This window comes from Leptospirales bacterium (genome assembly GCA_019694655.1).
Lineage (GTDB): Bacteria > Spirochaetota > Leptospiria > Leptospirales > Leptonemataceae > SSF53.
Map to the genome: position 1 here is coordinate 1 of JAIBBN010000004.1, position 115,343 is coordinate 115,343.

A 115,343-nucleotide genomic window follows, 5' to 3' on the forward strand; every position below is an offset into this window, starting at 1 on the left:
AACCGCTCAGCGCAACAATTGCGCCCGGCGGCATGACTACATTTACCATGGACAACTTCAACGGCGGCATGACCGCAACCACCTTAACGATTCCCAACAATGACAGCAACGAATCAAGTTATGTAATAAATTTTGCCGGGTGCAATTGCTGATGAGTAGCTTCAGGAAACGTTCCGCTCTTTCTTGTCTCTTGATAGCTTTACTTCTCAATGCCTGTATCGAAGCGCAATTGCAAAGTCCGGCTGCGGACCGACGCGTGGTTCTTGCTTCGCCCGAGGCAGCCTGCGAAACGATTGGCGAATTTTCACGCTGGTATCTGCTTTTTGGAGTTCTGCCGCTGCCCTGGATCAGCGACTCGCCGGAGTTTTCCACTGCCGACAATCGTTCGATGCGCATTCAAGAAAAGATCAGCTGGCTGGATGCAGCCATCACTCTTGGCGGCGGCTGGCTGCTGTCGCTAACGCGACGCACCCTGGAGCTGCAAAGTTGCGAAGAGCATCTGGCGGTCGTAGGCGCCGCCGAGCGACAGGCCGAGCTGCAAAGCCAGCTGGATGCGCTGATGCGCGGCGCAGGCAGGGTTGTGCTGCATTTGCAGGATGAATCGATTCGTAGCGGTCGCGTCGTCGAAATCAGCGCCGATGAGATTGTACTGGAGCGCGACGATATTCCGGCGACGCCTGCGGCTGTCTTTGATCGAGTCACGCTCAAAACCGGCCAGGTCCTGGAGGGCAAAATCACCAACCAGACGGCCAACAGCGTCGTTATCGACCTTGGCGGACGGACGCGTCGCCTGTTGAAACGGGACATTGCACGCATCGATCTATCTGTAGCGGCAGGCGGGACGAATGCCGCGCAGAGCGCCGATCAAATGCTGCATATTCCGCGGGCGCAAATTGTGCGCATTGCGCTGCATCAATAGCCGGCAATGATGCTGCGGGCCTCCTCGCGCAGGCCCGTCATTCGGCTGCGCTCCTCGCTGCGCAGCAGCGGCATCCCCAGGTTGCGCTGCATCCATTGTTCGGTGGGCGTGTGGCGAAAGGATGATTGGGAAGAAGCGCTGAGCGCCTCCAGCATCAGTCGCGAATAGTTGACGGCAAACATAAAGCGCACCCCTGGGCGGCTGTTGTCGGCCCGGCGCCGACCGGTTTTTTCGCCGCGATTTTTTCGAACGCGATCCTCCTCGAGATAGTATTCTTCGATACATTCGCGGAAGGTGAGTTCGCCGCTGCGAAAGTAAGCCAGCGCATCCGGCAGGCAATCGTACACAAATTGACCGAGGGCAAAGAAAAAGGCCGGCGGACCGGGGCTGCGCGCGGCATCATAGATGATTCGCAGCAGACGGGCGTTGTCGCCGCCTACCGGGTAGTACAGGGTGTGATTGAACTTCTGGTACCATCCGCCCACAACGATGCCATCCTCCTCCGGAGGCGAACCCAGTTCGGCCGGGCTTCGGCTCTCGCCCAGCGCGGTCGTTCGAAAATCAGGGAAATCCAGGCGGTGGATCTCGCGCATTGGCGCGCAGCTGCCGGGCAATAGTAGCAGCAGCATATTTTGCAGCGTTTCACTGCCCCGCTTCTCCAGCACAATACGTTCGCGCTGCAGCTGCCTCCGCGGCAAATCGGGGTCCACGAGCGTCGCCAGGCGCAAAAGACAATCCGCCGTTGCTCGCGTATTGAGTTCTTGCAAAATGATCGGCGGGCAGCCGCGTCGCTGTTCCGGGCGGTCTTTCCAGAGGCGCATAATTGGATTGAGCGTCATCGCGCCGTGACGCAGGCCGGGCGTGACAGAATAGCCGCCAACGCTTCGCCGCACCGGTCGCAGACGACGCACCGCAATGTCTCGCGCTTGCTTGAGATAGTGCGACTCAAAGAGCGGATCGCCACGGAACTCCCCGGGAATTTCCTGCAGCATTCCAGCAAATCGAAAGCGCGGCGGGCAGTCAGCAGTTGGCGTCGCTTCGCGGGGGCCCTGCTGGCCGAATTGGTAGAGGGCTTCGATTTGCCGGTCGATTTCCGCGAGTCGTAAGAGGATTTCTTCAATGCGCGCTGCAGCGGAATCTCCTCCGCTCTGTTGCCATCGATGCAGAGTTCTGCGCAAAACCTCGTCGCGGGCCTGCTTCTGGCGCAGCAGGAACTGTCGCCGCGCAGACAGCGTTTCGCCGGCCTGCATGGCCCCCTGGCGTCGCAGACGAATTTCGCGCAGTTGGAGGCGATGCAGCTGTCCGAGGATGGCGGCTACACTGCGCGCCGCCGCCGCCAGCGGTCTTGCGCCGCGCGCCCGTTCATAGAGCGCCAGCGCTCCCCGGCTCTGGCCCAGAAGATCCGGAATGCGGCGAATCAGTTCGCGCTCATTCTCCCCCAGAACCTGAAGTTCGCCGCGCTGCAGTCGATGCAGCAGGTTGCGCGCCGCTGCATCGGGCAGTTGTTTCCAGAGCTGCTGCTCCGCCGCAAGGCGCAAGGCAATAAGGGCCAGACGATCGCCGTCGCGGATCAGCTGGCTGCGCAGCGTCGTACCGTCCTTTTGTAGCTCATCGAGCGATAGATCCAATGCCGGTCCCAGTTGTTCCAGCGCCTCCAACCGTTGCTGCCGTTCCTCGCGCAGACGCCAGAGCTGGCGAAAAGGCGCCAGCTGTACAATCAGATCGTCGGTCAAGCCCTGCAGATACTGGCTCAGGTAGTAGATTGAAAACGAGGATGAAAATGTGAGAGCCTGCTGGTATTGATCGAGGATTGCCTGGTGCAGCGCCGGTCCAACGGAACTCTCGCTCTGCTGCTCCGGGATGCCGAGGTCGCAAAGCGTCCCGCCCTCAAAAAATGGCTCCGTGAAGATGGCGGTATCGCGACCAAAAAGGGCGCGCGCCGCAGCGACATCAATGACTCGATACCAGTATTGTCGAAAACGTTCGGAGGCCAGAGTCGCAAAGCTATGCAGCGCGCGATGCGACGGTTCGCTGCGCCAATCCGGCGGCGCCAGCGGAGTTTTGAATTCCAGCCAGTGGGCCGATCGTAGCGCTGCTGCGTCCAGCCGCAGCGTCTGAAAGCGGACCCGCCGCGGCCGAAAATAGCGTCGCCCGCTGGCATCGACGGTCAAGCCGGCGCGCGCATCGTCGAGCAAACGCCTCGCGAGCTCGCTCACTTACTCGCTGGCGGCGGGGTCGACGGCGCCCCGGCGTCGACCGGCAGTCAATTCAGTGAAGCGACGGTGCATTTCTTCGTCGTAGTGAGCATCGACGGCATAGACAATATGCCGCGAATCGTCGCGCAACAAATCAAATTTTGCAAAGCGCGGATCCGGTCGGAGGTGATCGAGATCGAATCGAACGAAGCACATGCGCGGCGTGCGAGCGATTTCAGGCTGGATGGTTGCAAAGCGCGAAACCTGCGGCTTGCTCTGGTAGCGGCTGGCCGCGTCGATCTGGCAAACCTCAAAGAAGGGCCGGCCATCGGAACCGCGGGAGGCGACGATCACAAAATCGCCCTCGGTGATGATGCGCTCATTGTCGCACAGGCTCATGGCAACATGGTCCAGAAACTCGCGCACAATTCGATCGGTGTAGGTAAAAAAGGAATTGTTCACGATCATCTGCACTGCGCGGCGCGGTGAAAATGCGTCGCGCCACGACGTTTTGGAGGTGAGCGATGCAAATTCCGAGGCCAGCGCCAGAACGTTGGCGTCCTCATCGTAGGCCAGATCCGTCTTCAGCAGTTGCAGTTGTTTGCGCACATCGGCGGCGATGTGGTCCTTGCCGGGTTCCGTCCGATAGCGCTCTTCCAGGGAGTTCAGCTTGCCCAGCAGCAGCTTCATATTCGGGTAGTTGTTGCCCGCGGCGCCCGTACGCATCGGTCGGTGGTGGCAGAGAATATTGCGCTTCACTCTGGGATCAATGCTTGGTTCGTGAGCCAGCATCAGGTAGGACATCATCGGATGGTTGCGAATGTATTCCATCTGTGCGTCGCTCAGCGAAGCATCGGCTGGCATCTGCATGCGACCATAGCCAATGTCACAGAGCAGGGCGCTCATCATCAAGACATTGACCTGATCCGCAATGCGCTGCTGGTCGCGCAGGCTCTGCGCTTTCATGCCGCGTGTTTTCAAGGCCATGGAGACAACGGTGCGCTTGACAGCCATCTCCACTTCCTGCTCGGCCCCCATGCCGGTCATCAGTTCGATGATATTGACGAGGCCGTTCATGGCGTCCGGCTGCTGTTCAAAATCCTGGAAGAGTTTATTCAACCGTTCGCTGGACTGCTTGGCATGGAGCGACGTGATTGTGCCGCGTTTGAGCTGCCCAAAAAGCTCCGCTGTATCGTGCGTCAGGCCGCCGGCATGGTCCTCGGTCAGCAGTTTGACATCGCTGAGTCCGTCGTTGTTGCCCTCGCCCTTTTTCTTCTTGATGCCGAGGACATCCATGTCGTCGGTATTGTAGTAGATGCCCTGCTGGACAAAGCGCAGCAACCGATCGATTTCAGCGTCGCTGGCCTGTTCCTTCTTATAGATAAGAATCTGTCCGTCCTTATTGTAGAAATGGACCGGGATTTCGCGTTGCGTCCGAAATCGATCAATGGTCTCTGGCGAGAACTCAAACAGATGATATTCGCCCATTTCCTTGAACCGACGACCAGACTGAGGCCGCCGTCCCTTGAAGCAACAAACATACAATCGGTCGGGACCCCTGCGGCCCGCGCCCGGTCTGCAGGCGGCTGGCCGGAAGCGCAGAGGGCATGTTTTTGTTGAATGATCGTCCTCTATCCGGCGTCATGACAGCCGCCGGCGGCGACGCCTCGCCGTGCAAAGGGGCCTGCCCTCTCCGGGATAACGTCAGGATTCTGTGAGCATTTTTCTCCGATTGTTGTCCTACACCCTGCGCTACCGCTGGCGCTTTACCGCCGGGGTGCTGATATCCTTTCTCAGCGCGGCGCTTGCTGGACTTTCGTTGACTCTGTTCATACCTTTGTTCGACGCCCTTGGCGCCCGCGATGACCGCTTTGAGATGCAGTTTTCGCGCGAGGAGCGGCGGCTGCTGGCCAATGCCGCCCACCGTCAATTTGTAGATATGCTATTTTCGCCGCGCGGCCTGGATATGATCCGGCAGCCAAATCTGGCGGCAATGTACACAAAAGCGGGCGTGCCGGATTGGACGCTGATCAATACCGAGCAACGCATCGACCAGGCCTTTGCGACGCAGGCGTTGCAGAACTTAACCCGTGATCGAATTACGCGCAGTTTGCCGCGGACCGAAGGAGCGCGGCTGGAAACAATTATCAAAGCTAAACTATGGATCAATGAACAGGGCTTCGCTCCGCGCGAGGTGGTATGGTATGCCTGTCTGGCATTCATTCCGGCCAGTTTGCTCAAACTTGGGCTGCTGCTGGCCTGCGTCCGACTGATTGCCGGCACCGGCTACAAGGCAGTACGCGATCTGCGCGATGAGCTCTACCGCCGCGTCCAGCGCTTGAAGCTTACGCAATTCTATTCGGAACGCAGCGGAGAACTTGGCAGCCGCATTGTGAATGATGTAGAGATTGTGGCCGCCGTCATTTCCAGTAACTTACGCGACGCGATCACTAACCTGTTCATCATTCTGACGCACCTGCCCCTGCTGGCCCTGTTGAATCATAAGTTGCTGCTGGTTTCGCTGGCTGCCATTCCGATCATGATGTCGCCGATTACCCTGTTTGCACGGAAGATCCGGCGTTCCGTGGACCGCAGCCAGTCCCTGCTGGCAGGATTGAACGGCCATCTGCAGGAGACCATCTCCGGCATGCGCGTGATCCGTTCGGCCGGCGCCGAGGGCTATGAGATCAATCGCTTCAGTCAGGTGAATCACCGCTTCTACTGGCGAACCTTCAAGCAGATGCTCTATCTGAAACTGGGCGTCTACCTGGTGGAGTTGAATTCGGTGCTGGTGGCTCTGGCGATCATGGGCGCCGGCGCCTACTATCTGGACCGAACGAACTTTACCCAGGGAGAATTTATGGGCTTTATGCTCTTGATGCTCTCTATGATACGACCGGTCATTCAGTTGAGCGGAATGTTTGGCAAGTTCCAGGCCGGTGCGGCCGCCGGCGCCCGGATATTCAATCTCATGGATCGCGAGCCAGAGAATGTCGATCCGCCCCAGCCGCGGGCGCTACACCGCTTGCACAGATCCATTCGCTTTCACAATGTTCGTTTTACCTATCCCGGAGCGGAGCGCGAGGTGCTGCACGGCATCGATCTGGACATTCCGGTTGGAAGCACGGTGGCGCTGGTAGGCGAAAGTGGCAGCGGCAAGTCGACGCTGATGGATTTGATGGCGCGATTTTTTGATCCGACCCACGGACGCATTCTGGTGGACGGCGCAGATATCCGTGAATTCAGGATCGCCGATCATCGCTCGCGTATTGGCATCGTTACCCAGGAGATCTTTCTTTTTTACGGAACCATATTTCAAAACATTGCCTACGGCTCTCCCAATCACAATCGACGCGAAGTCGTGAAGGCGGCGCGCCTCGCCTATGCCCACGATTTCATCAAGGAATTCTACGAGGGCTATCAGACGTTGGTCGGAAATCGCGGGGTCGCGTTGTCCGGCGGTCAGCGGCAGCGCATCGCCATTGCTCGCGCCTTGTTGCGCGACCCGGAAATACTGATCCTGGACGAGGCCACATCAGCTCTCGACGCTGAAAGCGAGCGCCTGGTACAGCAAGCGCTGGAACGACTTTTTCAGAACCGCACTACCTTTGTCATTGCTCATCGTCTCTCTACAATTGAGAATGCCGATCGCATCATCGTTCTCTCCGAAGGGCGCATCGCCGATATCGGCTCGCACCAGGAGTTGCTGGCGCGGGGCGGCTTGTATGCAAGGCTTTACGAGATCAGCAAACAGGGCGGAGCGATTGGCCCGGCTGTATCGCACTGAGAATTTGCCGCTGGCGGCGACCGGTCGGTCCAGATTGGGCTGCGGAAATCGCTGGCGCGCAAAGCTCGCTGGCGAAAGCATGTTTCCCCGACATGAAGCGCCTCTTGCTGGTTGATGATAACGACAAGTATGCTCGTCTGCTGACCGAGTACTTTGAACCCCTGGGCTATCGCTGCGAGCGGGCCGTTGATGCCGCCAGCGGCTGGCAAATGCTGCAGTCGCAGGGGCCGGAGGCCTACCAGGTGCTGGTCACTGATATCACCATGGAGTCGCAGCTGGCCGGGGTTTACATGCTGCGCAGGTTCCAGAAAGCGGGCTTCCGCGGCACAGTAGTAGTTGCCTCTACAGGTTTTGATGCGCCAGGCGGCATGCCCCTATCCCGGCTGGTCTTGCGCTTTTGCGGCGTCCATTTTCTGATCCCGAAAACTACGGTGCTGGCCAGCGCCCCACTCTTCTATCCCATAGCCTTTTTTTCCAGCCCGCTCCGAAATTTTGTAGAAGCTGCCGCTTCGAACCGCGAGACCCGGGCCTGATCGGAGTTGCGCATTTCTGGCGATCCGCTGCACGCTTCTAAGCGTCCAATCGGTAGGCCGTGGTGTTGAGCAAGGGCGGGAGTCGCGGCAGCGCGTCTTGTCCCGGGAAGACCGACAATTGCGCAGGCCGGCCGGCGGAATATAAATAGAGACAGGTGTCGCCTTTCTATGAAACACTATCTTCCTGTGCGCATCTCCCGCGTGGCAGCAATGGCCCTTCTGGCGCTGGGTTGCGGGCCATCGATCCCCATTCGTTTCCCGCAATTTCCGGATCAGACCGGCAGCCAGTTGCGGACTGTAACCGAGGGTCGCCGTAACGTTGGCATTGTGGCCGCGGAATCCTCCCGCGGCGATAGCGGCTATTCCGGCGGCGACTGGACAGCAACGATGGAGGCGGCCCTGACCAATCAGATTTCCGAACGCGGCTACTTCAACCTCGTCGACATCAGCTCGCGTAAGGAACGATTGCGCGAGCTGGCTTACACCCAGAGCGGCATGACCGCCGAGTCATTGCAGATTGGGCGGGAGCTGCAGATCAATTTGCTGCTCATTGTTCGCCCCACTTCGCGTCCCAAGGTTGAGTGCCGCGTTGAGCAACGCACAGACTATGCTGGTTCGGCGCTGGCGCTTGCTTCCGCTGCGGCCTCGGGCAACAGCAACAATGCCGGTCTTCAGAAGAAACCGACCGGCGTTCTCTCGCTCACTGTCTACGTGCAGGGCATTCTGGTGAACGTCGAAACCGGTCGGACGCTCAGCTACGCTAATAGCGAACCCTTTGTTCTGGCGGCCGATGTTGGCGATTCAAGCTGCCCATCGCAGCTGGAGGCCTTTGACGGCGCCTTGCAACTTGCGGCGCGCAATATCGCCTCGCGGCTTTCGCCAGAGGTGGTCACGGTCAACGTGCCGCTGCTGGCCGACACGGACGAACTCAATGGACCCAATACCGACCGAGTGCAGGGCTGGTTGGAAGCAGGCAATGAGTGGGCTGAATCCGAAAACTTTGAACAGGCTGCAAAAAGCTGGCAGCGTGCGCTGAATGAAAGCGACGGAGAATCGGTTTCAGCGCTCTGGAATCTGGCCGTATACGCCTGGTATTCTGGCGACTATGATCGCGCCGAGCAGTACTTTGAAAAGGCGCTGGATGGCGCCGGACCTTCCTGGTTGGACGGCGCCAAACGTCGTTTGATCTCGCAATTTCGCGAGCAGAAGTCGCTGGAGCGCGGCGGACCGCAGCGGTGAGCAAGGGAAGGGGCCGCTGGCTTGCTGTCTTGCTCAGTGTGCTGAGCCTGGCCGCCATTTTTTCAGGCGTCCGTTGCACCTTGCGCACGTCGCCCAATGCCGAAGAGTGTCGCAAAGGTTTGCGCAATTTCCTGCGACTGCAGACCGGCGGCGCGCTGAGCGAAGCGCAACTGGATCAGCTCTTGAATCAGGGCGAAAGCCCGGCCATGGCGGAGCAAGTCTGCATTAAGAAGAAATCGCGTCTACAGGTTGAGTGCGAGATCGAAGCAAAATCGATTGAGGAGCTGCGCCTCTGCCGTCGGCTGGCGCCGCCCCCGAATTCGGGAAGTGCTAGCGAGGCGCCGCACACTCCTTGATGGGATAGCAGATTTCCTGCATGACGTTGCGTCGCGGGCCCACCGCCGAGTCGGAAAAAACGGCAAAGCGTCCGTCGGCAAGGGCCATGCAATACAGATTCTCGGCCGGATCGTTGTAGTACAGGGCTCCGTAGACGGGCGGCGTTACCCCGTCGTTGAAACTGACCAGAAAAGTGAGCCCGTAGTGCTCGCGTAGTTCGTTTTCGCTCTGAACGGCGATTACGCGACTCTGTTTCAATCCGCGCGTGGTGGAGCATTGCGATGGAATCGACGAATAGATGCGAACAGCGCCGTGTCTTTCACTGAGAATAAAGGCGCAGCCTCCCGCCAGCGCGCTGGCCGCGACAATCAGTAAGCTAGCAATCCAGGTCCTTGCCATGATCCACCTTCGAGGGACCAGCCTCCTTCACCCGGCCAGTCTTGCGACTCTGATTTTGCGGCCGGCTTCGGGAAAGGGACGACAGGAGCCAGGCGCGGGCCTGATCTGTCGCAGCTTGCTGGCATACTCTGGCAATGGAATGGCGTCCTGTGAATCAGCTGGAAGCATCGATGGACGGCCGCTTGCATCCGGCGGCCTGCCTGCACCGCGAAAGCGGCGGCCGCCTGCATGCCGAGCCCGATCATTCCTATCGCAGTTGCTTTCAGCGCGATCGCGATCGTCTGATTCACAGCAAGGCCTTTCGCAGATTGGGTTATAAGACTCAGGTATTTGTTAATTCGGCTGGCGATAACTATCGCACCAGGCTCACCCATTCGCTGGAAGTGGCGCAGATCAGTCGTTCCATTTGCGGCGGTCTGGGCCTGAATGCTGATTTTGCCGAGGCCATTGCCCTGGCGCACGACCTGGGACACGCGCCCTTCGGGCACAGCGGACAGGATATTCTAAACCATCTGATGCAGGGACATGGCGGCTTTGAACACAACAGCCAGAGCTTGCGCCTGGTGACAGCCCTCGAATCCCGCTACCTGCAATTTGAGGGCTTGAATCTTTGCCGCGCCACGCTAATGGGCATGATGAAGCGGCCGCACGTCTATGATTGTGATCCAACGCTCCTGCCGCTGCTGGAGTTGCGAGCGCAACGGCAGCCGGCGCTGGAAGCCTCGCTGGCCGACCATTGTGATCGCATAGCGTATATCCATCATGATCTGGAGGACGGGCTGGATGCAGGGTTGCTGAATCTGGAAATGCTGGAAGATCTCCCGCTCTGGCGCGAGGCGCGCTTTGCCGTGCAAGCAGCTGACACGACGAGCTATCAGCGTGCACGGCCGCCGTTGCGAATCCGGTCCATTTTGCGCTATATGATGGATCGAGCGATCAGTGATTTAATGAGTGAAACGGAGTCGCGGCTGGCGGCGCTGCCGGGGGCCAGTGCGGCGTCAATCCAGCAGCTCCCGGCCGCGGACTATCCGGTGCGTTACAGCGCTGCCATGCGCCAGGGGCTGGCCGAATTGCAACGTTTCCTTTTTGAGCGGCTCTATCGCAGCCCGCGTGTCATGCAGATGTCGCGCCGTGGCGAACGCATCGTCGAGTTCTTATTTCAAGAGTACTGTGCGCGTCCGCGTTTGATGCCTGAACACTACCAGCAGCGCATGGAGGCAGCCGGGCTGGAGCGCAGCGTGAGCGACTATATTTCGGGCATGACCGATCGCTATGCCGAGTTGCAGTTTCAAGGCCTCTCCGGGCGCACACAGCCTTGAAGCGACCGGCGCGACTCCTGCAGGTCGCCTGCGGTTGTTCAACTGAGCGCCTTGTGCGCCAGCCGCCAGCCGCACCACAATAGAAGGACACCGCCCAACACGCTGGCCGCCAGATAGGCAAGGGCCTCGCCCCAGGCGCCGCGTTCCAGCATTTGAAAGGTATCGATGCTGAAGCTGGAAAAGGTAGTAAAGCCGCCAAGGAATCCAGTCAGGATCAACAAACGAAGCGCTGGCCATTCGATCGCCAGATGGCCAAGGAGGGCGGCCAAAAAGCCCATGGCCAGACTGCCCATTAAATTAGCGGCAAGAACCCCCCACGGAAATCCATCTCCCCACCAGCGCGCCGCTCCCAGAACGGTTGCGTAGCGCGCCAGGGCGCCGGCTGCGCCGCCAATGGCTACTGCTGCGATATTAGGGCCCATGGCGGACAGTTCTGTCCCGCCGCCAGAGGCGGTCAGCGAAAATCCCTCCAGATTTCATTGGTAGCGTCGATAGGAAAGCCAGGGCGCTCCAGCCGCACAGGAAGGCGAAGATGTTTCGAGTCACCACGCCGGCGCTATCCGAGCGCCTGAAAGACATAGAGCACGAGGTTACAATCCGCTCTACATTGCCGCGCGTGTTTGATGCGCTAACTTCCTCGCGCGTCATAGATGAATGGGGCGGGGGCCCAGCGCGGGTCCAGGCCCGTCTCAACGGTCGCATTTCGCTGTGGGACGGCGAAATCTGCGGCGTGATTAAGGAAATCGAGTATCCCACGCGACTGGTACACACCTTGCGCGAGATCAGCTGGGATGAAAACTGGTTGGATTCGCTGGTTCACTGGCGCCTGGATGAGACCGAGCGCGGCGTTCGCGTCCGCCTGCTGCATACGGGGCTTCCCAACCGACGTCTTCGTGAAATTCACTTTGAGGGATGGTGCGAGTATTTCCTCGGACCAATGAAATCTTACCTCGAAGGCTGACATCGCTTCGTAGCGACTGTAGCTATCGATTTCGTTCTCATTCTCGTTCTATTTGACCGCCGCATCCGCCTGGACATTCTGGCTGGATGGCTCACCAGGTTGCAGTTCTTGCCGGCGACGGCATTGGTCCGGAGGTGATGCATGTCGCCCTGGAAGCGATCAGCGCCGCAGTGGGCGATGCTTCCTTTGTATTCCACGAGGCGCCAGTAGGCGGCGCTGCAATTGATCTGACCGGCTCGCCGCTGCCCGATGAAACGGTTAAGGTTTGCGAATCCAGCGATGCTGTTCTCTTTGGATCCGTCGGCGGCCCGAAGTGGGAGCATCTGCCGCCGGAGCGCCAGCCGGAGCGCGGCGCCTTGCTGCCCCTGCGCAAGCACTTTCAGCTTTTCGCCAACCTGCGGCCGGTCCAGCTCTATCCTGAATTGATCGCTTCCTGTCCGCTCAATCCAGCGCGCGTGGAGAAGGGCGTCGATATGCTGATCATCCGCGAGTTAACGGGCGATCTCTACTTTGGACAGCCGAAGGGTCGCGAGGGAACCGGGGAGATGGAGAAGGGTTTCGATACGATGGTCTATCATCGTTACGAAATCGAGCGCATCGCGCGCGTCGCCTTTGAGGCCGCGGCCCTGCGCCGTCAGCGGGTAACCAGCATCGACAAAGCAAATGTTCTAACTACCATGGTCTTCTGGCGGGAAGTTGTCAGCGAGTTTGGTCGAAATTATGCCCTCGAAAGCGGCATCGAGTTTCAACTGGATCATATGTACGTCGACAACGCTGCCATGCAGCTGATTCTCAAACCCTCGCAGTTCGATGTGGTGCTTTGCGGCAACATGTTTGGCGATATCCTTTCCGACGAAGCCAGCGTTCTGGGCGGCAGCCTGGGCATGATGTCCAGCGCCTCCTTGAGCGCTGGACGGCAGGATTTCGGACTCTACGAGCCCGCAGGCGGCACTGCCCCGGACATTGCCGGCAAGAATATTGCCAACCCCATAGCGCAGATCCTTTCTGCGGCCTTGATGTTACGTTACAGCTTCAAGATGGAGCCGCAGGCCCGAGCAATGGAAGACGCCGTCCGGGCCTCGATTCGCGATGGCGCCCGTACCGCGGACATTGCCGGTCCAGGAGATCGCGCCATTTCGACCACCGAAATGGGGCAAGAGATCATTCGTCGCCTGTGAAGGCCTGAGCGACGAAATCAGCGTCGACAGAGGGAGCGCGCCAGAAAGCTTGATGCGCCATGCTGGGTACGCGCGTTCGCAAAGTGGTCATCGCCGAGGACCGCAAGCAGGAAGCCTTCAAACTGCGCCAGATCGTGGAATCGGGCGGCTATCGTACTGTCCAGATCTTCGAAAATGGCCGGGATTTCTTGAAGTGGCTGGAGGCGCATCCCGATGAAGCGGACCTCGTCCTTCTCGATATAATTATGCCAACGCTTGATGGCTACGCGGCCTTTGCCGAAATGAAGCAGCGCTGGCCAGATTCTCCGATACGGACGATATTTGTAACGATTGAGAACAGCAAGCCAGTAGCGGAGGCTTTGCTGAAAATGGGCGCCGCTGGCATTGTCAATAAGCCCCTGGACCGCGACGCGGTGCTGACCGCGATCAAGCAGGCCCTGACGTAGGAGCCTGGCTTCAAATCGCGTTGTTGCCTCAAAACGGCAGGGAGGGTGTTTTGAGACCTGCTCTTAAGTTCTACCGCTACGCATCCTCCGGCGCATCTTTGCGCGAGCGGCGAAAATCAACTTCGATGACGCGCGAGTCTTCGCTGCGACGGATCAGACGGTCTTCCGCGGCCGCTGGCGCGCTGCGCGTCGCGGAGTCCTCCTCACTGGCCGCCGGAGCCGCCCATTGCACCATCACCCGACCGCCTTTGTCGAACATTCGCAAGATGCACTCGAAGGGAATTGCCACGCTTTCCCAACGACTGAACTGCAGCTCACACAGAAGAAAGCGATCATTCAAGGCCAGATGACGGACGCTGTGCGGACCGAATACCAGGATGATGCCCTCTTCCTTTTCTTGCTGCACCAGTCCGCGCTGGCCAATTTGCAAATCGGGATGTGGCTGGCAATGGATGTAGAATGTATCGCAATGCTGGAACATCACGTCCAGCGTCGCGCGCTTGAACTGCCGCAAGCGTTGCAGCTGCTCTTGATCGGGAGGCGCGCCGCGTTCCATGATTATTCTGAATTTGACGGGCCGCCTGCTGACGGCAACGCAATTGCTAGCAAATTCCGACCGACGTCGCCGCAACGGTGGGAGAAATACAAGTTATTTTGCTCTGTTGTGCAGGCGTTGAGGCCGCCATGCCAGTGTGGATCCCGGCAAGCCTCCTCCGCCTGACTGCGGGCCTCGGCGGCCAAATCAAGGAAGGAGCGATCCTGGCTTCCGGGCCGCGTGTGTCGAAAACGCTCAGCGACTTCCGGACCAACTTCATAGTGTGTGGCACAAATGTGCGGACCGATTGCGCAGTGCATCTGCCAGGGACTGTCCGATCTGCGTTCGAAGGCGCGGATTGCCGAACGCAGCGCGCCGGCAATGATGCCCTCGGCCATGCCGCGCCAGCCGGCATGGACCACGCCAATCAGCGCCGGCTGATCTGCGCCAGAGCTCAGGCAAAATAGCAGGGGCAGGCAGTCGGCGACGCGAACCAGCAGGGCGACGCCGCGCCGGGCGGTATACAGCGCATCGGCGCGCGCCACATCGCCTTCCGGCAGGTATTCTGGCCGGCCTGGAGCGATTTCCACACATGCAGCGCCATGGACCTGATCCAGGCTGAAGGCCTCGGCAAGATCAAGGGCGGCCGCGCAACGCCTTCGCTCGATGCTTTTGCGATCGGTCGTCGCAAGCTCGGCGATATCCTGTAAAGCATTGCGGCCAAGCAATACGGCGCGCGCCGGGCCCAGCTGAATCTGCAACGCCTGTGCTGCCGCAGCATTCATGGAGCATGGACCCCTGCCTGGCGATAGCGTTGGTCCAGGGCTTCCATCTGTCGCAGCTCCTCGCCCTCAATGGCCGAGAGCGGAGCGATGAAGGTGTGCAGTCCTTTTGCAGAGAGCTCTGCGCCCTGCAGACACTCCAGGACGGCGCCGCTCAGACCGTAATGCAGCAGCTGCGAAGCGCTGATGCGCGAGGCGTCGGCCGGCGTGCACTGATCCAGGCGCAAGGGAAAGAGATAGAAGGCCATGATTCGGGCCGCCGGCCAGTAGCAGTGGCTGAGCAGGCGTTCCTCGCTGGCATTGAGTTCTGGCAGGAATAGTACATCATCCACGCGCTCAAAGAAATCAGGGAGCAGATCGTTCTGAATCAAGGAAAAGAAATGTGCGCCAGAATCAAGATCGTAGCAGCAAGGCGAGCGCCGCGCCACACGCCGACGGGCATGGAGCCGCAGCGGTCGCCTGGCAAAGGCCCCGCTGTGCAGAGTGCGCGATTCATATTTGGCATCGCCCCGGCAAATAAGGCGCAGGCGCGCGGCAATCTGGCGACGCAAGCGCGGCGCTTCCAGGCGATATGAGAGCGCCAGCATCGGGGAAGCAGAGATCTGGCCAACGCTTCCGGCAAACAAAATTTGTGGCCGACGCTCCACAAGCGGCGGAACTGGGCCTGATGATGCCTGCGCTGGTCAAGATCTGCGGCAATGTCTATCCGGAGGATAGCCACGCGATCGCCGCTCTGTCGCCGGACTTCATGGGCTGGATTTTCTCGCCGCGCAGCGTACGCCGGGTGCGCGCGGCAGCCGTAGGCGGGCCGCTGTCCATCCTGCGTCGTAAATTTCCCCGGATTGCACAGGTCGCCGTCTTTGCCGAAAACAGCCTGCCGGAGATGATGCGCATTCTCTATACAATCCCCTATTTTGACGCCGTGCAAATCAGCGCGCCGGCGGCGCAGGTCCTGGCTTTGCGCCGCCTGTGCCGCGCCGCCATGCAGCGCGGCGACTTGCCGCCGCTCTCTATCTGGCCTGTCCTGCGTCCACGGGGGCCGGTCAGCTGGCTGGACCGGGCGCAGCTGATGCCGGCGGCGCTTACGCTGCTCGACTCCTACGCGCCGGGTCAGGCCGGCGGCACCGGCCAGCAATTGAATCCGGAGTGGGCGCGGCCAATGCAGTCGCCGTTCTTGCTTGCCGGCGGCCTCAACGCAGAGAACGTTAGCGAAGCATTGCTACGCTCCGGCGCAATTGGCGCCGATGTTGCGTCGGGCATTGAAAGCAGCCCAGGTCGAAAAGATTTGCTGAAGGCGGCGGCTTTTATCAGCGCGGTGCGCGCTGTAGCCGCGCCCTCGGCAGCTGCGCTGCGCCTGTCTGCAATCCGAGCGCGGCGACTCTAAGTATGTCGCGCGAGAAGAAAGGAGCTGCAGCTGCCGCCGACGATCCGCTGGCGACGCCGGTCATGCGCCAGTACCTCGAACTCAAGCGCGGCCTGGACGATGCTATCTTGCTTTTTCGCATGGGCGACTTCTACGAACTTTTCCTGGAGGATGCCGAACGCGCTGCGCCGATCATGGACGTTGCGCTCACCAGACGCCAGTCAAGCATCCCGATGTGCGGCGTACCCTACCATAGCGTGGAAACCTATGTGCAGCGCTTGATCGCCGCCGGCTGCAAGGTGGCAATCGCCGAGCAGCAGCCTGATCCCGAAAATCCGCGCTTGATGCAGCGTCGCCTGCAACGCGTGATCACGGCCGGCACGCTTGTGGAAGAGGGACTGTTGGCCAGCTCCGCCAACAACTACCTGATGGCCTTTGCCGTTGCCGGCGACAATTTGGGCCTTGCCCTGGCTGATGTTTCCACGGGCGATTTTTTCGCTTCGGCAGTGGCATGCGGCCAGGGGCCAGCATCGGACGACACTGCGCCTCGATCCGGCGAAATGCTACTGGCGACCGCGCTTCGCGACTGGATCAGTCAGTACGCGCCGCGCGAAATTCTATCGCCAAGCGATCGTTTGCAGCTGCGCACTCTGGCCGCCCCCGAGGGTCGAGCCATCTGGCAGCCGATGGAGCCATGGAAGGCCTCGCCCTCCGAAGGTTTGCGACAGCTGGAAACGCGCTATGCGGTTCGCGCTCGCGGCCTTGGCTTCGAGGACCCTGCTTCGCCGGCGCTGGGCGCCTTGAGTCTGATTCTTCACTATGTTCGTACAAACTTTCCCGGGCAGACCCTGTTCTTGCAGGCCCCTGCGTTCCGCGAGGGGCCTGGCGCCTGCTTGCGCCTCGACGAGCAGACTATAAGGCATCTGGAGTTGACCGAGAATCAGCAGGACGGCGGCCCGCAGCGTACGCTTTTTTCTACGCTGGATCGTTGCAAGACCCCCGTTGGCAAACGAGCGCTGCGCGCCGCGATCCTGGCGCCCTTTCGGAACATTGCCGAAATTCAGGCGCGGGCCAATCGAGTCGAGCAACTGCTGGGAAACGATGGCTTGCGTTCGGCGCTGTCCGCCGCGCTGGACGGAGTCCAGGATCTGGAGCGAGCGCTGGCCCGACAGGCCGCCGGTCGCGGCGCACCGCGCGATTTCGTCATAGCTCGCCAGGCAATCGTTGCGGCGCAGTCAATTGCAGCTGCAACGGCTGGGGCCGGCGGCGGCTGGCTGGAAGTCACAGCCTCGATAGCAACCCTTGCTGAGGATTTGCAAAGGATCGTGGTGGATAGTCCGCCGGCCGTCTTTGGCGGCGGAGCGCTGGTGCGCGATGGCGTCGACGCGGAGCTGGATCGCGCCCGCCAGGCGCAGCAGCAGGGCGGCCAGTGGATTCTGGACTTCGAGGAACGCGAACGCAAGCGCAGCGGACTCAACGCCCTGCGCGTGAAGTACAACCGGGTCTACGGCTACTTCATTGAGATCAGCAAGGGCCAGGCAAAAGACGCGCCGCAGGATTACACGCGCAAACAGACGCTGACCGGCTACGAGCGCTTCAGCAATGACGAGCTGGCCGAAATGGAGGCCACGCTACTGGGCGCCGAAGAAAGGATTCAGCTGGCGGAGGAGCGCATCGCCGGCGAACTCAGCCACCGTCTGCTGGCTGAAAGCGGCGCACTCAAGCAATTGATGCAAGCATTGGGTGAGACGGATTTACGTCTGGCGCTGGCCGAGGTCGCGGCCCGCGGCGACTGGCAGCGGCCGCAGTGCGTCGCCTCAGGGGCGGCTTGTCTGGAAATCGACGACGGGCGCCACCCGGTGGTCGAAGAGCATCTGCCGCGCGGCGATCTGTTTACGCCAAACAGTGTACGACTGCTGGCCGCAGAGCGCAGCTTCGCGGTTTTGACCGGACCAAACATGGCCGGCAAATCGACCTACATTCGTCAGATCGCCTTGATCCAGTTGCTGGCGCAGATGGGGTCCTATGTGCCGGCGCAAAACTGTCGGCTCAGTCTATGCGACCGAATCTTCACGCGCATTGGCGCCGGCGATAATCTGACGCGCGGCGAATCGACTTTCTTTGTGGAGATGCTGGAGACGGCGCGCATTCTCAACCAGTGCAGCAGCCAATCGCTGGTCATCATGGACGAAGTGGGTCGCGGCACCAGCACCTACGATGGCATGTCCATCGCCTGGGCCATTGTCGAACGATTGAGCGACCCGGAAGGCCCCTTGCCGCTGACGCTCTTTGCCACGCACTATCATGAACTGACGGCGCTGGGCGAACGTGAAAAGGTGATCAACCTGACGATGGATGTGCAGGAGCGCGACGGTCGCGTTCTGTTTCTGCATCGCGTCCGCGAGGGCGCCGCCGATCGCAGCTATGGCATTCATGTGGCCCGTTTGGCGGGCATGCCCGAAGCGGTCCTGCGGCGAGCGGAGGAGAAATTGATCGAGCTGGAGCGCGAGCTGGACCGCAGTCGCCAGCAGGAAGCCGAACAGCATTCCAGCCGGCGCGGTCGCACACGTCGCGCCGCCGACGGCAATCAGAGCAGCCTCTTTAGCTGAAGCCTCTGTATTGTCGACGGCGTATTTGCGCTGTTACACTGCCGCTATGCGCGGTTCGCGCTTGGGCGATACCGGCGATGCATTCCAGATTTCTCTGGCATACTGCATGATCGTCCGGTCGGACGAAAACTTTCCGGAGCGCGCCGTATTCAAAATCGATCGACGGGTCCAGGCGCGACGATCGCGGAAGTCGCGCGCCGCCTTGTCCTGGGCTTCGGCGTAGGCGCGGAAATCGGCAAGCACCATGTAGTAGTCTCCGCCGTTGAGCAGCACATTGATCAATTCCTGAAACTGGCCGGGCTCATGACGGTTGAAATAGTTGCCCTGCACGGCATCCAGGGCGTGCCGGATCACCGGGTCCTGACGGTAGTATTCCTGGGGATCGTAGCCGCCGCGGCGATGCTCCTCGACTTCTACATCGGTCAATCCGAAGATGTAGCAGTTGTCCTTGCCCACTTCTTCCAGGATTTCGACATTTGCGCCATCAAGCGTGCCCAGCGTCAGTGCGCCGTTCAGCATGAACTTCATGTTGCCCGTGCCCGATGCCTCCATGCCGGCAGTGCTGATCTGCTCGGAGATATCCGAGGCCGGGAAAATGCGTTCCGCCAGACTGACGCGATAGTTTGGCAGGAAGACAACATTCAATCTTCCCTTTACGTCCTTGTCGTTATTGACCACATGTGCTACGGCATTGATCAGTTTGATGATCGCCTTGGCGCGGTGGTAGCCAGGCGCCGCCTTGCCGCCAAAGATTACCGTGCGTGGCGTGTAATCCAGGTGCGGATTGGTCTTCATCATCTGGTAGTCGGCAATGACGCGCAGAATGTTCAGATGCTGACGCTTGTATTCGTGGATGCGCTTGATCTGGACGTCGAAGATCGAGTCCGGGTCTACCGTGACGCCGGTTTCAAAAAGAATCAAATGGGCCATGCGTTCCTTGTTCTTACGACGAACGCGCTCCCAATCAGCTTGCAGATCGCCGTCATCGGCCAGCGGCTCCAGATCGCGCAAACGGCCTAAGTCCTGAATCCAATCGCTGCCGATGCGCTTGGTAATGACCTCGCTCAGCTCGGGATTGGAGGCAACGATCCAGCGGCGGTGTGTGATGCCGTTGGTCTTATTCTGAATGCGACCTGGCCAGAGGCGGTGGAAGTCGCCAAAAATTCGTTCGCGTAGAATTCTGGTGTGCAATTCGGCCACGCCATTGACGGCTTTGGAGCCAACCACTGCCAGATTGGCCATACGCACTTTCTTGCCGCCGCCTTCGTCAATCAGCGACATACGCGCAAGCAGGTCATCCGGCGCTCCCTGCGCCCGCAGTTGGTCCATAAAGCGACGATTGATTTCAAATATGATCTGCAGATGGCGCGGCAACAGACGGCCAAAAAGTTCCATGTCCCAGGTTTCCAGCGCCTCGGGCATGACGGTGTGGTTGGTGTAGGCGCAGCACTGCTGCGTCAGGGCCCAGGCCTCGTCCCATTCCAGTTGCTTCATGTCGACCAGCATGCGCATCAATTCGGCCACGGTCAGCGCCGGGTGCGTATCATTGAGCTGGAAGAAGACGCGGTCCGGCAGGCGATTCCAGTCCGTCTCCTCTTGCTCAAAGGTCGCCAGTGCGTCCTGGACGCTGGAGCTTACCAGCATGTACTCCTGCTTGAGGCGCAGCTCCTTGCCCTGCAGAATATTCTCGTTGGGGTAGAGCACCTTGGAAATCGTTTCCGTGTGGAACTTGTCTTCTACGGCGCGCAAGTAGTCGCCGTGGTTGAAGTAGTCGAAATTGAAATCAGAGCTGGATACGCTATTCCATAAACGCAGGTGGTTTACGGTGCGCGTGTTGTAGCCCGGGCACAGAATGTCGTAGGCCTGAGCCATCACCGTTTCGCCCGGCGTCCAGCGGAAGCGAACATTGCCGGCGTCGTCTACAAAGGACTCGCTGTAGCCGTAATAGTAAACGGGATAGATGATATCGTGGCGCATGATTTCCCACGGGTTTCCGCGCGCCAGCCAGTTGTCCGGAGCTTCCTTCTGGTAGCCGTCGACAATCTGCTGGTGGAAGATGCCAAACTCGTAGCGAATGCTGGCGCCACAACAGGGCAGATCCAGGGTCGCCATGCTTTCCAGGAAGCAGGCGGCCAGTCGGCCAAGACCGCCGTTGCCCAATCCAGCGTCCGGTTCGTACTCGCTGATTTCGTTGAGATCGTAGCCAAATTGCTGAAGGTTGTGAGCGACGCGCTCGCGCATGCCCAGATTGACAAGGTTGGTGGTGAGCAGACGCCCCAGCAAAAATTCCATGGAAAGATAGTAGACTCGCTTGGAGCGCGCCTCGCGAATATTTTGCTGCGTTTCATTCCAGCGGTCGATCAGGAAGTCGCGAATGGTGTAGGCCAGAGCCTGGTAGATATCGGGCCCGTGGATATTTGACTTATACTTACAGACAGTGTATTCCAGGTGGTGGGCGAAGGCCTTTTGCAGCGATTCATCGTCGATATTCTGGATTCGATCCATCAGCTCCCACAGTCGTTTGCGGGCGGCGTCGCGGTCAGAGTGGTTCATCCGGGCTCCTCAGGTGGCGGCTCAGTGCCGAGGTCCGAGGGGGCGACGCCGGGAGTAGCTGGTCTAGAATTTTTCGCGTGCGGGCGAGGGGTTTTTGCGCCGATTAGCTGCGGCCGGCGGTGAAGTCATCGGCGCGATCATAGATCGTCTCCAGCCTCTCGGCGGCCAGGTCCCAGCTGAGGTTTTCCGCTTCTTGCTTGCCCTGTTCCCGCAGCCGGTTGCGTTCAGCGCTGTCGCTCAGTACTGCAATGATGCTGCGGGCCATCTCGTCCACGTCCCAGAAGTCGACCTTGATGCAGTTTTCGATGATTTCACTGACTCCCGACTGCTTGGAAACGATGGTCGGCACGCCCTGCAGCATGGCCTCCAGCGGCGAAATGCCAAAGGGCTCGGAAACTGAGGGCATGACGTAGAGATCGCTCAACGCAAAGACGCGCCGGACCTGCTCGCGATTGAGAAAACCAGTATAGTGGAAGTAACGTCCTATCCCCAGATCGGCAGCCAGCTCAATCATACGATGGTACATGTCGCCGGTCCCGACCATCACAAAGCGCACGCCGCCAATTTGATCGATGACCCGACGGGCCGCACGAACGAAGTACTCTGGACCCTTCTGGAATGTAATGCGGCCCAGAAAGAGCACCGTGGGCTCCTTGATGCCGCGCACCTCTGGCGGCAGAGGATGTTCCTCTTCCGATTCCACGGCATTGTGGACGGCGAAGACACGTTCGGCAGCCGCGCCGTAGCGTCGAATCAGGATGCTGCGCGTGTAATTGCTAACCGCCGCCGACGCCGCCGCGGCATGGGCCGCATGACGCTCGATATCATAGATCAGTGAATTTACATTTTCGCCGCTGCGATCAAACTCCGTGGCATGCACGTGGATCAGCAGCGGACGTCCGGTCGCGGCCGCGGCCGCTTCGCCGGCAGGGAAGGTCATCCAGTCATGGGCATGAATAATATCGTAGGCTTCGCGGGCCGCATAGAGGCGCGCCAGCAATGCGAAGCTGAAGATTTCCTGGAACATGTGGTCGCCATAGCCGCCCTGCAGCAAAGCGCCAACGCTTCGATTTTCAATTGCTGCCCGCACCAATTCTTCGGCGCTCGTCTGCGGGCTGCCTTCCGGCTGAGCATAGGCGCCGCTGAGAGAGCCTTCGCTGATGGTCTGCAGCTGCTCCCGGTAGAGCACCATCTCCTCGACGCTCAATTGCTCCGCTGTTGGGCTGAGCACCCGGACGCCTTCGTCAAAGGCTGGCGTATTATTGTAACGCGGCAGGAAAAAGTCGACGCTGTGCCCGCGACGCACCAGTGCGCGCGCCAGACCACGGCAGGCGATGGCCAGGCCGCCGGTGATTTCCGGCGGGTACTCCCAGCCGAGCATGAAGATACGGCGCTTCCTCATTTTAAGCTATAAACGTGGAATCTTACGGACGAATTCATAGCAGGCTATTCAGCATAGAACAATTCCTGAACAGCGCCGGAAAATGCGTCAATCGTAGCTTGTGGGCGCGAAACTTTGCCTTTCGCCATTCGCAAAACTACGGACGGCAATGAATCCTTTCTTTCCCGGACGAATAAGTACAAAGCTGCGGACCGGCCTCGGTAGCCGTCCAGACTTCGCGACCGTATGCCAGGAAAAGCGGGCAGGCCTCCTCTTCGGCGCGTCCGCTGGCCTGGTAATTTCTGAAGCTTACATTCAATTCTGCACTTTCAGGGAGGCAGCCGCCGCGGAAACTTTCTGTCGCCGGTCGCCAGCGGATCGAACTGCGGCCCAGCTCCATCCAGTTAAGCACACTCTGATTGGGCCAATCGTCACTGTAATTTTCTACCACGCTACGAATTCCGCGCTCCAGCGCGCCGTTCTCGCTCTTGCCCCGCAACAGTCCCGGCGGCGTCAGGATCATGCTGCGCGCCGATAGATCGTGGAGCAGTTTGACTTCGCGTTCGCCTGGATGCCAGTTCTGAAAACGGGCGATGACCACAACCTCAAAGGCAATTGGCGATGCCTGCAGCCATTCCAGGGCCGGACCAGGGCGGTCCAGGGCAAGGACCAGGCTGCGACTGCGGTAGGCGCCGCGCCGCAGTGCAAGCTCCAGCAAATCGGCGAGGTCGCTTGAGAAGTCGGCGGCATCGGCAGCAGCATTGCCAGCCGGGCGATCCAGCGTTAGCAAGGTATAACCGCGCGCTCGCCAGCGCTCGGCCTGCGATTGCAATTCTTCGGCCCCATCTGCGCCGCGCGGCGCGTAGACCAGCAAATGCTGGGCGCCTGGAGCGCGCATCAGGCGAAAGGCGCGACCGTTTGTGCTGCGGCCGGCCGGTCGCCAGGCGGGGATGAAAAACTCGCTCAAGCCAGTCGACGCCTCGCCGGCCTCCGGCTCATCGCACTGACTCAGCAGCGGCAGCAACAGCAGGACAAATGCTACGCCATGCCATCCGCCCGGCGCGGCGCGCCCGGGCGCGATCATGGCTTCCGACGAATCAGCAACAGTGTTCGATCGTCGGGGAAGGCTTGTTCTTCGCGAAAGACATCCAGAGTTGCATCCAATCGGGGAATGACATCCGGAAGCGGAAGGTCTCGCCACTGGCGCAGGAGAGCGTTGATGCGATCTTCTCCATAGAGTTCGCCGCCGCCATTGTGTACATCTGAATAACCGTCGGAATAAGAAGCAAGCAGGTCTCCCGGTCCAAGCTGACAGCGGCCAGTGCTGAATTCGAATGCAGTCAACCCCAACACGGGACCGGTGCGTTCTAGCTCTTCCATGCCGCCATCATGGCGCAGGATGACTGGCGGAGTATGACCGGCCAGCAGGTACTCCACCTCGCCAGATTGCGGTTGAATTCGCGCAACAAAGCAAGTAATGAAGCGGCCTGTCACCAGAGATTCCAGCAGGTGCTTGTTCAGCCGATTGGCTAAACCGGTCAGGGTAGGCTCGACCTCATTTAGCAACTGGTATCCGGTATGGAACTCGGAGACCAGCATTGCCGCCGAGATTCCTTTGCCGGACACGTCAGCAATGATGCAGTCCAGTGCGCCGCTGCGCGCTGGCCGGAAGCCGTAATAGTCGCCGCCCACTTCGCGCGCCGGTTTCGAACCGCCCAGCACCTCGTAGCCGGCAAAACTTGGCATGGCAGCCGGGAATAGCTTGTTCTGAATTTCGGAGCAGAGACTCATCTCGGCATCGATCGACTTCTGACGCAATTTAACCTGGTGCAGATGAGCATTCTGGATTGCCAGCGCCGCCTGATGAGCAAATCCTTCCAGCAGTTCCTCGTCGCCTTCTGTAAAGGCCTGGCCGTCCATTCGATTCATCAACTGGGCCGTGCCAATGATGATGCTCTCCACAATCAAGGGCGTGCAAATGTAGGTCTGCGTCTTGTGTCCAAGCTTGCGATCGATCTGTTCGTAGAAGCGCGGATCATTGTGTACGTCATCGACGCGCACCGTCTTGCCGGTCTTGGCTACGCTGCCAGCAATCCCCTGGCCGATGGGCACCGAGATCTGCTTGAGCTTATCCCACTGGGGGTCGGTGGACTCCAGAAAAATTAGATCAGTACGCTCTTCATTGATCAGCGCAATGGAACCAACCTCTGCGCGCATCAGTTCGCAGGCGCGCCGCAGCGTATTTTTCAGAACGACATCAAGGTCCAGCGAGGCGTTCAGCAGCGCGAAAGAGTCCACCAGCGCCCGCAGGCGAAAGAGTTCCTCCTCCATTTCCAGATCGGAATTTTGATTCTCGACGCTCAACTTACTGTTCCCCCCGGTCCGCGCAACGACGGCGGCGTATAGTAAACGCGCGTCGCAGGCATTTGTATGATTTCTCGCGATTCCAGCACGCAGGCGCTGAGCGCTCTGCCGTAAACGCAGCCCGAATCCAATCCCAGGCTACGCTCACGGATATTCAAGCCCTTGCGCGCCCAGTGCCCGTAGAATACCGGTTTTTCGCCGCTATAGAATTCGTACCATGGCGGATTTGCCGGATTGGAAAGATCGCGCCCGCGGCCATCCCAGGTGCGGATATTTACCAGCACTCGAGGCGGCGTACGCTCAGGCCGCCGGCGCGGCCATAATCCGGCATGAACAGCGAGAAATTCGGCGGACTCCAAAAAGAAAGGTCTTTGTTCCAGCCATTGGTGCAGTTGCGGTCCCAGTTGATCGCGCAGTCGGCCGTAGCGCTCGCTGCTCAAGTAGCGTTGCAGGTATTCAAGGTCGTGGTTGCCCATCAAACACTCAAATCCGCGCCGCGCCACAAATTCTACGCAGCCGGCGCTGTCCGGACCGCGATTGATCAGATCGCCCAGCATGATCACACGATCCTCGGCGCCCAGACGCAGCTTGCGAATCAAGCGCTGCAGCTCGGCCAGGCAGCCGTGGACATCGCCCACAAATATGGTTCGGCGGGTAATCTGCTTCTTGTGCCAGAAGGCCATGCGCACGCTCAATCGGCCGGCGCGGAGTCGGCAGAAGTCGATTCCAGCCAGTCCCTGGGAAAACGCAATACATTCAGCAGTCGCTGCTCTTCAGCGGAATTTGCTTTGCGGTCGTACTGCCAGGCGGCCAGCGGCGGCATGCTCATCAGGATCGACTCAATGCGTCCGCCGGTGCGCAGACCAAATTGCGTACCGCGGTCGTGGAGCAGGTTGAATTCCGCGTACCGCCCCCGACGCCAGAGTTGAAATGTGCGCTGGGCCGGCGTAGAAGCAATCGCCGAACGTCGTTCAACGATGGGGACGTAGGAGGCCAAAAAGCAGCTGGCGCCATCCAGCACAAAGCGCAATGCGGCTTCCAGGTCTCCCTGCAGATAATCAAAAAAAATTCCGCCGACGCCGCGCGCTTCGCGGCGATGCGTTAGCCAGAAATACTCGTCGCATTGTTTTTTGAACTGCGCATAGTTTGCGACTGAATGCCGATCACAGAGTTCCTGCCACAATTCGTGAAAGTGGCGTGCATCTTCCTCATAGAGGATTGAGGGCGTCAGGTCGGCGCCGCCGCCAAACCATAGCTTCTCCGGCGATTGCAGCGATCCGCGCAGGATAATTCGGAAGTTCGCATGCACCGTTGGCACATGCGGATTTCTGGGATGCAGCACCAGCGAGAGGCCGCTGGCCCGAAAGGCGCGCTCCTGTCCCGGCAAAGAATTTTGCAGCTCCTCGTTGAACTGGCCTTCTACGTTCGAGAAGTTCACCCCGGCTCGTTCAAAGATGCGCCCGCCTTCCAGAACACGCGTGCGACCGCCGCCGCCCAGGCTGAGCCCCTCCTCGCCGCTTTGCCAGAGTTCCTCTTGAAAGGAAAGCGCAGGCAGCCCGGCATCGGCGCTGGCCAGATCCTGTTCCAGCGCTTCGAGGCTGGCAGTGATAGCGTCCTGGCTTTCGCGGAATCCGGCGACCGCCTCCTCAAAGATTTGCCGCGCTTCCAGATGGACCTACTGTCGCTTCCGGGCGATCATCAAGTTGGAGCGGCCCTGTTGAAAGACATAGCCAATGCCAAAAGGCAGAGACTTGACTGCACTACGATTGGCGTACATTTGCTTGAGGTCATTCTGGATGCGATTGGCAAAGAGCGGAATCGGCCGATCGTAAGCGCCGTAGAGCTGCACATCCCATTGCTCGCGGCCAAAAAACCGCACCGGCATTCCAGAGTCGTCCTGCATAAAGACTTCGCTTTGCTCCAGAACCAGAGAGCGGATCTTGCTGAAGCTATCGTTGTGCATCAGATAGCTGGCCGCCTTGGCATAGGCATTGAGTCGACCCTGTTGATGCATATAATTGAAGAAAGCCTGGTTGTCGCCGTCGTTGGCAATATTCATGGAGAAATACTGCAAGCGCGAGAGCTTGCCGTTCGGGTTGCGCAGTTCAATTTCGACGCCAGCGATGGCGCCTGGCGAGCTGGCAGCCGTCGCGCCGTTCTGCAACTGGCCGTCGCGATCGAGATGAATGTTGCGGGCATTGACGATGACGAGGCCATTGCGCGCCGCAAAGGCCAGAAGCACCGGCGCTACGCCAATCTGGCTCTGCAGCAATTCGACGTGCATGTCGTTAGTGCGAAAAAAGGAAAAGCGCAGAACGCTGGACAGGCTCTCGCGCGTCAGCTGCATCAAGCGTGCGCGGTTGGCAGCAGGCATATTGGCCAGGTCCGGCGGCAGGCCAGGCGGCTCCAGACCAAAGTGGATATAGAGCGGCGCCTCCGGAAAGAAGGCGTAGATATGGAGGAAATCCGGGCCGCCAAAGGGATAGAAGACTGTTCGGTCGCTGCTGCGCGCATCGGCTAGCTCGGCGGCGGCCCAGCTGCGCATAGGATTGAGTCGCGAGGCCTCGATCGGTTCATAATGCTTCCGGAAGTATTCACGCTGGCGCGCGGCTTCGGGCAGCCTTTCCAGAGCCTGCAGCGCACTGTGTTCCGACACGGGCATGCCTGCCAGATAGCGAGCTACATCGTCCCATTGCCGATTGTCGGTCGCCGGCTGCGCCTCCGTAGATTGCTGCGGATCAGGCGCGCAGGCCAGAAGCAGCACAAGAATCAAGGCAACGCCGCGCCCCGGCGAGGATCGCAAAATGTTGGGCATTAGGACAGCTCTCCAGGCCTTGAGTTCAGATCAATTCGAATCGGGATGCAGTCGAGCGGAGGCGGCGCGGCGCAGTCGGTCATTGATCGCCCGGCCCAGTCCAGCCTCGGGAGCGGGCAGGGCCACAAGCAGGTCGGCTTCGCTGGCCCATTCTTCGAAAGCAGAAAACAAGGCCGCCGCCGCCTCGCGCAGGTTGCCAGAAGGAGCAAGCACGGCCAGGCGATGTGGCGGCATCGATTGCAGCCACTGTGCTTCCGGCGGGAGCGGCGAAAGCAGTACAATCCGTCCGGGCGCGTGGCCCAGCTTTGCAATGGTCAGGCGCCAGAAATCCTCGCGCTGCTTCGCGTTGAGTTTGGTCCAGCCTTCCAGCCAGAGCAGCGGCGCGTCGGGCGCGTAGTGCTGCAGCAGTTGTCCAGGCGAGCGCGGCGCTCCGCTCTCCCGAACTTCCGTAACGACTTCAAATCCTGCGGCCTGCAGCTCCTCGCGTGTGAGCCCGCCTTCGCGCAGCAGCAGCAGCCCCTCTGGCGTCGATTGGAGCACGGTCGATTCCAGCCCGACGCGACAGGGGCCGCCTTCCAGGAAGCCCGCGACGGCAAAAGATAGCTGAGCGCAGGCCATGGCCGCGGTGGTCGGACTGCGTCGCCCGGATAGATTGGCCGACGGGGCGGCCAGCGGGAAGTCGCAGGCGTGCAGCAGGGCAAGCGCCTGCGGATGATCGGGGGCGCGAAAAGCGACCGGGCCGCCTCCGCCGCTGACAATGGGCGGAATGGCGCCGCGTTGTTCCAGCACCAGACTCAGCGGCCCTGGCCAGAACTGATCAGCCAGGGCGGCGCTCAGCGCATCCACCCGGGCATAGCGGTGCAAGGCATCGAGCCCGCTGACATGACAGATGATCGGGTTAAAATGTGGACGGCCCTTGGCTTCGAAAATCGAAGCAACGGCCTGTGCATCCAGGGCGTTGGCCGCCAGGCCGTAGACTGTTTCGGTGGGAATCAAGGCCAGCTGTCCGCGTCGTAAAACGGCGGCAGCTTCGGCAACGCTCAGCTCGAGGCTCACTCCGGCAAGAGGGCGCCGTGGAAGCGCGCGCCAGAAAAGGTCTTCTGCGCCTGTTCTAGAATATCATCCAGGCCGATGGCTTCGATCTCCTGCAGCGCCTTCTCCACAGCGTTGTAGCTCTCGCCGCGCAGCGCAGGCAGACTGATCATTCCGGCCATGCCGGCGCTGGTCTCTGCGCGCGAGGCGATCGAGGTGCGCAACGAAGCGCGCGCCCGTTCCAGTCGATCCAGGCCAACGCGCGATGAACAGATGCGATCAATTTGCGCCAGCACCTCGCGATGCAGAACAGGCATTTCATCGGGGGCGATGCCGCAGCTGATCCCCAGGCAATGAAAGGGCGGGTTGCGCATGGTCCAGGAGTAGACGCCGTAGCAGGAAAGGCCCAGCTCATCGCGAATGCGTTCAAAGAGCAGCGCTGATTCGTTTCCGCCCAGTATGTAGTTCATTACATCCTGCTTGTAGCGATCGGGATGCGAGCTGGGCAGCGCCGGAAAGAGCAGCTCGTAGTAAGCCTCCTGAATGCCAGGCTTGCTCAAGTTCAGTTCGCCGGCCGTGCAGCTGCAATCAGCAACGCGCGGCTGCTCGACGGCGCCCTCATCGGCATAGTGCTCGGCGATCGCCCGGCGCACGCGTTCGCGGTCCACGCCGCCCACGACAACGATCATCGTATTCTCGCGTCCGTAAAAGCGGGAGCGGAAGCCGTGCATCATCTCTACCGTCGCCGCCTGAATGGTCCTGGCTGTGCCAATCACCGGGTGATAGGTGCGGCCAAAAAATCCCTGCAGCGATCGCTCCGCCAGAAAACTGTCCGGATTGTCTTCCTGCTCGCGCAGCTCGCTCAAGATCGGATTGAGTTCGCGACGGAATTCCTCTTCGGGAAAAAGCGGATGCTGGTACATGTCGGCCAGAATGTCGAGGCCCAACTCAAAGGAATCATTGAGAACTGTAATGTAATAGGCCGTATGATCGTAGGTGGTGTAGGCGTTGAGCTTGCCGCCAATGTCGTTGGCAGCGCGCGAGATCGCGCTGCCTCCCGGCCGCTTACGCGAACCCTTGAAGAACATGTGCTCGAGGATATGCGCCAGGCCAAATTCCGACGCTTTTTCGATCGAAGAGCCCACGCCTGTAAGGATCTGCACATTGGTCAGGAAGCTGCTATTCTCCAGGTGCAAAACACGCACGCCGTTTACTTCGAATAGCTCGGGGACGATTCGCTCGGCCAGCATAGGGGCAAGAAGGGCCATTGCCCGGAAAATGCCACCTGTTTCGAGGAATTGTCGGCGCCTGGCGCAGCGAAAAATGCAGTTTTCAAGGCGCTGGCGACCGCCAGGCACAGCGCGATGAGTCCTATTTCAGTCGAGATTCCGCGCCCGGCGCGTCTGATTCTGCTCCTGGCTGCCATCCTTGGCGGCCTCAGCGTCGCTCTTGGGGCCTTCGGCGCACACGGCCTGCGCCAGATGGTCGGTCCGCGGGAGCAGGAGATCTTCGAGACCGCTGTTCGTTATCAATTCTATCATTGCTTTGCTCTGGCGCTGGTCGGCGTGCTTGGTATTCTGGCGCCGCCGCGCGCTCGCTGGTGGCGACTGGCGGCGATCGCTTTTGTTGCGGGCCTTTTTTTATTCTGTGGCGCCCTCTATGCCATCGTCTTCGGGGCGCCGCGCTGGTTTGGCGCCGTGGCGCCGCTGGGCGGATTGTCGTTCATAGTCGGTTGGATGCTGCTTGCTATCGGCCTCGGGTCGAAGTCAGCTTCGACCTTGCAGCGCTGAGACTGGCGTTGAGCTTCAGGCGGCAGGAGCGTGGCGGCGCCGCTCCCAGCGTTCGTTTTCGCCGCGAAGTCCCAGCTGAGCGAGCAGGTCCTGGGCCCGCGTTTGCAGCGCTGCATCCTCAAAGAAGTCGCCGGCTTCGGCAAGCGTAAGAGCAAGCTCATAAGGAAAGGCGCTGCTTTCCAGGCTGGCCAGCGCCTGGCGATAGATTTGTTCGGCTGCCTGCGGCTTGCCAAGCGCCTGTAGCAAAGCGGCGCGGCTGCGCAGCGCTGGCCCGCGCAGATAGGCGTACTTCTTTGCCAGTTTCATTGACAGCTTGCTGGCGCGCCGGGCCAGGCGCAACATTTGATCAGCCTGAGCCGGCAGCGCAAGCATCGCAAAGACGGCAGCATCAACAGCGTCGCATAGTGCAACCTTGACCCACGGCAGTTCCACGCGGTAGAGCTCGTTCGTTTCCAGGATCTGCCGCGCAAGTTGCGCGCAGTCCTCGGCCCACTTTTCGCGGACGGCAACGCCGGCCATATGACCGAGTGTGATTAAGTGATTCATCATGTCGCCTGTGTTGCGATTCAAGGCGGCGGCAATCTCCAGTTCCTGAAAGGCGGACGCGCCATTGCGCCTGCCCAGCAGGTATTCGCAGTACGGAGTTTTGCAATGGCGCCAGGCGCGGTGTACCGGCGAATTTGCGGCATCCGCAAGGTCGCCGGCGCGATTGTAACTTTCGGCCGCTTCAGCAAAACGCGCCAGCAGGAATTGAATCTGCCCAAGGCTGCCAATCGCAGTCAAATGTTCCCATACTCCGCCTGCTCGCTGGTAGAGTTCAATGGAGCGCCGAAAATGTTGTAAGCCCGGCTCTGGATCGCTGTCAAAAAGGCAACGAGCGCCCGCCAGAGAATGCGTTAGCGCGAGCGCGTGCAGGTCGTTGCTTTGTTCGGCCAGTCGGAGCGAGCGCTCGATTCTGTGCAATGCGGCCGAACTCTGGCCAAGGCCATTCAGCAGCAAGCCATAGGCGGCAGTAGCCACGCTCAGTTCGGCTGCATCTCCAACGCGTTCAGCGAGGTTGTAGTGCTGCAGCGTGCTCCAGGCATAGCGTTCCAGATCATAAAGGAAATAGAGCTTTGAAATCGTCTCCAGGGCCTGAATTCGTTGCCGGTAGAGGCGCGATCTGGCGCCCTCTACCGGCCGCTTGAACCAGGGCAGCAATCGGCGGAGCAATCGCTGGGCAAATCCTGCAAGCAGGGCGGCAAGAACGCCGGCGCGAGTTCGCGGCGGACGTCTGCCGAGGAGCGCCAATCCAGATTCCATTTCGCGAATTGCATCTTTGCGACGCTCAATTTCATGTAGGGCAGCCCCAATCAAGAAATGCAATGTCGCACGCTCTGCTCGGTCCGAAGCGGCGGCCAACTGCTGCCGGTAGAGCATGATTGACTCTTCAATTCGGCCCAGGCGCTGCAAAACGATGGCCTTGCCGCGCTGCGCTACTATGAAAACATCGGGAGACGGTGCGGTCGCACCCTTTTCCAGCAATTCCAGACTGCGCTGAAAATGATGCAGGGCCTCCCGATTTGCATAGGAGGATATCGCATGGCTTGCAGCCTCCAGACTGAACTGCAGCGCCTTGTCGGCGACGCCAGCCTGGTCAAAGTGATAGGCGAGAGTTTCTGCATACTCGAGGCTTGCTTCACCCGCCTGCTGTTCCAGCCAGTTTGCCAGCTGCTGGTGCAGGAACTGTCGCGTACTGAGCAGTGTAGTTTCATAGGCGACATCCCGAATCACAATGTGTTTGAAAATATAGGCCCGCGGCGAGGAGCTATGCAGGTGCGCCAGGTCCGTTGCTTCGAGAACCTGCAATGACTGTAAGCGACGTTGTTCGTTGAGGCTGTCGGGCAACAATCGAACTAACGTGTCGTAGGGAAAGCTGCGGCCAATCACACTGGCGGTTTTCAATGTTACTCGCGTATCTTCGTTGAGCGCATCGATTCTGGCCAGTACCGCGTCGCGCAGCGAGTGCGGGATTTTCAGCGTCCGCAGATCTGTCGCCAGTCGGCGTCCGACGCCGCTCTCGACCAGGTCGCCCTGGTCAATCAAGTGATCTACGAGCGTTTCAATGAAGAAAGGATTGCCGCCGGCCGCTTGCAATACCAGATCTTCCAGGCGTGCGTCGGGCGACGCCAGGCGCATTCGTTGGCGCAAGAGCTGGCGCGCCATCTCTCCGTCCAGGGGGCGCAATTCGATCCAACCTGGGCCAACCGTTGAACGCAAGGCCTCGCGCATCGAATCGTCCGGTCGCAAGGTTAGCAGGCTCAGGATCGGCGATTGTCCCAGTCGCGGCAGAAGAAAATGCAAGAGGCCCATGGAGGCTTCATCGATCCAGTGAGCATCTTCAAGAATCAACGCTAGCGGCTGCTTGGCCGAAAGTTGTTGCAAACGTTCAAGAACAATTTGGGCGAGCTGGAGACTGCGCTCCTGCGCGCTCAGTTCGCCCGCGAAAGTTGGTTCTTCGCAAGCATAACCCAGCATGCGCGCTAGAGCGGGCGCCCAATCTGCGCCGGCCTTGCACAACGAAAGTTGACGGCTCAACTCTGCTACGGCCTCTCTGGCCTCCGCTGGCAATTGCAGCGTTCTCCGCAGTAAATCGCGCCAGACAAAATAGGGAGTGTATCGCTCATAGGGCAGGCAGACGGCGCCCTGAATCGTGAATCCAAGCCTGGCAAGTTCATCGGCGGCCGCCGCCAGCAGGCGGGACTTGCCGACCCCAGCTTCTCCTTCCAGAGTCGCAGTGCATCCGCGTCCCTGTGCGGCGCTATTCATGGCATCGCGCAGGGCGGCCATTTCCTGCTCGCGGCCAATAATACTTCGCTCCGCGCTGGCAGCGATTGGCCGATGCGACTCCTGCAGAAGTCGGTAGTATTGTACGGCGCCGGCAATACCTTTTAGCTGACGACCTTCGATAGTAAGTAAATTGAAAGTATTATTAAGGCGTAACTTTACGGATTCACTGATGGCCGCGCCTGCAACCTGAAGATCGGTGGCCAGCCGCGTTGCCAGATTGATTGGCTCGCCCAGCAGGGTATAGGTTTTTCGTGTGAGCGAACCAAATTCCCCGCAAAAAAGCTGGCCGGAGGCGGCGGCACAGCGCAGCTCAAAGTGCTGACCGATGTCCGATTGCGCTAGCTGCAACGCCATGCGACTGGCGCGTTCCTCTTTGCGCTCAAGGGCCTGCGGCGCCCCAAAAGCAGTCAGCAGAATTCCTCCTTTGTCGCTGAGGTCGAGACCTAACAAGGCGCCGCCATGTATTTCCGCCGCTCGCAAACAATGGAGAAATAGTTCGTTGAGTTTAGAGAACTCCTCTTTCCTGCCGCTATCGTAATCGATTCTGGAGAAATGAACTTGCAGACAAACAGCTTCCCGGTATTCGGCGCGAAATCCAATGTGCGCCGAGAGGATACGCTCGAGAACCGCCTGGGGGACAAAGCGCTGCAAAGCCCGCTGCATCCGACCGGCATTGGCAGCTGAGGGCGGCGCGGACCGGCCCGGCCGGGGTGCGGCAGGCAATCGTGCGGCTCGCAAGCGCAAAGCGTCGCGGGCAATCCTTTCGTCCCCCGGAAGAACGTTTAGCAATGCTGCGAGGCTGTGGTGCGCCACAACTTCGCCGCCTGCGCAACCCTTCTCTGCATCGGTGGCAAATCGAACAGCATCGCCGCTAAGCAGGGGGCAGAGCCAGCTACTGGCGTCGCCAAGCAATAGACGCTGGTAAGCGCCATATCCAAGGCCTGCTTTGGCGCGCATCGCAAATTCCTGTCCGGCCACCGTGGAAGCAGGAAGCGATCGCAGCCGCGCCTGGATATCGAGTGCGGCAGCTGCGGCGCGATTGGTGCAAAGCGCGTCGTCTTCGCCTGGCTGCATTGCCAGCTCCGCCAGAATGGAGTCTCCGGCGAACTGGTAGACGACGCCGCCCCATTCCTCGAGGCAATCGATCAGCACCGTATAGTAGCGGCCGAGCAGGGCGTGAAGACCTTCGGCGCCCGCCGAACCCAGTGCGCTGTAGGCGACCGTAAGCGGCGTAAAACCTTCTATGTCTACAAAGAGAATAGCGCCGCGCGTCGCTTGTACCCGACGCATGGCCATTTCATTGGCTGCAATCGCCTGGACAATTCGCTGTGGCGCAAAGGCGATGAGATTGCGCACATCGCTGGATAAGGCCATGGCGAAGGATGCGGCGGAGGCCCTCAGCCTGACAAGTTGGAATATGCAAAAAAGTACATTTACACCGGCCGCGCGCCTCGCGCCGTTGCCTTCCTATGATGCAAGTGCTGCTTCAAATCTATACGGAACCGCGTTTCTTTCAGATCGTCTTTGGCACCGTACTCGTCGCCCTGGCGTCCTTTCTGATCATGGCCACGCCGCTCACGATTCTGGCCATCCTTGATCCGCCCGCTTTGCGCCGCTATCGCATCCAGCCGCGTCGAGGCAACTGGCGCAAGATGCTGCCCGATTCGCTGGAGCAGCTGGCAATCAATGTTGCGCTCACTTTGCTGGGCAGCATTTTACTCTGGCCTCTGTTGCGACTTTCCGGAATTCACTCCGGCCCCTGGCCCGCGTGGTATGTGGTGATTGCCTCCGTTGCCGCCTTTGCCATCCTCGATGACTTCCTTTTCTACTGTCTGCATTTCGCGATGCATCGGTCGCGCTGGCTCTACCGTAAGATTCACAGCGTACACCATCGCTTTCCCACGCCCATTGCGCTGTCTGGCAACTATATGCATCCGCTGGAATACATGCTGATCAGCTTGCTGGTAACCATCGGACCGGCTCTGATTGGAGCGCACGTTGGCGTTTTCTGGATCTGGGTTGTGTTCCGTCAGTGGGAGGCGGCCGAGCAGCACAGCGGCTATGACTTCCCTTTCAATCCCATGCGCTTGCTGCCGCTTTACGATGGCGCGCGCTATCACGACTTTCACCATTCCAAGTTCTTCGGCAACTACTCCGGTCTGCTGAGCTGGACGGACACGGTGTTTGGCACTCGAGCGCCGCGCTACGATGAGTACTTGAGTACGCGGCGCAGCGCTGCCGCGGAAGTGGAGGACCCCTTTGCCGGAGGCAAGGGCGATGTGGCTTGAGGAAAAGCGAGTACTACGATTTCGGCGCGGACCATTGTCGGCGCTGCTGCAACTGCCGCGCTTGCTGGCGCATTGGCGCGACAAAGAATGGTGGTACAGCGGACTGTATCATCCGCCCAGCGGCGTCTACCTGAGCTGGTATTGCGTTCGCGTTAACATTGCAGACAGCTTTACCATAACGCTCTTTGACCCCGCTTTGCCGCGGCCGCTGCAATGGACGAGGATACTCTACACCGAACCGAAAATTCCGCCGGAACAGTTGTCGCTTCATTACCAATCGCGCGGCGCCCAATTCAGCTACGAGGGGTCTCTGGAACGCGGCTGGCGTCTGCGATTCCGGAGCGGCGAATGGCAGGCTGATCTAGAGATCGCGCCAGGAACAAGCCCCTTTACCAAATTTGACAATGAAATTATCGAGCGCTACGCGCTGCTGCACCTATTTCAAAATACGGCCCGTGGAGAATTGTGTATCGGCGATCGCCGCTATATTTTCGATGGGGCCCTTGGCTATTACGACCATTGTTTTGGCCGCGTGCCGGCGCAAACCGGTTGGCACTGGCTGGCGGTGCAGAACAAGGACGCTGCGCTGGCCTCGCTCGTAAATTACGGTCCCTACGCTCAGCGTTACACAGAGGCCTACTTGCAGCCGGCAATTCCCGCCCCGCGCAATGCACAGTGGGTGCGGCTGGAACAGAGCGTCAGTTTTGAGCGAGAAAGACCCGCTGATTGGCGGCAGCCCTGGCGCGTCAGCTCTTCGGACATGAAACTTGATCTGGAAGTTTTGCAATACAGGACAAATGTGCAGCATATACCGCCGCTCACTCGATTCATCGTCGATCTAAAACACACCGAGGCCTACGTTCGAGCCACGGGCAGGCTGCGCATCGACGGCCGCTGGGTTGATCCGGGCCCCATGTATGGAGTGCTCGAGGAGCACTACGGGCGATGGTAGTCGCAGGCCGTCAGGACATGCCGCCGGTCGGAATTTCAGGGTGCTCGCGCATGTACTGCACCAGAGTCGGCGCATAGTCGGCGAAACGGGGACAGCGAATGCCGCTATTGGCGAGGTCGCGCAGGGCGTTGGTGCAGGTGTAATAGGTAGGATGTGTAAAGTAATCGAGCGCCTCCGGCGGAATGCGCATCCACTGCTGCAGGGGTGCGATATTTTCCAGCGCTTTGCGCGCCAGCATCGCCGGCAGGGGCGCGCGGATCAGCTGACGACCCGTGGCCTGCGCCAGGACGCTCAGCATTTCGCGAACTGTAAGCGCTTCTGGATCGGCCAGCGCATAGGTCCTGCCCAGCGAGCGCTCCTGACCGGAGAGCTCGGCCACGGCATCGACAACAAAATCGCGGGGCGCGACATTGACCCGCGTGTAACGGGCGCGCCCCAGGACCGGAGCGATCGCTATTTCTTTCTGGCGAAGCAGCAACTGAATGATGTAGTATGGTCCGTCGTATTTCTGCGTGGCGCCGCTGCGGCTGTCGCCCACTACGATCGACGGCCGATAGATCGTGGCCGGCAATCCAGCGGCCATGCTCTTGCGCACGGCGACTTCCGCCAGATGCTTGGTTTCCTCATAGTAATTGTTAAAGGGCGCCCCCCGGTCCAGGTCTTCCTCTGTAAAGGCGCCTGCGTAGCGGCCGCTGACATAGCAGGTGCTCATGTACTGGAAGCGACGCAGCTGGCGGCAGGCGCCGGCGAAGTGCAGCATGTTTTCCGTGCCCAGAACATTGACGCGCAGCGCAGGCTCGCGGGCCACGGCGAGATCATAGATTGCCGCCAGATGAAAAACTTCCACTACTTGCTCTGAAAGTTCTCCGAGGCCGGAGAGGCCAAGATCGGAGCGCACGATGTCGCCTTCGCGCAGCTCGACTCGATCCTGAAGCGGCGGATAGCGGGTCGTCAGGCTGCGCAAACGCTCTTCGGCGACAGCGCGAAATTCGCGCTGGATCAAACAGAGGGCGCGGACGCTGGCGCCATGCCTGGCCAGCACCCGCGGTAAAAGCTCGCTGCCCAGAAAACCGGGGAAGCCAGTAAAGAAGACAATCTCGCCCATCTGCGACGAGCTGGGCGCCGCTCCTTGCAATGCAAAGTCTTTTTGAGCGCAGCCGCTGCGGTGCACTCCACTCCTGGCCGCCGCGACCGGAAGTTGCCAGCTTTGCTGCTCCGAAAATGCTTGCGGCGCAAGCGCGGCGCGGGTCAAGGGGAAGCGTCAGCTTTACAAGCGACCGGGCAGTCGCTGCCTGTTGAACTATGCATATCCAATGGCGAATACTTGGCAAGGAACGACGGCGCGGCGACGTTCTGCTGCAGGCGCGCTACGGATTTCGCGTCGAGGGCCGGCTCGCTGAGCTGGAGTACAATCGTAGCTCCGCCGGTCCCATTTTTGCCGCGCTCTTTCAGGATAATGATCCCTTGCGTTTTCTCTACGCCGCCGGCGATCCGCCGCAATTGCAGGCCCGTCGTGGCAAGGACGTGGTGGCTGCGCTGGAATGGCGGCTGCAATCGCCGGACTTTCGCATCATGCTGGCCCCGCCGCGCAGCATGGCGCTTTCCTTTTATCGATACGCCATCGGGCAGAGCGAAGTGGCAATCAGTGAATTGGACAGGGCGCTGCCAGTCGGCCTGATGGATCGACAACGGATGATGTTTGAATTCGACGCTCAGCTGGATATGCCGCGCGCTTTGCTGCTGACGGCAGTTATCCTGGTCCTCGAAAACGAATGGGTCTACGCCCATCAACTTGCTTCAGGCGAGGCCTGAGCAAGCGCGGCGGATTGCTTGCGCCGCGCTTGCATTTCGCCCGCGTCAAGATCATTGCTGAAGTCGTAGTCTGCGCTGGATCCAAAAGGGACCGCTTCAATCACTTCAGCCAGGCGTTCAAAGGAAACAATCGGTCGGGACAGCAGCAGTCGCGTGGCGCGCTTCTTGCCCAGTCCGGGAATCTGTTCCAGTGCGCGCTGGCCCAATCGGTTGATCTGGATTGGCCAGCTCATGGTCAGGAGGCTGCGTTCTTCCGCGCCAAGGACAATAGCCGTAATGGGACGCTTTGCCTGGAACGCCGCCGTCGCCTGCGCATCGCTTTCCGGAATCTTGCAGGTCACAGGGTAGCTTCCCAGCGCTCGGCCCAGAAAGAATCCCTGGTTGCGCGCCTCCAGAATTACGTAGTGCAGACAGACGCCTGGCGGAAAATTTTTCAACAGCATCGGATGATCGATCTCTTTTCGAATTCGATCGCGGTAGTAGAGAAAGCGTTGCTCCAATGCCTGTGGCCGCCGGCGCTTGCGTCCGGCGCCGCCTTGCAGCTCCGGGTTTTTCTGCATTTGGTCCAGCTTCGTGCGCTGGAAGGTCACGGTCTGGCGGATGTTGATCCGTCGCAGCAAGAGTCCGCGATCCATTACTTGCTTCAAAAAGTTAAAGTTCTTCTCAAAACTGCCGTCCGACTCGCCCGGCAGTCCGTGGAGCAAATTGATGCCAGGTAGAAGACGCGGAATGCCGCCATCGCGAAGCGCGCCAAACTCATTGACGATCTCGATGGCCCGCATTGCTTGATCGGCGTCGCATTTCAGATCGTTGAGCTGAATCACCGCCGGGTCCGCGCTTTCCAGTCCCATGGCTGCGGTGTCGCCGGGCGTATTGTGCTCGGCGATGATGCGAATGATCTCGCGCGACTCTGCTGGAAAGGTGGCAATGAGTCCGGGATTGATATTGTCCAGATGCAACAGCTGCAAATCCGGCGCGGCCTGGCGAATGCCGGAGTACAGCGACTGCAAACTTTCGGGTCGCGGACGCGGAAAGGAATTCTGAAAATCATCCATGTCCGGCAGATAGGTCATCAGGTCCGCCTGGCGGCCCAATCGAAAGAAGCGATGACCCATGCGATATAACTCTGCAGTTTCGGCCAGGATGCCAGGCAGCGGACGAAATTCAGGTCTTCCGTAAAAGGCCTCCGTACAGAAGGAACAAAAGACATCGCGGGTGCAGCCGCGATAGGTTTCTAATTCCAGAATCAAATAAGGAAAATTGGGGTGCAGATTGCCAAGAAAGGCCCCGCGCTCGGCCCAGCGATCCACCTGCTGGTAGTTGCGTCGCGCGCCCAGAGCGGCGCCGTGCATGCTTTTCAATTCTTGCAGGCGATCGGACATCCGCCGACGGGCGCTGGCCGCTTCAAAGGCGTAGAGTTCAATATCGCCGCGCACCAGAATGCCGCCGCGCTGCTCGATAGCGCTGCGAATTTCAGTGGAAGCGTAGCGCAAGGGACCGCCCAGCAGCGTAATGCCGCCGCGGTTGTTGCGCTGCTGCCAGTCCAGAAATTCCAGCGTCTCGGCAACCGTTCCAATCTTGCCGCCCAGGTACTTGCCAGGCACCGTGGCCCCCGCAATGAGAATAGCCAGCTGCGGGCACTCTGCAAGACTCTTGCCTTGCGCACGCCATTGATCCACGGTCAGATAGCTGATGGCATGGGCGGGTATGCCAGCGTCCGCCAGCGCGCCAGCCACGTAGCGTGCGTAAGGGGACAGATAGGGCGGCACGCCAAAGCAGGCCGGTTCGTCCACGTAAAAGTCCAGGATCAGCATGCCGAATCAGGATCGTAGTTTGGCTTTACGCAAGCGGGCGATCCCGGAATCAAGTCCCGTCGCAGGGCGAAGCTGTCCATCAATAAGAGGCGGCAGCCAGCCGGGGCGTTCGGGTCCATTCCATCTGACGCGTCCAAAGCAAGCGGCGCCAGGGAGCAGAGTCTGAATCCGCAGTGCAGCTCAGGACATGTGCGCCGCCAGATTGCACTACTCTTCTTCTTGCTGCTTGGCCTCTGCGTAATCGGCAGCGGCCTTGCGGCGCAGACCCTCGATGACGAAGCGCTGACGCAGCGCCTGGAACGCCTGCGCAGCGACCCGATCCTGCGCGAGCTGCTGCGGCAACGGGGCGATTCGCTTAACCCCACGCAAAAGCGGCTGCTGTCCGAGCGTATTGATCTGCTTGGGCCGGCGGAACTCAACGCCGCTCTCAGCGAACTTGGGCTTTCCACCGAGGGTTCAGAACTGTCCCGACGAACGCGGCTCAAAGTTGCGCTGGCTGTCGAATCGGCCCCGGAGTTGCCGGCCCCCGCGCCGTTGGCGCGCATCGGCATTGAAAACGCGGCAGAAGGCGAATTCATGCAGGGCGAAGACGACGAGCGCGGTCTTCTGCGCCTCAGCGGGCGGATTCGCGTTCGACTGCCGCAGGGCTATTTCCTGGCCGATCGTGTCATCGTCGATACCAGGCGCGAAGAGCTCTATGCCGATGGCGAGCTGGTCTACATCGACGGCGATAGCGAAGTTCGCGCCGATCGTATCATCTACAACTTCAAACAACAGACTGGAATTCTCTACAATGCATCGGGCTTTGCCAGTCCGGTGCACTTTGTGGGCCGCAATGTCACTCAGATAGGCAGCGGCCGCTTCAGTCTTTCGCACGCTTACTTTACCACCTGTGCCGAAGAGAAGCCGCACTACAACTTCACAGCGCGTCGCGTCTGGATCTACGACAACAACAAGATTTTTGCAGTGGGCGCGCTTTACTATGTGGGCGGCGTTCCGCTTCTGCCTTTGCCTTTTCTTTTTGCTTCCGATTGGGGAACCGGCATCATTGCCCAGGTCGGCCTCAGCCAGGTGCAGGGCTGGTATTTACAGACTACGTATCAATTTGGCGTTCCGGAGGCGTCGCTGTCCAGCTGGCAGCCCATGGCCTATCGTTTCACCCTCGACTACTATCAGAATACCGGGCAGGCGGCTGGCGTAGAATTGTACCGCTTTTCGCCCGGGCTCAGCTATATTTTGCAGCTGGGCGCCGCGCACTACCGTCGCTATGGCGCAGCGGGGGACTATCGCGATCAGGACCAGGTGCGCATTACAAATCAAGTGCAGCGCTGCTATGGCACGCCCGGACAGCTGGGCTACTATTGCACGCGCGGCGAGGACGAGCAGCAATGGTACAAGGCCTTTGCCTTGCTCAGCTACCGCGGCGGATCGCCGGCCGATAATGTAACTCGCAATCTCTATTTGCGCTACGAAGACTATGCCAATCAGCTTTATGAATTTGAGTTTGGCGGTCGTTTCACGCCGGATTCTACCATTCCTGCTCTGTACAAAGATGGCGAGGCTGGACGCGGGCTGATCCGTCCGCTGACCAACTGGAGCCTGACCTACAGCGAGCAGCGCGACGACCTTACGATTCGTATCGCTGCTACGCGCAATAACTACTGGCTATCGACCACCGATGCGACCAATGGTCAATATGTTCCAACCAACGACGTTCTGCCTTCAATCGATCTGGAAAAGCGTCTGCGTCTGGGGTTGATTCCCGTCCTTGATATCCCGCTTTACTGGGATCATTTTCTGCACAGCGACTTGAGCAAACAGTACACCGCCGTGCAACAGTCCGGTGGCGAGTATAAGAGCGAGGAATATCGAGCGCTGAACAAGAACTCCTACCGCACTGGATTTCGTTCCTACCTGAGCTTTTACCCCTGGATCAGTTTCGAGCCCGGCATCGGCGTCGGCGCGCAAAAGACAATTGCTTCCGCCAACAACGCCTCCGCCGCCGATGACGCGGCGCTGCAACGCGAGGTCCGCAAGCAGAGCTACGAATACTGGTTCAGCGAAAATTCCCTCACCCTGGGTCCGGATCTACTGTTCTTGCGAGCCACGCACCGTTTAAAGGAGTCCGCCCACGAGGAGCAGAACGATGTTCCGCCGGTCAATATCACCGACTACAATGGCAGCCAGAAGCAAAATGAAACCGACCTCTCGCTGGAGTTCCATCCGCTGCTCAATCTGGGTTTTGCTGTAAACAGCATCTACGACCACCGTGAGTTTCCCTTTGAGGTGCGCAGTCGCGATCGCTGGTCCTACCCGATCTTGCGCAGCGATATTTATCTGGACTTCTTGAATCTCTTTGGGCGCGAGCGCGAAAACTTGCTTTCGCGCAATCGCGTGCACTTCCTGGGTTTGCGCTTGATCGACGACTATGTCTATAATCCGGTGCTGAAACGCGACCATTCCAACGTCTTTGGGGCAACGCTGGAGATGGGCGGATTTGATCTGTGGTTTCTGCGCCGCCTGCGCTACCTGGAGTTGAGCTACTACTGGTACCACGTCTACTACAACCCGGAGCTCGATCATATGCGTTTCGCGCTGAAGCTCGACGTGCAACTGTGGAGCTGGGGATATTTTGAGTCGGAGCTGGAGTCGCGCGCCGTGGATGCCGGTCGCTACGATCGCGACTCGCTGGATCGCAACGGCGCCTCCAACTACCGCGCCTTTTCCAATGATGTCGTGGATTCCAGCGGTCTCGGCGGCCGCCAGGCTCGTGAAAAGGCGGTCTTCAACACCGCTTATTTCCGCAGCGCTCTGGTGCTGGATTTGCATGATTGGGAGTACCGTTTCGGATACGAGCTGGAGCAGCGTACGCTCTTTGGCGGCGTTACGGCGGTGCGCGTGGTCAATTTCTACGACAATCGCTTCACTTTCAGCGCGACGCTGCTGCGTTTTGATCTAGGCGGTATCGCGGCACGACCAAGCCGCTTCCTGATCAATCGCGCCCGGGTGCGTCAAAGCGAAATCGGACGGGCTACGCTCTACCAATAATATGCTTCGCGAAAAAAATCAGACATTCAAACTCATGTTCATCGGTCTGGATCTGATCCTGGCCCTGCTTTCTTTTGCTCTGGCTTTTGCAGTGCATTTCCTGTTGCTCTCGCCGGAAAAGCGCGCCCAGTTCAATCCCGACGTCGACGGCTTGCTGGCGCCTGGCGCTCAATTGGGCCCGCAGCATGCCCTCGGGTTGACCTACCTGTATCTTGGGATCTTTGTGGCCTTCAGTCAGGTAATTGTATTTATCGCGACCGATCTCTATCATCCGCGTCGCGGTCAAAATTGGCTGCGTGAACTGCTGGCCATTGTGCGCGGCGTGGGCCTGAATCTTCTGGTCATTCTGGCGCTGCTCTTCTTCTACCGCGGTACGAGTTTTTCGAGGGCCGTGATTCTGTACAACTTCGGTCTATCGATTGCACTGGTAGCGGCCGGACATTACATCTTTCGCCTTGTGCTGGCGCGCATGCGGGCGCGCGGCTACAACTTGCGCAACGTGCTGGTCCTTGGCAGCGGAGAGGGAGCCCGACGCTTTCTGGAGGCGCTGGGGCGGCGGCCGCTGTATGGCTACAGAGTCGTGGGCTTGCTTGGTCCCCGTCAGAAAGCGATTCGGGAGCTGAAGCCTTTGATCAAGGGCGGTATCGGCGATCTGGAGAAAATCGCCGGCCGGCTCGAGCCGGATCTGGTTGTCTACGCCGCGGAGCATGATCTACCGGCCTTGCGCCGGGTAGTTGAATTTTGCGATCGCGAGGGCCTCGACTGTCGCGTCATTCCGGAGGTTGTGGAAATTGTCGCCGCTCACGCACGAATGGAGGACATCGACGGGATTCCGCTGCTGGCCATACGCGAGATACCGCTGCGCAACGGCTACAATCGCTTTATCAAACGCGCCTTTGATGTCGCCTTTGCCAGTTTTGCCCTCGCGTTGCTCTTGCCGCTGCTGCTGCTGATTGCATTGTTGATCAAGCTGACCATGCCCGGTCCGATCTTCTTTCGGCAGGAACGCGTGGGCCTCGATCGCCGCAATTTCTGGCTCTTGAAATTTCGTACGATGGTCGTCCAGGAGCGAGACAGTTCCGATCAAGTCTGGGGCGGCAAACAGGACCAGCGCGTGACGGCGCTTGGTCGCCTCTTGCGCAAGACCTCGCTGGACGAACTGCCGCAATTCTGGAATGTGCTGGTCGGTAATATGTCCGTCGTCGGGCCGCGACCGGAGCGTCCCTACTTTGTGCAGCAGTTCAAATCGCGTTACAGCCAGTATATGCGCCGCCATGCGGTAAAAAGCGGCATCACCGGCTGGGCCCAGGTGCAGGGCTTGCGCGGCGATACCTCCATCGAAAAACGCGCCGAGGCCGATATCTACTATATTGAGAACTGGTCCTTCTGGCTGGACCTGGCCATCGTAATGCGAACGCTGCCCGCGGTGGTACGCAGCCCCGGCGACGGCTGAGCGCTTGGGCCTACAACAGGAACCATCGCCAGCGGATGGAAAACTCATAGCCGGGCGACGCTTGCGCTTCGCTGGCGGGGGGCCAATCTGTGGCGGCGTTTGACAGTCCTGCTTCGAGTTCAAACTCCGGAAGGGTCCTGGAATGTTCCTCTTCCAGCCAGCGGCCGGTCTGGTAGACGGAGAGGCCGGTCAGCAGCAGATGCAAGCTCAGGGCCAGCGTAGATAAATACGAGCGTCGATCCGCTTCGCGCTGAAAGCCGTCCGAATTTCGAAAACCGCTGCTATAGGGATCGCGGTAGTAGAGGCCAGGGCCATAGTAAAGGTCGGCCAGTCTGGCGGCGCGCGCCGCGCTGCGATATTCTAAGTATTCTATATGTTTAACATATGCATAGTAAGCAGTGGCCAGCCGACCGCCGGCAAAAAAAGCGGCCCAGCCGTAGTCTCCTCTGCGCAGGGCGCCGGCGCCGGGGGCCGCAAGGTCCAGGGCGATCCACGCGGGCTTCGACGGCGCTTCAGCGGCGGACGAAGCGGGTTGCTCCGGCGCCGGCGTTTGCGCTCCAACTTCAGCTTCGGGGCTGGCGCCAGAGCACAGGCAGATTGCAAAAAAACAGGCAGCAAATTTAACGCTCAGGCTCACAGCAAGCTCAATCCGACCGTGTTGCTTGGATAGGATTCCGCGCCGCCGTTCCAGGCGGTTACGACAAAGTACAGCGTACCGGTGAAGGGACTCGCTTCCACGGAGTAGAAATTTACTGCACTGCGATCTAGAAGATCGCCGGCGCGGTAGAAGTCCTGTGGCGGGCCGTCCAGATACAGATAAATGCGGTATTCGTAGACGGGGATGCCAGCGGCCGGATCCAGCGCCAGGTCCCAGCGCAAATTGATTGCTTCGGCGTACGGATCGTAGCTAGCGCTCAAATGTTGCGGCGTAGCAGGCCGACCGCCGCCCTCGATCAGCCAAGGCGCCAGAATGAACTGCCACTCCGGAGTGGTTTGCGGCTGCTGGCAGGAGCAACACAGGACCATCGCCAACGCCAGCAGGCGTCTCAGGCTAATGTTCATGGCTCTTCTACCGTGTATCGCGGCGCAGCTTCTGACCGGACGAACAAAGCAAAGCGGAGATTGGCGGCGATACGTTCATTTTCGGGGCACAAACCGTTTGCCCGGCTGATAGAGTCCAGCGCCTGCTGCTGGTCGCCAATTGCGCGCTCGGCCACGCCGCGATCGTTCCACCAGCGACAATCTTGCTCCAGGGGCGTCGCCAGCAGACTCTGCAAGAGCTGCACAAAGTTGCCGGATAGGATGAGAAGGCGTCGCTCTTCGACCAGATCCTCAGGCAGCAGAAAGTGGACTACGCTGCTGCGCTCGATCGACTGCGAGGCTTCGCCAGCTGCAACGGGCAGCGGAACCCGGCTTCGAAAGCGCACGGCCAGCGATGGGGCGCAGCCGACGCTGCAGCAAAGAAGGAAGACCCCGGCCTTTCGACGCACCTGGCAGGTGAGCGGCGACGCGCCGCCAGGCAAAAGCGAAAAATGGAAAAAAAGACTTTTGTCAGCAGGGGCCCGGGAGCGACTGACTTGAGGTCTTGACGATGGTCCTTTGGCGCAGATGGTCGATGCTTGCCCTGGTTCTGGCAGCGCTCAGCTTCCTGGCGATCGGCTGTCAAAAAGACAGCGCTGCGGACACCGATAGCGGGCGAGAACTCAGCCTCTATTTGCTGGCCTGTCCCACAGGGCCCTTTGCCTGCTACGAATCCTGTACCACGCAGAATGACGCGAATGGCAATGGCACCATTGAAGGCGCCGAGACCTTTAACTTCAACATCTGCGCCCAATCCTGCCAGAGCCGCTGCAGTTTTGCTTTCCTGTTCTACGTGCTGAACAATGAAGAATAGCCTGCTCAGGGTCCGTTGATCGTGCGATTGAGCCGCGACCAGGAGGACCAGAGCCTTGCCCGGTTTGCTTCGTACTCCGCCGGCGGCAGTACCATCCAGGCCTCAAAGTCGCGTTCGCCCTGACGGGTTTGGCGCAAGTATTCCTCTCTGGTATCCGCGTCGAAGGCGCCCACGCCGCCTTCCAGCGCGCGGCGCGATCGAATAAAGAAGATTCGCAGTTGCAAGTAAGTCCGCTTGCGCTCTACATCCGTCAGCGAGACAAATATGGGATCTGTGACGGTGCGTTGCACGGCCTCGGCGGCGTTGGCATGCGCGCGCTGCAGCGCACGTTGACTTTCCTCCGTGCTTTGCGCATTGCGCCATAACCAGCTGCCGCTGAAAAGCAACGCGCAAAACGCAAGCGATGGCAACGGCAGTAGGATGTGACGCGCCTGCTCGTCATTCAGACGGTCGCGCAGCCAGTAGAAGAGCAGCAAATGAAGCGGCGTTTGAAACAAGGTCTTCAGATCCCAGTCAGCGGGATAGCCGATGGCTGGCGTCCAGACCAGGGTCAGAAGGGCGCAACCAGCCAATGCGCTGAGCGCAAATCGGTTGGGGGCCGCCACTGAAAGCGTGCGCCACATCGAAGATCCCTGCAATCTGGCCTGCTTTCTGGCCGCCCCCAGGGCAATGACCAGCCATGGCAGCCAGGCCGGGCTGGCCATTGTTAGCTCATTCCACAGCCAGCCAATACGCTTCATGCTGAAGAGCAATCCCGGACGCATGATCGGCGGATTGCTGGCATGAGATGCGCCGAGCGCGATCGGAGGGTCTTCTAGAAAAACAAAGTATCCAATCACTGCCACAAGCATTGCGGCGCTGATCGCCGCTGGCGTCAGTGTGCGTCGCATCCACCCGCGCCATCCCCTGCCAACGCCAAGCTCCAGCGTCAGGACAACAAGCGCCGGTCCCAGCGTGGCGACATAGAGATGGAAGAGGCAGCCTGTAGCAAAGACGACTGCAGCAAAGAGCAGCAGGCGTCGGTCAGCGGCCTCGCTGCTGGCGGGAGTTTCTAGATAGCGAGCCGCCGGCAAACACACAGCCGTCATCGCCGTCATCGCCGCAGTATAGTTTTCTACGTAGCCCGCGAACAGTTGCAAGGCCGGCGTTCCAACAAACAAGGCAAGGCCCAGCAGTTGCTCGCCCAGCGGACGATTGCACAAGAAGCGCCACAGAACGAGAGCCCAGGGTACAAAGAATAACAGGCTCAGCGCAGCGTAGCTATTTTCGACGCTGCAGGACCAGCGTGCATAGCACCACAGATATAGCTTCGAGCGCAGAAAGTACTCAAGCAATTCATCGAGGCTGTCCAGGTAGCCCAGAGTCCTGGACCACAATTCGAGGTGTTCAACAATCAGCAGGCTATCGCCCAGTCCGCGAGGCGGCGGCAGGAAGAGTCGCATGCGCAGCAGGAAAAGCAATCCGGCCAGAGCTACGAAGAGCAGGGCCGCCGCCAGTCTTTGCCAGCGAAGCGGAAGTATTTGATGAGCAAGTTGAGTAAGCCGCTTGATTCGATCCGCAAATCGCGTCGAGAGCAGCGCTGCCAGTCCGGTCAGCAGGGCCAGAGCGATCAAGCCGGCCGGGGCCACGCTGGCAAAGGCCCAAAGCGAGTCCCAGTTCTGCTGAGCCGCCAGCCTGGCGGACAGCGCGATCCAGAGGGCCGCCCACAGTAAGGCACGGCTGGCGTCCGGGGCCCGCGCCGTTTGCCTCAAGCTTCGCCCTGTCCGAGATCAATCTCCACCAGCGGACTGCTCTGCAACAGCGACTGGCGTCGCTCGTTCCAGGACTTTTCATAGTCCATCATGATTTCGCGGGCTGGCCATTCCTCCAGCAACTGACGCATGACCTTGTTCTGACGCATTAACTCCTTCAGTTGTCCGCGCTTTACGATTCGCCCTGCCATGATCGGGAGACTCGTTCGACCTCCTCTTGCGTCGAGAAATTTCCGAGCGCTCAGCGAAGCTTGCGGAAGCGCAGATAATAGGCGGGGCGCTTCAGGCCGGTCATGCTCTCGAAGCGCGTTGGGCCCAGGTCCTCCGGACGTAGCCGTCGAAAGCCGGGCGGATCAAACTCCGGCTCAAAGGCGGCGCAGCGGCGAAAGAGCGCCAGCATGCGACGGGCGTAGGGCGCATAGTCGGTCGCCAGGTGGACCCGGCCGCCAGATCGCAATAGCCGGCTTGCTTTGTCGGCAAAGTCGCCGCGGACCAAGCGGTGTTTCCAGTGCCTTCGTTTGGGCCAGGGATCGGGAAAGTTAACGATCATCCAATCAAAGCTTTCTGGCGGCAGCAGCTCTTCGAGGAACCAGTTGAGATTGATCGGCAAGATGCGCAGCCAGCGCGCCGGGCCTGGCAGGCGCGCCAGATCGCGCAATGTGCGGCGGATGCGGTCGCCCTTGATCTCGATGGCCAGGTAGTCATCTTCGGGGCGTCGACGCAGCCAATCGCAGAGAAACTCGCCCCAGCCTGCGCCCAGCTCCAGCACTCGCTGCCGCGGCCGATCGTTGCGAAAAAGCTGGGCCGGCTCGATCGCATGCAGGGCTTCGGGGCGCAGGACGCCTGGCAAATCATGGACCGGCCTTGCTCGCGAGGCAATGGCAAACAGTCGGGCCTGCAGCTCTGTCTGCGGAATAGTTGACATGGAGTAAACGCGAACGGACTGTTCTGCGCACGCAGCCTGAGAGCCGCATTGCGCCGCGCCGACATTCGGACCACGCCGCACAAGGGCCTCGCTGTGCGAGCTGATTTCTGATGCGCATCAAATTCTGGGGAGTCCGCGCCTCCGTGCCGCGCCCGCTCAGTGCTGCGGAGTTCCGCCGACGCCTGGAGTCGGCGCTGGAGCTGATGCGCGCTTCCGGCCATTTGCCGGAAGATGTCGAAGTATGGCTGCAATCCGCGCCGCTTGAACTGGCGCAGCTACTGGGCGGGGAAACCAGCTGCATCGAGCTGGAAAGCGACGGCCAACGACTGCTGCTCGATATGGGTACCGGCGCGCGCAGTCTTGGATATGACCTGTTCAATCGCGGGATCAAGGGCGACTTCCATGTTTTGATCAGCAGCAGTCGCTGGGAGCACATCCAGGGATGGCCGTTTTTTGGTCCGGGCTATGTGCCCGGCAACCACATCCACTTCTTCAGCCTGAACTCCTCCGCGCCGGACGCCTTTCGTCGCCAGCAACACTTTGATCACTTCCCGGTCGGATTTGAAGAGACGATGTCGACCAAGAGCTTTCATCCGCTGGTCGAAGGCGAGCTGCAGGCGATCGGCGCCTTTCAAGTGCGCGCGCTTGCTTCGCAAGCTGCAGCGCCGGATTGCGCCTGGCGCATCGAAAGTAACAATGCCGCGGCGCTTTTTGCGTTATCCGGCGCAGCCATGAGTCGCGTCCTTGAAGACCCGGCGCAGTGGATGCAACGCTTGCATTTCGCTGCGGTCGCTTCGGCGCGCCTGAGCGCCGATCAGATCGACCGAGTCGAACTCGATCTACTCTGCCAATTCGCCGCGGCCTTGCGTCAGCATAGCCCGCAGGCTCAGTTGATTCTTTCGCATCATGATGCAATGGCCGAAGATGATTTGCTTCATGGCGAATTGCAGCGCAGTATTGCCGAGCTGGCCCGGCGCGCGGGAATTGAAGCGCAAGCGGCGCGCGAGGGCGCCGAATTCTCCATACTCTGATGGCGATTCAGCGCGTAGCGCGCGACCAGGTGAAATTCAAGTTGAGGAAATAGTTGCTGATCATTGCGATCAGAATCGCTATCGCGTAGTAGGGATGCCTGGCCGTTTCCGCGCTCAACCAGACTTTCAGTGGCGCCAGATTGGTCAGCACTTCATAGATGGCCCATTGCACTGCAGCGCCGATGGAGCTGATGCCGTGAAATACCAGAATGCCTCGCCACAATTGCCTGCCGCGATGACGCCGTTCAAAAAATGTCAAATAGTTGTTAAGTATATAGTTGGATAGTATCGAAAGCTCAATTCCAAGACCCGGCGCCCAGTGCAATTGCTCGTTGAATACCTGCACCGCGCCGAGGCCCATCGCTTCGCCCAGCAGAAAACCAAAGTAGTTGACCAGAACGCCCGTGGCGCCTACCAGCGAATACATGGCGAAGGTCGGCGAGACCACCTTGCCAAATCGCAGATCGTAGAGCGCCAGCAGATAGTTGCGAATTACAGAGCCAGAAAGCTTGGTTTCGCCATGCACGCGCAGACGAAACTGGTAACCGATTTCTATGACCTTCAGGTCCGGGTTGCGGCCAATGAATTCCAGAAGAATCTTGAAGCCGACCGGGTTGATGCGTTCGGCGCATTGCTGGTAAACGGAGCGTCGCACGACAAAAAAGCCGCTCATTGGATCTTTGACTTGAACGGGCAACATCAGGCGGGCCAGGGCGGTGGCCACCCAGCTGACAAAACGGCGGCCGCGCGACCATTTGCCGTAGCTGCCGCCCTGGGCTGCGCGCGAGCCAATCGCCAGGTCATATCCTTGCTCGCGAATTGCCTGGGTCATAGCCGGTAAGATGCTTTCATCGTGCTGCAGGTCGGCGTCCATTACCGCCAGAAGATCGCCGGCAGCAATGCTCATGCCGGCTACAACGGCCGAAGACAGGCCGCGCTCGTTGAGTCTGCGCATTACGCGCAGCGGCGCTCCCTCCGCCGCCAGCGACTCGGCAAGCTGCCAGGTTCGGTCAGGGCTGTTGTCATCGACGACGAGGATTTCGTAGCGCTGACCGCGCAGAGCCTGTGCCAGACGCTGCACCAGCTCCCGCAAGTTGCCGGACTCATTGTAGGTGGGCAGGATGACGCTCAGCAGGGGCGAATCCACAGGCTATCCGCAATCGGACAGCTGCGGCGGGAAGCGCATTTTCTCGCTGCGTGCTGCGCGCTCAGTTTTGAGTTATGCAGAGAACTCTGGCCGACAGCGTTACGCCCGACAGGTTAGCGGTCGAAATGCGCAGCTCCATGTACTGCACTTCATCCTTGTTGGCATTCAAGGTAAAGCCCTGACTGTAATCGATATTGCCAGTGCGGGCAAAGAAATTCCGACCGCTGAGATAGTCGACCCAGTTGACGGTGTCTGCCCCGCCGCAGCGAACGCCATCCGAAGTTGGACAGGTCAGGGCCCCGCCGGTGCTGCAGACCACCGAGTCGGTGGTGGTGCAGGTAGTCTCAGTGGAGGAGGTTGGCAGCAGTTGAAAGTTGGTGCGCGATTTGTCATAAACGAAGCGCATGTCAAGGCGCTGGTAGTTCTGCAGCGTGAGCGACGACGTGATCCGATAGCGGCCGGAGGAAGTAGAACTGGAAGTGCTGGTCGAACCGCTGCTTGAACTGTCGTCGGCGCTGCTTTCTGTTTCCGCCAGGCCGCAACTGGGATTGATATCGGTATCAATGTCCGTTGCGTCGACGTAGATCAAAGAGCCGGAAGGATCGATCAGCGCCAATTCCTCGACTCCAGTATCAGGCTGATTGCAGGCGGCGAAAAACAGGAGCAGGCCGATAGCCCCCGGGGCCAGGCGAAGATGGAGTTTGCTGGAAGGCGTCATCGTGCGACTCCGTGAATCGTGAATGCGTATTGTTACACCCCTCGGCATTGTCGCCCCGCAAAATTGAGCGAGGCCGAAAAAAAAAATGAAAATCCGGAAAGCGGCGGGGCGGATTCTGTCGCATCAGCCCGTGGTCAGGTCGAACGCGAGGCCTGACTCAGATTCAAGAACTCCATACGCGTGCTTTCGCTATCGCGAAACGATCCAAGCATGGCGCTGGTCAGCACCTCTGAGTTTTGCTTTTCCACTCCGCGCATCATCATGCACATGTGCTTGCAGCGAATGACCACGGCGACGCCGTCCGGTTGGAGCAATTCCTGAATGGCTTCAGCAATCTGCGTTGTCATCCGCTCTTGCACCTGCAAGCGGCGAGCAAACATATCGACCACGCGCGCCAGCTTGGAGAGTCCAATGACCCGACCGCGCGGTATGTAACCGATGCAGGCGCGCCCGAAGAAGGGCAGAATATGATGTTCGCAGAGGCTATAGACCTCGATATCGCGAGCGATGACCATTTCTGAGGGGGCGTCGCTGAAGATGGCGCCGTTGACGATTTGCTGCAAGGACATGCGATTGCCGCTGGTCAGAAAATCCAGCGCCTTTGCGTAGCGCGCCGGGGTGCTGAGCAAACCCTCGCGGGCCGGGTCCTCGCCGACGGCGGCCAGCAACTCCCGGGCTGCCTGCTCGGCGCGCGTCAAATCAATGCCGCCAACTGGATTATAGCGCTCGTCGAAGCTCACTGCGATTGCTCCCCCTTCTGCTGATCGTCCTCGTCCGTCTCCCGGGCAATTCGATTGCGCATCTGCGTCAGTCGAATCTCCAGTTCCGAAAAAGAACTGCGCCTGAGGTATAGGCGGTTGAGCAAATCTACGTAGAGCAAACCCTCAGCGCCCATTTCAAATTTGCGGGCCAGCAGCGGAAGTTCTCGTTTTTTGCGCGTATAGGGATTCCAGTAGTGCAGTCGTTCCCTGCTCTGGGCCAGAAAGACGCGACGGTTGCGCAGGAATGCCAGCTGCGAAAAAGCAGGCGCAGGCAAGTTGGCGCCGGCTTGCGGACGCTCGCCGCTGAGTCGCAGGGCGTGCAATTGCCAGCGGCCGGCCCCGCCAGAGTAGACAAAGCCGTCGGCCTCGCCAAGTTTGAGTCGATCAGGGGGCGGCGCTTCGACCTCGAGATCATCTGGCGAGGCGAGAGTGGCGCCCTGCGTCGAAGGAAAGAAGTACGGTCGAGCCACATTTTGCAGCAGCCGCGTCAGCTGCGAACCCTGTCCGGGATAGTAGTAGAGATCATAGTAGCCGGCGGCGCCATAGAAGATCAGCGCGCCGCGCCTGCCGGCGGAAGTTACAGTGTAGATATTTGATAGGTTCCTGTATTTTGGCGGAGTCTGCGCCGGAGTTATTTCTGTTCTGGCCCCGCTGTTCAACGCCAGGACCCAGAGGCTCTTCTCACGCGGGAGGTAGAGCAGCTGTCCGTCGTCGCTGATGGCCGGGGTCAGGTAACAGGGTCCTTCCGGCAAATTCGTTTCGCGGACCGATTGATCGCGGACATCGACCGCCGCCGCCACACATTCGTTGTCCCCGGCAATGGTGGCGGCGGCATACCGGCCGTTAGACGAAAGAGTAAAGTCGCTGATTGGCGCATCGAGGTCAATGTTGTAGGTTCGTTCTTGATCGCGAATATATAGCTCCTCATCCTGCGACCAGGCGGCGACGCGACCGTCGGCGCTGAGCTTCAATATTCGATCGGCGCGCTCTTCATCGAGAGGCTCGGAAAGCTCCTTATTCTTCTCGGTTAGCAGTTCATTGATTTCGCTGAGCGCGTCGGCGCTTTCGCCGGAAGCGCTCATGCGCTCGAGGCGCGCCAGTTTTTCTTCGGCGCGTTCCGAGCAGCCGCCGAGCAGCGTCAGAAGCAGCGCCGCGAGCAGGACTCGCGGGGTATGCTCAAGCATCCGGTCAGCTGACTGCTTCAACGTGCGACGGGAAGGTTTTTTTGCCTTTTGCGCCGCCGGCCAAAGGCCGGTCATTTTTTGTCGCGCCACGAGCGCGATTACCAGAACTGACTGCCAGCCTTAAGCCCGCCTTTGCAACTATGAGTACCAGGAAAACCGCCAGCGTCAAAAAGAAGGCCGCCGCCCAAAAAGGGGGCGCTGGCCCCGCGAAAACCGCAACCCGGAAGCAGGGCAGCCCCGCTGCAGCAGCGGGAGCGCCGGATCTCAAGCTGCCCGAAGCGGACTGGCTGCAGGCGGCGTTTGCCTCGCGCCTATCTGCCGATGCCTTGAGCGTGGCCGACAGCGGCCGCAGCGTCGTCCTTTGTGGCTGGGCCTTTCGCCATCGCGACCAGGGCGGCTGTGTCTTCGTAGATCTGCGCGATCGCAGCGGCTTGATTCAGCTGGTCTTTGATCTTTCCGAGCTGGGCGGATCCTTCGCCGAATCGGAACTGATCCGATCGGAATTTGTCCTCTGCGTGCAGGGCCAGGTGCGCAAGCGCAGCGCTGCCAATATCAATCCGCGATTGAAAAGCGGTCAGATTGAAGTGCTGATCCATCGCTTCGTAATTCTGAATCGCTCCGAAACGCCTCCCTTCAATCTGGATGAGTTCAGCCAGGTCAACGAAGACATTCGCCTGCGCTATCGCTATCTGGATATGCGTCGCGATGATCTGGCCAGGGCGATTTACATGCGCTCGCGATTGAATCAGTACATCCGCCGCTTTCTGGAGGACGAAGGATTTCTAGAAGTTGAAACGCCGGTCTTGAACAAGAGCACTCCGGAGGGGGCGCGGGATTTTCTGGTGCCATCGCGTTTCCAGCCAGGCAAGTTCTATGCATTGCCGCAGTCGCCGCAGCTCTTCAAGCAGATCCTGATGATCGGCGGAATCGAACGCTACTTTCAAATTGTGAAATGCTTTCGCGATGAAGATTTGCGCGCCGATCGCCAGCCTGAATTTACGCAGCTCGATCTGGAGATGAGTTTTGTAAACGAGGATCAGGTCATGGGCGTCATGGAGCGTCTGTGGGCCGGCGCCGCGCGCGAGTTGTTTGGCGTCGAGGTTCCGCTGCCTGCGCCGCGAATGCCCTATCGCGAGGCCATGGAGCGTTACGGCTCGGACAAGCCCGACCTGCGCTTTGAACTGCCGCTGGTCGATGTCGCCGAAATCGCAGCACAGTGCCAGTTTCAAGTATTCCAGCAGGCCCTTGCGGCCCACGGGCGCGTTAAGGCGCTGGCTGTCCCCGGCGGCGCCCGGCTCTCGCGCAAAGAGATTGAGGATCTTGGCGCATGGCTGGCTCAGGATTTTGGCGCAAAGGGACTGGCCTGGCTGAAGCATGAAGAGGACGGCTTGAAATCGGCGATCGCCAAATTTTTCAGCGAGGACCAGTTGCGTAAACTTTCGACGCTGCTGAAAACCGCGCCGGGCGACATTGTCTTTTTTGGCGCGGGTCGCGAGGATATTGTACATGCCACGCTTGGCGCTCTGCGGCTGCGGATGGCCAGAGAGATGAAGCTGATTCCAGCCGATCGCTGGGCCTTTGTCTGGGTCACGGATTTTCCGCTTTTCGAACGCGACCACGATAGCGGCGCATTGAATAGCGTACATCATCCTTTTACGGCGCCGCATCCCGAGGACATGCGATTGCTCCAGGATGCGGATTTGTTTGGCAAGCAGGGCCACAAGATTCGATCTCGAGCCTATGACCTGGCGCTCAATGGCGTGGAAATCGGCGGGGGCTCGATTCGTATTCATGATAGCAAGATGCAGGCCGACGTCTTTCAGGCCCTGGGGATTTCGGAGGAGGAGGCGCGCGATCGCTTTGGATTTTTCCTGGATGCACTGCACTTCGGCGCGCCGCCGCACGGCGGTATTGCCTTTGGCCTCGACCGGATTCTGATGCTGTTTCTCGGACGCGAATCGATTCGAGACGTGATCGCCTTTCCCAAGACGCAAAAAGGACAGTGTCTGATGTCCGAAAGCCCCTCCACCGTTGCTCCGGAGCAATTGCGCGAGTTGCGGATTCGCACACTGCATGCCGAGGGCAAGCCAGGCTGAGCGGATTTTTGTTGGCGAAGCGCAGTGCGTCTCTCAGGATGTAGCCTGCGGGCCAGGTAGCGTGCAGTTCGATTTTGTCAGCAAGGAACTGTTTCAGGCCATTTGCGGCGTGGCCGACCGCGGTATTGCGCCGCTGGAGCAAATGCTGGGCGTGCAGCTCATTCCTCGCGGGCAGTCCTTCCATCTGCAAGGCGAAGCGCCGGCGCGCCTGGAATTTGCACTGGCATTCTTTCGGGCGGTCCAGGAACGATACCAGCATGGCGGCAGCCAGGCGCCGGACGATTTTGACCTTGGCTACTTGTTCCAGCAGATGAAAAAGCGAGCCGACCTGCACATTGCCGGAGGCGGGGAATTCCTGCCGGAAACAATCTTTACCGCCTTTAGCGGCCGTCCAATCCAGACGCGCACGCGGCGGCAAAACGAATATGTGCATTCGATTCTGGGAAACCCTATCACGCTCTGTCTGGGTCCCGCTGGCAGCGGCAAGACTTTTCTAAGCATCGCCGCCGCCTGTCGCCTGTTGCAACAGGGCGAGCACGATCGCCTGGTCATCACTCGACCGGCGGTCGAGGCCGGCGAATCGCTGGGCTTCTTGCCCGGCGACCTGGCGCAGAAGGTCGAGCCCTACCTGCGTCCAATTTACGATGCGCTCTACGAGTGCATGGGATTTGAAAAGGTCAACGACTTGATGAGCGCCAGGCGCATCGAGATTGCTCCGCTGGCCTATATGCGCGGACGTACGCTAAATGAATCGATCATTATTCTGGACGAGGGTCAGAACTGCACCTTGCCTCAACTGAAAATGTTTCTGACTCGCCTTGGTCGCAATTCGCGCATCTGTCTGAGCGGCGACGTGACGCAAATCGATTTGCCGCCTGGCAAGTCCGGACTTTTGCGCGCTGTGCGTTTGTTGCGTCCCATTGACGGCGTCGGCGTAATTGAATTCCAATCCGAAGATATCATCCGTAATCCGCTGGTAGAACGCATCGTTCGCGCCTTTGAAGTAGTCAATGATCAGGGCGCACTGGGGCCTCAATGATGGACGCGCAGGAAGATTGGTTTACGCGGATTACTGCCAGGCTGGCCGTCTTGCTGACGGTGGAGCGGCCGCTGTACTGGGTCCGCCGCATGCAGATTGTTCTTCTGGCGCTGACGGTTATTATGGTCACAGCGGCGCTATCCTATCCAAACCTGCGGCAACCCAATGTCGATCTGGCTGCCGGCGGCGAGTGGGATGCCGGTCGAAATGCTCCGGCCGATTTCATCGCCGACACAGAAATAGAATTTGTATTACAAGATCAGTACCAGCGCGCCGCAGAAGATGCCGCCGGTCGCGAACCGTTGCGCTTTACGCGGGATTTTGGCATCCTCTCCGGCCAGCCGGACGATGAGGAAAAGATCAGCTATCCGCAGCTGTTTCAGGAGGACATGGATGCGGTGCAGGGCTGTCGCAACAATGCGCCTTCGCTGGCGGCGGTAGAAAGCTGCGCGCGCGAAAAGGCGCCGCGTCTGCGGCGTCTGGGCGCCGAAGAATTGCGCAGCGTACTCACCCTGCGTCCGCCGCAACTTGCAGAACTTTGCGCCCAGATGGTCAATCTTGCCTTCCAGCACTTTGTCATTCTAGCGCAGATTCCAGCGGACCCGGCTTATCGCAACTTTCAGGGATCCAGCATTCGCGTCCGCGATTTGAACCGCGGCGCAACTCCAGAGGATGAACTGCCGCGCGAGGCGGTAATAGCGGCGCGCGAAATCTGGAACAATCGAAACCTGCAGCAGCTGGATGATCTGGCGCTGGCGCGAGTGCGCGGCGTCGCCGGTCCGCGTCGGCGCGCTCTGGTGTTGATGGCCGCCGGTTATCTGAGCAAGCTGGAAGGCGCGTGGTTCAGCCCCGATGAGACCGCTGCCGCTCAGGCCGCGGCGCGACGCTCGATCCTGCCGCGCGATCATCTCTATCGCATTCCCCGCGGCGAACCGGTTGTTAAGCGCGGCGAGGTCATTACTCCGAATGCCCGCAAAGCGCTGGAGGTGCATCAGAGCCGCCATTTCTGGGAGACCATCTGGCGACTGCTTGGCATCTTTATCCAGCTGGCGACGTTAACCGGGTTGTTGCTGTATTTTGCAATGCGTCTGGCGGCCCGTCAGCTGAGCGCCGTATCCACCAACCTGATCATCTTTATCACCTTCTGGCTTTACGCCGTGGCTCTGGTCTTTCTCGAGAGTCTATGGATGAAGGACCCGACAGGCAACGACAGCACGCACTTCTTTGGCGCCTGGGCGCCGATTGGCGCATTTGCTGTTCTCTTTGCGCTGATCTTTGGCGAGACCCTGGCCATTCTGTTAGCGCTATATCTGGCCTTCCTGACCTTCATCGGCAGCCGTTATGACGGCATGACGCTGCTGATTGCCCTGACCATTGGCCTTCTGGGCGCAGTGATGGGCTCGCGAATTCAAAAGCGCCTGCATTTTATCAACGCCTCCGTTGTACTGGTAGGCGTAGCGTTGCTGCTGGTTTGCGCCGGATACCTCTACGAAGGCCGCCCCATCCTTGCGCCGGAGGAGCAGGTCGGCATCTTTGCGCGCGGTTACAGTTACGCCCTGCTTGCCGCGCTGCTGAGCGGCAGTGCGACGGTAACCATCATTGGCGTGCTGCCCGTCTATGAGACGCTATTTAATATTCCAACGCGCTTCAAGCTGGCTGAACTGGCCGACGCTTCTCATCCGCTCTTGCAGGAAATGTTCCGGCGCGCTCCATCCACCTGGCAGCACACCCTGATGGTATCGGCAATGGTCGAGAAGGCCTGTGAGCGATTGCACCTCAATGTACCGCTAGCGCGCACCGGCATCTACTTTCACGATATCGGCAAAATGAAGAACGCCGGCTTCTTTATCGAGAATCAGCATTTGATTCCCAAGCCGGAGAATATTGATCGCGACAATCCGGCCATGGCGGCGCGGGTGATCATCGATCATGTTCTGGACGGCATCCGCATGGCGGAAGCGGTGCGTCTTCCGCGCGAAGTGATCGCTTTTATTCCCGAGCACCACGGCACATCGACGATGTCCTTTTTCTATCACAAGGCCCTGGAGAAAATGAAGCGGCGCGTGCGCCGCGAGGACTTTCGCTATCCGGGACCTATCCCGCAGTCGCGGGAAACCGGCATTGCCATGATTGCCGACTCGGTCGAGGCGGCCAGTCGATCGCTGGACGATATCACCGAAGAAAGCGTCAACGGGCTGATCCAGAAGATCATCAATGGCAAGCTGGCCGAAAACCAGCTGGATGAGAGCGGACTGACCGTAGGCGACCTGCGCGTGGTGCGCGAGGCCTTCAAGGATGTGCTGATGTCGGCGCTGCATTCTCGCCCAAAATATCCGGAGCAGTCTGATACAAAGCGGCTGGAAGAATTGCGCGCCGGAAAAGCGCGAGGGCGCGCCAAAGCCGGCGGCGCTGGACGCCGTACGGCCCGCTAATGCCGCATCGTCGACACCTCGTTTTGATCAGTATTGAGAGTCGGGAGCTCAGGCCGCTGCCTGGCGAAGAGCTGATGCGCACGGCTGCTGAGCAGGCGCTCCAGGAATTGTGCCGGATCGAGGGGATGTCCTCCGCTTTTGAACTATCGCTGCAAATTCTGGATGCGCCAGCGATGAGCGCCTTGAACAAGCGCAGTCGCTCGCGCGACTATGCTACTGATGTATTGAGCTTTCCGATGCTGGATTTCCCTGCCGGCAAAGGACCTGCCGCATTGCCGCGCGATGGCGCCGGTCAGATCGATCTGGGGCCAGTGGCCGGAACAATGCCGGCCGGGCAAGCGCTGCTGCTTGGCGATATATCCATCTGCCGGGATGTTTGCCTGCAGCAAGCAAGCGAGATCGGTCACTCTGTTGGCGATGAGTTCCTCCGCCTTCTGGTTCACGGCTTGCTGCACCTTTTTGGCTATGACCACGAGCTGGGGCCAGAAGAGGAGCGCCAAATGCAGCAGCGCGAGGATCAATTGCTGTCCTGTCTTCCGGGCATTGACGCCAATTGAAGTTTCGTCTTTTTTGAGGATGGCCTTGATTTTGGGCTGGCCGTCGTCCGATTTTCGATGCAGGAAAGTCCTATGCCTTCGGTCCGTCGGATCCTGTTACTCCCGCCACTAGCTATGCTGGCCATGCTTGCGCCTTCGCCGGTCTTTTCCGTCGACGCCATGGAAGACAATATCGCCTTTCGCGAGGCGCGCGACAGAGCGCGCGAGACCGGCTTCGGCGATCTGGAGATTGATATCCTGCACGGAAAGATTGCGGCGCAGGCCGGCGCGGCGCTGGCGCTGGATAGCATTCCGGAACAGGTTACTAATTTCAACGAGCTGATCGATCGGGCTCAGGCCCAGTTTTTCGTGCGCGGCAAGGATAGCCAGGGCAAGCCTTATCTGCGCATCACACTGCGCGAGGGCTACAGTTTCAGCACCGAAGAGCATCCGATTCAGTACATTTTTCGCGCTCACTGCTATCTGTTTCCCGCCGCGGATGGCAAGTCGCTGGATCGCATTGTATTTCAATTTTATCGCGTGAACTTTAGCGGCAGCAATTATACACGCGAGCTACGAAGGATCGTCCATCCCAACCCCAAAGACGTGGCTCAGGCCGAGGGGAAGCCGCTTGGGGCTCAGCTTGCGCTGCTGGACAATAGCCAGTTGACCCTCGAACAGTACGAGGAGCCCTCCAATGTCCGGCCAGCCTGGGAAAATCGCGACGGCGTCCCGTTGCCCGACCTTGGCATCGAGCCCAAGCATCGCGTGATCCTCAACGACCGCAACGATCCCGTTGACTACGGCCGTCAGGTGCGCATTCTCAACCGCTACAAACGACTCCTGCGCCGCATTGACTACGAGCTGGAGCAGCGCATGCGCTTTGAACGCCTTGAGCGCGGGCGCATCCTGGAACGCATCCTCGATTTTCCGACCTGAGGGAGCGGGCGGCCCTTGCAGCGGGGCCTGCCCGATGCGCCGGCTGCGGCGGCCTGGACCAGCGCCGCGCAGTTTTTGCCTGGCCGCAGCGGCGCGGCCGCTGTCGCCGGCCAGGCTTGACAGGGCGACCTGCCTTGCATTTTCTGGCCCACCTGAACCTCTGGTGAAGCCGTGAATAACTACGAACTCATTGCCATTCTGGATCCAGCGCGACTGGACGCCGCTCGCAAATCCCTGGGCGATATCATGCAACGTCACAAGGTGAGCAAAGTTGAAGAGAACGACTGGGGCGAACGTCGCCTGCCGCACGACATCGACAAGATCGGCGTCGGACGTTTCCTGTGCATCAATGTTAAGGCAGAGCCGGAGCGCTTGCGGGAATTCCGCCACGATCTGGAAATCGATTCCAACATTCTACGCTACATGATGAAGCGAGTCGCCTGAGGTCGGGACTATGGCGGGCGACCTGAATCGTGTCATGTTGATTGGTCGCCTGACCCGCGATCCAGAGCTGCGCCAGACTAACTCTGGAGGCGCCTACTGCCGCTTCTCCATCGCCAGCAATCGCAGCTATACAGTGAATGGCGAAAAGCGCGAAGAAGTATCTTATATAGACTGTGTCGTTTGGGGCCGCCCGGCGGAGGTGCTCAACCAGTACTGCCGCAAAGGAAAGCAACTTGCGATTGATGGCCGTCTGCAGCAGCGCAGCTGGGAAGGGCAGGACGGTAAGAAGCAGTCCAAGATTGATGTCGTTGTTGAAAACTTCCAGCTGCTGGGCGCGCCTGGCGAAGGCGGCGGCGCGCGCAGTATGGCCCCGGCCGGCGGCGGCCGCGGCGAGGAATTTGCGTCGCCCGAGTTTTCCGAACCGGCCTTTGGCGCCGGTATGGACGACGATGACATTCCCTTTTGATCTGAGGGCCGTGGGTTCGTAGTATTTCAAATAAGGAATCATGACGCCGGCCTGGCCGGGCGTCGAGAATGGGAAGCCAATCATGAAAGTAATTCTACAAAGAGATGTAGCCAATCTGGGCGACGCCGGCGATGTGAAGGAAGTCTCGCGGGGCTTTGCACGCAACTATCTGCTGCCGCGTAAGCTGGTAGTGCTGGCCCAGGCCGGCAGCCAGCGCGCTCTGGACCATCAGAAGAAACTGATACAGCAAAAAAATGCCAAGCGTCACACCGAGATGCAGAAGGTGGCTCAGGAACTGCAGGGCGTAAAGTCCATTGAGGTCAGCGTTCGCGTAGGAGCGCGCAACAAGATGTTTGGTTCGGTGACGACCCAGCAAATCGCGGCAGCCCTCGCAGAGAAGGGCTTTGCGGTGGATCGTCGCAAGGTCGAATTGAGCGACAAGATTCGCAACCTCGGCGCATACACAATCCGTATCCGTCTGGCAGAAAAGGTCATCGTGCCGCTGCAATTGCAGGTTGTGGCTGACGCCAATTCGCCCATCGAAGAGGAATACGTACCGCCTTCGGCGCCGGTCGCCGCCGAAGAAGAAGCCGCCGAAGAAAAATCGGAAGCCTGAGTCTTTCGACATGGCCGACGTCCTCCCGAGCGATCTGGAGGCCGAGCGCCAGACGCTTGGCGCGCTTTTGCTACGACCGGATTTGGTCGTGCAGCTGCGCGGTCAGCTGAAACGCGAAGATTTTTACTCCGAAGCCCATCGCTTGATCTGGGACGCGGTCGTCGCGCTCTACGATCAGGGTCGCACCGACATCGATGCGATGCAGGCCATCCATTACCTTGAAGATCGGAAGATCGCCGCACAGGCCGGCGGCGGGCCCTATTTGCTCAAGCTGGTCCAGGATAGTCTGGCGCCTTCCAACGCTCCAATCTATGCCCAGCGACTTCGCGCCCTGGCTTTGCGACGTGCGTTGAAATTGGCCGGCGAGGAAATTGCCCGGCGCGCTGCCGAGCCCAACGAAGACGAAAACGAATTTCTTCGGTCCATTGAAGATCAAATTCTTCAGTTAACCAACAGCAGCTTCCAGCAAGGCATCGTTTCCGTAGCCGAACTCCGCGCCGATTTCGTCGCTCACCTGACGGCCCTGGTGGAACGCAAGGGCGAACTTTCCGGGGTGCGGACGCACTTCACTGAGTTCGACCAGCTGACCTCTGGCTTGAAGGGCGGCGAGCTGATCATTCTGGCTGCGCGACCGGGCGTCGGCAAGACGACCTTTGCGCTCAATCTGGCCGCAAACATTGCGCTGAAGAATGCGCAAAACACCCTTGTATTTTCCCTGGAGATGAGTCGGCTGGAACTGATGATGCGCCTGGTTTGTTCCGAGGCGCTCTACAGCCACAGCGAGCTGAAGCGCGGCAATCCTGGCGGAAGGCAGCGCGATTTGCTGCAGGCCATTGAACGCATCTGCGCAGCGCCGATTCATATTGATGATTCCGGCGATCTGACCGTCTGGGAATGCTTCGCCCGGGCGCGAAAATTCAAGGTGGCTCAAGACAAGGTCGGCCAGAAGCTGGGACTGATCGTCGTTGACTATCTGCAACTGCTCAATGATCCGGAAGCGCGCAAGATGGGCCGCCAGCATGAGGTTGCGGAGATTTCGCGACGTCTGAAAGCGATGGCGCGTACTCTGGATGCGCCGGTGCTGGCGCTATCGCAAATGAATCGCAGCGTGGAGCAGCGCCGGGGCGAATCGGCGCGTCCTCAGCTATCCGACCTCCGCGAATCTGGGGCCATCGAGCAAGATGCGGACATTGTAATGTTCATTCACAAGAGCCAGGAGGGCGAGGCGGAAAGCGTAGAGGATCTGGAGAACCGCGGGACAGTGGAAATGATTCTGGCCAAGCACCGCAACGGCCCGACAGGCGCCTTTCGACTTACCTTTCGTCCGGAACTCAATCGTTTCGACAACCGTTTGCCGCCGGAAAGCGGCGCCTACTGAGCGCGACACGATCCTGCACTGCGGCCAGCGCTGAATCGTGGTCGGCCATCAGGAGCGCGATTCGATTACCACCTCGCAGTTTACCGAGTTGGCAATCATACAAAACTTATGAGCCTTCTCGTGCAGTTCCTGCAGTTTGCCGGCGTCCGGCTGGTTTTCTCCAGAGAAACGCACCAGCGGCCTGAGGACGACCCGCGTTACAGCCACCAGGCCCTTCTGGTTCTTTTCAAGGGTTGCCGTGGCCTGATCTTCGTACTCGTCGATGACGAATCGCGCTTTGGCGGCGACAGCCAGAAAGGTGAGCATGTGGCAGCTGGAGAGAGAGGCGGCCAGTAGTTCTTCCGGATTGGAAGCGCTGGGGTCGCCCTTGTAATCTGGCGCTGCAGAATTCAGGAGACGCTGCCCGCCCTCAAATTCGAGTTCGTGGTTGCGATCGTATTTCTCAATATCAAATTCCTGGCCGCCGCGGCGCCAGCGCAACTGGATGTTGTGCAGGGACATACTACATGAAGCGCCCGGGCGGCCTGGGCGTCAAGCGACGCGGTTTGCTCTGCGTCCCAGTCGCAAATGCAAAAAGAAAGGCGCTGTCGCAGGCCTGGCGCAATATTGACCCTCAGTCTGGCTGCGACCATGGCCCGCAAGAAATCCATCAGCTCTTTCGTCTGCCGCAATTGCGGCGAAAGCCACAGCCGCTGGGCGGGAAAATGCGCCGCCTGCGGCAGCTGGAATTCATTGGAAGAGAACGAAGCTCAATTTGCGTCGGCGCCGCGTTCCGGCCAGAATCGTCAATTGCAACTGGCGACGCTGGACGCACTGCATATGCAACCCTCAGCAGCGCGTCTTTGTACGGGTCTTGCTGAATTCGACCGAATCCTTGGCGGGGGTTTGCCTCCGGGCGCCTTTGTCCTGCTGGCCGGCGAGCCCGGCGCCGGGAAGTCAACCTTGCTGTTAGAACTGATTCGCAAGTTTCAGCATACGGCTATTTATTTCACCGGAGAGGAGTCCGCGCAGCAAATTGCGCTACGCGCCGCACGCCTGGGCATTGAGACTTCGGCGCTGCGCATTGCCCATGAGACTGAGCTGGATCTGATCGCGGCATGCATCGAGACCGAACGTCCGGCGCTGGCGTTGATCGATTCCATTCAGACGCTGAGCCTCGGCGCTCGAGAAGGCGCTCCGGGCGCGGCGGCGGCGCTGCGCAGCGCTGCGCTGCGCTTGATGGAGGCCGCAAAAATCTCGACAACGGCGATTGTGGCCAGCGGTCACGTCACCAAGGATGGGGCGATTGCCGGACCGCGGCTGCTGGAGCACATGGTGGATGCGTCGCTCTTTTTCGAAAGCGATCGCAGCAATCACTACCGGATTCTGCGCGCTTTGAAAAATCGCTTCGGCGCCGTCGGCGAGAGCGCCTTCTTTGAAATGGGGCAGCGCGGACTTCGCCCCCTGGAACGACTGGGAGAGCTCAGCACCGTCTCCGGCGGACCAGGTCGAGTCCATTCAGCATTGCTGGAAGGCAGCCGAGCTCTGGCAGTTGAAGTGCAGGCCCTGGTGACGCGCTGTTACTACGGGCCGGCGCGGCGTACGGCGGATGGCCTGGATTCCCGCCGGCTCAGCCTGCTGGCGGCGGTGCTGGAAAAAACACTGCGGGTGCGGCTGGCTGAATGCGATATTTTTGCAAACCTGGCCGGCGGTCTGGACTCTAACGATCCGGCCCTTGATCTGGCGCTGTGCGCAGCAGTCCTCAGCTCGCAGGCCGAAATCGCCGTCCCACCGGGCTTTGCCTGCTTTGGCGAGGTCGGGCTTTCCGGGGAGGTTCGCAGCGGCCCGCGCAGTCGGGACCGCATTGGCGAGCTTGTGCGGCAGGGCTTTGTGCGCATTGCCCTTCCCGACGGAGAGCTGATTGATCCTTTGCCAGAAGGTGTCGATCTTCATAGAATCGGGCAAATTGCCGACCTGGCCGCTCTACTTGGCGCAGCGCCGCATTGATTGCGTCGAAGGCGTCAGGGCCCAGACTGGCGGTCGCGGCGTACTGAACGAGGTAGAAGAGTGCGATTTCTAACAATTCTAATAGTCCTGCTGCTGGCGGCTGCCTGCGCAGCGAAGCCGCAGCCGGAGGATCTGCAACGGGTCAAGAAGACCTTTCTGGTAATGCGCTTCAACGCGGCCTTCGACGTTCGACTCAAGGGCCTCAGCGATCGGACCCTGTTTGAAGAGAGCTGCCGGCAGAACGCCGTCCGAGTTGAAGAAACGCTGCAGCTGCTCAAGGAAAATGACCCAGCGTTCTATTCACAATTGATGGCAACGTCGCCCGAAGAGGGACCGGAGCGCGCCGTGCGGCAGAATCCGTCGCTTTGAGTAAGAGGAGCAGGCGGATGATGCAAGCGCTCAAGAAATATCGGATTGGCAGATGGCTGCGCGCCGCTCGGCGCCGCGAACGACTGCTGGCGGCGGCGCTCGCTGGCAGTCTGCTTTTGAATCTGGCCCTGGCCGCCAGACCGGCCCTCGCCGATGGCGACCGCAGTCAGCTCTACCAACAGACCCTGGAGTACGTGCGCTACTATATGCGCACGCTCTACGTTGACCCGATCGCCGATGAGGATCTGATGCGCGGCGCAGTTCGGGGCGTGCTGGCCTCCTCGCAGGATCCCTACACGCGCTTTCTCGACGCCGAGGAATTGCGAGAATTCAGCAGTATGGAGGAGGGCCGTCGCGTTGGCATTGGCGTCGAAGTCACTCTCCAAGATGGAATTCCGGTAGTGATTGCGCCCATTGGCGGCGGTCCAGCGGAGCAAGCCGGGGTGCAAGCTGGCGATCGCATTGTCGCCATCGATGGCGTTAAGACCGAAGACCAGAGCTTTGCTCAAATCCTGCAGCGCATCGGCGGAGAGAGCGGAAGCAGACTGGAACTTAAAATTGAACGCGAGGGTTCTCCGGCGCCAATTATCCTCCAGGTTACGCGCGGCGCATTCCAAATTGACTACGTACGAAGTCAGTACTTTGAAAACGAAAAAGTTGGCTACCTTCGGTTGCTCCATTTCTTTGGAGAGGAGAACGGGGCCGTTGAAGAGTTCCGCACTGCGCTCGAGGATTTCAAGCGCCGCGGGGCTGGCGGCATTATTGTCGATCTGCGAAACAATCCCGGCGGGCGGCTGGACATGGCGGCCACGCTGGCCGGATATTTTCTGAAGACCGGCGAACTGGTTGTCACAGCCCGCGGGCGTACCGCAGAATTGAGCCGCGAATACCGCGTCGAGGGCGCCGCCAACCTCATTGACGAAAACTACAAAGTGATTGTACTGATCAACGAGGGATCAGCCTCGGCTTCGGAGATTTTTGCCGGCGCTCTACAAGACCACCATCGGGCGAAGTTGCTCGGCGCGCGCAGCTTCGGCAAAGCCAGCGTTCAGCGCGTATTTCGACCGCTGCCCGGCGACACGGCGGCGCTGATTACCGTGCAACGCTACTTCACCCCTGCCAATCGCGGCATCCACGGCCTTGGTCTGACGCCGGATATCGTTGTAGAATCAGCGCGGCTCGGTCCGGGGGAAATACTCTATCTGCAACGTCTGGATGAGCGCAAATACTTTGAAGAGTTGCGCGCACAGCATCCAAATTACAGCGAGGAACTTGTTGCTACACTGCAAAGCGAGTTCCGGCAGCAGCAGCTCTCGCTCTCTGCGGAACTGGCGCGTTTGATCCTGCGCGATCGATACCATGTGCGCGAGGGGCAAGCGGCAAATCCCGATCTCGATTTGCAGCTGGCCCGCGCCTTGCAGGAGCTGCATTGATGCACGCTCTGCGCTGGACAGCGCTGTTACTATCGCTCTATGGCGCGGCGCTGTCGGCGCAAAGTCGCGGCGCATGCCAATCCGGCGATTGCGTCAATGGTCGCGGCGAATACCGCTGGGAATCGGGGGCTTCCTTTGACGGAGGTTTTAGCGAAGGAAAACCGCAAGGGCGCGGCGTGTACACCAGCAGCAATGGCGTTCGCTATTCCGGGGTATGGCAATCGGGGTCTATGAACGGCGATGGCGTCGCCCAGCGCAATGCAATGCGCCTCGAATTTCGAGTACAGAGCCGAGAGATCAGCGTAGATCTGCTGCGTTATCCTGGCGGCGCGGAATACAAGGGGGAATTCAGAAATGGGGTTCCTGTCGGTCAAGGCGAGCTTCGCTACGCTGGCGGGGCCGTCTATCGTGGAGAATTCCGGGAAGGCCTGCCCTGGGGCCAGGGCGAGCTGCAGCTGCCCGGCGGACTCAGCTACCGCGGGCGCTTTGCCCGCGGCGTCGCCGAAGGCGAGGGGCAGCTGAATTCATCCAGCTTTGAATACAAGGGCGAGTTTCGCGGCGGTCGCTTCCATGGTCACGGCGAACTAAGAGTAAGCCAGGGCCTCAGCTATATCGGCGAGTTTCATGAAGGCAGGATGCAGGGCGAAGGCGCGCTGACGCTGCCTGGCGGCCTTCAGTATGAGGGCGAATTTCGCGCCGGCCGGGCAATCGGGCAAGGGACCTTGCGCTATCCGGGAGGAGCAGAATACCGCGGCGCCGTCCGCGATGGCCAGCCGGAAGGCCGCGGCGTGCTGCGCTCCAGCGACGGATCTGTCTATGAGGGTGAATTCCACGATGGCCACAGAGAGGGGGCCGGAAAGCTGACGCTGCCCAGCGGCAGCGTCCGCGAAGGGATCTTTCAGCGCGATCGCTACATTGGCCGCACCCCGCGCCAACCCGACAATAATGGGGAAGGGCCTCAACCATGACGGAAAAGCCGCCCAGGCGAACATCGCTCCGGATTATCATCGGGGCTCTCTATGGCCTGCTGGCCTTGCTGAACATTATTATCAGCTCCGTCATGATCGTGGAGAACCAGATCGACCTGATCCTGAGCAATATCAACCTGCAGCAAAACGAATTGGGGCGCGTTGTTTCCGACGAATTGCAATCGGTGGAAATCGCGCCCGATTCCGCCGAGAATCTGGCGCAACTGGACAGCCAGTTGCGCAGCCGCGATGTGGAGCGCTATCAGGTCTTCGATGATCGCGGACAGATCTGGAAACAGTACTTTCGCGAGGGGGCGTCGCAGCAAACTGAGGTCAGTCCGGAAATTCTGAAAAAGACCGAAGAATTGACATCGGAAAATACGCTGTTCCGTCAGCGCTTCATCCCTGAGCTCAATGAAGCGGACTTTTCGATAGATCTGCTCATCCCGCTGCGCACCCGCGCCGCCAAACATGCATTCATTTTTGCGCGTCTCTCGCTGGTCGAGGCGCGTAAGCGAATTGAATCGCTCTACGTCCAGGTGGGCGTGGCGGTAATCCTTGGAATCGTCGTCCACCTGATTTTTGCCATCTTTGTCTTTCGACTGATCTTCCGTCGCGTCAGCCTGCTGACGGAAGCCAGCAACAAGATGGCCGGCGGCGATCTGGCGACGCGCGCGTCCTGGCGACGCAAACGACAGGATGAGCTGGACGACCTGGGCGACGCCTTCAACTCAATGGCTGCCAACATTCAGCAGAACGTAGCAACGATTACCGAACTGAATTCGCAAATCGAACTGGAACTGACTATCGGCAAGGAAGTGCAGGAGCTGTTCCTGGGCAATCTCAGCGTCGTCGAGCAATATAAGCCAGCGCTCTTCTATCGTCCTATGCGCCAGGTAAGCGGCGACGTATATAAATTCTACAAACTCCGCGACGGTCACACCGGCGTGTTCTTTGCCGACGCCGCCGGTCACGGGGTGTCCGCCGCACTGATTACGACGATCACAATTCTCAGCCTGGATGAGGCCTTGCAACACCAGCTGAATCCGGCTCAGGTGATGACCTCGCTCAACGCACACCTCGCCGAACGACTGGACACGTCCTACTATGCAACCGGCGTATTCATGCTGATCGGACCCGGCGGAAAGACTTATATTACGAATGGCGGCCACAACAATGTGATCTTTCTGCCCGGAAGGTCGGAGGATGAGACGGTCGAAATCAAATCACATGGACCGCCGCTGGGCTTGATGGATGGCGTACGCTACAAAGCGAACATGGTCAATACAAAATCCGGCGACCGGATCTTTGTCCATTCCGACGGATTGATAGAAACAGTCAATGACGACGGCGAACAGTATGGGATCGAACGCGTGCTGGATCAGCTGCGCGCCGGTCGCGGTTTGGATACGACGACAGCGGCGCATAATTTGCAGACAGCCTTTACTTCGTTTGTAACAAAATACCACGATGATGTGAGCTTCCTGCTGTTGGAGATCCCGTGAATGGCGCGCTGGTTGGCCATACCGCTGGCGCTGATGATGGCGGGATTCTTCGCCCTGATGAGCCAGGCGATCATTAGCATCAAGCTGGCTGATCTACGCATCCAGGTAGCGCGCGGCCGACTTTTCAACTACGAACTTTCTTCGGAGGTGCTCAAGGAGCGCTTCAAATCGCTTACCGCCGGCGAGTCGGATTTTCGCTCCGAACTGCAAAAGAACGTCATGGAGTCGGCGATTATGAACGCCGCCAATCCCGAGGAGCTATCGCTGACGCCGGTGCAGCTGGCCGGTCTCGCCGCGGTCAACGCAGTTCGCATGGCTTCGCTCAAACCATTCTTGCGTCTGAGTCAGGACCAGGAGCAACTGGCTCTGGTAAAACTGGCATTTCTCTTTGAACGCAATCGACGCTTTGACGCGGCCGCCGAGAAGTACCAATCGGTGATTCCGGATCTGGCCGGATCGGCCCCGGACCTGCACGGTTTCTCGCTGCTTCACGTAGGCTACTGTCTGGCAGTATCGGGAAAGCGCGCCGAGGCGCGTACGGCGCTGGAAAGAGTGCGCCGCGATCATCCTGGGACACATTTTGCCGAAACCGCCGCTGTTTTGTTGCGCTTGCTCGAGGAGAATGAGCGACGCGCTTCGGAAATTGAAGGTCGGGAACTGTCTCCTTTGGAGAAAGCGCGCGCCTTTTTCGCCGCTCGCCTTTACGACCAGGCGGCTGGCGCCTTTGAAGCTCTGCGTCCGCTTTCGCCAATGGATGAGTATCGTTTTCGTCGTTCGCAGGAAGAAACCGGGAAGGTGCAGCCGGCGATCCAGGGCTATCGCGCTATCATTCAGGAAAATCGCGATCCGCAGGCGGTGCGAGAGGCCAACCGTCGCTTGTTGCTGATTGGCCACTTTTATGGAGGCGACCGCGAAACTCGGCAATTCGCCGAGAATACTGCGCGCCAGATTGGCGATACAGCCGTCGTCAGCGAAGTGCAGAGCGCGGCGGCGGAGCAACGCAGTGCGGTCGTGTTGCAAGAAATCTATCAATCAAACAACCCAGATCTGGGCGCGCTACGCAACGAAGCCGCCGAGCAAATTCAGGATGCTCGTGAGCAGGCGGCTGCCGCCGAGGTTCAAGAGCCATCGCCGCCAGATCTGAATGGCTACCTGGCGCTGCGCGATCCGCCTAATCCGCCAGGCTTTGATCTTGATCTGACTGGCGGCCTGCAATCGATGGCCGCGATTCGCGAACCGCCGCCAGTATCCTTGACTCCGGCCATTGCGGTGCGCACGCGCGACGGCCGCCTGCTGCTTGGCGAAGCGATCCGCTTCGAAAATGGCCGTGCAGTCTTCCAGGCCGATTTTTCTACTCAGGCGCCCGCATCGGAGTTTTCCGTCGTCCAATGTAGCGACGAGCAGGGCGACCTCTCCGTGCTCTTGCAGGATGGCCGGCGCCTGAGAATCAAGCGGCTTGAATTTTCTACTGCTGGCGTACGCTTGATGGGCGGCGCGACGGAGGATGAATTGCTGGAGCTTTCCGCTTTGCGCGAGGTGCGAGCTTCTCTGCCGTAGGTTGCATTCATGCGGCGCCGCGAACATAGATGGCAAGATGCCCGCGTTCTCGCTGCACTCTGCGGGCTGCTGCTGGCGGCGCTCTGGCCGGGCGCGCTGGCCGCAGATCTGTTGCGGCTGCGTTCCGGTCAATCGATCAGCGGCTTCTACGTCGAAGAAAAGGAAGAGGGAGTCGTCTTTGTAGATACCAGCGGCGCCGAGCGCCTGGTGCCTCGATCGGAAATCGAAAACCTGACGATGGGCTATAGCGGCGCGCCTGTTTGTTACCAGCTGCGCGATTCAGATCAGCGTCATTGTGATGCAATCCTGCATGATGTTGACGAAAACAAATTGGTCATCGCCGAGGGCGACGGATACACCAATTTGCGCACCATCCCAATGGAACAACTGGCCAGTGCAGAGTTGACCAGGGCTCAAGAGTTCCAGCGATTCTCTTCAGTCCTGAGCCCAGGCGTTCGCGTTCGCTTGCAGAGCGGAAACACGCACATTGAGGGGGTCGTTACCGGAGTGCAGGCCGGTGCGGTGGTGGTCCAGGATTCGCGCGGAAATGAACAGACCCTGCCTGATGATGGAGTGGCCGCACTGGTGGTAGAGCCCCACCAGGAGCCGGGATTCGAGTTTCCGGACTTCTGGGCGCTGGCGCCCGGCGTGAATCAGCTCGGCGGCGGACGAAATTTGCAGGGCTACACGATGCTTGGCGGCTCCGCGCTGGCATGGAGTCTTTTTTTTATCGAGTACCGCGCCGCGGTTGCGGTCAGTCAGCGGGCCGCAAGCGATCCCACAGTAATCTTTTTTTACAATACAGCGTACCGCGGAGAATTCCAGCGTCACCAGAACAACCAGCGACTGCTTGGCGCTGCCGGCATTCTGCTCTATGCCTGGCACGTTGTGGACCTCTGGCTGTGGCAGCCGTCGGCCAATGCCGATAACCTGCGCCCGTCGCCGTCGCTTGCAGCCCTTGATCCAATCGCGGCGGAGCTGCAGGGACGTGCGCCGGCAATGTTGCCTCTGCAGGCGAGAATGGAAGAGGGAAGGGGCCTGTGGGAGGGCGGCAGCGGCGCAATCAGCCGCACGCGAGAGAATTACGTTCTGGAGTGGAGCTGGAACGCAAATTTTTGAGCGCCAGCGTCATCGGCATATTGCATGGCTGATTCCAGGCCAAGATTGTGTTGCGTCAGAATGGGGAAAAGACTTGCTTTGCTGGCAAGGGAGCCCGATTCTCCCGAAACAGGACAAAATGGAAGTTTCAGTCAAGACCAATGGTCGTCACACGATCGCCGCACTCAATGGCCAGCTTGATCTTTACAGCGTCGGGGAGCTCAAACGGAAGATGCAGGAGTACCTTGGAAGTGCAAGCGTACTCTCCCTGGCAGTCGATCTGACCCAGCTCAAGTATATGGATTCATCCGGAATTGCTTTGATGGCGCACCTCCGTAAGAAGATGCTGGAAAAGTCCGGGGGAGAATTCTTCATGGTGGGCGCGGGTCCGGAGATCCTGAACGTATTGCGTCTTGCTGCACTCGACCAATTTTTTACATTCGTCGATAGCGAAGCAAAATTGCCATCCTGACTGCTGAGAGGGCAGCGCTCCGGCAGCGGCAATGGACGAGATCGGTCTTGGTATCGAAAGCTCGTGCGACGAAAGTTCGGCGGCGGTACTGCGCGGCAACCGCGTTCTCTCCAACATCATTCACAGTCAGATTGAGGATCATCGACCTTTTCGCGGCGTTGTTCCCGAAATCGCCAGCCGCGCCCATCTGGAAAAGATCAACGACTGCATAGAGCAGGCGCTGCAGCAGGCGGCAGTATCTTTTGATGACCTTGACTTTGTGGCCGTTACAGTCCAGCCGGGACTGGTTGGCTCGTTGATGGTTGGCGCTCAGGCGGCCAAGGCAATTGCCCTGGCTACCGGCGCAGAACTGAGGCCAGTCGATCATCTGGAGGCGCATATCTTCTCTCCGGTGCTGGAAGGATGGGCGCCCCGCTTTCCTTTTCTGGCCCTGTTGCTCTCCGGCGGAAACTCAGCAATCTTCGTCGTTCATGGAGTGGGAAAGCTTGAGCTGATTGCGGATACCCTGGATGACGCTTGTGGCGAGGCCTTCGACAAAATCGCAGCAATTGTAAATTTGCCCTATCCAGGCGGCCCGGCGATCGAGCGGGCCGCCGCCGACTATGATCGCTTCGCCGGCGCCTGGAGGGTTGAAAACTCGCTCTTTAGCCGATTGCTGCGCAACCAGCCGGCCAGCGAGATTCAGTTTTCCTTTTCAGGCATTAAGACGGCGGCGATGCGCGCTATGGCGCAGGGCGAGGTTCCGGGCCGTATCTGTCGCGATTTCCAGGAGACGGCCTTCCATCTGGTCAGGCGCAACCTGCAGCGCGCAGTCAGGAAAACCGGTCTCTCCGTCATTGCGGCCTCGGGCGGCGTGCTGGCCAATGGCCGCTTGCGCCAGTCGCTGGACGAGATGGGCCGCGCCGATGGATTGGAAATCGTCTATCCCACGGCGCGATACTTATGCACTGACAATGCCGCCATGGTCGCCCTGCTGGGGGGCATGTATGGCCAGATCGGGCTGCGCTCTGCCGGCTTCGATTTCAGCGTATCGAGCAAAAGAGATTTGATTCCTGGCTGCTATCTCGGAAAAGTCCCCGCAGGCTGAGTTGAGAGTGTCATGGCGCGCATGCGAATCAAACTGAACTGGGTTCCTAACCTCTTTACCCTTGCCAATTTGAGCCTGGGTTTCTTTGCAATCCTCCTTTCCGCTTCTTCTCATGGCAATCGGGGCGTGATCACTGTGGCCGCTGGCTTCATCCTGCTGGCGATGCTTTGTGATGGCCTCGATGGCTTTGCCGCGCGATTGCTGAATGCCAGTTCGCCGCTGGGCGCACAGCTCGATAGCCTGGCCGATCTCAGTGCATTCGGCATCGCCCCGGCTTCGGTCATGTACGCCTTTGTCTTGCACCGGCTGAACTACGAAATCTCACCTACCCTGGTTATACCGACGGGGATGTTTCTTTCGGCAATCTATCCGGCCTGTGCAGCCTATCGCCTGGCGCGCTTCAACGTGAGCCATCGCTCCGACAGCTTCTCCGGATTGCCTTCTCCGGTGGCAGGCGCCATCGTCGCATTGATGCCCATCGCCTTCGGGGAACTGATTCCGGCGCCGGAGGCTGTGCTTACTCTGATCTTTGTAGCCATGGCCTTCCTGATGGTCAGTACGATCCGCTACTCCAAGCCACAGAGCAGCTGGCTGCGCCGATTTTCCCCGGCCCGTCTGGCAATTGTGCTGCTGTTTCTTGCCGCTGTGTTGATCTTTGTTGGCTTTCGTTATGGCAGCGACTACTCCGCCGCCGGGCTATTCACGATCGTTGTTATTTACGTAGTAACGGGAATAGTCTCGCTGATCATCCACGCCATTCAGGTCTACCGCGTCTGATCCGGCGGTTCTAGATCAGAATTGCAGTTCTGTGGCCAGGCGCGCCTCGTAGCTGCGACGGTCGTTCTGTTCCTGGGCGTTCCATTCCATCGCCCAGCCGTCCATGCCAGCCTCGATACTTAAGACGGCGCGAGCTTGCGGGTAATAGGCAATGCTGCTGAAGGCGCCCGATCCCTTCTGGAGGATCAGGAAATCCATTGGCGCAGCGGATGCCGAGGCCAGCGCCAGGCGCGCCCGGATATGCCAGTTGCGGCGGCGCCAGGCGATTTCCAGTTCGCCGCGCGCCTGACGCTGCCGTGCGGCTTCAATTCCCAGCTGCAGCTGCAGCGCTCCGTTGCGCCAGTGCAACAAGGGGCCGCCGCTGGCCGACCGACCCGACCAGCTTTCAGGCGCATCAAGATCGCGCCAGCGCAAGGCCCCCACGCGCAGCCCGATCGACCAACCGTCCTCGGCCAGCGAGTGAAGCCAGAATTGACTGCGCAGGATGCGCATTTGTAGAGCGCTGCGATCGATCCCGGCCGCCAGTAGCTGCCAGCGCTCGCCGCAGTCCAGCGCGGCCACGCCGCCGCCGGACTTGCCCGGCCGCAATTGATTCTCAGCATTGCGGTCCCAGCTATTACGTCGTTCCGCTTCCAGCTGCCAGCGCCAGTGCACGGGCGCCGTTTCATCATTGCTGCGCTGCGGACTACGATCGGCGCTGCCGATGCGCGCGTATCCTTGCCAGTATCCGTCCTCCAGGGACGCATCGAGGAGAAAGCCAGGAAGGGCCGGTCGATTTTGATAGTAGAGGGCGGCCAACTTTTCGCCCGGGAGCCACAGGGCAAACAGGTCGGCCCCGCTGCCGCCCAGATAGATTCCGGCTGAACTCCGGCTGCCGACGACGCCGCCAAGTCCGCTGCGACCCAGAAAGGCCAGCGGGAGGCGACGTTCTAGCGGCGGGCCAGCAAGCTGCGGGCGTAAGCTTGCGCCATCAGCAAAGGCCGTCGATCGATCCTCTGCAAAAGACCGCCATCCAATCAGAAGCTCCAGAATCCGACCGTGCAGCAGCATCGTCCCCAGCGCCGGGCGATCGCTGTGGGACCCTTTTTTGATTGCTTCCCTGGATTCTGCCAGAAATTGATACCGAAGCAATCCATCAGGCGTGTCGATTTCGCCTGCGGTGCGAAGCCAGGTAACACTGCTGCTGCCTCGTCCGTCCTGCAGAGCCAGCCTGGCTCCGGCAGCTGGCGCCGGAGTTGCAACAATCCCTGTCCACGACCCGCTGGCTACGATCGCTGCGGAAGCGCACCACGCGAAGCAGCCTGATTGTGGAATCCGGATACGCCGCATGCAGGCCTTCGTTCGCCTGGCGTAGCTTGTTCCGCTGGATGCGCAGCAGACGCATGTCGGACTTACAAGAGAGCTTCGCCCGCATCTACAGCGCGTGCCAGCGGGATCTCTATGTGTATGTGTATCGATCGCTGCGCGACGAGGGCGCCGCTCAGGACTTGATCCAGGATGCCTTTGTTAATTTTGTCCGCATCTATCAGACCCGGCCACTGCCGGAGGACGAGCAATGCCGGATGTACCTGTTCCGCATTGCCCGGAATATGCTTATCAATCACAGTCGCCGTTTCTACAATCGCCAGGTGGACCTGGTGGAGGGCTACGAAAGCGGCCCTGCGTCGGCAAAGGCGCGCACTGCGGATGTCGCGGACGGAGTTCTCAATCGAATCCAGAACCAGCTCGACGACCGCCTCTTACAGGAGCTGCTGGAAGGCCTTGCTGAGGACCAGCGGACTGTGCTAATCCTGCGCTTTCAACTGGATATGCGCCTCGAAGACATAGCTGGAGTCATGGATGTATCTGTTTCTACGGCTTCCCGTCTGGTGCAGAAGGCGCAGCAGAGCCTGATCCAGGCCGGTCGCAAACGAGGCCTTCGTCCGGAGTCAGGGAGCTGATTGAAATGGGACAAAACAAGGCCTTTGCAGTCCCGGAAATGTTGCAAAACATTCGATCCTCCGCCGTTAACTCTTTCAGAGATTGGCGCAAAGGGCCTGCCAGATGAGCACGCAAGATAAAGAGTTCCAGCCCTACGAGCGCCTGCTGCGCAGGACGCCCTCGATTCCGCGTATGCCGGAATTCCAGGCTGAATGGCTGCAGGCTGCGCCGCAGGTTCCGCTTTCGGAAGTGGAGATTCGTCGTATCCTGCGTGCTTCCTCTACGAACCGTAGCTTCAGACCCTGGCTGGCTGTCGCTGCGGCTCTGGTTGTCTGCAGCGGCATTGGGCTCGCCGTCTGGAACTTCTCTTTGAAACAGGGCGTCCCGGAAAATGGCAACCAGGCGATTGTTCTTGGCGTTCGCGGACAGGCCATTGGCCTTCAGGGACCCGCTGCTCAGCCGCTGGCCGAACGTGGCGCAGCTGAGGCTGAATGGCTGCAAGGCGGACAGCCGCTGGCGCAGGGCGCGAGGCTGCGGGCCGGAGACTGGATCGTCACCGGCCCGGAATCGGCGGCTGACCTTGGACTTCCAGGCGGAACCGTAATTCGCCTGAGCGCCAATTCGCGCTTGTCCATGGATGCCCTGGCCAGAGAGTCAAGCAGGGGCAAAGTAGATGAACTGATGCTGCATCGCGGGCGTCTGCTGAACGTCGTGGAAAGGCTGAACCAGGGCGATGAGTTCAATGTCCGCACGCCTACGGCCATCGCTGGAGTGCGCGGCACCAGCTTCCGTGTGTCCACAGATGGGAGGGCTACAGAAATCTATGTCGTGCGCGGCGCCGTTGAGGTGCGTCCCTCCCTCGCGCCGACACAGGCTGTGAGCCTGGGTCAAAATGAGGTTGCCGAGGTTGCATCGGCCAGCAGTGCGCCGGCCGTCGGCCAGAGTGAAGATCCCGAATTCGTGGATGAGCGCGAGCTGGATGATCTGGCCCGCCGCCTGGAGGGCGATGGACCAGCGCTGGTTGCAACCGGCGCCTCTGTGGACAGTGTCCTGCGTCAGGCGCGCGAACAGCGTCAGCGGGAGTACAATAGAATCATCCTGAACAATGGACAGGAAATTCGCGGCCTGATTGTGTCTCAAGTCGGTCGCAGGATGTTTATCGAGACAGAAGGTCGAAGCTTTGTCCTTTCAGCGGACGAGGTGAAAGAGGTCCTCCTCGCCGAGTGAGGGGCCTCTCAGACAATGAGGAGTGAAAGATGAATGGACTTCTAGTTGAAGTTAAGGAGAGAAAACCGATGAGAATGCGACTGAAATCAGTAGCCTTCGCCGGCCTGATTCTCTCCCTGGCCGTGGGCGCGGCGGCGTTGAATTGCGGTAAGAACGATTCGCAGACTGCCGAGCGCTCCATGATTATTGTTTTCGCCAGCGGCGAAGCGGTAGTTGTCAGGGGACAGAATGAGATGCAGGCGAAAGTTGGCATGGTGGTGAATGAAAATGACACCATCAAAACGACCAACGGCACCGTAGACCTGCAGACCCGGAGCGGAAGTGCAGTTCGAATCAAGAACTTCACCACTGTGACGATTGCGAAGCTCTACGGCGAAGGAAGCGCCGACACTCGCCTGAGCATGCAGCATGGCAGCCTGATGGCCTCCGTGAAACGCACCTCCGGCAGCGAGAACTTCAGCGTTACTACGCCGACGGCAATCGCCGGTGTGCGCGGAACAACCTTCACCGTTGATGCGGTAGAGGGCGAGTCGCCGCGCGTGCGCGTTCTTGATGGCCGTGTGGCAGTATCCCCGCGCATTGCTGCGCTGGAAAATCTGTCACAGGACCAGATCAATGGCGACCAGAACCTGCGCAATATGCAACAGATTGCACAGCAGCATGAGGTTGTCGTAGAGGACAACAGCGAAGCGACGCTGGACCCGCGCGTCAATCAAGGCGTCCTGGCTGCGAACGAGCGTCTGGAAAGCGCGGAAGCCGGTCAGTTGAATACTGCCGCGCCGGCCGCTAACCAGCAATTGCAGGCAGCCCTGCAAGTTCAGGCTGCGGTGCATGTTGAGCAGGCGCCGGTTAGCGCTGATGAGATGGCCGAGCGCGCAACGCTGATCACGGTGGATTCTGAAATCGTAGGCCGACTGGCCTCCGGCGACCAATCCGCTGTGGAAGATCTGCGTCGCGACCGTGACGAGAAGCAAGAAGTCGTGCTCAATCAGATTGAGCAGCAAGCTTCTCAGACGCAGCTGAACAATGAGCAGGAAATCCGTCAGCACTACAACCGACTGGAGACCCTGAACCTCAAAGACGGAACCCAGCTGACCGGAGCGGTCATTGCTCAGACCGGCGCGGTTCTCGTAGTGCATACGCCCAATGGCGTAAAGCGCGTGAACACCTCGCAAGTTGAGTCGATTACCTATCCGTGATCGACTGAGTGCTTCGAAAGCAGAAACCCCGGCGTTTTTCGCCGGGGTTTTTTTTGTCTTCGAGCTCCGGGCGGCCGTCTGAATTGCAGTCAGCGGGGGGATCTGCCTGCGGAAACGATTGCTAAGCGCTGGCCTGGCGGCTATTCTGGGATTGCATGGATCAGGCCGCACTCAATGCCTTGCTACGCCCGCGAATGGTCTGCATCTGCCGGCGTGTATCCGAAGAACGGATTCGCCAGGTGGTCGAAGCGGGCGCCTCGACCTTTGAACGCGTTCAGGAATTGACCGATTGCTCCACGAATTGCGGGACCTGTGAGCTCCGTGTTCGGGAGCTGATTGAGAAATTTCGCGGCTGAAATCGGTTGCGAGCAACGCCCTGGCTGGCGCTCTAGCCGCGATGGCCGAATTTTTTTCCTGGTCGGGGCTGATCTCTGCGGGCGGCCCGGCCCTTATCGTCTTACTTCTGTGCTCTCTGGTATCGCTGATCGTCATTGTGGAGCGAGCCGTCTATTTTAATGCTCGGAAGGCGGATCCGGCGGAGGTAGCGCGCGAAGCCCTGCATCGGCTGGATAGCGGGGTCAGTGCGGCATCGCTTTCCGAGGATCCAGCGCTGCGTCGTCATCCTCTTGGTTATGTGCTGGCCGAGTGTCTGGCCGCGCCCCATCCGGCAACCGATCCTGGCGGCTACGAAGAAGTGCGCAGTCGTGCGATTGCGGAGCGATTACCGGAGATGGAGCGTTACCTGGGCATCGAAGCAACCCTGGGCACCGTCAGCCCCTATATTGGACTGCTTGGCACCGTGCTTGGAATCATCCGCGCATTCTTGAGTCTGGGCGCCGGCGCTGGCGGCGAAACCGCAGGAATGAATCAGCTCAACGCGGGCATCGCCGAGGCCTTGATTGCCACAGCAGCCGGCCTCTTTGTTGCAATACCGGCAACCATCGCTTACAACTACTTTCGCAAGCGCGTAAGTGATATGGTTCTGCAGATGGAAATTGCGGCCAGTCGATTGAAAAGCGGACTTGCTTCACGCGCTGCGGCGCGTTCCTGAGGATTGCAAAGGGCTATGGTACGTTATCGCGAGAGATTGCAGGGCGATGCTCTCTTCAGTGGGATCAATATCGTTCCATTTACTGATGTTGTGTTGGTGTTGCTGATCATCTTCATGATTGCGGCGCCGGGATTGGTTTCCTCGGGACTGAATATCAATTTGCCAGGCGCTTCACAAACGGACCCGCGGCCAGCGCAACGAATCACAATTGGCGTGGACCGTGGCGGCGCCCTCTACCTGGAGGGCAAGGCGCTGTCGCTGGAAGCATTGCGTAAGACGGTTCGCGAACGGATTGCTGCGGCGCCGGAAACTGCCGTTGCCTTGCATGCTGACCGCGACGCCGACTATGGAAAGGTTGTCGAACTGCTGGACCTGGCGCGCGCCGCAGGCGCTCGAAAGATCTATGTCGGCGCTGTCCGGCAGTAGGCGGCCCGCGGCCGCTGGCTGGCGCCAGAGCGCAGCCGACTGGCGATTGCAGCTCAGTCTGACTATTCTGCTGACGCCCTTACTCTCTGGATTCTTATTGTACGTGCTGGCAGGCGGCAGCGGCGCCTTTTCCTGGAAGGTGCTGGCCCTGGGCGGCTTGATCGAGTTTTTGCTGGACCTGTTGCTATCGCGCTGGCGCCGACCGGGCGTCGTAGGCCGGGCGCAATGGCGCTACGCCTTGCGTATTGTCGTTGGCTTGCCGCTGACGATCTACCTCGTTGCCGCCTATCGCTATCCAGCCCTGGCCTTGCTGCGTTTTGCGCCGGCTCTTGCCCTGGTAATGGACCTCTCTGCTGTCTCGCGCTGCCTCTGGTATGCGACCCTATTCTCGCTGGGGCTTGTCGCATATCGTCTGCTGGAATCGCAAACATTGCCCGGTGAACGGGATATTGTCACGTTGCTTGGGTTTTGTGCTATTGCAATTCTTGCCCTGGGCGCCCGTCTGCGCATCGCTCAGCTGGTCGGGCGATGGAGCGCCGCACGGCTGGTCGGCGCTCGCACGCAGCTGCGCCATGATCAGCTGAAGCAACGATTGCGTTTGTACCTGCGCACTGAATTTCCGGCGGCGACGGCGGAACGCTTGCTGGAGCGACCGACGGCAACAGCGGAACAGGGGCGATACATCTGTCTGGCATTCTACTGTGCCGGAATTCAGGAGAGCTTATCTGCTCTGCCGGAGGGCGAGCTGAGCGATCTCGATCGCGAATACCGGCAGTTCTGTCAACAAGTGCGCGAATGGCTGCAGGCCGGCGGTTTTTCCTATCAACTTCGCGGCGTTCGCGGCTATGCGTGGCGTTTGCTTGATGGCGAAGCGGCCGAAGTTTCGTGGGGAATGGTCGAGCGACGAGCGCTGCTGGAATTGCTATTTATTGCGATGCGCACCCGCGACTTTGCAACTCGCTGCCGCCTGGCGCGAGAGAGCAAAGGCGTGCGCGGGTGGTATCTTCGCCTGGCGCTGGCTGCAGGTCCGGGCGTCCAATTGCATCCCCTGGCCGACGGAATTGCTGTACAATTGCTGAGCCCTGCAATCGGCGAACTTGATCTACGATTGCAACAGGAAGGAGCCTTTCGTGCGGCGAACTATTGGAGAGATGAACGTAAAGAAAGCATGTTCGATGTACTCCTGGTCCACCCTGAGCTTGCGGCGATCTGCGCGCCCTATTTTCTGGAATCTAGTTCTCGCTATGAGCAGGGCTGGTTTGTTCCGGGAACTATCAAATCCAGCTATGGAAATGCGGAGCGACCCTCCGAACCCGCCGATGATTTTTTTGAGCGTCCGGACTGGCTGCCATCGCCGGCTGACGGGCGCAGCTAAGCGGCCGGCTTTTTTGGCTTGTATCTTGCGGCGCATATCGCGCATTGCTCGGTGCGTGGAGTCAGGCGTCGCCCGCGATGCAGAGTCAGTCTGAAAGTATCGAAAGCAGGGATCTTCAGGATCAGAGCATCGCCGGCTATTCTTCGTCGCTGGGCTTTACCGAAATCCAGACCGCGCGCATTGTCAACTTTCGCACCTCCAGCGGATTTGAGTTTCCCGAAATCGAAATTGCTTACATGACGCTGGGCCAGCTGTCGCCGGCCCGCGACAACGTTGTCCTGATCTGTCACGCCCTCTCTGGCAGCGCACACGTGGCCGGCATGGATCGCGAAAGCGGTCGTCCCGGTTGGTGGGATTATCATGTCGGACCAGGAAAAACCATAGATACAGATCGATTCTATGTGATCGCCACCAACGTTCTGGGCGGATGCAGCGGCAGTACCGGTCCAGCCTCCATTGATCCGCGCACCGGCCAACGCTATGCGATGCGCTTTCCGCCGGTGACGATTCGCGATATGGTGCGCGCTCAAGCAGCCCTGATGGATCAACTGGGCATTGAACGCGTGTTTGCCGCAATCGGCGGGTCGATGGGCGGTATGCAGGCTATGACCTGGACGGTGGACTATCCGGAGCGCATTGGCCATGCTGTGGTGATAGCTTCTTGCATGGCGCATTCGGCGATGCAGATTGCCTTTAACGAAGTCGGTCGGCAGGCGATTTTTACTGATCCGGATTGGCAGGGCGGCGCCTACTATGACGCCGCTCGTCCAGAGCATGGCCTTGCAGTGGCGCGGATGGTCGGCCACGTAACTTACCTTTCCGAATACTCCATGCACACCAAATTCGGACGCCGCTTGCAGCGTCCGGCTACGCCTGAAGATCTCTTCCCGGCCTTTTTTTCCGTGGAAAGTTACCTGCACCACCAGGGAGAAAGCTTTGTGCGCCGTTTTGATCCAAACAGCTACCTCTACATCACCAAGGCCCTGGATATGTTCGATATCCTGGAGGGTCAGGCGCCGGCGGCTGTATTTACCGGGGGCGCAGCCGAATTCCTTGTTGTTTCCTTTGAATCGGATTGGCTCTATCCCCCTTCGCAATCGCGTGAAATGGTGCGCGCACTAAAACGTTCCAATCGTTCCGCCAGCTACGTCAATTTGAGCACGCCCTATGGCCACGATTCCTTTCTAATTGAGAATCCGGCCTTCAACCGGATTGTGTCGAACTATCTGCAACAAAATTACTCCAGGCAACCCGGTCGCTGACGTCTGCAACGATGAATCAGCATCTGTACAACATGGTGGTTGATTGGATTCCGCGACATTCGCGAGTTCTCGACCTGGGTACCGGCGACGGCGAATTTCTGGAACGGCTCAATCGCGAAAAACAAACGCGCGGCGAAGGCGTGGAGAAGGATCCGGAAATGGCTGCGCGCTGCGTAGAGCGCGGATTGATAGTCCACCATGGCGATATTCTCGACGGGCTGGATCAATACCCGGATGATGCCTTCGACTGCATTTGCATTCTTGGAACCTTCCAGGAACTGCTCTCGCCGCAGCAAGTCCTGGCCGAAAGTTTTCGGGTGAGCGCAAATGTGGTAGTTGGCTATCACAATTGCGCATTCTGGCAGGCGAGGCTGCAGCTGGGTCTCAATGGTCGCAGCCCGCGTCTGGGAAGAGCCGCAGAGCCGTGGTACCAGAGTCCGAACGTGCAATTTTTTTCCGTCGAAGACTTTGAGGACTTTGCGGAGACTTCAGGAATGAGACTGATCCAGAGCGGCTACTTCAATGCGCGCGGTTCGCTTCGCTGGCGGCCCAATCTTCGGGCCAGCGAGGCCCTGGCCTGGATCCAACGCGCCGGGCAGGGAGGAAACGGGAAATGAGCGCAGGTATGTCGATCAAGGCTCGTGTAGCGGCGGCTGATGGATTCTTCTACGTCTTCGGATTGCTCTTGCATCCGGGCGGCAAGGCGATCACCGAAGTCTGCGCTGTGGCCGGCGACGCCAGCGATTTCGCTGCTGTTGATCTCAATCTGGGATTTCGTGAGATGACGGCCTGGACCAAGACGATGGTCTTCGGCGGCCAGGCGGACGCTCAGCGAACCCAGGACATCCAGCGCTACGTAGGGGTTCATTTCAAGAACATCGAGTGGGTGGAGCGATTGGTTCAACGCCTGCAAAATGGCGACCTGGGCGGATTGCAGTATGAGCTGGGCGCCGAACTGGAAGTGGCGCTGGGGCAACACAACGTGGTCATTCAGATCGCCGCGTCAGAGGAAAACGACGAAAAGGCTGCGGCGCCTGCCGAGGCCAAAACGAAATCCGCCGGGCCGAGCGGACCTGTTGAGGACCTCAGCGGTCATATGCGCGGACTCTTTGTAATCTCTCCCTTCATGGGCCAGCCTGTGCAGCGCCTGGGCATCGGCGATCGCGTGCGGCTGCGTTTTGCGGAGATGAAACATCCGCAAGTAGTCTCTTATGTTCAGATGCAAGGACTCGACAAGTTGGAGGGCCCGCCGGAGATTACAGCTTCCGTGCGAACAATTTCCACCGTGCGCGGCAGCGGCGAGATGCTGGTCACCTTCGATTTGCCGGGCGGTCACAAAGCCTACGTGCGGGAAGAAAACCTCAATTTGAAGGTCAAACTAGCGGAGGGAGCAAAGTCGCAAGGTCGCTCCGCTTCGATGATCGATCGTTCTATTTTTGGCTGGCCCCTGTTTGTGATGCTGGCGATTGTCGGCATCGCAGGCATTGCCGGCATTTTGTATCTATTCCTGTTCTGACAGTCGCTGCAGGCGAGGCGGCCCGGGGACTACCGCGCTATCGGCCGCGGCGGCGAGCGGTCGTCGCCATCAGCGCAGGGCGACAATATATGCGATCCAGCACTCCGCTGATTCGCCGGCGGAAGTTTCGCGGAATACGCCGTTGCCTTCGCCGGTCTTGTGGTCAGTCCCCTCAAAATAGTGCCGCACTTCCTTGAAGCCGGCTTCCAGCAGCAATTCGGTAATCTCCGCCGGCGACCAGAGTCGCCAGCTGTACTTGAAGGCATTGCGCATCATCGTTCCGTCGCGAAATTTGAAATGAATGCGGCATTCCATATCGTGCGTAACCGGCGAAAAGTGGGCATGTTCCCAAACGTAGGTGAATCCGCTACAGCGTCGCGGCTCCTCCTGTTCCGTGTGGGCGCGGGCGCCGCCAAAGGCGTCGAGGACGAGGATGCCGTCGCGCTTCAGCGATTTCAGACAATTCACATAGTAGGCGCTCAATTCGGCCCGCGTCTTAAAGATCCAGTAAGAAAAGTTAAACGCGCCAACAATATCAACTTGCGGTTGCCTGACATCAAGAACGTTGGCCTTCACGATCTGCAGACGCTCTTGCTGGCTGGCGTTCAGCGCGGACAGGTTGTGTTTGCGGCCCCACTGCAAAACGCTGCCATCAAGGTCCACGCCGACCGCCGAACGCATTTTGCCGCGACGAATCCATTCGCAGGCCAGGGCAAATGTACCGCAAAAGTCCTCTTTCAAAGACTGCGCATCTTTTCCGCGCAACTTGCGATAGATACGGGCGATCATTCCGGCTTCGAATTCGACGTTCTGCACGGCCTCCTGGTAGAGCATGTGCCGATCGGCATTTCGAGCAGTGATCTTGCTTACAGTCATATTCCTGGCCTGAGCTTCCGTTTGCCATTCTAGCTTGACTCCGGTCAAAAAAATGAAGGGCGGCTGGCAGACAACCAAAAGGCTCTAAAATGCAGCGCTCAGACGATGTGCTTGTCAGCGACGCCGATGATCGGAGCGCTAGACCGTGATGAGCGTAGCTCGACCGCGACTTGCCCTGTGCATGAATTCTTCATTCTTTGGATTTTACGCGCACGCCGGATTTTTGCAGGGGCTGGTAGAGCGAGGCATTCGTCCAGCAGCCGTATCTGGCGCTTCGGCTGGCGCGCTGGTAGCGGCAGTCTATGCCAGCGGCGGCGATCTGCAGCAGGCCTTCAGCGGACCCGGACAGAACCTGGTGCGCAATTCCTTTCTGGAAGCGGGCGCTGGCTGGCGGGCGCTGCGCGCGCTTTATGGCGCCCACGAAACGGGATTGATCGCAGGTCATCGCGCCCTCGACGCACTGCACCGCATTCTGGGCCGCGGACGAATTGAAGATTGTAAGATCCCGCTGGCCATTGCCGTGGCCAATCTGAGCGAGTGTCGATCGGAGTGTGTGCGCAGCGGTCCGCTGGCGGAATTTACGCTGGCCAGCTGCGCAGTTCCGGGTTTGTTTCGGGCGCGTCGCGTGCAGGGCATGGATTTCTGGGATGGCGGCATCGCTGACCCGGCGCCGCTGGATGCGTGGATCGATGAACCTGATATTGATCTGATTGTAGTGCATCTGGTGGTCAATTCTGATGACCTTCGGGTGCGGCGTGGTCCGCTGCGCCTCTGGAATGGCCTGGCGCGAGCCCTGCAAACGCAAAGTGATGAGATCTTTCGGCTGAAACTGGAACTGGCGGAGCGCGCAGGGAAGAGGGTGCTTGTGACGCGAACGCTGGCGCCAAGGCCAGGCCCCTTCAATGCGCCAGCCGGGGACCTTGCCCGTCGCGCCGGTCAGCAAACTGCCGCCAATTTGCAGCTTCCATTTCCAGTCTGATTCGACCAAAAACTGAGTTGCCGATGTCGATGCGCGGCATGGGATTCTGTCTGTGTCGATGCTTTACTTCAACGCCTGGGCCATTGGTACTTTGGTCTGCTGTATTTTCACCATTCTGCTATTTACCTATCTTGCCTTTTTGAAAAACAAGACTGCCGCCACCACGGCTCTGGCCATCCTCTATCTGGGCGCCTTTGTGCTGGACCTCGGCTTCTTCCTTTCCGCCGTACTACCCGCTCCAATCGCCTCCTTCCATCGATTCCTTACCATTCCGGGCGCCTTTACCCCGCTGGTATCCATGGTGCAGCTTGGCTATTCCTACCCGCGCAACATCCATCGCAAAGAATCCAGAATCGTTCTGGGAATCTTGATTGCCGCGTCCGTATTGCTAACCGTCGACTTCGCATTTCGCGCCTTACAGATTGCGCCGCAATTTGACTTCAAGGGCCAGATCTTCAACTATCCGCATGAGTATGGCGCCCGGGTTGCAGCTGCAATCATGGGCATCGTGCTCTGGTTCGTCGTTGTCACCATTCGCAAGGCGCTGCAATTCAAAGGCGAGGAGCGGCGAGCGCTCATCCAGATGAGCGTAGCACTACTCATTCCCACCTTCATCCCCGGCCTGGCCAATGCGCTTTTTCAAAACGGTCGGGTAAGCTACCTCTGGTTTCAATGGATCTTTGTAGCGTCGACCCTGCTTGGATACTTCGCCATAACGATCGTGTTTATCAACAATGCCGTTGAGCGAACGTCCTTTATGACTAAGATTGTTGGTATTTCACTGGTAACCATCCTGCTGGTGGTGCAGTTGCTGGCCACTGTAGTTGGCATCCAGAGCGACGAAAACTATGATCAAATGCACATTCAGGAGGCGCGCAACTATCGCTTTGCTACGCCCGACGAGAACAGTCGAGCCGCCTACATCCTGGAAATGCCGATGCGCGCGACCTTAAGCAGCGCGCCGCGCACCCTCTTCCGGCGCGAAGGTTTTGACCTGGATCTGCAGGCAGCGCGCAGGTCGATGTTCCAGTCGCTCTCCGAACGCAGTTTTGAACGGCGATTGCCGCGCTGGCTGGACCTTCATGGGACGCAGCTTTACTATGCTTTTCACATCGAAGACAGCGCCCACGGCAGAATACTGGAAGTTGGCTTCCCTTACCTGGACTACCGTAGCTTCCAAGACAAGTCGGCGCGTTTGATATCTTTTATTACTCTGGCACTGGCGGTGATGATCATTGGCCTGTATCCAGTGTTCTTTTCGCGCAACCTGGTCCGTCCGCTGAACACGCTGCTGGAAGGAGTGGGCGAAGTAAATACCGGCAACCTGACGGTCAGCATTCCGGTACTGGTGCAGGATGAAATAGGCTACCTTTCGGAATCCTTTAACAAGATGGTTCGCAGCATCCTGGAGGGGAAGCAGCAGCTGCAACTCTACGCCGAAACGCTGGAGGAAAAGGTCAAAGAACGGACGCTGGAGCTTTCCAACTCCTTGCAACAGGTACAACAATTGAAGGGGCAGCAGGACGGCGACTACTTCCTCACTTCTTTGATCCTGCGACCGCTGATGACCAACTGGAACAAGAGTCAGTTGGTACAAACTGAAATGTTTCTGGAGCAGAAAAAGCACTTCAGCTTCCGCGAGCGACACTCCGAATTGGGCGGGGACATTTGCGTTACGGGTAATTTGCGTTTTGGCGATCCGGAGCGTCCCGACCGCTATATCATGTTCTGCAATGCGGACGCCATGGGCAAGTCGATGCAAGGCGCCGGCGGGGCCATCGTGATGGGCACCGCACTCAACAATATCATGGCTCGTTCGGCCAGCAGCGACCGCGTGTTGGCCGTGCATCCGCGCTCCTGGCTGGAGGAAACATATCGCGAACTCAATAGCGTTTTTCGGACCTTCGATGGCAGCATGACCTGTTCCTGCGTACTGGGCCTCGTGCACGAGCAAAGCGGCCAGATGTATTACTTCAACGCCGAACACCCATGGACGGTTGTCTATCGTGCAGGCCGCGCCGAATTTCTGGAAGAAGAGCTGATGCTGCGAAAACTGGGGTCGCCTTCCGAGTTCCCGTTTCAGGTAATTGAGCGGCAGCTTTCCGAGGGCGATATTGTCCTCGTCGGCAGCGACGGGCGGGACGATGTCGAGATATCGGGGGGCAAGGCCGGCGGCGAAAGAGTAATCAATGAAGACCATGAGCTTTTTCGCCGCATAGTCGAACAGAGCGCTGGCGAATTGGAGGCCATAGTTCGTAGAGTCAAGGAGGCCGGTGAAATCACTGACGATTTCAGTTTGATTCGCATTGCATTTCACGAAAACGCGGGACGACTCTCGACGGAGCGAGATATGCTGGAAGCCCGCAAGCTTCTGGATGCAGGCGAGTACGAGCCAGCGCGTGATTTGCTGTTGCAATCCATGCGCCGACCGGAATCGGACATGTCCCCAGCTGAAATGCTGGCCGGGGCGGCTTACCAGCGCAAGGACTACGCTACGGCAACCGAAGCTCTGGAGCAATGTCTGGAATTTGCGCCGGACAGCGCCGACTTTTGGTACCAACTATCTATGGCGCTCAAGCAAATGCGACAATTTGAACGAGCGCGCGACGCCGGCGAGCGCGTACTCGGGCTCCAGCCACTACGAATTGGAAATCTCGTCACTCTGGCGGATTGCTATCGTCTGCTGGGGCAGAGCGCACGAGCGCGTGAGCTCTTGCAACAGGCGCTGCAACAGGATCCACAACATCGTGCCGCTCGTCGGGTGCTAGAACTGCTGGGCGCTTCGACCTGAGCGGATCAATCGGTTACGATCAGCACTTCGACCCGACGGTTGCGCTGCCGACCTTCCGGCGTCGAATTGGAGGCCGCGGGCTGTGTTTCGCCATAGCCACGGTAGGAAAGTCGGCGCGGATCTACGTTGAATTCCTGCTGCAGTGCACGCACCACAGAGCGCGCCCTGCCTTCGGAGAGACGCAGATTGTAGTCGGCGTTGCCCGTCGAGTCAGTGTGGCCGCTGATTCGGACCTCGCGATCGCTGTAGCGTTGGAGGGCCTCAGCAATGCGCGCCAGACTTTGCCGCGCCTGCGGACTCAACTGCGCGCTGTTGTGATCAAATAGAATGTCGCTCAGCTCCAGAGTAACACCCTCGTCGCCGGCGCGCACTTGAATGTCTTCTCCGGCGCCCTGCAGTCCGGCGCGGATCTCATCGGCGATTCGGCTGCGCTCCTCGTTTGTGGCAGTGCGCGACTTTTTCCACCAACTATCAATGCTGAAATGGAACTCTTGAACGCTGCCATCGATCATATGAAAGCTATAAACCAATCGATTGGCGTCAAACACGGGGGTTCCGGCGGCTACATCAAACCAGAGCTGGCAGGCTGATACGCCAGTCACGCTGCGCACTCCCGGCAAATTGGATGGCGCACTGTAACTGTATTGGTAGGCAATGCGATCCAGCTGACGTACAGCGCCATCCGGCATGGTCAATGGGGCCTGGCCCAGATACTGGTATTCAGCCTCAACCGGGACGCTCATGCGTCGCGAGCTGATATCCAGCACTTCCATCGCCGGCGCAGTCCAGCGTTCGCCCGGCTGCAAGGCGCGATCAGGAAAGCCGGGCAGGCTGCGCAAGTTTGGCATCGTATAGGCGTCGGCTACGCGATACTGCCCATTGACGCCAATGATGAATTTGCTATGAAAGTCGCGATCGCGACGAAACTCTCCGGTCTGCCGCGGTTCGCGACTGTAGGTGACGAAGTCGCCCTCCAGCGAGGCATCGCCGTTTTCGGCGCGCTCCAGAACGCGCAGAACGATGCGATTCTTCTCTTCTCTGGAGATCCAGTTGAAGCCATCAAATATGCGGATATACTGGTATTTGTCGACGCTCAACGTGTCGCCGGGATCAAGTTTGAATTGAAATAAGCGCGCCTCGCCATCCGGCGCAGACCCGTCGCCTGCGCTCTGGGCGCGAGCTGAACCGGAGGCCAGGCTGAGGAGGGCCAGGCACAGGCTGCTTTGCAGCAGGCGTCGGAGAATACGACGGTTCATGTATCCTACTTCGACGAAAAATCGCCGGGCTTGAGAGTCGGCCGGCGGCATCCTTGCCCGCCTGTAATGGCTCTGCTGTGCAGCGCTACATAAATCAGTTGCCCCTGGCGCCCAGGATGCCAAATCTGACCCTCCGTGCGGCGACCTGGCGTTGCTGCTGGAGCGCAAGGAAAGGACCGGTATGATACTTCTCGAAGGACTGCACCACATCTCGCTTGGCAGTTCAGATCTTGATCGCGCAATTGCTTTCTACCAGGACGTGCTTGATTTCGACCTTGCGGAGCGCAGCGACAAATTTGCTCTGCTGCACCTGGACCCGTTTTACGTTCGACTGAACCTGATCAGCGGCTACCGCGCGGCAGTGAAGAATCCGGGCGAAACCAGCCTGGCTTTCATTCTTGATGTGGATGATTTTACCAACGCCATCGCGGAGCTGGAAGAAAAAAGTATCGAGATTATCAAAGGACCGATTGCCATCGACGGCGGAGAGTCGCTGCTGATTTCCGATCCGGACGGTCACCTGATCGAGCTTTTCTACAACGAGTAAGGGGCAGGGGATGGGGCGGCGCCTCTGTTTCGCGCCGCGCCGATCCCCGCTGTAGCGTCTCAGGCCTGCATGTTGATGGTGTTGCCCAGCAGCTGGTAGCGCTGCACGCCGTCGGTCGGTTTCAGCGCTTGTGACTGTGATCTGGACTCCTCAGCCTGACGGTTTGTCTGGTCGGATCCCGGCAAGGCCGCCGGATTCTCCGTCAGCTTGACGCGCGGCGTTTCGTACGCCGCTGCTTTCTTCAGACCAACTTCCGCACCAATTCTCATCTCCATTGGGTCCTCCTGTTTGGCCGCCTGCCTATCTATCTCAGCGCGCCACCGGCGCTGCCTGGTTCAAAAGATCTCGCGCGCATACGCGCAAAGCCATGACTTCCTCGGCGCCCTCGAAGATCGAGAAGACGCGCGCGTCCACGAAGTAGCGCGATACCGCATATTCTTCGGCATAGCCCATGCCGCCGTGGATCTGCATCGCTTCGCGTGCAACCCATTCGGAAATGCGCGAAGCGTAGAACTTGATCAGCGTCGCTTCCATCTGACCCTTGTGATCGTCCATCAAGCGGGCGACATGCAGGCTGTACTGGCGCGAGCATTGCACGATCATTGCCATGCGCGCAATCTTCCATTTGGTCATCTGGTAGTGCATAATTTCGCGACCAAACACCTTGCGTTCGCTGGCGTAGCGGCAGGCAGCTTCCAGCGAAGCTTGCATGACGCCGTTGGCGCGCGCCGCAGTCTGAACGCGACCGCCGGCAAAACCCGCCATCTGCAAATAGAATCCCTGGCCTCGGCCCTTTTCGCCGCCGATCAGATTTTCGTCCGGTACAAAGTAGTTATCAAAGTTCACTTCAAAGCTGTGCATTCCGCGGTAGCCAATGGTAGGAATGGCGCTGCCCTCGATCTTACCGCCCTTGTCCTGCTTGAACTCAAACTTGTGCCCCTTATCCCGCGGCTTTTCCGCCAGCAAAATGGACAGACCCTTGTGCTTCAGCCCCAGATCCTTTTCGGTCCGGGCCAGGACCAGCACCACATCGGAATAGCCGGCAAAGGTGCACCAGGTTTTGACGCCGTTGATCAACCAGCCGCCTTCCACTTTGTCAGCGGCCACTTTCATGCCAGCGACATCGGAGCCAAAATTGGGCTCGGTTACGGCGATGGAGTTGATGCGCTCGCCTGCCGCCAGAGCGGGCAGCCACTTTTGCTTCTGTTCGTCCGTCCCGCCTTTCAGCAGCGCTTTGCTCAGGATTTCGGGCCGGGTGATCAGCGATCCGGCAATCGATAGTCCGCCGCGTGATAGCTCCTCGGTTACCAGCATCATACCGGTGTTGCCGTAGTCGTCCAGGAATCCGCCGTACTGACCTGGAATGGTGATGCCAAAGGCCCCCATTTCGACCAGACCGTTGAGAATCTCATCGGGAACGAAATCGTCGTGGCGGTGGACGTGCTCGGCGCGTGGCGCGACGACCTCGTCGGCAAATTGCCGGAAGGTATCGCGCAGCGTTGTCTGGTCTTCGTTCAGACCGCTGAGCCCAAAGTTTCCCTTCAGCGCTTCCTCGGCCAGTTGATTGTAGCGCTCCGCTTTTTGCGCTTCCTGGATCACTCGGTTGTTTTCGGCGCTGAAAAGATCATTGAGCTCGCCGTCGCTGATTCCATATTCCTGCTGCCGTCCGGCAAGCTCGCCGCGCAGGCGATTCAAGGCCTCGCCGGCAAAGATCAGCGCCATGTCCTGTTCTACAGCGCCGCCCTGCGACCAGGCATAGTCGCCCATATAGTTGGCAATGTTGCTTTCCGCAGTGTGATAAGCGAGGTTATAGTGGATGACCTGATTCTCATCCATTTTTGCAACGGAGATCTGACCGTTATCCAGCGATCGTTCGGCAAGATTGTTGGTAACTTGCTTGAGAGTTTGAGACAGCTTTTCATTCAGCCTGGAGACAACATCTTTCATGACTGGAGCAGGCTGGCCGCAAACGGGCCTTGTGGCCAGCGAAAAACCGCCGCCCTTGCGCATCCCTGTCGCCTTTCCAGCACGACAGGGGCTGCTGCTTGCATTGCCCTGTCCGTATGCAGAAAACCGGACTCCTGCTGGTTAATGTTGGTTCCCCGGCGCGACCGGAGAGCGGCGCCGTGCGGCGCTACCTGCGACAATTCCTGGGCGATCGCCGCGTGCTTGATTTGCCGACTGTGCTCCGCTGGTTGCTTCTGGAAGCAATCATACTGCCTTTTCGGCCGCGCCGTTCGGCCCGCGCCTACCGCGAGATCTGGATGCAGGAAGGCTCGCCATTGATTGAATACAGCCGGCGATTTGCTGAAGCCTTGCAGGAACGCCTGAAGGAGCAGGAACGACAGGATGTAGTCGTTGCTCTGGCCATGCGCTACGGCCGTCCCTCGATTGCAGAGGCCCTGGAAAAATTGCGCCAGGCAAAGGCGACGCAGCTGCTCGTCGCGCCCATGTATCCGCAATATGCCGCGGCCACAACCGCTTCGTCGCTTGACGAAGTGTTTCGCATATTGCAAAGCGAGTGGGATATTCCGACGCTGCACACGCTGCCGCCATTTTTTGATGCGGAGCAGTTTATTGAACCCTATGCTCGACGCCTGCGGCTATTGCATCAAGAATTGCAGCAACGCGGGGCGCCGGCCGATCTTACGCTCTTTTCTTTTCATGGACTCCCCGAGCGCCAGATCAAGCGCTCTGATTATGCCGGCCAGTGTCGTTTTGATGAGAGCTGCTGCTCGCACAGCGGCGCACATAACGCGCGCTGCTATCGAGCGCAGTGCTTTGCGACGGCTCGCGCCATGGCACAGCAAGCGGGCATCGCCGCCGACAAATACCGCGTATCGTTTCAGTCCCGGCTTGGGCGCACGCCCTGGATTGCCCCGTACACGGATGAGCTCATTGTGCAGCTGGCGCGCGAGGGCTGCCGCTCGCTGGCGGCAGTTTCGCCTTCGTTTACTGCCGATTGCCTGGAGACGCTGGAAGAGCTGGCGATGCGCGGCGCGGCCAGCTTTCGCCAGCACGGCGGGCGTGATTTTCATTATCTGGCCTGCCCCAATGATGATCCAAACTGGGTGAGCGGCTTTCTGGCGCTCTCGCTTGCCGCCAGCAACGTCGTCTGATCCAGCAGCCGCAAACTGCAGCAAGGCTCTTCCCGCCGCTGACGCACTCTGGCCGCTGGCGCCAGCGGTCCGGCCAAAAATGAAACTGATTCAGTGCGGCTCGCCGATAATATAGCGGGGCGAACCCGGAGTCATAGAATATGAAGATTGGCAAACAACTGCGATGTACTTTGACCGTAGCAGCCGCGCTCCTGGCAAGCGCCTGCAGCACGACAACGATCCAGACCGGCGGCGCACAGTACGCTGGCCAGAGCTATGCCGATTCAGAGCGCAGTCCGGGCGATCCTGAGTCGCGATTTTTCAACGAACTCAGCGATCAAGATGCGGCCTTTGCCGGCAACCCGCAGCTGGCCGCTGCAGATTGCAATTGCCAGCAGCGTGCGCCGGACGGCGCGGAGCGCAGCCTTGCGGAAAGGCCGGCAGATAATACGGATAGCTCGCGGAGCGCAGCGTCAGTCGAGCAGCATCCCGACACAACGGCAGCCAACAGCGAAGTTCAGGGCGGCCAGGATTCCTTCTTTTCTCAGACCACCGGCGCCGTTTCGGGGGGCGCGGGCGCGCTTCCTGCCGCTTCCGCTGGCGATGCGCCGCAGTATGGCGACTATTCGCAAACCGGAGTGGCTTCTTGGTACGGGCGCGACTTTGATGGAAAGCCAACTGCCAGCGGCGAACTCTTTGACAGTCGTAAACTAACCGCGGCGCATCGAAGCATACCCCTGGGCAGCATCGTACTGGTGCGCAACCTATCGAACAACAAGGAAGTCCTGGTGACGGTCAACGATCGCGGCCCCTTCGTCGAGGGGCGCGTTCTGGATTTGAGCGAATACGGAGCGGAGCTGCTTGGCTACAAGGAGCAGGGTCTGGCGCGCGTTGGCATTCGTGTCGTCCGCGTCGGTCAGGGGCAAACACGCAGCGACGGCGCGACCCACGCCTTTTTTGGCGCCGGACAGGAAGCGACGCCGCCTTCCGCCCAGGAACTGCATGCCGCCGAGGTGCGCGACGAAATGGCCATGGCGCGCTTCTATTCGGTTCAGGTAGGGCTATTTGCCGATCTGCGCAATGCCCGCAATATGGAGCGCTTTTTGCAGAGCTATGGGCAGCCGATTCAGGTGCTGCGTCGCGGCGAACAATATGTCGTAAAAGTGGGGCAGTTTCGCGAACGAGAGCAGGCTGAGCAGCTCAAGGGGCAGCTGGGCGCCGAGGGCTACAGCGCCTTTATCAGCGGGCCGATCCAGTAGTTCGCGGCTTCATCAGTTTGCCAGCCTTGCAAGCGGGCCGCATCCAATTGGGGACGCGGCCTTTTTCTTTTTCGATGCGCGGTCAAATGGCGCATTCTTCCGTCTGATTCAAAAAAACAATTGCGTCGTCAGTTTGTAAGGCGGCAATCAAGCGCAGCGCGGCTGCGTAAGTTTCTGGAAGGATCAGGGAAGGGGGCCCCGATTTTCCAGTGCAAATCATTTGTACAAGGCAGAGTTCATGCGCGTTCCATTTGCACTCAAAATTGGCGGGGCCATGTCGATTCTGGCCCTGTTCATCAGCGGCGCCAGCGTCTTCTTCATCTATACTCAGGCCCGCGAGCTGACGCTCACATTGATTGGTTCCCGGCTGAAGGACCTTGGCGGCGCCGGCGTATATTTGTTCACGCCTGAAGATCGACGTCAGCTGAAGCTGCTGCGCGATGAGATCTATGCCCAGGGGCGCTATGCCGAGCTGGGTCAGCAGATCGAGAAGTTGGGCGAAGAGGACAAACTGCCAGTACTGGACCAGGCGCGGCAGGATAGTCTGATGGCCAGTGCAGGTTTTCAGCACATTGTTCAGCTGCTGCGCCAGGTACGTCAGGGATCAGATCGTCACCTTCGACCCTACGGCGAGCTGCCCATCCGCGAGGAAATCCTGGCCCAGGCTGGCCGCAGCAATCGCAAGGCGCCCTCTGTCGCCTACGCCTACATCTACGTGCCGGCGCCAGGCGAACTTGGCAAAAAGTACATCATCTATGTTGCAGACGGAGACTATCTGCCCTATGACGCCAACCACGACGGCGATTTTGAAGATGAAGCCGACTACGAAGGCAATCCGACCGGCAATCTGGTCCTGCGCCCAACGGCGGAGATGCAGCAGGCCTACGACAATCGGCAACCGGTAGCCGGCCGCGAGTGGGACACGGACGCATGGGGTACATGGCTATCCGGCTACGTCCCGATTCTTGATGAAGATGGCTCAGTCATCGCCGTGCTGGGCATGGACTACGATGTGCGCAGCGAGGCCAATAAGGTCGCCTTTATCCGTAATATGAGCATCGGCGTCGTTGTCGTCGCCCTGCTGCTGGCAGTGGCTCTTTCCATGCTTCTGGCCCGCTGGATCACCCGTCCGGTCAACGCGCTGGCCTCGGGCGCCGAACGCGTAGCGCAACGCGATTTTTCGACGCAAGTCGTTGTCTCCTCGAGCGATGAACTTGGCGTGCTGGCGGGCGCCTTTAACAATATGGTCGGCGAGATTCGTGAGTATTCGCAAAACATGGAGGCCTTGAATAGCGCCTTTGAACGCTTTGTGCCCAAGGAATTCCTGCAGCAGATTGGACAGGAAAACGTAGTGGGCGTGCGCCTGGGCGATCAGGTGCAGCGCGAGATGACGATTCTCTTTTCCGATATCCGCAGCTTTACTACTCTGTCAGAGGCAATGACGCCGAAAGAGAACTTTGATTTTCTCAATGGATACCTTGGCCGTGTAAGCCCGCTGATTCGCAGCAATCATGGTTTTATTGATAAGTATATCGGCGACGCAATTATGGCGCTCTTTCCGCGCCGCGTCGATGATGCTGTTGAAAATGCCATCCAGATGCTGGCACAGGTAGCGGACTACAATGCCAGGCGAGCAGAGCAGGGACAGGCGGCTATCCGCATTGGCGTCGGCCTACATACCGGGAACCTGATGCTGGGTACGATTGGCGAAGAGCGCCGCATGGAGGGTACTGTCATTTCCGACGCTGTCAATCTGGCCTCGCGCCTGGAAGGGCTGACCAAGAATTTTGGGGCCAGCATATTGATTTCGGAAAGCAGTTTGCAGAAGCTCAACAATCCGGCCGGCGTACTTTCGCGCTGCCTGGGCAAGGTGCGAGTCAAAGGCAAAACCGAGCCAGTGCTGGTCTATGAGATTTACAATGGCGACAGCGCCGAGCAAATTGATCTCAAAAATGCGGCGCTGGGTCCATTTTCCGAGGCGCTGGCCTTGTTTCAGCGTGGAAAGCTGGGCGACGCCGGACTGGTCTTCCAGGAAATACTGGGCAAGAATCCCGCCGACCGGGCGGCGGCCGCTTACCTGCAACGCTGCCAGCGGCGCGCTGTACTTTCCTGAAGCCCGACGGCGGACTGCAGGGCCGTCGCCAATTGATGGTTGACGCCGGGAGCGCGGCGATGCCAATTCTGGCATGAATTGTAAGCGCGGCCGCGCGCCTTTTCTTACGCTATTTTTGCTTGCTGCGGCCTGCAGCGGAGAGCCTGCAGCGCCCGCCTTTGCTGAGGATTCGGTGCGTGTGATCGATGTGGCTGCTGAAAATCGCGCCTACGTCACCGACCCGCTCTGGATTGCGCCAGCCGGTCAAATTTTTGCCGTGGACATTGCGCAGCAAAACTTCCTTGGCATGATCGACACCGGTTACATGCCCGCCTTTGCTATTGCACCGGATCATTCGTCGCTCTATGTTGCGGAGACTTTCTTTTCCCGCGGTTCGCGCGGCGAACAGACGGATGTACTGACGGTTTACGATGCTCGAACGCTGCTTCCGGGCGACGAGATCAAATTGCCTCCGGGGCGCTTTCTTACCGCCGGCAAGAAGGAGCGCCTGACGATCACGCCGGACGGCCGGACCTTGCTTTTGTTCCATTTGACCACAGATCAGTCGGTGACGGCAATCGATGTACGCGGGCGTCGAGTATCCGGACAGACAGATACGCATGGCTGCACCCTGACCTATCCGGGAAAGAACAATCATTTCGCTATGATCTGCACCGATGGCAGCATGCTTTCAGTGCATGTGAATGACGGCGATTTTGAACGCGTCCATACGCGCAAGTTCTTCGATCCAGATCGCGATCCGTTGATGGACCAGGCAGCTTTTGATCGCGCGGCTTCCACTGTTTATTTTGTTTCTTACGATGGCGTGATCTACGCCGCCACAATTGGCGACGAGAGCATTGATTTCCCTGCGCAGTGGACGGCTATCAGTGCTGCAGATCGCGCCCAGGGTTGGCGAGCGGGAGGCGCTCAGATGCTGGCCGTTTCCGGCGCAATCAATCGGCTCTACCTGCTGGTGCACCGCGGCGGTCGATTCACACACAAGGAGGCAGGGACCGAAGTCTGGATCTACGACCTTGCACAACGCAAGCGATTGCAGCGACTGACCTTGCCGCAGCCAGTAGACAGTATCGCTATTTCGGCCGGCGCCGCTCCGCGATTGCTGGCGCTGAGTTCCGACGAAGCCGCGCTTCATATCTATGACGCCCGTACATTGCGTCCGCTGGGCGCCATGGAGGAAATGGGCTACGGTCCATCCTTGATTATGGTGCACGGAGACTGATTCTATGCCGGCATCCATTGCAGCCTTCGCCATCTGCTTGCATGCGGCGGTTTTTTGGGCCAGCGCGTGGAGCAAGGTCCGCCGTCCGCGCGAATTCCGCCTGGCCGTGGAGGCTTATGGCTTGCTGCCGCCAGCGCTGGCGCCTGCGCTTTCGGTGCTGGTCATTGGCGGCGAGATTGTTGCCGCTGGCAATTTGACGCTTTCAGCAATGCTGGCGCTCAGCGCCGCGCCGCCCGAGGGGATGCTGCCCCTTTTGTACTATCTGGGCGCAGCGACCGGCGGCCTGCTGCTATTGATTTTCACTCTGTCCATTGGCTTCAACCTCTGGCGCGGCAGAAACTTTATCGATTGCGGCTGCTATCCCGGGGCGCAACGCGATCCCATTGGCGCCTTTCACATTGTCCGCAATTGCCTGCTGCTTATGTTGCTGGCGCCCGTCGCCCTCGCGCCCATCTCGCTTTCGATTCTGGATCTGGTGCAGGGACTGGCCGGGGCGCTGGTCAGCATACTATTGTATCTGGCAGCGATGCAACTGCGGCGCAACTGGCGCGCACTGGAGCTTGCATGATCATTGCCCTTTTGATTTCGCAGGCGCTGCTCTGGATTTTGCTTGGCGTCCTTGCCTTTACGGCGCTGGCGCTGGCCCGTCAGATTGGCGTACTTCACGAGCGAATTGCTCCCGCTGGCGCTCTATCAACGCGGGGCGGCCCGCAAGGCGGTCAGCCAGCGCCGGCTATCAGCGGGCAGCATCCTGACGGCGCGGCAGTAGAGTGGCAGTGGCCTCTACGCGCCGGTCAGAGTGAGCTCTTGCTCTTTGTCTCGCCGGAGTGTCCGCTGTGCAAGGAGATCCTTCCGGTAGCCAAACGGCTGGCCGCTCAGGAGCGCAATCTGCGCCTCCTGCTGGTTGGCGAAGGGCGCCTTGAAGAATACCGAGATCTGGCCCGACTGTTCAAGATCGATGAGGCTTCCGTCTGTCTGTCGAACATGGCGGCGACGCAATACCAGGTTGGCAAGCTGCCGCATGCCGTGTTGATCGACGGCGAGGGGCGCTTCGTTGCCGGCGGTCTGAGTAATACGCGCGAACACCTCGATAGCCTGCTGAATGCGCGCGACCATGGTTCGCCGTCGATTCAGGAGTATTTGCAGAAGCATAACGGCCAGCGCGAACTGAGCGCAGGGGGATTGGATCGATGAGCTCCACAGCACTGGATCGACTTCTGGAGAAGCTGACGCGACAGAGCGCTCGACGCAGCTCCCGTCGCAGTTTTCTGGGCGGATTGGGCGCCTGGCTTACCGGTGCGGCTGTTCTGCCCTTGCTACCTTTTGATCGGCGCGGCTATACTGAGGCGCGGGCGGAGGGAGGCGCGGCGCAGGATGACAGCGATTGCTCCTACTGGCGCTACTGCTCCATCGACGGCAATCTCTGCACCTGCTGCGGCGGAGGGACCGGCGATTGTCCGCCAGGCACAAGCAAGTCTCCCACGGCATGGATTGGCAGCTGCTTGAATCCGCAAGACCAGCAACTCTATTTGATTCATTATCATGACTGCTGTGGACGAAGCAACTGTGACCGTTGTTTCTGTCACAAGACCGAGGGCGAGATGCCGATCTACCGTCAAGGATTGAACAGCGAAATCATCTGGTGCTTTGGCGCTCGGAACATGGTCTACAACTGTACAGGGGCCGTAGTGCTTGGCAAGGCTGGCTGAACACCGGGGGCAGGTCATAAGCCGGGCTGTCCTTGCCGCAGCCTTTCGCTGGACGCTCAGGCGAAGGCTGCAGCTCCTCTTGCCTGCCCTCTGCCTCTTGCACTGCAGCCCCGACCCGGCGGATCGCTTGCTGGCCGTCTGCCATGATTGCAGCAAGATTGAAGCAGAATCCTTTGAAGCCTTGAGCCCGGCTGCGGCCGACTATTCGCGTCAGTGTCGAGGCTGCCATCGTTCCGATGGATTTGGCGCGCCTCCATTTTCGCCGCCGCTCACCGGCGCGATGGGACTCTTCCTGCATGTGCCCGGCGGGCGCGAATATCTTGTTCAGGTACCGGGCGTTGCTCATGCGCCAGTAGACAGTAAACGACTGGCGGCCCTCTTGAACTATGCTCTGGAGCGTTACAGCAGGCGCGAGATTCCTCCGGATTTTAAGCCCTATGAGGCGGAGGAGGTGGCCCGGCTGCGGGCCAGTCCGCTGCAGGATGTCAGGCCAGTCCGTCGACAGTTGATTGTAGCCATGGAACGGCGTGGATTGCTTGAAGCGCGCTGATTGAGGCGCGAGGCGGAGCGCTCGAAACCGCCAAAATCACCTTGACCCTGCGGCCTGGCGCCCTCAGTACCCGCTATGCTCGCTGCTGAACGCGCCGCCTGGGAATTGCACAACGAGAAGAACAAGGCAAATGTCCGCTGGCTTCTGTTGCTTTTGATTGGCGGGTATTTGCTGTATCTCCTGCGCACCAATCAGGCCGAGGAGGTCGGCGCCAATCGCCTCTTCAACGGATACTTCATCGCCGAACTGATTGGCGGAATGAGCCTGGTAAACGCGCTGGTCGGAATCTTACTGACCCGTGTGCGCCGCGGCCGCATGGCAATGCCCGCCTGGTTGAAGTACTTCACGATGATCGTCGATCTTAGCGCCGTCAGCATTGTTCTGGCGCCTACCGGCGGAAGCAACAGCATGTTCTTCGTCGTCTACTTTGTGATTCTGGTTTCCAATAGCTTGCGCTATGGTATGCGTTTGGCGCTGCTCGGTCTGTTTGTCTTCAACGCCATGTACTTTGGGATACTGCTCTACCAGTACTATCCGGAATTGCACCCGCCGCGCTTCCACGCCGAGCTGCTCAAGATTTCCGGCGTCTGGATCGTCGGCCTATATACGGGCTACGTAGCCCGTCGCTTCTCGATACTTCAGGGCGAAGTGCACCGCTACGAACAACTGACTGCACGCTTGATGGTGCCGCGCCGCGGCGATGAGGGCTGAGCTTCGCGCAAGGCTTCTCAATCAGGGCGCCGCTGTGTTCGCCGTATCGGGAGCGGCGCCGCTGCCTGGTCGGAAACTGTCGACAATAGCCCGCAAATCGGCCTCGTAGCGACTTCGGTTCTCTTTCAGCGTCCAGCAGGCTAGAAATACATAGCGCTGCGGCAATTCGTAGGCTGTAAACAATTGCCAGACTTCGGCGTTGTTGCGTCGCAGGCTCCCGTAGGACTCGCGTTGTAGAGTCTTGATTCCGCTGCGCAATGCCGGCCGATCATCGCTGCTGGTCCGCGTAATCAGGTGCTCTTCGTAGGGGCTGGCTTGCTGATCGAGAAATGCATCCAGTTTGCGCGGCGTATCGGCCGTCTGTCGATCCACATCAAGTGCAATGACATACACTTCACGACGCGCGTTTTCATATTGCAACGGCGCCCGGGAGTGCAGGTCCGCGACCGCATCCAGATAGCCGGGAACGGAGAAGGCATAGAGGTTGGAAACTGGCGCATTCTGGAGCGGCGTATCGCAGGCCGTCGAAAAAAAACAGAACAGGGCTAGCGGCAGGGTGAACAGGGCCGTTCGGGACATGGAAGTTCAAGGTGTCGTCGGGGGCCTGGGCGTCGATCGTGTTCATGTTCCGGCGAAAAAAAAAGCTGCATCACAGTTGGGACAGCAGACCTTCTTCGCTCAGAAAGCTGCTCACATTCCAGCTTTGTACGGTCCATCGCTCGCCGTTGGCTTCAAAGATACTCAGACAGGCATTGGATAGCTGGGCCATGATTGCCAGGCTTTGCTCAATATCGAGCGCTGTGGCCTTGCCAATCAACAAGGCGATAGGCACGCCGCTGCTAATGGCCAGGACATTCCTCGCAGGCAGCGCCGCGATACGGGCTGGCGCTTGCAACACCCGATTGTGAAATTCAGCAAAGCTTTCGATGGGCGCCTCCTGCAGGCGTCCAGCGATCCAGCCGCGGAGCGTAGTCTCCAGAACCGGTAGATAGGCTTGCCTGGCCTGCGAATCTTCCTTGCGCAGGTTGCTCAGCCACCGGTCAAACTGATCGCGAAATTGAGCATCCTCACGACGCAGGATTTCACCCGCCGCCAACCAGACGCGAGGGGAGACCTCATCCAGCTCTGGCAGTTCCTGTCGCAGAGCAGGAGACTGGCGCAGCTCTTCCAGCGCCAGTTGCAGCGTTTGCTGCTGTCGCGGCAAAGTGCCACAGACGGCTGCGTCAAAGACCAAACCCTGTCGGCTCAGGTGGCGCCCAAGCGCCCTTGCCTGAAGGCGGCCGCGCTCCGTCAGCGTATTGTATTTTACGCCGCCAGCCTGGCCATGGCGCGCCAGGTAAATGGTCTGGCCGCCGCTGTTCATGACTCTTGCGAGAATCGCGGATTGGAAATACTCAGTTTTTCGGAAACGGTGCGACGAACGTGGTCGGCTACGGCGCGATTCTCAAATCCAATTTTTTCCGTGCGAATTTTCTGGGCCAGCTGACGATTGAGGCGGCGTAGCAGGCTCATCTTTTCCATTCCGGTCTCTGGCCGCTGAAGACCATCCGCGCCAAGCAAAGCGATCAGTCGTCCCAGCTCGCTATTCAGCGAATCCTCGCCGCTTCGAGCTTCGCGAGCAAGAACGCCCAGCATGTTCCAGCTGACCAGGGTCTTGAAGGAAAGCAACTCCTGATCCTTGACGCGCGGCATGATATCCTTCATCAAGAATTCCTGAATTGCCTCCAGCAATTCGGCCGCATCAGGACGATTCTGCATTTTCAATCAACCTCAGTATTTCGTATTCCATTTCACCGGTGCGGCGACCAATTGCAGCCAGCTCAATGCCGCGATCCTTTCCGCTCAAGTGGCGTTCAGCCTGCTGCGCGGAGCCTACCGCCCAGCGCAGATTGCCCATGATCTCCCAGAACCGTACTCGCTCCGGATCCACGGCAATGCCCGATGATTGCTGGTAGGCGCGATAAAATTCATCGCGGTCGGCAAAGCCGCCTACCTCTTTGTTGTTCTTTCCAAAGCGCCAGTCGCGCAGGCAGAGCCAGCTGATATCCTCGTGGCGATCGCCCCAGTGTGCGAACTCCCAGTCGACGATGCCCTGCAATCCATCGGGACTGATCATGAAATTGCCAGTGCGAAAATCGCCATGCACCAAAGCCGGCTGCTCGGTACCGGGCGCGCGCGATTCCATCCAGTTCAGGGCCAGCTCCAGAGAGGGATAAGCGTCCGGCAGCCCGTCCAGCGATTGGCGCATGATCGAGCAGGCATCCAGGGCAATGCTATTTCCGCGTGGCGCTGGACCTTCTCCCAAACTTTGCTTCAAATTAGCGCTGGCATTTTGGGGCGTAATGCTATGCAGGCGCGCCAGATTGGCGGCAAGATCGGCAGCCAGTTGCGGTCGCACCTTTGCCAGCTCCCGATCTTTGACCACATAACGACCTGTTGCCCGCCCCCCAATGCGTTGCATAAAGTAAAAGGGACGTCCTATTGCCTCCCGCGTTGTTTCCAGCCAGTAAGGACGCGGCGTCTTGACCCCGGCGTCAAAGGCTGCCTCTGCGACACGGTACTCATCCGCACGGCTGAGGCTGGCCAGAAGCGCAGCGCCCTTGTCCGTCCGTAACACCAGCCGATGACTGCCCGCCTCGGGACCGCCCTGGATATCGACATCGATCAAGTAGTTGTCCTGGCAGGCGCCGCCCGAAAGCGAACGCAAATTCTGGACGGTAGCCGGCGACTGCAGACGTTCAGAGAGATAGCGTTCCAGTTGGCTTTGTAATTCGACAAGCGCAGCATCCATAGTACGAGCCTTCCTGCTCCCTGACCTAAAAGGCGAATTTACCGCTTACCAGGTTTCGGCCAATGACCATTTTGTGAACTTCCGAGGGCCCATCGGCCAGGCGCGCAGCGCGTCCGTCGCGATAGAAAAGCTCCAGCGGCAGATCGCGGCTGTATCCGCGGCCGCCGCAAATCTGAATCGCCGTATCGACGCAACGACAGAGCGTTTCACTTACATGCCACTTGGCCATACTGATTTCCTGCCGGGCGTCCATTCCGTTCTGAATCAACCACGCCGACTTCAGAGTCAACAGCCAGCCAGTTTCAATTTCCAGGGCGCACTGCGCAAACATCCACTGGATCCCCTGGTGTTCGCTGAGTTTCAGATTGAAGGCGCTGCGATCACGAGCATATTCGCGGGCAATTTCCATGGACCTTCGCGACAATCCGATCCAGCGCATGCAATGCGTCAAACGCGCCGGTCCCAGACGCTCCTGGCTGAGTCGGAATCCCTCGCCAATCTTGCCCAGCATCATTGTTTCTGGGACGATCACGTTTTCAAACTTCAGTTCGCAGTGGCCGCCCGGGCCATGCGAGCCCATCACATCTATTTCGCGAACCATCGTATACCCGGGCGCATCAGTTGGCACCAGAAAGAGCGATGATTTGCGGAAGCTCTGATTGACCCGCGAAAAAACAATGAGAAAGGCCGCGCCATTGGCGCCAGTGCAGTACCACTTTTGCCCATTCAACACGAAATGATCGCCCTGTTTTTCGGCATTGGTTTGCAGTAACTGCGGGTCCGAACCGGCGCCCGGCGCAGGTTCAGTCATCGCAAAGCCGCTGCGAATCTCGCCGCGTACCAGCGGCTCCAGAAATCGGCTGCGTTGCTCGGCGCTGGCCGCGAGGTGCAGGAGATGCATGTTGCCTTCGTCCGGGGCGTCGCAATTGCACATGAAGGGCGCAATAGGCGACCGACCAAGCTCGCTAAAGAGAACAGAAGTGCCGATTAGATCCAGACCCAGGCCGCCCTGGTCCCGCGGCAAATGCGGCGTCCACAATCCGCGCTTGCGGGCTTCATTGCGTAGCTGTCCGCTGACGGTCGCCGGCATCCGACCGTCGGCGTAGCTGTAGTGTTTTTCTGCAGGGATACAGACCTCATCTACAAAGGAGCGCGCTTTTGCGCGCAGGTCTTCGACCTCGGGGCTCAAAGTAAAATCCATGTTGTTCCTGCCTGGCTACCGTTGAAGTTTCTAGACTTGTAGAGAGAGTTCATCCCGGGCCGCGAACTGCGGACCCAGGTCTGGCGCCCGGTTTTCTTCCCACTGCCAGTCGCCTATGACCGAAACAATCGGGCCCTTCATTGTTCCGGTGAGGATAGCCAGCAGCGCGCGCTCCAGATCGGCCGCATCGGTCGGACGATGAGGCGTTGCAAAGCGATCGCCATAGGCTCGCTTTTCCGCCTCAAAAGCAAAATCGAAGAAGAACTCGCTGAATTTCTTCCCCGATGCAGATTGCTCCTCGCCCAATGCGCGCAACTCGGCATGAGGCGTATCGCGCAGCCGACGCTGGATCAGAAGGCTGATGCCGCGGGTAGCAGGGCTGCGGAAGGTGCCGGCGCGAATGCAGGCGTATTGTTCGGGATGACGCTCGCAAGCCAGCTCCAGCGCAAGCTTGGCGTATGCCATGCCGCCGTAGGCCGCCTGAGAATGGGGCAGCCAGAAAAATGCTGAGTAGCCAATGGTCTTACGCGGCCGCAGCGATTCAGTCAACAATTTCATTGGATCAAAGGAGAATGCCAGAGCAGCGCGCGCATCGGCGACGGTCGCTGTGCGGATGGGAAAGCCAACCGGGCCAAAGGCCGGGGTGAAGATCAACTGGTCGATCTGGCGACCGCCCACTGCATCCATCACGCGCTGTGGCGCGTCGGCCTGATTCAGGTCGATGCCGGCAAGGACGCTGGCGCCTTCGATGGCCTCGGAGCGCGAAGTTGTGGTCAGGATTTCGGCATCCGCATTCAGCGTTCGGAGGGCGCGGATCGCACTCTGCCCGGCTTCGCTACGGCCGCCAACAACCAGATGAACCATTCGACCAGCGGACGAAACAAGCGGCCCTACTGTAAAGCGCATTCAGCGGAATTGCGATTGCGCCTTCCGCAGTCCCGGTCGTAGCCTGACAACGAGGCACGAATTCTTGAATCCATCGGCAACGCCGCCAGAATCGGAATCGCCAGAAGAGGCGCAATTGCGCCGCGATTTTCGACGCGGTAATATCAACTTCGACTTTCTGCAGCCGGAGGGCGAAGCGCAGGCAGTTGCTTCGCAAGCGGAGCCCTTTGTGGAGCGCCGTGGCGCTCAACGGGAAGGGAAGCGCGGCTTGTTCAATCGCGGCCGTTCGCCGCGCCCGATTACACGCTGGCACTTCTTTGGTTGGGGCGCAAGTCTGGCGCTCTCCATCGGGCTTGGACTGTGGATTGTCATCTGGCGTCCGTCGCTCCTCTGGTATTTGCTATTGCCGATGGTTATGGCCGGCGGATTCTGGAGTCTGATTATGCTGGCGCTCTTCAAGGCCCGTCCGCGCTAAGCCTTGATGGATCCAAAGCGCCCCCGGTCTGACTACTGCGGCGCCGTCTGACCTTGAGCGACGCTGCTGGCCAGCCGACCGTTGGAATCGGCAATCTCTACGGCGAAACGACGTTCGAGTTCCTCGCGTTTAGCCGGAGCATCTTGTAAAGCAAGCAAGGCATGGATGGCAAATAGCCTGCCCAGGCGCAAGTGATCCAGTGCGATATCATAGTTGCTGTCGCGTTCCAGGGACTCCGCAGCGTTCAATTCGCCGTAGGCGTTTTGAAGGTGATGACGGGCGCGACTGATTTCGTTGGAGTTGGGGAAGTCCTGGCCAGCTTGCGGCGGACTGCTGGCCTGCGCCAGCAGATGACGCTCGCCGCTGGCTATGGCCAGCGCTGCTTCGTTCAAGATATCATCGCTCTGCTTGCGAAAGAGCTCCGTTGATTTCTTGTAGAGTGCGAGCGATTCCTTGCGCGCCTCGTCGAGCTTTTGCAACGCTTCTATGTAGCGACGGCGGTAGTGCAGGGCCATACCCTCGGTATGCAGCGTCTGGATCTTTTCCAGCGATTGCCGCCCTCCCTCCAGACGCGCGCCAAAGTTGTGCACCAGAACGTCCAGGCGCGCAGTATCATGGCTTAGAATTGCATTGAGCCGCTGATTGCGTTCTGAGGCAATGTGCAGGTCCAGATAGCTTGGGCTTTCCTGCTCCTCCGAGCCGGCGGGCTTCTCCTGTTGTGCGGCGGGAGAGGAGGGAGCGGGCGCTCCGGAGGTTTCATCAGGGGCCTGGCTGCTTTGCGAAAACAAAGCGGTCCAGCCAAAGGCCAAGACTGCTCCGGCGATGCTGTTCCGTAGCTTCATTGATCCGCTCCTCGCCGACCGGCAGTCGACGCCTGGTGACTCAGTTTCTACACTTCGGTTCTGACGCTCAACGAACTTTAGCGGATCGAAAAAAAAAGGGGAACTGGCGACGACGCGGCCATCGATTGGCGGGCGCCCTGGCATTTTCTTTTTGACCGGAAAGGCGGCCTGAGTCTTGATCTGGACGTGTCCGAGCCGCGCGCCTTCATTCCGCCCGAATTTCACCTCCCCACCGCCTGGGCTCTGGATGCAGCCCTGCCGGCAATCATGAAGGCGGCCCTGAATCTTGATGCCATCGACATCAGCAGAGAAGACCGACGGCTGTTGCGCACCTTGCGCCATGGTCGGCTGCTGTATATGAGCAACCATCCTTCAACCGTCGAACCGCCGGTGGCCTATGCCGTTGCCAATGCCATGGGTTCGCGTTTCCACTACATGGCTTCCAGAGTGGTTTTCAACTGGTATGGCGGCATCCTGGGCGAAATCATCCGACGACTGGGCGCCTTCTCGGTGCTGGCCGGGGCCGGCGACCGTGAATCAATTCGAACAGCGCGTCGTATCCTGGCTGCGCCCGATGGCAAATTGGTCATATATCCAGAAGGCATGATGAGCGGAGAGAATGACAATCTGCTGACCTTCATGCCCGGGGCGATGCAACTTGCCTTCTGGGGCCTCGAGGATGCGCGCAAGACTTCGCCGGCGGCTGACATCCCCGTGCTTTGCGCGTTTGTGAAGTACTTGATGAGCGCTTCGCCGCGTCAGCAGCTTCAGGAAATTGAAGAATCGCTGCGACGCCTGGAATTCCGGCTGGGGATCGATCCCGGCGGCAAAGGATTGCTGCGCAGATTTCTCACCATCGGCCGCGTTTTGCTGGAACAATCCGAACGCGAATACCATATACCGATGGCATCGGAAACGGACTACGAGTATCGCGTCGGTCGCGCACGCCACGCGGCATTGAATGCAGCCGCCGAGACCCTGGGCATCGAACTGGATGTGCGCGAGGACGCCCTGGGAAAAATGCGCGCGCTATTTGCTGCAGTCGAATCGATGGAGGCCGGTTTCCCGGGGGCCCTGAAACACCGCCCGGATTCGGCGCGACTGGAGGAAGCGCGGCGACATATGGAGCGCGCCTACACCTTTCTGGTTGTGCGGCGCGAATACCTGCTTTCGCGACCGACGGCGGAGCGCTGCTACGAATGGCTGACGCGCTTTGAAACAGTCGTCCACGGCGAAAGTAAGCCGCGTCCTAGACGGGCTCGCCTGCTGCTGGCTCGCCCTTTCTACATAGGCGACTACTACGAAGCCTACAAGGAAAACAGGCGCCACGGAATGGCGCTGGCCATGGAGCGCGTGCGCAGGGAGCTGGAAAACCTGATGGCCCGCGGCGCGCTGCTCAGCGAGCCAATTGTTCCGGCTTACCAGATCGAGGCCGAGTTCCGTCAGTAATCGCCACGACAACCTCAAAGGAATCTTCTATACAGTTCAACTGTTTCCGGCCATGGCGGCGCCACGATTGGGTCCCAGTCGACGCTCGCTGCGATGGCCCATAGCCAGATCGGTAGCCCGAAAACAAAGGGCGTCCAGTCGATCTTCCATCAGTCTGGTTTGCCTGGCCTGTGCATCATCGCTGGTATCGCTCTCCGGATAGATGGGTTCGCCAACGGTCATGGCGACGCGCGAAAAAGGCAAAGGCAGGGCAAAGTCATCCCAGTTGGGTCCTACCACCCGCCGGGAGAAGCCGAAACCTACGGGTACTACCGCGGCGTCGGCCTTGCGGGCCATGTAGATGACGCCTGGTTTGGCTTCATAGATCGGGCCGTGCGGTCCGTCCGGGGCGACCATAGCTGGCGCGCCATCGCGAATGGCCTTGATGAAATTGATCACACCTTGCGATTGTTTGCCCAGCGAGGCATCCAGAACATCGAAGCCAAAGCTGCGCAACACTTTCAGTCCGATCTCCCGCGTATAGTGGGTGAAGCTGCGCTCGTATTCAGCAGTGCGGGGATGGTCTGAATATATGAATATATTGCGATGATGCAGGGCAAAGATTGCCGCATCCACGAAAGTATGCCAGACAGCAAATATATGATTCTTGCGCCGGGCGCGCAGCAAACGCAGATGATCGTCGCCCTCCACAACGAAATCGAGAGTTGATTGATAGACGCTCAACAGGAAGCTGGAAAAAGCGGCCAACAAATTCGTGGAATGGATATAGCCGAAGCGCTTGATTCTGTTTCTGGGCAAACCCACCGCTGCTTCTCCCTGCCCGAATTCGGGCTGTAGCGAATTTGCCTAACGTCGCATTCGCCCGCTGCGGAAGGCAAGAGTTTTCCAGCAAACAACCCGCACCGGGCTGCGCTTCAATTTTCCATTTCCCCTGCAGCCTGACCCTGGTAGGCTGACCGAAGAAGAGGGTCCGGCCAATGGCCAACGAGAAAAAGTCAAAAGGGGACGCGAAGAAGTTTCCCATTTCAACCATGCGGCATAGCGCCGCCCACGTGATGGCTCAGGCCATCGCTGAGAAATACCCTGACGCTCAATTTGCTATCGGACCGGAGGTTGACAACGGCTTCTACTACGACGTCATCACCGAACCGGCTATCGCGGCCGAAGACCTTGCCGATATCGAAAAGCGGATGCGTCGTATCGTAAAGGCGCGTCAGCCCTTTGAGCGCTTCCATTTGCCTTACGATGAAGCGCTGCAATATCTGCGAGCTTGCGGGCAGACCTTCAAAGAAGAAATGGCCCGTGATTTTCACGAAAAGGCAGGCCTGCAGGAACTATCCTTCTACAAGAACATCCAGGCGCGCAAGGCGGATGGCGAAGAGTCGGCCTTTGTCGACATGTGCGATGGACCGCATGTAGACCATACCGGGCAGATTGGCGCTTTCAAGCTTTCCAGCGTCGCCGGCGCCTACTGGCGCGGCGATAGCAATCGGGCGATGCTGACGCGCATCTACGGCTGGCTCTTTGAGACGGAGGAGGAACTCAAAGCCTACGGGAAAATGATCGAGGAGGCGCGTAAACGCGACCATCGTCGTCTGGGCCAGGATCTGGAATTGTTTACCACTTCTGAGAAAATCGGTCCGGGAATGATTCTATGGCTGCCGCGCGGCAACATTGTGAAGGAAGAACTGGAACGCTGGGCCAAGGATACGGAGGAGGCCAGCGGCTATCAGCGGGTTACCACGCCAGTGCTCACCAAAGAAGAGCTCTTCTACACCAGCGAACATCTGCCGCACTACAAGGAGCACATGTTCCCGGCCATGGAGCTGGACAATACGCGCTACTATATCAAGCCGATGAATTGTCCGTTCCACCACACGATCTTCGCCGATCGCCCGCGCAGTTATCGTGAACTGCCGCTGCGCCTGGCCGAGTACGGATTGTGCCACCGCTACGAAGATTCGGGATCGCTCTTTGGTACGATGCGCGTGCGCGCCATGTGGATGAACGACGCCCACATCTATTGCACTGAAGATCAGGCTGTGGCCGAATTCAAGAAGGTCATCGAACTGCACGAGCATTTCTACAAGCAGCTGGGCATCCATGAGTACTATATGGTTCTCTCGCTGCGCAATCCAGCGAACAACAAGTACCACGGCGAAGAGCAAATGTGGGCCAAAGCCGAGGCCCTGACGCGTCAGGCAATGGAAGAGTCTGGCGTCAAATTCACTGTGGAGCAGGATGGGGCGGCCTTTTACGGCCCCAAGATGGATTTTCAGATCAAGAGTTCCATTGGCCGGGAATTTACCGCCTCCACCTGCCAGCTGGACCTTTTCATGCCGATGAAGTTCGAGCTAAGGTACGTGGATCGCGATGGACAGCTGAAGCAGCCGGTCTGCATCCACCGCAGCCCGCTGGGTACGCATGAGCGCTTTATCGGCTTCTTGATTGAGCATTTTGCCGGCGCCTTTCCGCTATGGCTGGCGCCGGAACAGGTGCGCATCCTGCCGGTGGGCGAGAATTACTCGGAATATGCACACACTCTGGCCGACGCGTTGCGCAAGAATCGCATCCGCGTGCAGGTCGATGATTCCGGGGAAACGCTGGGCAAGCGGATTCGCAATGCCGAAAAAATGAAAATCAACTACATGCTGGTGGCGGGCGAAAAGGAGCAAAGCGCCGGTGTGCTCAATGCGCGTAACTACTTCAGCGGCCAGCAGCAGGAATACGATCTGGACGCCTTCATTCGCTTGCTACGCGCCGAAATCGACGGGAAGGAAATCCAGCGGCGCACCAAGGACAAACAGGACTGAGCCCGGCGCCGCGCTGCCGCGGCGCTCGCTGGCCTGACTCAAAAGGCGAGGATCAGTCCGGCCACAGCGCCGGTCATCATAGTGGAAAGCACGCCGGAAACAATGGAGCGCAATCCCATGCCCACGATCTCACTGCGCCGTTCAGGCGCCATGGCGCCCATGCCGCCAATCATGATGCCCAGCGATGCGAAATTTGCGAAGCCGCACAAGGCATAGGCCAGGATTACGCGGCTGCGTTCGCTGAGCGCTTCCGTCGGCGTTTGCCCCAGTTGAATGTAGGCCAGAAACTCATTGAGTACAACCTTAACGCCCATCAGTTCGCCGCCAATGCGCGCCTCCTGCCAGGGAACGCCCATCAGCCAGACCAGCGGCTGCATAATTGCGCCCAGACCGCCTTGCAGGGTCCAGGCGGCAAGCTCCGTTCCAAAGAGCCCGTTGATTACTCCGGACAGCGCGCCAAGCATCTGGTTGATCAGATGAACAAGCGCCACCAACACCACCAGCATGGCAATGATGTTCAACCACAGTTTCAAGCCATCGAGAGCGCCATGAGTAATCGCATCCATGGCGCCGGTAGCAGGGTGCTCTTCAATCAGATGACCGTGCGTGATTTCTCCGCTTTCCGGAACCATGATTCGCGCAATCACGATGCCCGCTGGCGCACTGATGATTGAAGCGACCAGCAAATGACCGAGCGCCGACGCGCCAAGCACCGGCGTCAATATGCTGGCGTAGAGCACCATAACCGTTCCGGCAATGGTTGCCATGCCGGCGGTCATCACGATAAAAAGCTCGGAACGCGTCATCTTGTTCAGATAGGGCCGAATGAACAGGGGCGCCTCCACCATCCCGACAAAGATATTGGCTGCCGCGCTCACCCCGACCGCGCCGCCGACGCGCAAAGTCTTTTGCAGCGCCCAGCTGAAACCGCGAACTACGATCGGCAAGATCTTCCAGTAGAAAAGCAAAGAAGCAAGCGCGCTGATTACCATCACAATGGGCAGCGCTTGAAAGGCCAGAATGAAGGTTGAACCCGGCGGCGGTTCGGCAAAGGGTAGCGGCGCCCCGCCCAGGTAGCCAAAGACAAAGCTTGTGCCGGCGGCAGTTGCAGTGCTGAGCGCCTCCACTACATGGTTGAGCGAACGAAGCCCATTTCGAAATGCTTCGACCTTCAATAGAATTAGCGCGAGCAGCAGCTGGAGCGCCAGTCCAGGCAGGACAACGCGCCATTCAAATTTGCGGCGATTCTCGCTGAACAACCAGGCGATGGCGCAGAAGGCGGCCAATCCCAACAAGCTCTGTAGTGCATTCATACGACGGCCTCCTGCGGCAAATAGCTCTGGTATTTCCGGCGCAGTTCAAAAATCTGCTGCGCGTCGCGCACCAGAGAAGCCAGCGTTTGCGGCGTGATGGCTTGCTTCGGATCGTCGCCAATGCCCTTCAGCGGTTCAACGTGGCATTCGATGCACAAGCCATCGGCGCCATAGGCCATGGCCGCCAGCGCTGCCTGCGGCGCATAAGCGGCTTTGCCCACGGAATGCGATGGATCGACCACGACCGGGGCCCAGGTCTTCTGTTTGAGCAGCGGGGTAATGCTTTCGTCAGGGAAGTTGCGGTAGCCGTCCACGGCCGGAACGGTGCCGCGCGGGCAGAGCAGAACATTGGCGTTGCCGCCGGCCACAATGTACTCAGCGGCGCAAATGAATTCGCTGATTGTTCCCATGTGCAGACTGCGCTTCAAGAGCACCAGCGTCCCGCGCGCTGCGGTAAGCTCGCCAACCTTGCGCAGCAGGCTGTAGTTCAAGGCATTGCGAGCTCCAATCTGCAACATGTCGGCGCCGGCATCGACGGCGATGCGCAGTTGCTCTTCGTCCATGACTTCGGTATTGACCGGCAGCCCGGTTTCTTCCCGGGCGCGCATCAGGATTTCAATGGTGCGGGCGTTGCCCTGGTAACTGTGCGGACTGGTGCGCGGCTTCCAAACGCCGCCGCGCAAAAAATGGGCGCCTGCTTCTTTGACAGCGTGTGCAGTTTCCAGAAAGTATTCGGGATGCCGGGGGTCGATTGTGCAGTGTCCGGCAACAACCAGCAGATCCTTGCCCAGCTGCCGCCCGTTGGCGACGATTCGGCGTTTGCCCAACTCCGTTTTGGAATCCATCAATTTGTAGGGCGATTGGATTGTGTCTACCCGCGAAACGTAGGGCAGGCCTTCAATTCTGTTGATCATCAATTCATGACGTTCATCGCCGCGAATCGCATAGATGGTGCGCGTGGCGCCAGGGATGGGCGTCAGGGTGCATTCAAAATCGGCAAGTACGGCGGAAACTTCGCGCAATTGTTCTTCGTTGAATCGATCGGCCCTGGGAATGATCATTTCGGTTTCTCTGGCAGAGGAGGCGACTTCAATGCACGCTTCGAACTGACAATGTAGAGCGCAGAGTACTCAGCGGCCGCGACGG

Annotated in this window: 109 protein-coding genes (1 of these 109 running past the window's edge); 63 read left to right on the forward strand and 46 right to left on the reverse strand. The window is 59.3% G+C overall.

Translation table 11 applies throughout. The features are described from left to right. Positions 1–190: 190 nt before the first annotated feature. Positions 191–919, forward strand: a complete 729-nt coding sequence (locus K1X75_07760) for a hypothetical protein (protein MBX7057947.1) — start codon at positions 191–193, stop codon at positions 917–919. On the opposite strand, the gene K1X75_07765 is transcribed toward K1X75_07760, so the two are convergent. Next, positions 913–3,135, reverse strand: coding sequence for a hypothetical protein (locus K1X75_07765; protein ID MBX7057948.1), 2,223 nt, complete (start codon positions 3,133–3,135; stop codon positions 913–915). The genes K1X75_07760 and K1X75_07765 overlap by 7 nt on opposite strands. Further along, positions 3,136–4,602, reverse strand: coding sequence for a hypothetical protein (locus K1X75_07770; protein MBX7057949.1), 1,467 nt, complete (start codon positions 4,600–4,602; stop codon positions 3,136–3,138). A 259-nt stretch (positions 4,603–4,861) separates the two neighbouring features. Here K1X75_07770 and K1X75_07775 point away from each other — a divergent pair, with 259 nt between their 5' ends. The 4 genes from K1X75_07775 (at position 4,862) to K1X75_07790 (ending at position 9,029) form a co-directional block, all read left to right on the forward strand. Beyond that, the gene (locus K1X75_07775; GenBank protein ID MBX7057950.1) at positions 4,862–6,901 is read left to right on the forward strand and encodes an ABC transporter ATP-binding protein/permease; all 2,040 of its coding nucleotides are present in this window, start codon (positions 4,862–4,864) and stop codon (positions 6,899–6,901) included. 92 nt (positions 6,902–6,993) lie between these two features. Then, complete coding sequence (locus K1X75_07780; GenBank protein MBX7057951.1) at positions 6,994–7,434, forward strand: response regulator; 441 nt, start codon at positions 6,994–6,996, stop codon at positions 7,432–7,434. A 168-nt stretch (positions 7,435–7,602) separates the two neighbouring features. Then, entirely contained in the window at positions 7,603–8,673 is a 1,071-nt protein-coding gene (locus K1X75_07785) for a tetratricopeptide repeat protein (protein ID MBX7057952.1), read from the forward strand. Further along, the gene (locus K1X75_07790; protein ID MBX7057953.1) at positions 8,670–9,029 is read left to right on the forward strand and encodes a hypothetical protein; all 360 of its coding nucleotides are present in this window, start codon (positions 8,670–8,672) and stop codon (positions 9,027–9,029) included. The genes K1X75_07785 and K1X75_07790 overlap by 4 nt, the downstream gene beginning before the upstream one ends. Here the strand turns inward: K1X75_07790 and K1X75_07795 are convergent. After that, entirely contained in the window at positions 9,004–9,408 is a 405-nt protein-coding gene (locus tag K1X75_07795) for a hypothetical protein (protein ID MBX7057954.1), read from the reverse strand. The two genes, K1X75_07790 and K1X75_07795, sit on opposite strands and share 26 nt — an antisense overlap. A gap of 134 nt (positions 9,409–9,542) precedes the next feature. On the opposite strand from K1X75_07795, the gene K1X75_07800 reads away from it, so the two are divergent. Beyond that, complete coding sequence (locus K1X75_07800) at positions 9,543–10,727, forward strand: deoxyguanosinetriphosphate triphosphohydrolase (GenBank protein MBX7057955.1); 1,185 nt, start codon at positions 9,543–9,545, stop codon at positions 10,725–10,727. Positions 10,728–10,765: 38 nt separating this feature from the next. On the opposite strand, the gene crcB is transcribed toward K1X75_07800, so the two are convergent. Further along, positions 10,766–11,149 carry a fluoride efflux transporter CrcB gene (gene crcB, locus K1X75_07805; protein ID MBX7057956.1) on the reverse strand — a complete coding sequence of 128 codons (384 nt, stop codon included), beginning with the start codon at positions 11,147–11,149 and terminating at the stop codon, positions 10,766–10,768. Positions 11,150–11,259: 110 nt separating this feature from the next. On the opposite strand from crcB, the gene K1X75_07810 reads away from it, so the two are divergent. From K1X75_07810 to K1X75_07820, 3 genes are all read left to right on the forward strand, one after another. Then, on the forward strand, positions 11,260–11,688 hold the full coding sequence (locus K1X75_07810; GenBank protein MBX7057957.1) for an SRPBCC domain-containing protein: 429 nt from the start codon (positions 11,260–11,262) through the stop codon (positions 11,686–11,688). An 86-nt stretch (positions 11,689–11,774) separates the two neighbouring features. Beyond that, positions 11,775–12,866, forward strand: a complete 1,092-nt coding sequence (gene leuB, locus K1X75_07815) for a 3-isopropylmalate dehydrogenase (protein ID MBX7057958.1) — start codon at positions 11,775–11,777, stop codon at positions 12,864–12,866. A 59-nt stretch (positions 12,867–12,925) separates the two neighbouring features. After that, a complete protein-coding gene (locus K1X75_07820; GenBank protein MBX7057959.1) occupies positions 12,926–13,312 on the forward strand; it encodes a response regulator in 387 nt (128 codons plus the stop codon). Between the two features lie 76 nt (positions 13,313–13,388). On the opposite strand, the gene K1X75_07825 is transcribed toward K1X75_07820, so the two are convergent. Genes K1X75_07825 through K1X75_07835 form a run of 3 tightly spaced genes read right to left on the reverse strand, consistent with a single transcriptional unit; the run spans position 13,389 to position 15,216 of the window. Then, a complete protein-coding gene (locus K1X75_07825; GenBank protein MBX7057960.1) occupies positions 13,389–13,868 on the reverse strand; it encodes a stringent starvation protein B in 480 nt (159 codons plus the stop codon). 2 nt (positions 13,869–13,870) lie between these two features. After that, a complete protein-coding gene (locus tag K1X75_07830) occupies positions 13,871–14,632 on the reverse strand; it encodes a polyphenol oxidase family protein (protein ID MBX7057961.1) in 762 nt (253 codons plus the stop codon). Further along, a complete protein-coding gene (locus tag K1X75_07835) occupies positions 14,629–15,216 on the reverse strand; it encodes a hypothetical protein (GenBank protein MBX7057962.1) in 588 nt (195 codons plus the stop codon). Before K1X75_07835 ends, K1X75_07830 begins: the two co-directional genes overlap by 4 nt. Before the next feature lie 44 nt (positions 15,217–15,260). Here K1X75_07835 and K1X75_07840 point away from each other — a divergent pair, with 44 nt between their 5' ends. Together K1X75_07840 and mutS are read left to right on the forward strand one after the other, a co-directional pair. Next, positions 15,261–16,013, forward strand: coding sequence for a phosphoribosylanthranilate isomerase (locus K1X75_07840; GenBank protein MBX7057963.1), 753 nt, complete (start codon positions 15,261–15,263; stop codon positions 16,011–16,013). Positions 16,014–16,015: 2 nt separating this feature from the next. Continuing rightward, on the forward strand, positions 16,016–18,601 hold the full coding sequence (mutS, locus tag K1X75_07845; GenBank protein ID MBX7057964.1) for a DNA mismatch repair protein MutS: 2,586 nt from the start codon (positions 16,016–16,018) through the stop codon (positions 18,599–18,601). Positions 18,602–18,634: 33 nt separating this feature from the next. Here mutS and K1X75_07850 read toward each other — a convergent pair whose 3' ends face one another. The 9 genes from K1X75_07850 to K1X75_07890 all read right to left on the reverse strand — a co-directional run bounded on the left by K1X75_07850 (position 18,635) and on the right by K1X75_07890 (position 30,014). Continuing rightward, positions 18,635–21,154 (reverse strand): glycogen/starch/alpha-glucan phosphorylase, encoded by a 2,520-nt coding sequence (locus tag K1X75_07850; protein ID MBX7057965.1) that lies wholly within the window; start codon positions 21,152–21,154, stop codon positions 18,635–18,637. Between the two features lie 103 nt (positions 21,155–21,257). Further along, the gene (locus K1X75_07855) at positions 21,258–22,535 is read right to left on the reverse strand and encodes a glycosyltransferase family 4 protein (protein MBX7057966.1); all 1,278 of its coding nucleotides are present in this window, start codon (positions 22,533–22,535) and stop codon (positions 21,258–21,260) included. Positions 22,536–22,692: 157 nt separating this feature from the next. Then, positions 22,693–23,619 (reverse strand): hypothetical protein, encoded by a 927-nt coding sequence (locus K1X75_07860; GenBank protein MBX7057967.1) that lies wholly within the window; start codon positions 23,617–23,619, stop codon positions 22,693–22,695. Then, positions 23,616–24,899, reverse strand: a complete 1,284-nt coding sequence (locus tag K1X75_07865; GenBank protein ID MBX7057968.1) for a SpoIIE family protein phosphatase — start codon at positions 24,897–24,899, stop codon at positions 23,616–23,618. Before K1X75_07865 ends, K1X75_07860 begins: the two co-directional genes overlap by 4 nt. Then, positions 24,896–25,582, reverse strand: coding sequence for a metallophosphoesterase (locus K1X75_07870; protein MBX7057969.1), 687 nt, complete (start codon positions 25,580–25,582; stop codon positions 24,896–24,898). Before K1X75_07870 ends, K1X75_07865 begins: the two co-directional genes overlap by 4 nt. Positions 25,583–25,590: 8 nt before the next feature. Further along, on the reverse strand, positions 25,591–26,568 hold the full coding sequence (gene hemF / locus K1X75_07875; protein ID MBX7057970.1) for an oxygen-dependent coproporphyrinogen oxidase: 978 nt from the start codon (positions 26,566–26,568) through the stop codon (positions 25,591–25,593). Positions 26,569–26,574: 6 nt separating this feature from the next. Beyond that, the gene (locus K1X75_07880; protein ID MBX7057971.1) at positions 26,575–27,714 is read right to left on the reverse strand and encodes a hypothetical protein; all 1,140 of its coding nucleotides are present in this window, start codon (positions 27,712–27,714) and stop codon (positions 26,575–26,577) included. Positions 27,715–27,744: 30 nt separating this feature from the next. Beyond that, on the reverse strand, positions 27,745–28,770 hold the full coding sequence (locus K1X75_07885; GenBank protein ID MBX7057972.1) for a threonylcarbamoyl-AMP synthase: 1,026 nt from the start codon (positions 28,768–28,770) through the stop codon (positions 27,745–27,747). After that, positions 28,767–30,014: an insulinase family protein gene (locus K1X75_07890; protein ID MBX7057973.1), complete on the reverse strand. Its 1,248-nt coding sequence runs from the start codon at positions 30,012–30,014 to the stop codon at positions 28,767–28,769. Before K1X75_07890 ends, K1X75_07885 begins: the two co-directional genes overlap by 4 nt. Before the next feature lie 96 nt (positions 30,015–30,110). Here K1X75_07890 and K1X75_07895 point away from each other — a divergent pair, with 96 nt between their 5' ends. Beyond that, positions 30,111–30,536: a DUF423 domain-containing protein gene (locus K1X75_07895; protein MBX7057974.1), complete on the forward strand. Its 426-nt coding sequence runs from the start codon at positions 30,111–30,113 to the stop codon at positions 30,534–30,536. Positions 30,537–30,551: 15 nt separating this feature from the next. On the opposite strand, the gene K1X75_07900 is transcribed toward K1X75_07895, so the two are convergent. Further along, complete coding sequence (locus K1X75_07900) at positions 30,552–34,739, reverse strand: AAA family ATPase (protein ID MBX7057975.1); 4,188 nt, start codon at positions 34,737–34,739, stop codon at positions 30,552–30,554. A 95-nt stretch (positions 34,740–34,834) separates the two neighbouring features. Between K1X75_07900 and K1X75_07905 the strand changes: the two genes are divergently transcribed. Both K1X75_07905 and K1X75_07910 read left to right on the forward strand, forming a co-directional pair. After that, positions 34,835–35,653: a sterol desaturase family protein gene (locus K1X75_07905; protein ID MBX7057976.1), complete on the forward strand. Its 819-nt coding sequence runs from the start codon at positions 34,835–34,837 to the stop codon at positions 35,651–35,653. Next, positions 35,643–36,605: a DUF2804 domain-containing protein gene (locus K1X75_07910; protein MBX7057977.1), complete on the forward strand. Its 963-nt coding sequence runs from the start codon at positions 35,643–35,645 to the stop codon at positions 36,603–36,605. Before K1X75_07905 ends, K1X75_07910 begins: the two co-directional genes overlap by 11 nt. A gap of 10 nt (positions 36,606–36,615) precedes the next feature. On the opposite strand, the gene K1X75_07915 is transcribed toward K1X75_07910, so the two are convergent. After that, entirely contained in the window at positions 36,616–37,776 is a 1,161-nt protein-coding gene (locus K1X75_07915; protein MBX7057978.1) for an SDR family oxidoreductase, read from the reverse strand. Between the two features lie 131 nt (positions 37,777–37,907). Between K1X75_07915 and K1X75_07920 the strand changes: the two genes are divergently transcribed. Further along, positions 37,908–38,417, forward strand: a complete 510-nt coding sequence (locus tag K1X75_07920; GenBank protein MBX7057979.1) for a hypothetical protein — start codon at positions 37,908–37,910, stop codon at positions 38,415–38,417. On the opposite strand, the gene K1X75_07925 is transcribed toward K1X75_07920, so the two are convergent. Beyond that, a complete protein-coding gene (locus K1X75_07925; GenBank protein ID MBX7057980.1) occupies positions 38,393–40,231 on the reverse strand; it encodes a radical SAM protein in 1,839 nt (612 codons plus the stop codon). The two genes, K1X75_07920 and K1X75_07925, sit on opposite strands and share 25 nt — an antisense overlap. 189 nt (positions 40,232–40,420) lie before the next feature. Between K1X75_07925 and K1X75_07930 the strand changes: the two genes are divergently transcribed. Beyond that, entirely contained in the window at positions 40,421–43,279 is a 2,859-nt protein-coding gene (locus tag K1X75_07930; GenBank protein ID MBX7057981.1) for a hypothetical protein, read from the forward strand. Position 43,280: 1 nt separating this feature from the next. Further along, positions 43,281–44,732, forward strand: a complete 1,452-nt coding sequence (locus tag K1X75_07935; GenBank protein MBX7057982.1) for an undecaprenyl-phosphate glucose phosphotransferase — start codon at positions 43,281–43,283, stop codon at positions 44,730–44,732. Positions 44,733–44,742: 10 nt separating this feature from the next. Here the strand turns inward: K1X75_07935 and K1X75_07940 are convergent, their stop codons facing one another. From K1X75_07940 to K1X75_07950, 3 genes are read right to left on the reverse strand one after another with little or no spacing between them, the layout of a single operon-like run. Continuing rightward, entirely contained in the window at positions 44,743–45,369 is a 627-nt protein-coding gene (locus tag K1X75_07940) for a hypothetical protein (GenBank protein MBX7057983.1), read from the reverse strand. Next, positions 45,366–45,794, reverse strand: coding sequence for a fibronectin type III domain-containing protein (locus tag K1X75_07945; GenBank protein MBX7057984.1), 429 nt, complete (start codon positions 45,792–45,794; stop codon positions 45,366–45,368). The genes K1X75_07940 and K1X75_07945 overlap by 4 nt, the downstream gene beginning before the upstream one ends. Beyond that, positions 45,791–46,159 (reverse strand): hypothetical protein, encoded by a 369-nt coding sequence (locus tag K1X75_07950; protein ID MBX7057985.1) that lies wholly within the window; start codon positions 46,157–46,159, stop codon positions 45,791–45,793. Before K1X75_07950 ends, K1X75_07945 begins: the two co-directional genes overlap by 4 nt. A 188-nt stretch (positions 46,160–46,347) precedes the next feature. Between K1X75_07950 and K1X75_07955 the strand changes: the two genes are divergently transcribed. Then, the gene (locus tag K1X75_07955; GenBank protein MBX7057986.1) at positions 46,348–46,626 is read left to right on the forward strand and encodes a hypothetical protein; all 279 of its coding nucleotides are present in this window, start codon (positions 46,348–46,350) and stop codon (positions 46,624–46,626) included. Positions 46,627–46,631: 5 nt separating this feature from the next. Here the strand turns inward: K1X75_07955 and K1X75_07960 are convergent, their stop codons facing one another. Genes K1X75_07960 through K1X75_07970 form a run of 3 tightly spaced genes read right to left on the reverse strand, consistent with a single transcriptional unit; the run spans position 46,632 to position 49,302 of the window. Continuing rightward, positions 46,632–48,377 (reverse strand): hypothetical protein, encoded by a 1,746-nt coding sequence (locus K1X75_07960; GenBank protein ID MBX7057987.1) that lies wholly within the window; start codon positions 48,375–48,377, stop codon positions 46,632–46,634. Continuing rightward, positions 48,374–48,568, reverse strand: a complete 195-nt coding sequence (locus K1X75_07965) for a hypothetical protein (GenBank protein ID MBX7057988.1) — start codon at positions 48,566–48,568, stop codon at positions 48,374–48,376. The genes K1X75_07960 and K1X75_07965 overlap by 4 nt, the downstream gene beginning before the upstream one ends. Positions 48,569–48,618: 50 nt before the next feature. Next, complete coding sequence (locus K1X75_07970; GenBank protein ID MBX7057989.1) at positions 48,619–49,302, reverse strand: hypothetical protein; 684 nt, start codon at positions 49,300–49,302, stop codon at positions 48,619–48,621. Between the two features lie 110 nt (positions 49,303–49,412). On the opposite strand from K1X75_07970, the gene K1X75_07975 reads away from it, so the two are divergent. After that, complete coding sequence (locus K1X75_07975) at positions 49,413–50,333, forward strand: hypothetical protein (protein MBX7057990.1); 921 nt, start codon at positions 49,413–49,415, stop codon at positions 50,331–50,333. A 7-nt stretch (positions 50,334–50,340) separates the two neighbouring features. On the opposite strand, the gene K1X75_07980 is transcribed toward K1X75_07975, so the two are convergent. From K1X75_07980 to K1X75_07995, 4 genes are all read right to left on the reverse strand, one after another. Then, complete coding sequence (locus K1X75_07980; GenBank protein ID MBX7057991.1) at positions 50,341–51,480, reverse strand: glycosyltransferase family 2 protein; 1,140 nt, start codon at positions 51,478–51,480, stop codon at positions 50,341–50,343. A gap of 61 nt (positions 51,481–51,541) precedes the next feature. Then, the gene (locus K1X75_07985; GenBank protein MBX7057992.1) at positions 51,542–52,198 is read right to left on the reverse strand and encodes a hypothetical protein; all 657 of its coding nucleotides are present in this window, start codon (positions 52,196–52,198) and stop codon (positions 51,542–51,544) included. 134 nt (positions 52,199–52,332) lie between these two features. Beyond that, positions 52,333–52,896: a GTP cyclohydrolase I FolE gene (gene folE, locus K1X75_07990; protein ID MBX7057993.1), complete on the reverse strand. Its 564-nt coding sequence runs from the start codon at positions 52,894–52,896 to the stop codon at positions 52,333–52,335. A gap of 38 nt (positions 52,897–52,934) precedes the next feature. Further along, complete coding sequence (locus K1X75_07995; protein ID MBX7057994.1) at positions 52,935–54,143, reverse strand: hypothetical protein; 1,209 nt, start codon at positions 54,141–54,143, stop codon at positions 52,935–52,937. A 140-nt stretch (positions 54,144–54,283) separates the two neighbouring features. On the opposite strand from K1X75_07995, the gene aspS reads away from it, so the two are divergent. The 9 genes from aspS to dnaB all read left to right on the forward strand — a co-directional run bounded on the left by aspS (position 54,284) and on the right by dnaB (position 64,089). Then, the gene (gene aspS / locus K1X75_08000; GenBank protein ID MBX7057995.1) at positions 54,284–56,239 is read left to right on the forward strand and encodes an aspartate--tRNA ligase; all 1,956 of its coding nucleotides are present in this window, start codon (positions 54,284–54,286) and stop codon (positions 56,237–56,239) included. Further along, positions 56,217–57,278 carry a PhoH family protein gene (locus K1X75_08005; protein ID MBX7057996.1) on the forward strand — a complete coding sequence of 354 codons (1,062 nt, stop codon included), beginning with the start codon at positions 56,217–56,219 and terminating at the stop codon, positions 57,276–57,278. Before aspS ends, K1X75_08005 begins: the two co-directional genes overlap by 23 nt. Beyond that, complete coding sequence (locus tag K1X75_08010) at positions 57,275–59,710, forward strand: HDIG domain-containing protein (GenBank protein ID MBX7057997.1); 2,436 nt, start codon at positions 57,275–57,277, stop codon at positions 59,708–59,710. The genes K1X75_08005 and K1X75_08010 overlap by 4 nt, the downstream gene beginning before the upstream one ends. 74 nt (positions 59,711–59,784) lie before the next feature. Then, entirely contained in the window at positions 59,785–60,267 is a 483-nt protein-coding gene (ybeY, locus tag K1X75_08015; protein ID MBX7057998.1) for an rRNA maturation RNase YbeY, read from the forward strand. 72 nt (positions 60,268–60,339) lie between these two features. Next, on the forward strand, positions 60,340–61,185 hold the full coding sequence (locus tag K1X75_08020) for a hypothetical protein (protein ID MBX7057999.1): 846 nt from the start codon (positions 60,340–60,342) through the stop codon (positions 61,183–61,185). Positions 61,186–61,356: 171 nt separating this feature from the next. Continuing rightward, positions 61,357–61,629: a 30S ribosomal protein S6 gene (gene rpsF / locus K1X75_08025; GenBank protein ID MBX7058000.1), complete on the forward strand. Its 273-nt coding sequence runs from the start codon at positions 61,357–61,359 to the stop codon at positions 61,627–61,629. 10 nt (positions 61,630–61,639) lie between these two features. Then, positions 61,640–62,095 carry a single-stranded DNA-binding protein gene (locus K1X75_08030; protein MBX7058001.1) on the forward strand — a complete coding sequence of 152 codons (456 nt, stop codon included), beginning with the start codon at positions 61,640–61,642 and terminating at the stop codon, positions 62,093–62,095. 82 nt (positions 62,096–62,177) lie between these two features. Beyond that, on the forward strand, positions 62,178–62,711 hold the full coding sequence (gene rplI, locus K1X75_08035) for a 50S ribosomal protein L9 (protein MBX7058002.1): 534 nt from the start codon (positions 62,178–62,180) through the stop codon (positions 62,709–62,711). 10 nt (positions 62,712–62,721) lie between these two features. Continuing rightward, a complete protein-coding gene (dnaB, locus tag K1X75_08040; protein ID MBX7058003.1) occupies positions 62,722–64,089 on the forward strand; it encodes a replicative DNA helicase in 1,368 nt (455 codons plus the stop codon). Between the two features lie 48 nt (positions 64,090–64,137). Here the strand turns inward: dnaB and K1X75_08045 are convergent, their stop codons facing one another. Then, complete coding sequence (locus K1X75_08045; GenBank protein MBX7058004.1) at positions 64,138–64,590, reverse strand: OsmC family protein; 453 nt, start codon at positions 64,588–64,590, stop codon at positions 64,138–64,140. A gap of 129 nt (positions 64,591–64,719) precedes the next feature. On the opposite strand from K1X75_08045, the gene radA reads away from it, so the two are divergent. From radA to pssA, 10 genes are all read left to right on the forward strand, one after another. After that, positions 64,720–66,075 carry a DNA repair protein RadA gene (gene radA, locus K1X75_08050; protein MBX7058005.1) on the forward strand — a complete coding sequence of 452 codons (1,356 nt, stop codon included), beginning with the start codon at positions 64,720–64,722 and terminating at the stop codon, positions 66,073–66,075. 60 nt (positions 66,076–66,135) lie between these two features. After that, complete coding sequence (locus K1X75_08055; GenBank protein ID MBX7058006.1) at positions 66,136–66,444, forward strand: hypothetical protein; 309 nt, start codon at positions 66,136–66,138, stop codon at positions 66,442–66,444. A 17-nt stretch (positions 66,445–66,461) separates the two neighbouring features. Further along, on the forward strand, positions 66,462–67,877 hold the full coding sequence (locus K1X75_08060) for a S41 family peptidase (protein MBX7058007.1): 1,416 nt from the start codon (positions 66,462–66,464) through the stop codon (positions 67,875–67,877). Beyond that, a complete protein-coding gene (locus tag K1X75_08065) occupies positions 67,877–68,845 on the forward strand; it encodes a hypothetical protein (protein MBX7058008.1) in 969 nt (322 codons plus the stop codon). Before K1X75_08060 ends, K1X75_08065 begins: the two co-directional genes overlap by 1 nt. After that, complete coding sequence (locus K1X75_08070) at positions 68,842–70,350, forward strand: SpoIIE family protein phosphatase (GenBank protein MBX7058009.1); 1,509 nt, start codon at positions 68,842–68,844, stop codon at positions 70,348–70,350. Before K1X75_08065 ends, K1X75_08070 begins: the two co-directional genes overlap by 4 nt. Then, positions 70,351–71,907, forward strand: a complete 1,557-nt coding sequence (locus K1X75_08075; GenBank protein MBX7058010.1) for a tetratricopeptide repeat protein — start codon at positions 70,351–70,353, stop codon at positions 71,905–71,907. Between the two features lie 9 nt (positions 71,908–71,916). Then, entirely contained in the window at positions 71,917–73,026 is a 1,110-nt protein-coding gene (locus K1X75_08080) for a hypothetical protein (GenBank protein MBX7058011.1), read from the forward strand. A 118-nt stretch (positions 73,027–73,144) separates the two neighbouring features. Next, positions 73,145–73,477: an STAS domain-containing protein gene (locus K1X75_08085; GenBank protein MBX7058012.1), complete on the forward strand. Its 333-nt coding sequence runs from the start codon at positions 73,145–73,147 to the stop codon at positions 73,475–73,477. Between the two features lie 31 nt (positions 73,478–73,508). Beyond that, positions 73,509–74,564, forward strand: coding sequence for a tRNA (adenosine(37)-N6)-threonylcarbamoyltransferase complex transferase subunit TsaD (tsaD, locus tag K1X75_08090; GenBank protein ID MBX7058013.1), 1,056 nt, complete (start codon positions 73,509–73,511; stop codon positions 74,562–74,564). Positions 74,565–74,576: 12 nt separating this feature from the next. Then, positions 74,577–75,341: a CDP-diacylglycerol--serine O-phosphatidyltransferase gene (pssA, locus tag K1X75_08095; protein MBX7058014.1), complete on the forward strand. Its 765-nt coding sequence runs from the start codon at positions 74,577–74,579 to the stop codon at positions 75,339–75,341. Positions 75,342–75,356: 15 nt separating this feature from the next. Here the strand turns inward: pssA and K1X75_08100 are convergent, their stop codons facing one another. Then, positions 75,357–76,670 carry a hypothetical protein gene (locus K1X75_08100; GenBank protein MBX7058015.1) on the reverse strand — a complete coding sequence of 438 codons (1,314 nt, stop codon included), beginning with the start codon at positions 76,668–76,670 and terminating at the stop codon, positions 75,357–75,359. Positions 76,671–76,723: 53 nt separating this feature from the next. Between K1X75_08100 and K1X75_08105 the strand changes: the two genes are divergently transcribed. From K1X75_08105 to K1X75_08150, 10 genes are all read left to right on the forward strand, one after another. Next, positions 76,724–77,281 carry a sigma-70 family RNA polymerase sigma factor gene (locus tag K1X75_08105; GenBank protein MBX7058016.1) on the forward strand — a complete coding sequence of 186 codons (558 nt, stop codon included), beginning with the start codon at positions 76,724–76,726 and terminating at the stop codon, positions 77,279–77,281. Between the two features lie 103 nt (positions 77,282–77,384). Continuing rightward, positions 77,385–78,488 carry a FecR domain-containing protein gene (locus tag K1X75_08110; protein ID MBX7058017.1) on the forward strand — a complete coding sequence of 368 codons (1,104 nt, stop codon included), beginning with the start codon at positions 77,385–77,387 and terminating at the stop codon, positions 78,486–78,488. A 29-nt stretch (positions 78,489–78,517) separates the two neighbouring features. Further along, positions 78,518–79,687, forward strand: coding sequence for a FecR domain-containing protein (locus K1X75_08115; protein MBX7058018.1), 1,170 nt, complete (start codon positions 78,518–78,520; stop codon positions 79,685–79,687). Positions 79,688–79,842: 155 nt separating this feature from the next. After that, complete coding sequence (locus K1X75_08120; GenBank protein ID MBX7058019.1) at positions 79,843–80,043, forward strand: (2Fe-2S)-binding protein; 201 nt, start codon at positions 79,843–79,845, stop codon at positions 80,041–80,043. 41 nt (positions 80,044–80,084) lie between these two features. After that, on the forward strand, positions 80,085–80,738 hold the full coding sequence (locus tag K1X75_08125) for a MotA/TolQ/ExbB proton channel family protein (protein MBX7058020.1): 654 nt from the start codon (positions 80,085–80,087) through the stop codon (positions 80,736–80,738). Positions 80,739–80,753: 15 nt separating this feature from the next. Then, on the forward strand, positions 80,754–81,164 hold the full coding sequence (locus K1X75_08130) for a biopolymer transporter ExbD (GenBank protein ID MBX7058021.1): 411 nt from the start codon (positions 80,754–80,756) through the stop codon (positions 81,162–81,164). Positions 81,165–81,210: 46 nt separating this feature from the next. Continuing rightward, on the forward strand, positions 81,211–82,539 hold the full coding sequence (locus tag K1X75_08135; protein MBX7058022.1) for a hypothetical protein: 1,329 nt from the start codon (positions 81,211–81,213) through the stop codon (positions 82,537–82,539). Positions 82,540–82,616: 77 nt separating this feature from the next. Beyond that, complete coding sequence (locus K1X75_08140) at positions 82,617–83,801, forward strand: homoserine O-acetyltransferase (protein MBX7058023.1); 1,185 nt, start codon at positions 82,617–82,619, stop codon at positions 83,799–83,801. Positions 83,802–83,812: 11 nt separating this feature from the next. Then, entirely contained in the window at positions 83,813–84,418 is a 606-nt protein-coding gene (locus K1X75_08145) for a methionine biosynthesis protein MetW (GenBank protein ID MBX7058024.1), read from the forward strand. Further along, positions 84,415–85,317, forward strand: coding sequence for a hypothetical protein (locus K1X75_08150; GenBank protein MBX7058025.1), 903 nt, complete (start codon positions 84,415–84,417; stop codon positions 85,315–85,317). The genes K1X75_08145 and K1X75_08150 overlap by 4 nt, the downstream gene beginning before the upstream one ends. Before the next feature lie 69 nt (positions 85,318–85,386). On the opposite strand, the gene K1X75_08155 is transcribed toward K1X75_08150, so the two are convergent. Beyond that, positions 85,387–86,193: a class I SAM-dependent methyltransferase gene (locus K1X75_08155; GenBank protein MBX7058026.1), complete on the reverse strand. Its 807-nt coding sequence runs from the start codon at positions 86,191–86,193 to the stop codon at positions 85,387–85,389. Between the two features lie 148 nt (positions 86,194–86,341). Between K1X75_08155 and K1X75_08160 the strand changes: the two genes are divergently transcribed. Next, positions 86,342–87,172, forward strand: coding sequence for a patatin-like phospholipase family protein (locus K1X75_08160; protein ID MBX7058027.1), 831 nt, complete (start codon positions 86,342–86,344; stop codon positions 87,170–87,172). A gap of 52 nt (positions 87,173–87,224) precedes the next feature. Further along, positions 87,225–89,963, forward strand: a complete 2,739-nt coding sequence (locus K1X75_08165; GenBank protein ID MBX7058028.1) for a SpoIIE family protein phosphatase — start codon at positions 87,225–87,227, stop codon at positions 89,961–89,963. A 5-nt stretch (positions 89,964–89,968) separates the two neighbouring features. Here the strand turns inward: K1X75_08165 and K1X75_08170 are convergent, their stop codons facing one another. Next, entirely contained in the window at positions 89,969–91,219 is a 1,251-nt protein-coding gene (locus K1X75_08170; GenBank protein MBX7058029.1) for an OmpA family protein, read from the reverse strand. Between the two features lie 181 nt (positions 91,220–91,400). On the opposite strand from K1X75_08170, the gene K1X75_08175 reads away from it, so the two are divergent. After that, positions 91,401–91,766 (forward strand): VOC family protein, encoded by a 366-nt coding sequence (locus K1X75_08175; protein MBX7058030.1) that lies wholly within the window; start codon positions 91,401–91,403, stop codon positions 91,764–91,766. 59 nt (positions 91,767–91,825) lie between these two features. Here K1X75_08175 and K1X75_08180 read toward each other — a convergent pair whose 3' ends face one another. Together K1X75_08180 and K1X75_08185 are read right to left on the reverse strand one after the other, a co-directional pair. Then, positions 91,826–92,041 carry a hypothetical protein gene (locus K1X75_08180; GenBank protein MBX7058031.1) on the reverse strand — a complete coding sequence of 72 codons (216 nt, stop codon included), beginning with the start codon at positions 92,039–92,041 and terminating at the stop codon, positions 91,826–91,828. A gap of 34 nt (positions 92,042–92,075) precedes the next feature. Beyond that, entirely contained in the window at positions 92,076–93,713 is a 1,638-nt protein-coding gene (locus tag K1X75_08185; GenBank protein ID MBX7058032.1) for an acyl-CoA/acyl-ACP dehydrogenase, read from the reverse strand. Positions 93,714–93,829: 116 nt separating this feature from the next. On the opposite strand from K1X75_08185, the gene hemH reads away from it, so the two are divergent. From hemH to K1X75_08230, 9 genes are all read left to right on the forward strand, one after another. Continuing rightward, complete coding sequence (gene hemH, locus K1X75_08190; protein MBX7058033.1) at positions 93,830–94,885, forward strand: ferrochelatase; 1,056 nt, start codon at positions 93,830–93,832, stop codon at positions 94,883–94,885. A 140-nt stretch (positions 94,886–95,025) separates the two neighbouring features. Then, positions 95,026–96,123 (forward strand): septal ring lytic transglycosylase RlpA family protein, encoded by a 1,098-nt coding sequence (locus tag K1X75_08195; GenBank protein MBX7058034.1) that lies wholly within the window; start codon positions 95,026–95,028, stop codon positions 96,121–96,123. Positions 96,124–96,361: 238 nt separating this feature from the next. Continuing rightward, positions 96,362–98,236, forward strand: coding sequence for an adenylate/guanylate cyclase domain-containing protein (locus tag K1X75_08200; GenBank protein ID MBX7058035.1), 1,875 nt, complete (start codon positions 96,362–96,364; stop codon positions 98,234–98,236). 73 nt (positions 98,237–98,309) lie between these two features. Further along, complete coding sequence (locus K1X75_08205) at positions 98,310–99,458, forward strand: hypothetical protein (protein ID MBX7058036.1); 1,149 nt, start codon at positions 98,310–98,312, stop codon at positions 99,456–99,458. A gap of 4 nt (positions 99,459–99,462) precedes the next feature. Further along, positions 99,463–100,026 (forward strand): hypothetical protein, encoded by a 564-nt coding sequence (locus tag K1X75_08210; GenBank protein ID MBX7058037.1) that lies wholly within the window; start codon positions 99,463–99,465, stop codon positions 100,024–100,026. Beyond that, on the forward strand, positions 100,023–100,652 hold the full coding sequence (locus tag K1X75_08215; GenBank protein MBX7058038.1) for a hypothetical protein: 630 nt from the start codon (positions 100,023–100,025) through the stop codon (positions 100,650–100,652). The genes K1X75_08210 and K1X75_08215 overlap by 4 nt, the downstream gene beginning before the upstream one ends. Further along, positions 100,649–101,167, forward strand: coding sequence for a hypothetical protein (locus K1X75_08220; GenBank protein MBX7058039.1), 519 nt, complete (start codon positions 100,649–100,651; stop codon positions 101,165–101,167). Before K1X75_08215 ends, K1X75_08220 begins: the two co-directional genes overlap by 4 nt. A gap of 79 nt (positions 101,168–101,246) precedes the next feature. Further along, positions 101,247–101,717, forward strand: coding sequence for a hypothetical protein (locus K1X75_08225; protein ID MBX7058040.1), 471 nt, complete (start codon positions 101,247–101,249; stop codon positions 101,715–101,717). A gap of 75 nt (positions 101,718–101,792) precedes the next feature. Next, a complete protein-coding gene (locus K1X75_08230) occupies positions 101,793–102,428 on the forward strand; it encodes a hypothetical protein (protein ID MBX7058041.1) in 636 nt (211 codons plus the stop codon). Between the two features lie 21 nt (positions 102,429–102,449). On the opposite strand, the gene K1X75_08235 is transcribed toward K1X75_08230, so the two are convergent. The 6 genes from K1X75_08235 to K1X75_08260 all read right to left on the reverse strand — a co-directional run bounded on the left by K1X75_08235 (position 102,450) and on the right by K1X75_08260 (position 107,284). Continuing rightward, positions 102,450–103,007 (reverse strand): hypothetical protein, encoded by a 558-nt coding sequence (locus K1X75_08235; GenBank protein MBX7058042.1) that lies wholly within the window; start codon positions 103,005–103,007, stop codon positions 102,450–102,452. 70 nt (positions 103,008–103,077) lie between these two features. Further along, positions 103,078–103,791 (reverse strand): histidine phosphatase family protein, encoded by a 714-nt coding sequence (locus K1X75_08240; GenBank protein ID MBX7058043.1) that lies wholly within the window; start codon positions 103,789–103,791, stop codon positions 103,078–103,080. After that, entirely contained in the window at positions 103,788–104,186 is a 399-nt protein-coding gene (locus tag K1X75_08245; protein ID MBX7058044.1) for a hypothetical protein, read from the reverse strand. The genes K1X75_08240 and K1X75_08245 overlap by 4 nt, the downstream gene beginning before the upstream one ends. Further along, positions 104,170–105,219, reverse strand: a complete 1,050-nt coding sequence (locus K1X75_08250) for a phosphotransferase family protein (GenBank protein MBX7058045.1) — start codon at positions 105,217–105,219, stop codon at positions 104,170–104,172. The genes K1X75_08245 and K1X75_08250 overlap by 17 nt, the downstream gene beginning before the upstream one ends. 25 nt (positions 105,220–105,244) lie before the next feature. Next, positions 105,245–106,420 carry an acyl-CoA dehydrogenase family protein gene (locus K1X75_08255; protein ID MBX7058046.1) on the reverse strand — a complete coding sequence of 392 codons (1,176 nt, stop codon included), beginning with the start codon at positions 106,418–106,420 and terminating at the stop codon, positions 105,245–105,247. 30 nt (positions 106,421–106,450) lie between these two features. Beyond that, entirely contained in the window at positions 106,451–107,284 is an 834-nt protein-coding gene (locus K1X75_08260) for an SDR family NAD(P)-dependent oxidoreductase (protein ID MBX7058047.1), read from the reverse strand. A 106-nt stretch (positions 107,285–107,390) separates the two neighbouring features. On the opposite strand from K1X75_08260, the gene K1X75_08265 reads away from it, so the two are divergent. Continuing rightward, positions 107,391–107,780: a hypothetical protein gene (locus K1X75_08265; GenBank protein ID MBX7058048.1), complete on the forward strand. Its 390-nt coding sequence runs from the start codon at positions 107,391–107,393 to the stop codon at positions 107,778–107,780. 32 nt (positions 107,781–107,812) lie between these two features. Here K1X75_08265 and K1X75_08270 read toward each other — a convergent pair whose 3' ends face one another. Continuing rightward, entirely contained in the window at positions 107,813–108,622 is an 810-nt protein-coding gene (locus K1X75_08270) for a hypothetical protein (GenBank protein MBX7058049.1), read from the reverse strand. Positions 108,623–108,808: 186 nt separating this feature from the next. Here K1X75_08270 and K1X75_08275 point away from each other — a divergent pair, with 186 nt between their 5' ends. Continuing rightward, the gene (locus K1X75_08275; protein MBX7058050.1) at positions 108,809–110,071 is read left to right on the forward strand and encodes a 1-acyl-sn-glycerol-3-phosphate acyltransferase; all 1,263 of its coding nucleotides are present in this window, start codon (positions 108,809–108,811) and stop codon (positions 110,069–110,071) included. Positions 110,072–110,107: 36 nt separating this feature from the next. On the opposite strand, the gene K1X75_08280 is transcribed toward K1X75_08275, so the two are convergent. Then, a complete protein-coding gene (locus K1X75_08280; protein MBX7058051.1) occupies positions 110,108–110,875 on the reverse strand; it encodes a DUF374 domain-containing protein in 768 nt (255 codons plus the stop codon). Between the two features lie 173 nt (positions 110,876–111,048). Here K1X75_08280 and thrS point away from each other — a divergent pair, with 173 nt between their 5' ends. Next, complete coding sequence (gene thrS / locus K1X75_08285; GenBank protein ID MBX7058052.1) at positions 111,049–112,884, forward strand: threonine--tRNA ligase; 1,836 nt, start codon at positions 111,049–111,051, stop codon at positions 112,882–112,884. A 38-nt stretch (positions 112,885–112,922) separates the two neighbouring features. On the opposite strand, the gene K1X75_08290 is transcribed toward thrS, so the two are convergent. The 3 genes from K1X75_08290 to K1X75_08300 all read right to left on the reverse strand — a co-directional run. After that, positions 112,923–114,197, reverse strand: coding sequence for a hypothetical protein (locus K1X75_08290; protein MBX7058053.1), 1,275 nt, complete (start codon positions 114,195–114,197; stop codon positions 112,923–112,925). Next, the gene (locus K1X75_08295; protein MBX7058054.1) at positions 114,194–115,258 is read right to left on the reverse strand and encodes a 3-deoxy-D-arabino-heptulosonate 7-phosphate synthase; all 1,065 of its coding nucleotides are present in this window, start codon (positions 115,256–115,258) and stop codon (positions 114,194–114,196) included. Before K1X75_08295 ends, K1X75_08290 begins: the two co-directional genes overlap by 4 nt. 69 nt (positions 115,259–115,327) lie before the next feature. Next, a protein-coding gene (locus K1X75_08300) for a hypothetical protein (GenBank protein MBX7058055.1) crosses the window boundary here: on the reverse strand, positions 115,328–115,343 show its 3' end. 1,421 nt of this gene lie beyond the right edge of the window; the window shows 16 of its 1,437 coding nt (coding positions 1,422–1,437); its start codon lies beyond the right edge, outside the window; it ends in the stop codon at positions 115,328–115,330.

Bases quoted from the DNA above. Each gene is read 5' to 3' on its own strand.
- K1X75_08185 (MBX7058032.1), bottom strand. From the start codon at position 93,713: ATGAAAGATGTTGTCTCCAGGCTGAATGAAAAGCTGTCTCAAACTCTC.
- K1X75_08250 (MBX7058045.1), bottom strand. From the start codon at position 105,219: ATGGATGCTGCGCTTGTCGAATTACAAAGCCAACTGGAACGCTATCTC.
- radA (MBX7058005.1), top strand. From the start codon at position 64,720: ATGGCCCGCAAGAAATCCATCAGCTCTTTCGTCTGCCGCAATTGCGGC.
- K1X75_07870 (MBX7057969.1), bottom strand. From the start codon at position 25,582: ATGGCCTTCTGGCACAAGAAGCAGATTACCCGCCGAACCATATTTGTG.
- K1X75_08145 (MBX7058024.1), top strand. From the start codon at position 83,813: ATGAATCAGCATCTGTACAACATGGTGGTTGATTGGATTCCGCGACAT.
- K1X75_08020 (MBX7057999.1), top strand. From the start codon at position 60,340: ATGCCTTCGGTCCGTCGGATCCTGTTACTCCCGCCACTAGCTATGCTG.
- K1X75_07925 (MBX7057980.1), bottom strand. From the start codon at position 40,231: ATGCTGATCCTGGACTTTTACGTGGACGAACCGGCCTGCTTTGGCGTG.
- K1X75_07780 (MBX7057951.1), top strand. From the start codon at position 6,994: ATGAAGCGCCTCTTGCTGGTTGATGATAACGACAAGTATGCTCGTCTG.
- K1X75_07945 (MBX7057984.1), bottom strand. From the start codon at position 45,794: ATGAACATTAGCCTGAGACGCCTGCTGGCGTTGGCGATGGTCCTGTGT.
- K1X75_07965 (MBX7057988.1), bottom strand. From the start codon at position 48,568: ATGGCAGGGCGAATCGTAAAGCGCGGACAACTGAAGGAGTTAATGCGT.
- K1X75_08260 (MBX7058047.1), bottom strand. From the start codon at position 107,284: ATGGTTCATCTGGTTGTTGGCGGCCGTAGCGAAGCCGGGCAGAGTGCG.
- K1X75_07985 (MBX7057992.1), bottom strand. From the start codon at position 52,198: ATGACGCCTTCCAGCAAACTCCATCTTCGCCTGGCCCCGGGGGCTATC.
- K1X75_08235 (MBX7058042.1), bottom strand. From the start codon at position 103,007: ATGTCCCGAACGGCCCTGTTCACCCTGCCGCTAGCCCTGTTCTGTTTT.
- K1X75_07850 (MBX7057965.1), bottom strand. From the start codon at position 21,154: ATGAACCACTCTGACCGCGACGCCGCCCGCAAACGACTGTGGGAGCTG.
- K1X75_07770 (MBX7057949.1), bottom strand. From the start codon at position 4,602: ATGGGCGAATATCATCTGTTTGAGTTCTCGCCAGAGACCATTGATCGA.
- K1X75_08120 (MBX7058019.1), top strand. From the start codon at position 79,843: ATGGATCAGGCCGCACTCAATGCCTTGCTACGCCCGCGAATGGTCTGC.
- K1X75_07935 (MBX7057982.1), top strand. From the start codon at position 43,281: ATGCTTCGCGAAAAAAATCAGACATTCAAACTCATGTTCATCGGTCTG.
- aspS (MBX7057995.1), top strand. From the start codon at position 54,284: ATGAGTACCAGGAAAACCGCCAGCGTCAAAAAGAAGGCCGCCGCCCAA.
- K1X75_08125 (MBX7058020.1), top strand. From the start codon at position 80,085: ATGGCCGAATTTTTTTCCTGGTCGGGGCTGATCTCTGCGGGCGGCCCG.
- K1X75_08270 (MBX7058049.1), bottom strand. From the start codon at position 108,622: ATGAAGCTACGGAACAGCATCGCCGGAGCAGTCTTGGCCTTTGGCTGG.
- K1X75_07900 (MBX7057975.1), bottom strand. From the start codon at position 34,739: ATGGCCTTATCCAGCGATGTGCGCAATCTCATCGCCTTTGCGCCACAG.
- K1X75_08115 (MBX7058018.1), top strand. From the start codon at position 78,518: ATGAATGGACTTCTAGTTGAAGTTAAGGAGAGAAAACCGATGAGAATG.
- K1X75_08155 (MBX7058026.1), bottom strand. From the start codon at position 86,193: ATGACTGTAAGCAAGATCACTGCTCGAAATGCCGATCGGCACATGCTC.
- K1X75_08075 (MBX7058010.1), top strand. From the start codon at position 70,351: ATGGCGCGCTGGTTGGCCATACCGCTGGCGCTGATGATGGCGGGATTC.
- K1X75_07975 (MBX7057990.1), top strand. From the start codon at position 49,413: ATGCGCATCAAATTCTGGGGAGTCCGCGCCTCCGTGCCGCGCCCGCTC.
- K1X75_07860 (MBX7057967.1), bottom strand. From the start codon at position 23,619: ATGATCGCGCCCGGGCGCGCCGCGCCGGGCGGATGGCATGGCGTAGCA.
- K1X75_07895 (MBX7057974.1), top strand. From the start codon at position 30,111: ATGAGTCCTATTTCAGTCGAGATTCCGCGCCCGGCGCGTCTGATTCTG.
- K1X75_08005 (MBX7057996.1), top strand. From the start codon at position 56,217: ATGCCGAGGGCAAGCCAGGCTGAGCGGATTTTTGTTGGCGAAGCGCAG.
- K1X75_08170 (MBX7058029.1), bottom strand. From the start codon at position 91,219: ATGAACCGTCGTATTCTCCGACGCCTGCTGCAAAGCAGCCTGTGCCTG.
- K1X75_08140 (MBX7058023.1), top strand. From the start codon at position 82,617: ATGCAGAGTCAGTCTGAAAGTATCGAAAGCAGGGATCTTCAGGATCAG.
- K1X75_08085 (MBX7058012.1), top strand. From the start codon at position 73,145: ATGGAAGTTTCAGTCAAGACCAATGGTCGTCACACGATCGCCGCACTC.
- rplI (MBX7058002.1), top strand. From the start codon at position 62,178: ATGAAAGTAATTCTACAAAGAGATGTAGCCAATCTGGGCGACGCCGGC.
- K1X75_08205 (MBX7058036.1), top strand. From the start codon at position 98,310: ATGAATTGTAAGCGCGGCCGCGCGCCTTTTCTTACGCTATTTTTGCTT.
- K1X75_08255 (MBX7058046.1), bottom strand. From the start codon at position 106,420: ATGGATTTTACTTTGAGCCCCGAGGTCGAAGACCTGCGCGCAAAAGCG.
- K1X75_08105 (MBX7058016.1), top strand. From the start codon at position 76,724: ATGTCGGACTTACAAGAGAGCTTCGCCCGCATCTACAGCGCGTGCCAG.
- crcB (MBX7057956.1), bottom strand. From the start codon at position 11,149: ATGGGCCCTAATATCGCAGCAGTAGCCATTGGCGGCGCAGCCGGCGCC.
- K1X75_08160 (MBX7058027.1), top strand. From the start codon at position 86,342: ATGAGCGTAGCTCGACCGCGACTTGCCCTGTGCATGAATTCTTCATTC.
- K1X75_07970 (MBX7057989.1), bottom strand. From the start codon at position 49,302: ATGTCAACTATTCCGCAGACAGAGCTGCAGGCCCGACTGTTTGCCATT.
- K1X75_07820 (MBX7057959.1), top strand. From the start codon at position 12,926: ATGCTGGGTACGCGCGTTCGCAAAGTGGTCATCGCCGAGGACCGCAAG.
- hemH (MBX7058033.1), top strand. From the start codon at position 93,830: ATGCAGAAAACCGGACTCCTGCTGGTTAATGTTGGTTCCCCGGCGCGA.
- K1X75_07905 (MBX7057976.1), top strand. From the start codon at position 34,835: ATGATGCAAGTGCTGCTTCAAATCTATACGGAACCGCGTTTCTTTCAG.
- K1X75_08180 (MBX7058031.1), bottom strand. From the start codon at position 92,041: ATGGAGATGAGAATTGGTGCGGAAGTTGGTCTGAAGAAAGCAGCGGCG.
- K1X75_08200 (MBX7058035.1), top strand. From the start codon at position 96,362: ATGCGCGTTCCATTTGCACTCAAAATTGGCGGGGCCATGTCGATTCTG.
- K1X75_08080 (MBX7058011.1), top strand. From the start codon at position 71,917: ATGCGGCGCCGCGAACATAGATGGCAAGATGCCCGCGTTCTCGCTGCA.
- K1X75_08060 (MBX7058007.1), top strand. From the start codon at position 66,462: ATGATGCAAGCGCTCAAGAAATATCGGATTGGCAGATGGCTGCGCGCC.
- K1X75_07830 (MBX7057961.1), bottom strand. From the start codon at position 14,632: ATGAATGCTGCGGCAGCACAGGCGTTGCAGATTCAGCTGGGCCCGGCG.
- K1X75_07825 (MBX7057960.1), bottom strand. From the start codon at position 13,868: ATGGAACGCGGCGCGCCTCCCGATCAAGAGCAGCTGCAACGCTTGCGG.
- K1X75_08150 (MBX7058025.1), top strand. From the start codon at position 84,415: ATGAGCGCAGGTATGTCGATCAAGGCTCGTGTAGCGGCGGCTGATGGA.
- K1X75_08175 (MBX7058030.1), top strand. From the start codon at position 91,401: ATGATACTTCTCGAAGGACTGCACCACATCTCGCTTGGCAGTTCAGAT.
- K1X75_08290 (MBX7058053.1), bottom strand. From the start codon at position 114,197: ATGAATGCACTACAGAGCTTGTTGGGATTGGCCGCCTTCTGCGCCATC.
- K1X75_07795 (MBX7057954.1), bottom strand. From the start codon at position 9,408: ATGGCAAGGACCTGGATTGCTAGCTTACTGATTGTCGCGGCCAGCGCG.
- K1X75_07785 (MBX7057952.1), top strand. From the start codon at position 7,603: ATGAAACACTATCTTCCTGTGCGCATCTCCCGCGTGGCAGCAATGGCC.
- K1X75_07890 (MBX7057973.1), bottom strand. From the start codon at position 30,014: ATGGCCCTTCTTGCCCCTATGCTGGCCGAGCGAATCGTCCCCGAGCTA.
- K1X75_08100 (MBX7058015.1), bottom strand. From the start codon at position 76,670: ATGCGGCGTATCCGGATTCCACAATCAGGCTGCTTCGCGTGGTGCGCT.
- K1X75_08210 (MBX7058037.1), top strand. From the start codon at position 99,463: ATGCCGGCATCCATTGCAGCCTTCGCCATCTGCTTGCATGCGGCGGTT.
- K1X75_07880 (MBX7057971.1), bottom strand. From the start codon at position 27,714: ATGCCCAACATTTTGCGATCCTCGCCGGGGCGCGGCGTTGCCTTGATT.
- K1X75_07855 (MBX7057966.1), bottom strand. From the start codon at position 22,535: ATGCTCGGCTGGGAGTACCCGCCGGAAATCACCGGCGGCCTGGCCATC.
- K1X75_08215 (MBX7058038.1), top strand. From the start codon at position 100,023: ATGATCATTGCCCTTTTGATTTCGCAGGCGCTGCTCTGGATTTTGCTT.
- K1X75_08195 (MBX7058034.1), top strand. From the start codon at position 95,026: ATGAAGATTGGCAAACAACTGCGATGTACTTTGACCGTAGCAGCCGCG.
- mutS (MBX7057964.1), top strand. From the start codon at position 16,016: ATGTCGCGCGAGAAGAAAGGAGCTGCAGCTGCCGCCGACGATCCGCTG.
- K1X75_08110 (MBX7058017.1), top strand. From the start codon at position 77,385: ATGAGCACGCAAGATAAAGAGTTCCAGCCCTACGAGCGCCTGCTGCGC.
- K1X75_08070 (MBX7058009.1), top strand. From the start codon at position 68,842: ATGACGGAAAAGCCGCCCAGGCGAACATCGCTCCGGATTATCATCGGG.
- K1X75_08245 (MBX7058044.1), bottom strand. From the start codon at position 104,186: ATGCAGAATCGTCCTGATGCGGCCGAATTGCTGGAGGCAATTCAGGAA.
- thrS (MBX7058052.1), top strand. From the start codon at position 111,049: ATGGCCAACGAGAAAAAGTCAAAAGGGGACGCGAAGAAGTTTCCCATT.
- dnaB (MBX7058003.1), top strand. From the start codon at position 62,722: ATGGCCGACGTCCTCCCGAGCGATCTGGAGGCCGAGCGCCAGACGCTT.
- K1X75_08065 (MBX7058008.1), top strand. From the start codon at position 67,877: ATGCACGCTCTGCGCTGGACAGCGCTGTTACTATCGCTCTATGGCGCG.
- K1X75_07910 (MBX7057977.1), top strand. From the start codon at position 35,643: ATGTGGCTTGAGGAAAAGCGAGTACTACGATTTCGGCGCGGACCATTG.
- K1X75_08010 (MBX7057997.1), top strand. From the start codon at position 57,275: ATGATGGACGCGCAGGAAGATTGGTTTACGCGGATTACTGCCAGGCTG.
- tsaD (MBX7058013.1), top strand. From the start codon at position 73,509: ATGGACGAGATCGGTCTTGGTATCGAAAGCTCGTGCGACGAAAGTTCG.
- K1X75_08030 (MBX7058001.1), top strand. From the start codon at position 61,640: ATGGCGGGCGACCTGAATCGTGTCATGTTGATTGGTCGCCTGACCCGC.
- K1X75_07995 (MBX7057994.1), bottom strand. From the start codon at position 54,143: ATGCTTGAGCATACCCCGCGAGTCCTGCTCGCGGCGCTGCTTCTGACG.
- K1X75_08240 (MBX7058043.1), bottom strand. From the start codon at position 103,791: ATGAACAGCGGCGGCCAGACCATTTACCTGGCGCGCCATGGCCAGGCT.
- K1X75_08230 (MBX7058041.1), top strand. From the start codon at position 101,793: ATGCTCGCTGCTGAACGCGCCGCCTGGGAATTGCACAACGAGAAGAAC.
- ybeY (MBX7057998.1), top strand. From the start codon at position 59,785: ATGCGCACGGCTGCTGAGCAGGCGCTCCAGGAATTGTGCCGGATCGAG.
- K1X75_07835 (MBX7057962.1), bottom strand. From the start codon at position 15,216: ATGCTGGCGCTCTCATATCGCCTGGAAGCGCCGCGCTTGCGTCGCCAG.
- K1X75_08220 (MBX7058039.1), top strand. From the start codon at position 100,649: ATGAGCTCCACAGCACTGGATCGACTTCTGGAGAAGCTGACGCGACAG.
- K1X75_08045 (MBX7058004.1), bottom strand. From the start codon at position 64,590: ATGTCCCTGCACAACATCCAGTTGCGCTGGCGCCGCGGCGGCCAGGAA.
- K1X75_07920 (MBX7057979.1), top strand. From the start codon at position 37,908: ATGCATATCCAATGGCGAATACTTGGCAAGGAACGACGGCGCGGCGAC.
- K1X75_07810 (MBX7057957.1), top strand. From the start codon at position 11,260: ATGTTTCGAGTCACCACGCCGGCGCTATCCGAGCGCCTGAAAGACATA.
- K1X75_07800 (MBX7057955.1), top strand. From the start codon at position 9,543: ATGGAATGGCGTCCTGTGAATCAGCTGGAAGCATCGATGGACGGCCGC.
- leuB (MBX7057958.1), top strand. From the start codon at position 11,775: ATGGCTCACCAGGTTGCAGTTCTTGCCGGCGACGGCATTGGTCCGGAG.
- K1X75_07955 (MBX7057986.1), top strand. From the start codon at position 46,348: ATGCTTGCCCTGGTTCTGGCAGCGCTCAGCTTCCTGGCGATCGGCTGT.
- pssA (MBX7058014.1), top strand. From the start codon at position 74,577: ATGGCGCGCATGCGAATCAAACTGAACTGGGTTCCTAACCTCTTTACC.
- K1X75_08295 (MBX7058054.1), bottom strand. From the start codon at position 115,258: ATGATCATTCCCAGGGCCGATCGATTCAACGAAGAACAATTGCGCGAA.
- K1X75_08130 (MBX7058021.1), top strand. From the start codon at position 80,754: ATGGTACGTTATCGCGAGAGATTGCAGGGCGATGCTCTCTTCAGTGGG.